Here is a 115,343-nt window from a genome sequence, read left to right on the forward strand (position 1 = left end):
TCTTAACCAGCGGAATGGAGTATGTGCTGGATGGTTTGCCGGACGCGATCGCCAGGCAAAAGATTCCATTTAAAGCCAAAAGATATATCGAACAAGCCAAGGCCGCTATGCCTGATCGTTTGCAGGATTACAATTTTTTACATCGCCACGCGGCGGCGGATATTTTTCAAGCGGATTTCCTAACCGAGGTCGATATCTCCGCGCCGATGCAATCCTTGCGCGAAAACTATTGGCGGCCGGCAAATGCCAGCACTCTGAATCGAATGTTGTACATGGATTGGAAATCCACTTTGCACGACAACGATCTGGTTAAGGTCAACCGGATGTGCGAAATGGCCGGTGTCGAAGTGTGTTATCCGCTGCTCGATCCACGCATCGTCGATTTATCCTGCCGCATTCCGTCGGCTGATAAGTTGCGCGGTCAAAAACTGCGCTGGTTTTATAAACAAGCGATGGCCGATTTTCTGCCGGAAGCCATCATCAATAAATCGAAACACGGCTTTGGCTTGCCGTTCGGAATTTGGTTGAACGACCACGAGCCGTTGAAACAAATGGCTTACCAAACCGTTCGCGATTTGGGGCGCAGGGATTTTTTTCGGCCGGAATTTCTAGAGCATGCGATCAAGATGCATCAAAGCGTTCACGCCGCGTACTATGGCGAATTGATTTGGGTACTGATGATGTTGGAACTTTGGTTTGTCGGTAAAGGCTATTAATCCAGTTTAAACCGGAATAGCTGACAAAAAATGTCAGTTTCAGCCAAAAACGGCTTGTCCGCGGAAGCTGACAAATTTAGAGATAGGCTGTGGGGTGGTTCAAAAGCTTGAATCGCGGCTGCAGATTGCGTCATCAGTCACTTGGCACGCAACTTGTATTGTTTAATCCGAGTTTTAACCCCGTTAACTTTGAAGGACGTTCTTATGAATAAACAATTACAAAAAGCACAACAAGGTTTTACCTTGATCGAATTAATGATCGTGGTCGCGATCATCGGTATTTTGGCTGCAATCGCGATTCCGGCTTATCAAGACTATACGGTTAAATCCAAAGTATCAGAAGGTCCAAGCCTAGCCTCTCCGGCGTTGACGGCGGGCGGTGTGGCGTGTAGTGAGCAAAGTTTGACAAGCGGATTAACAAACGGTAGCGTGGGATTGCTTCCTAAAGCCAGTATCACTGGCAAGTATGTCAGTGCTGTCGAGTTTTCGGCTAGTAGCGCTACCGCGGCAACTGTCACAATTTCCTATAAAGCTATTGGTAGTTCTGTTAGCTCAAATGCAACGGTAATTTATAAGGGCGATTGTGTCGTTGGCGTGGGTATGAAGTGGTATACGACACAGACTCCGACCTCGACCAGTTTTAGCGGCACTGTTCCGGCTAAGTATCAACCTAAATCGTAATTGATTGTATTCGATTTGATTTGTGAAGGGGGCTCTGCCCCCTTTTTTATTTTTGAATTTGTTGTAAATTATAATCGCTGATTTTAAATGAAAGCTTTGTTCCAGCGTGGTCGGAAAAACACTGTTTTGTCCATTCTAATATCATTAGTTTTAATGATCTCGGTTTTCGTAGTTTATCTGCCAGGTAAGAATGGCCCGTTTCTGGCGGATGATTTTCCGAATATCTTAGACAATAACAGCATACAAATGCATAGCCTTAGTTATAGTGAGTTAAGCGCCGCTTGGAATGCAAATAATAGCAGTGGGCCATTGAAGAGGTCTTTGGCGAGCTTGAGCTTTGCACTTAATTATTATTTATCCGATCAGCAATTTAATCCCATTTCGTTCAGGATAACTAATGTATTAATTCATGCTGTTAATGCTATTTTATTATTCTTTTGTGTTCGAGCTTTAATTCGCGCTCATGATAAAACGGCGCCTGCCCAAGCTTTAGCATTCTGGAGTGCGTTAATTTGGGCATTGCATCCTTTGCAGTTGACATCGGTGCTATACGTAGTGCAACGCATGAACAGCTTGGCTTGTTTTTTTATGTTGTTGGGCTTTCTAGTGTTTTTGAAGGGTAGGATGCATTTGGATAAGCCGGGGAGCTACTTCCTTATGTGGGCTGGTACTCTGGGTGGGGTAATCATAGGGGGAATGTGTAAAGAGAATGCGCTTTTATTGCCGCTTCTTATTTTTGTGAGCGAAGTTACTTTGTTGCCATCCGTAAATTGTAGCAGCATGCGGGGGCGACTATTTGCCTACTATGCTATTACCGTAGTTATTCCGGTCTTAACAGTAATTGGTTATTATTCAATATTTCCGCAGTATCTGTTACAAGGCTATACAATTCGAAATTTCACTTTAACTGAGCGTCTGCTGACTGAGGCTAGAGTTCTATTTTATTACCTCAGATTATTGTTTTATCCTGATAATTCTGAGTTGAGCTTGGCGCATGATGATTTTTTGGTTAGTAGAGGGCTGCTTTCGCCTAAAAATACTTTATTTGCAGTGATTGGTGTTTTTTTTCTAATTGGGGTTGCGATAAAAAATACTGTAAGAAAGGGAAATGCTTTTATTGGTTTTTCCGTGTTGTGGTTTTTTGTTGGTCATTTGATGGAGTCCAGTGTTTTTCCGTTAGAGTTGGTCTATGAGCATCGCAACTATATTCCGAGTATTGGTGTCGTGATAGGTTTTGTCTTAACCGCTTATAAGCTTTTTGAGTCTCGGGTTAGTAAGCAGTTAATAAACGGTTTTTATATTTCTATCGCCATTAGTTTGGCGTTCGCAACCTATACGCGAGCCGCAGTGTGGTCAAACACAAATAGTTTTACCTATTTTGAAGTCAGAAATCATCCGGAATCGATGCGCGCGAATAGCGCATATGCAAAAAACCTAGAATTAAGAATAGGTGCTAATCCAGAAAGTTATAGTTACTTAACAAAATCATCTCAACTCGATTTATTTGAGATCTCGACGTTAATCGATATGTTCATTGAACTGAATAGCTTTATTCACTCTTCTGACCTTCCTAAGCTGAGTGAGAATGTTGGTTTGCCAAGTCGTTACGATGATCCATTGGTGCTGAATAGAGGCTACATCGAGTCTTTAATGCGACTAGTTAACGACGAGATAATAAGGCGGTTGTCCGATAAGACATTTTCTCTGCGGACCATGACGTCAATCCGGTCGGCATCCAATTGTCTAATTGATCAACATCAAATGTGCCAGGGAATGGGGTCCAACCTATTGCAATGGATTGATGGGGCAATTAACCAGCGAGGATTTTCTCATGTGCCGATGATGTATCTGATTCAAGCCAAGGTAAACTTTTTTATGGGTAACCAAGAAAAAGCCTGGGATGGCTTGAATCAGGCCATTTCATTGTATCCAACCTGGATGTATCTACGTGCGGAAAAAGCCCATTTGTATATTGTGCTCAATGATCTTGATAAGGCGGAGCAAACTCTACAGGAGGCTGAGGCACTGGGTGTCGCGAATGGTCACGACCTCAAGGAGTTTCAAAAACTCAGAGAAATTATATCGAGTTTGAGTTCCAGTTCTAAGGGGGGCTGATTGTCCGATAAGCGGTGTACAATACCATGAGTATTGTTCTCGATTGAGTCATCGTGTGCGATGAGGTTCCTGTCGAGTAAAGGTCATTATAGAAATCTGGGATTATGCGGATACTCAACATCAACTTCAAAAACATCAATTCCCTGGAAGGCGAGGGTCGTATCGATTTCGACCAAGGTCCTATCGCCGACAGCGGCGTGTTTGCGATCACCGGGCCGAACGGCTCGGGCAAAACCAGTATTCTCGACGTGATCACGCTTGGCTTGTACGGCGAGACTTTTCGCTTGGATAAGCCGGCGGAGCACGTGATGACCAAGCAGACCAACGACAGTGTGGCGCAAGTCGAATTTGCTCTCGGCGATGTTAAATTTCGTTCCAGCTGGCGCGTGGAACGTACAGGCGATAGCGTGTTGCAGCCTCACATGGCCTTAGCCCGGTTAGACGGCGAACAGCAAGAGCTCTTGGCCGACACGCCGAACTCGGTCAGAACTCGGATTGCCGAATTAACCGGTATGGATTTTCATAAGTTCAGCAAGTCCATGGTGTTGCCGCAAGGCGATTTCGCCGCGTTTTTGAACGCGCTCGATAGCGAGCGTATGGATATTTTGGAAAAAATCAGCGGCTCCGATATTTACCGGGATTACCGGGAGCAAGCCGAATCCAATTACCAAGCCGCGCGTGCCGGTTTGGCTCAACTGCAGCAGGATATCGAATTGATCCCGCTATTGGCCCCCGAGGCTTTGGAAGCCGCCGAGCAGGATTTGCAGGATTTCAAGCAGCAGGCAGATGAATTGAAGGCGCAACAAGCGCTGCTTGAACAACAGATGCGTGACGCGAAAAACGTTCGGGTTCTGCAAAATCGGCAGATACAACTGGAAAGCCAACTACGTCAGATCGAAGATCAAATACAGCAATTGCAAACTGCGCTGCAGGAAATTGGTGGGTTGCAGGATGCCGCCCAGTATCGCGAAGAACTTATTGCATTGGATGCAAAACAAGTTCAGCTTGAGCAAAGTCAAGCCAGTCTCGCAGCATATCGGCAGGAACTTGAGATGTTGCGGAGGCAGCTGGGGGCTGAGGCGGAAAGCAGCACGCCTGAGGAGTTAGCCGGTAAATCCTTGGAGATGCAAAAACAAGCGATCGACACGTTGAAATTGAAAATCAGCGAACTGAAATTGCTGTTGCCCAGCGAGTCCGAGCTTGTCCAGGCGATAGATCTGCAACTGGCCGAAAAGAGAGCTGCGTTGGCCGAAGTCGATACCTGGCTGCAAGAGCAAAGCCGCGATGCAGCATTGCTGAGCGATTTTCCGGACATTCCCCGGTTACGAAACCTACGGGTGGAACTGGCGGAATTGTCCGGTAAACAGAAAAGCCAATCGAACTGGACCAAGACGACCACAGCGGCTTTGCAAAAGAACAAGTCGGCGCTAAACGCCACTAAAGCCGATATCTCTGAATTAGAAGCCAAGATTAGCGACGCCCGTGACGTGATGGCGGAGTTGGCGCAAGGTAAAAGTTTCGATGAGCTGAAAGACCTAGCGGTGGAGCAGCAGGGCAGAGTCAACGATTTTCGAGAATTGCTATCTATTGCCGAAGTCAACGCCAAATTTAACAAGAAGGGGTTTTTTCATTGGTTTTCGGCTGGTAGCAAACCTGCCGATTTACCTGATGCCGCTGGGCTGCAGGCACGGCTGGAAGAATTACGGGATGAACTAAGCCGGGAGGACAATATCGGCAAGGCTTTAGAGCAGGCGGTAGCCAACGAAGCCTTATTGAAACGATTTGCCGCGGAACGTAGCAAGCTGGTAGAGGGACAGCCTTGTTATTTGTGCGGTTCGTTGCACCATCCTTACCTGATGAAGCCACCGCTACAGAGTAATGCCAAAAAGGCCTTGGTCGACCAGCGCGGAAAGATGCAAGCGCTAAAAACCACGATCGACACGTTGGCGGCGCAACTCGCAGCAGCGGAAAAGCGGGGCGTGCAAATATCCGCCCGCGACCAGCGGTTGCAGCAAATGCGTTCGGATTGGCAACTGCTGGTTAATCGATTGAATGTGGTTAGCCAGGATTTGACGATCGATAATGTTTCCTTGCAGAAGCGCTTGCTTGCCAACGAGACGGAAGAGCTGGAGAAAATCAAAAATTTGGTTAACGAACACGCCCAATTGCAGCGGAATGTGGCGAAATGGTTGGCGGAAATCGATAACAAAAAGTCTGCCCTGGAAAAACTTGCCGCATCTGTCAGTCAGTTGGATGAAGCCTGGAATAATCGGCCGTCCGAGTTTGTGGAGGTGGAGCAGCGTTTTGCCGGTCTTAAAGCCGAAGAGAAAGCGTTAACTGAGCAGTTGGAACAGCAACTCGAAAAATTGGGCGAGAAATTGCCCGGTAAAGGTAAGGAAAACCTATTATTCGACAAGTTAAATGCCCGTCGCCAGGATTACCAGATTAGAGAAATGCGGCAAAAAGGCTTGATAGAGGAGGTGGCCGCGCTACAGGAAAAGTTGCGGGGAACTCACGCGAACATCATCGACTATCAAAACACACTCTCGGATTATGCAAGCCGATTACTAAACGAGGAATCCGTGGGCTTGCATTTGGCCTTAATCGAAAAGCAAAAGCTGATCGTCGACTGCGAAAACGCATTGTCGGCTCAGCAAATCGAATTCGAAGCCATGTCCCGTTTGGTTGCTGGTAAGTTGGCGGGTAGTGACTTCGCCGATATCGACGATTTGCGGGCGGCATTGATGCTTATCGATAGCCGCCAGCAAATCGAAGCGGCGCTGGCGGACCAAGCCGGCCTAAGAGTGTCAATTGTGGAAGCCTTGACTAAAACGGGCGAAGAGTTGCAACGGGAAGCTGCGGTATTGACGATGATGGCGAATACTGACGAAGAAAGCATATTGTATTCGTTGAAGCAGTTGACTCGGCAACTCGAAATCGCCGAGCAGGAAGTCCATAGTTTGGAAAACAAGCTAGACAAACAACAGGGCTACCGGGAGAAACTTCAAGGGTTGCAGGGGCGGCTAAGCGAGCAATTGGCGTTGTACAGTCAAGCGGAAGCGGATCTGAAACTGATCTCCGATGAACAGGGGGGGCTGCGCAAGCGGATTCAACAGCTGTTGGTCGATAAGTTGATGTCCAAGGCCAATCAAATTTTAGAGAAACTCAGTGGTCGTTATTACGTGCGCAGCGCCGTAAACGATCACGGTTTGGCCCTGGAGATCGAGGATACCAAACAGAGGAATCTGCGCCGATTGCCGAAAACCTTATCCGGGGGTGAAAGTTTTGTGGTGAGTTTGGCTTTGGCTTTGGCGTTAGCGGAAATTGCTAATAATGGTCGGGCGATCGACTCGTTATTTTTAGACGAGGGTTTCGGCAATCTGGATGCCGAGGCTCTGTATCTGGCGATGAGTGCGTTGGAAGGGTTAACGACTCAAGGTAAGACGGTCGGCGTGATTTCCCATGTCGATGCCGTTAAAAAACGCATTAAGACTCAAATAGAGTTGGTGAAAAAAGCCAACGGCTTGAGCGAATTGAAGATGGTTGCCTAGCAGAAGCGGCGGCCTTGGGCTTATTCCAAAGGCCGCTATGCCGAATCGAACTACCGGCTGGGACGAAAGGCTTTGCCGTAGGTGGTTTCGGCGTCGAAATTGTCCCAGACGTAAAGCGGATAGACTATCGGTTGGGTTGGTACTGGCGCCGAGACCAGATCCAGCACGCCGACTCCGATACGACCGCCCATATTCAGCAGACCTTTTAATGTGCCGCCGACAAAGCCGTAAATCACGTTGCTTTGATTATTGATAATGATGATGTTTTTGGGGATTTCCAAGGACGAAGTCGCGATGTTGGCGAGACCGGTACTCAGTTTGCGGCCGACGGTCTGGCCGTAACTTTCCGATTCGTCGGCTTGTACCGTTAAGCTAAAGCACGCGGTGGCTGATAACAGCAATACTGCTGCGTTGCGGGTAACTTGATTCATAGCGTGTCCTGTAAAAATCCCATTTTGCATCGCGGCCGGAGTTTCGGCTTATAGGCCTGCCGCGTCTCGGCCGCAATTATAGCAGAGCTTGATTGGATTACTTTTTCAAGGCTTTTGCAAACGCCGAACTCATTGAATTCTGTAGTGCGGGTTGCGGCTTAGGCTTGTGGTTGTTTGGGGTGGCCTTTTCGCTACGCACGAAGTCGCTGCTGTCGACGTCTTTTTTCATGCTCAACGAGATACGCTGGCGGGCGACGTCCACCTCCAGTACCCGTACCTTTACCGTATCGCCGGCTTTGACGACACTGCGCGGATCCTTGACGAACTCGTCAGCCAAATGGGAAATGTGTACCAGCCCGTCCTGATGGACGCCAATATCGACAAACGCGCCGAAAGCCGCGACATTGGTGACCACGCCCTCCAGGCTCATGCCGGGTAAGAGGTCGGTAATTTTTTCCACGCCCTCTTTGAATTGGGCGCTTTTGAATTCCGGGCGCGGGTCGCGGCCGGGTTTTTCCAGCTCCTGTAAAATGTCGCTGACTGTCGGTAGGCCGAATTCGGCGCTAGTGTAGTTTGCCGGATTCAGGCTGCGCAGAAAGTGGCTCTGGCCGATCAGGTCGCGGATCGATTTACCCGTGTCGTCTAAAATTGCATTGACTACAGGGTAGGCTTCCGGATGCACCGCCGACGCGTCTAATGGATTGTCGCCGGTCATGATTCGTAAAAAACCGGCCGCCTGCTCGAAAGCTTTGTCACCCAGGCGCGGCACCTTTTTTAATTGGCCACGATTCGCGAACGGACCGTTAGCGTCGCGAAACGCAACGATGTTCTCGCTAATGCCGCTGTTTAGTCCGGAGACTTGTTTTAACAGTGCGGCGGACGCAGTATTTACGTCAACGCCGACGGCGTTTACGCAGTCTTCAACCACGGTATCAAGCATGCGGGCCAGTTGCGATTGGTTGACGTCGTGCTGATATTGACCGACGCCGATGGATTTGGGGTCGATTTTAACCAGTTCTGCCAACGGATCTTGTAACCGGCGCGCAATTGATACTGCGCCGCGTAGCGAGACGTCGAGGTCAGGAAACTCCTTGGCTGCCAGTTCCGATGCGGAATATACCGACGCGCCGGCTTCGGAGACGACAATTTTCTGGAAATGCAATTCCGGGTGGCGTTTCATTAAGTCGGCGACCAGTTGATCGGTTTCTCGCGAAGCGGTCCCGTTGCCGATGCTAACCAGTTGTACCTTATATTGCGTTATGTGCCTGGCTAGCGTTGCTATTGATTGATCCCACTGGTTTTTGGGTTGATGGGGGTAAACGGTGTCCGTGGTCAGCAATTTACCGGTCGGGTCGACGACGGCAACTTTTACTCCGGTGCGAATACCCGGGTCTAACCCCATGGTGGTTTTGGGGCCGGCCGGCGCCGCCAGCAACAAATCGCGTAGGTTGGCGGCAAAGACTTTTATGGCCTCAAACTCAGCCGCTTCCCGCAGGCGCATTTTCAAATCCATGTCGATGCGGGTAAATAGTTTGACTTTCCATGCGAAGCGGGCGGTTTCGGCCAACCAGGCATCGGCAGGTTTTTGGGTGTCATTGACTTGTAGGTGGCGGCAAACGAACTGGGTGCAAAGCTGGTGCTCGTCTTGATCTTGTTCGGCTGGTTTCAGCGTCAGCGTCAATAGATCTTCGTTTCTGCCGCGGAACAAAGCCAAGGCTCTGTGGGATGGGATTTTGTTGATCGCTTCACTGTAGTCGAAATAATCTTTAAACTTGGCTGCCTCAGTTTCTTTTCCCGATACCACGCTTGCCTGCAAGATGCCTTTATTCCAGATGCGTTCGCGTAGTTCGGTTAGCAATTCCGCATCTTCGGAGATGCGTTCCATGATGATTTGCCGTGCACCCTCCAAGGCCGCTGCAACGTCCGCGACGCCTTTTTCCGGATCAAGGTAGGCGGCGGCGGCTTGCTCCGGAATCAAATCGCGGTTTTGCAGCAGGGCGTCAGCCAATGGTTCCAGGCCTGCCTCGCGGGCAATTTGTGCTTTAGTGCGGCGTTTGGGTTTGTAAGGCAGGTACAAGTCTTCCAGCAGCGTTTTGGTGTCGGCATCGCGGATCGACTGTTCCAGTTCCGGCGTCAGTTTGCCTTGGGATCGGATGCTGTCGAGAATCGACTCGCGGCGATCGTTGAGTTCACGCAGATATCCCAAGCGATCTTCCAAGTTCCGCAATTGAGTATCGTCCAAGCCGCCGGTCAATTCTTTACGGTATCGGGCGATGAAGGGTACGGTGGCTCCCTCGTCCAATAAGGCAGCGGCGGCGGCAACTTGTTGGGGTCTTACGGAAAGTTCTGTCGCGATTTGTTGGATGACATCCATCAGTGTTTTGCTCGGAGTAAGTAAAACCGCCGATTTTATCGTACCGGTAGCGGATGAAAAAGCAGGGAAGGATGGAAAAACAGCAGACACAAAAAAACGCCAGCTGCAGAGCAACTGGCGTTTTGAAGACTAAAGCAAACTAATTATTTTGCTTGGCTCAGGACGTCATTGTTGAAATCTTTGTGCTTAGACAACACTTGAGCTTCGGCAGCAGAACTGGTGTCGCCGCTGTATTTCAAGTGTTTGGTTTCGTCTTGTTTCAACATAACGACGCCAGCAATAGCAATCGCAGTAACAACAGCAACTACGGTAAAGGTATTGTCTTTTTCTTGTTCAGCCATTTTCTAATCCTCATCTTGTTGTTGTAATAATTAGCCCTATACAGGGGCAACTCGAGTTGTATGTCGAATTTAGTATTATTGTTAGTCGACGGGGCATTTTTTACACTTAAATTTGTTTTGTGTCAAAACAATATTTTTTCGTTGCGAAATTTTTTGCTGTATCAGTGCTATAGCGGACTGTTCCGACGGTTTTGATCGGGGGCGTTCACGTGATGCTGGCGTAGGCGCCGGCGATTGGTCGGTTCGAAGTTCGGACGTCGAACTAGCCGGAGAGCCGTCAACACGGCTGTTTCGGTATCTCTTAAACGGAAACGCGTGTTAGCATTCGTAAGATAAGACAGCGAAACCGCATCGGGCTTCGCCTTCACTTTTTATCATGAGGATACAACAATGGTTAAACACGTACATTTGCTGTTCGTAGTCCTGGTTGCGGTCAGCTTTGCCGCAAGGGTGCTGGCGGCGCAACTCAAGCCTGAGTTATTGCAGCGCCCGGTGTTGAAGATCGCGCCGCACGCATTAGCGAGCTTGTTGTTGCTTAGCGGTATTGTTTTGGTGTTTCAAGGTGGCTGGTTGCACGGCAATTTTGGTTGGATTGTGGCCAAGTTGTTGGCATTGCCGATTTTTATCGGCTTGGGCATGCTTGCGATTCGTCGGGAAGGTCAGCAGCGGTGGTTGGCGTTTTTCGGTGCAATTCTGGTGTTCTTGTACATCGGCGGGGTGGCGATCGGTAAAGATGCCTTTTTCATTTTATAAAGTTATTTGATATCAATGGCTTGATAGTCTTTATTTGATGGAGAAAATATGGCTTGACAAGCTAAAAATATTGTTAACTAACGAAAAGGGCTTGTCATACCGGGGCTCTTGAGTTAGTCTCTGAACCTCCTGTCAATTCTTAACGAAAGGAGGGTAGGATGCGAAAAGCGAGATGGATAGCTTTTTTAACGCTATCAACTGGCCTGGCGTCTGTTAGCTCTGTTAGTTATGCGAAAACAGAGAAACACGGTTTGCTTTCCATTGAACAAAGTGGCATTGCGTCGTACTACAGCGACAAATTGCATGGTCAGCGGACAGCGAACGGTGAGGTTTACGATAAAAATGCAATGACTGCGGCTCATGCCTCCTTGCCTTTCGGCTCGGTGGTGCGAGTTGTAAACTTATCCAATAACCGTAGTGTTCAGCTACGTATCAACAGCCGCGCTAGTCGCAGTAACAAGCGATTGTTAGATGTATCTAAGCAAGCGGCAAGAGAGCTCGGTTTTGTAGAGGCCGGCTTGGCCAAAGTGAAACTTGAGGTGGTACGCTTCGGCGACGCCTAAGGCTTGAATCGCCGACTATCCGCCACATGTTGTCGTGCCGGATAGTCGGTCGATTTTTTTTACCGATCAGGGATTTGAAGTTGGAATGGCTTTAAAGCCGATATCGTCCCGGTAATATACGTTTTTCCAATCGATTTGGCGGGTCAAGATATAAGCTTTGCGTTGAGCCTCGGCAATGTTGGCCCCCAAAGCGCAGGCGCATAACACTCTGCCGCCGGCGGTAACGACTTGTCTGTCGTCCATTAACTTGGTTCCAGCATGAAACACTTTTGTATCTTCGGTGCTATCAGTCGGTAAGCCGTTGATAGTATCCCCTTTTGTATAATGGTCCGGATACCCGCCGGCAGCCAATACGACGCCTAAAGCCGCTCGTTGGTCCCACTCGGTATCGATTCTGTCCAGCGTTTTCTGCAATGCTGCCTGGCACAACTCCACAAGATCGCTTTTCAATCGCATCATGATCGGTTGTGTTTCCGGATCGCCAAACCGGCAGTTGTATTCAAGAACTTTTACCGTGCCGTTTTTGCCGATCATCAAGCCCGCGTACAAGAAGCCGGTATATTCATTCCCGTCTGCGCGCATGCCGCGTAATGTAGGCATGATGATGTCATTCATGACCCGCTGATGGATTTCGGGAGTCACCACCGGAGCCGGGGAATAAGCGCCCATGCCGCCGGTATTGGGTCCGAGGTCGCCATTGTCGCGCGCTTTATGGTCTTGCGACGTCGCCATTGCTAGTGCGTGCTCGCCGTCCGCGATGACAATGAAGCTGGCCTCCTCGCCTGCTAAGAACTCCTCGATCACTACCCGATGCCCGGCTTCGCCGAAACTGTTACCGGATAGCATGTCCTGCACGGCCTCGATAGCTTGTTCCTCGGTTTGAGCAACGATGACGCCTTTTCCGGCCGCCAAGCCGTCGGCTTTGACGACGATAGGGGCGCCCTGGCTGCGGATGTAGGCGATGGCCTGTTCGGTGTCGGTAAAGGTTTGGTAGGCTGCAGTCGGTATACCGTGGCGGGCCATAAAATCCTTGCAAAACGATTTCGACCCTTCCAGCTGCGCTGCTTGGGCGGAAGGGCCGAAACAGGCAAGCCCTGCGGCCTGGAATTGGTCGACGATACCGAGTACCAATGGGACCTCTGGGCCGACGATTGTCAAGTCGATGCCGCGAGCCTGGGCGAAATTCAGCAATCCCGGAATGTCGTCGGCTTGAATGTCGACGTTGTCGATACCGGGTTCCAGTGCGGTGCCGGCATTGCCGGGAGCTACGAACACATGGGGGGCTTTGGGAGATTGTTTGGCTTTCCAGGCCAGGGCGTGTTCGCGCCCGCCGCTACCGACGATCAGGATTTTCATAGGACTTACCGGAAATGAGTTGGGAAAACAGGGCCGGAGTCGCCGGCCCAAATTGGTATGAATCAGAGAGCCTGCAGCTTATCAATGCCGAAAATGGCGCATGCCCGTCAATACCATCGCAATATTATGCTCGTCCGCCGCGGCGATTACTTCGGCGTCGCGCATCGAGCCACCGGGGTGTATCACAGCTGTAATCCCGGCCGCCGCCGCAGCGTCAATCCCGTCTCGGAACGGAAAAAACGCGTCGGAAGCCATCACCGAACCGGCGACTTCCAGTCCTTCGTCTGCGGCTTTGATGCCGGCGATCTTGGCGGAATAGACCCGGCTCATTTGGCCGGCGCCTACGCCGATGGTTCGGCCGTGTTTGCCGTAAACGATGGCATTGGATTTGACAAATTTGGCGACTTTCCAGACGAACAACAAGTCGGCCAACTCTTGTTCGGTCGGCGCGCGCTTACTGACGATTTTTAAGTCCGCGGCAGTGATGTTGCCGGTATCTCTGTCTTGAACCAGCAGGCCGCCGCCGACCCGTTTGAAATCGAATTGGCGATCGTCGATTTCACTCCAATATCCGCACTCCAGAACGCGGATATTGGGCTTCTTGGCCAGAGCCGTCCTGGCTTCGGCAGCAATTGCCGGGGCGATAATCACTTCCACGAACTGGCGGCCGATTAGTTCTGCAGCGGCGGATGGGTTCAGTTCGCGATTGAATGCAATAATGCCGCCGAACGCGGAGGTGGGGTCGGTTGCATAGGCTAGGTTATAGGCCTCGAAAATATCTTTACCAATCGCAACGCCACAGGGATTGGCGTGTTTAACAATCACGCAGGCCGGCTGGTCGGAAAAGGCTTTGACGCATTCTAACGCCGCATCGGCGTCGGCAATGTTGTTGTAGGACAGTTCCTTACCTTGTAACTGTCTGGCGGCGGCGATGCTGCCGGCAGAAGGTGTTTTTTCCCGGTAAAAAGCGGCGTTTTGATGTGGGTTTTCACCGTAGCGCATGGTTTGCAAGCGCTGAAATTGCAGGTTGAGCGTATCCGGAAAGCCGCTGTCGATGATTTTTCCTAAATAAACCGAGATCGCCGTGTCGTAGCGTGCAGTATGTTCAAAGCTTTTCAGCGCCAGTTTGAAGCGGCGCTCGTGACTTAAGGTGACGTTACCGGTTTGCAGTTCTTCGAGAATGGTCGAGTAATCGGCCGGGTCAACCACAACTGCGACATCCTCGTGATTCTTGGCCGCGGCGCGGATCATGGTCGGGCCGCCAATATCGATATTTTCAATTGCAGTATTCAGATCGCAATCGGGTTTGGCAACGGTTTGTTCGAACGGATAAAGATTCACGATCACCATGTCGATCGGCTGGATGCCGTTTTCTGTCATAACGGTGTCGTCAATTCCACGTCGGCCCAATATGCCACCGTGTACTTTGGGGTGAAGCGTTTTGACACGGCCGTCCATCATCTCCGGAAAGCCTGTGTAGTCCGAGACTTCCCGGACGGCAATGTTGTGCTCGGCCAACAATTTCGCAGTGCCGCCGGTGGATAGTAATTCGACTCCCAGGCCGTTCAGGCCGCGGCAAAATTCCAAGATGCCGGTTTTGTCGGAGACGCTGACCAACGCACGGGTCACTTTTTTGTTCATGCAAACCTCAAAAAGGGGGAAGAAAATGTTAACTAATGCCGTAATGTTCCAGCTTTTTTCGCAGGGTGCTGCGGCTAAGGCCTAAGATGACCGCGGCTTTGCTTTGGTTGAAATCGCAGTATTTCAGAGTGGTTTCCAACAGCGGTTTCTCGACTTCCGCCAAAACCAGATTGTAGAGGCCGGAGGAGTCGTGACCGTTAAGGTGTTTGAAGTACTCTTCAACGCAATCGCGGACATGGTCTGAAAGGGTGCGGTCGCAGCCGTTATCTTTGGAAGGGGGTGGTGTTACCATCTAGGCCGCTCTTGATGAAATTAAATTAAAAGATGCGTCGACCAGTTTAAGTTGCAGCTTGGTGTCCTGAGCCTGGTTGATCGCCGCTTTTTGAGCGGCCGGCAAAGTGCCGAGACGATCGAAATACCAGCCAATGTGTTTGCGAGCGATTCTAACACCACTGTCTTCGCCGTAGAAACTGTATAAATTCTCCAAGTGTCGGACTATGAGGGTTTTGATTTCGGTCAAACTAGGCGGTATCGCGGATGTACCCTGCAGGCTTGCCGTGATTTCATGGAAAATCCAGGGGCGGCCTTGGGCAGCGCGGCCGATCATTATGGCGTCGGCTCCGGTGTAATCCAGGACTTGTTTGGCTTTCGCCGCGCTATCAATGTCGCCGTTGGCGATGATTGGAATTTTGCTTACTTGTTTTACGCTTTTGATAGTGTCGTATTCGGCATGGCCTTCGAATTTACAGGCTCTGCTGCGGCCGTGTATGGTTAGAGCTTGAATGCCGCTTTGCTCGGCGATTCGGGCAATCCGCAATGCATTGCGATTCTGCGGATCCCAGCCGGTTCGAATTTTCAAAGTGACCGGAATCTCAACTGCGGCGACCACTGCGTCCAGAATTCGGGCCACCAGATCTTCGTCTCTGAGTAGCGCCGAACCGGCGGCGGTCGAGCAGACTTTTTTGGCGGGGCAGCCCATGTTGATATCGATGATTTGCGCACCGCGTTGCTGGTTGAGCCTCGCGGCGGCGGCCATCTGCGCAGGATCGGCGCCTAAAATTTGCACAGAGCGTAAGCCGGCTTCCCCTGCACGGTCGGCTTTTTTTAAGGTCCGGGGATGATTTTGCAGGGTATTGTTCGAAATCAACATCTCCGACACGACCAGACCGGCACCGAACTCGCTGCACAGTTGCCGGAAAGGTTTATCGGTTATGCCCGCCATCGGGGCTAACAGGACATTGTTGGGGAGTTGATAAGGACCGATCTTCATGGAGCGCCGGGCTAGCCGAAAAGGCAGAAAATGATACCCTAAAATCGGTAGGATGGAGAAGCCGGGATTGCCGGGGCGCTAATTGCGTGGGGTTGCCCGAGTCTGCCGCTGGAGGGTAGTCTGGGGAATTCGAATTTTGTTAAGCATGCTCCCGGGCGTTCGCAGCTTCAGATCGACTGGAACGGATTAATCAACGCGTCGCAGGAGGACGCAAATAGATATGGAATATGAGAACAAACAAGTGGTCTGGCATCGGGCATCGATTAACCGGCAGAACAGGGAGGCGCTGAATGGGCATCGGTCGGCAATTTTGTGGTTTACCGGCTTGTCCGGAGCTGGTAAGTCGACGCTGGCGCACGCCGTTGAGGAGCGTTTGTACTTGATGGGGTGTCGTACTTTTGTTTTGGATGGCGATAACGTCCGACAGGGTCTGTGCGCGGACCTTGGATTCAGCGATCAGGATCGTAGGGAAAATATTCGGCGCATCGCCGAAGTTGCCAAATTGATGCTGGAGTCCGGAGTCATAACGTTGACGGCGTTTATATCGCCGTTTCGGGCGGAACGCTTGCAGGCACGTAATTTGGTCGCCGCAGCTGATTTTATCGAAATATATTGCCGATGTGATCTGGCTGTCTGCGAGCGGCGCGACACCAAGGGCTTTTACCAAAAAGCCAGGCTGGGAGAGATTAAATGGTTCACCGGAATATCGTCGCCTTACGAAGTTCCGCAAAATCCGGATTTAATCGTGGAAACCGGCAGAGATGCCTTAGAAGAATGTGTGGACAAGGTGATGGATTTTTTGGCGGCAAAGGGGGTGATCCATCCGTTGCCGGAAGGCGGTGAGCCATGAACATCGATGTGTTTAACGGCGATGCGGATGGTATCTGTAGCCTGATTCAGTTGCGTTTGGCATATCCGCTCGAGTCGAGGCTAGTGACCGGTGTCAAGCGCGACATTGGACTTTTAAACCGAGTTGTGGCTACCCGGGGCGACGACGTGGTGGTGTTGGATGTATCCCTGGACCGGAATCGCGCTCGGATGTTGGAGCTGCTGGCCGAGGGCGTCAGGATTTTTTACATGGATCACCATTATTCCGGAGAAATACCCGGCAATCCGTATTTGACAGCTTGGATCGATACCGACGCTAACGTTTGCACCAGTTTATTGATGGATCGCTATTTGGGCTCGCGTTATACAGCATGGGCGATTGCCGGGGCATTTGGCGACAATTTACGCGGCGCCGCTTGCGAATTGGCCAAGCAGTTGAACATATCGGCGCGGGAATTGCATGATCTGGAGCAGTTGGGGATCTGTGTCAATTACAACGGCTACGGCAACGATATTTCTGATCTGCACATGGCGCCAGATTTGTTATACCAAGAGCTGAAAAACTACTGCTCGCCGCTGACTTTTATTTCTGAAAAGTTCGAATTGTACCGGCAACTATGCGACGGTTATTTTAGCGATTTAAACTTAGCCAATGACGCCGATGTGGAATATGTAACCAGTAAAGTTGCCGTTTATGTGTTGCCTAACGAAAAATGGGCTCGTAGGGTAAGTGGCGTGTGGGCAAATGCTTTGACTAATCAATATCCGGATAGGGCGCATGCTGTGTTGACACTCAATGGTGTGGGGGGGTACCAGGTTAGTTTGCGGGCCCCTTTGGTAAACAAATGGGGAGCAGACCTGGTGTGTGCTCAATTTGGCGGGGGAGGGCGTAAAGCCGCTGCGGGTATCGATAATTTGCCAGAAAATGAATTGAAACGATTTGTCGACGTGATGGTAAATCAATTTCTATGACTTTGTTGTTATATTATGTTTTTTTTATAGTTTACGGCAGTCTGATACCGTTTGATTTTAATGGCTACACTTTTGAGCAAGCTTGCAGAGTATTTGCCAATATACCTTGGCTGGCCTTGGGGATGTATTCCAGGGCTGACTGGATAGCCAATATCTTGCTCTATATCCCGTTCTCTTATTTGCTGGCAAATGCGTTGGCTGGTAAGAGCAGTCCGGCTTCTTATCGACTGTTGGCTGTTGTGATTGCGGTGTTGCTTGGGTTCGTCCTTGCATTAGCTATCGAGTTTTGTCAGGTATTTTTTCCGCCGCGGACGGTGTCGCTAAACGACTTGTTAGCCGAAACCCTCGGCTTGTTTATCGGGTCGGGTTTATGGCTAATTGTCGGTGGTAAAGTCGACGAGTTGTTTAAATCGATTGTGAATAATAGCCGCCAATCGCAGTCGGCATTTATTACGCTCTACACGGTTTTTTACCTGTTCTTGAGTTTTTTTCCGTTCGACTTTGTTACTTCTGCGGATGAGTTTCATAAAAGTATTTCGGCAAAATCCCTAGGATTTTTTTCTGGAATCTTGGATGGCGATGGTGTTGTCTTTGTTTTAAAGGCATGTTTAGAGGTTTTTGCCGCTGTACCGCTCGGTTTCTTTATAGCCAGTAAGTTTTTTTGCCGTAGAATCGGAAATGTTTTTTTATTGGCATTCTCGGTTTCGGCTTTGTTGGAAGTATTGCAGTTATTGCTGATTACCGGCACTTTTCAGGGGGTATCGATAATAGCCAGAGGCGCGGGAGTTTGCTTCGGTGCATACGCAGCAAACGGCAAATTGAATTTGAATCTAAAATCGCTACGAATTGAGTTTTTACGGTTTTTGCCAATTGTCTTTTTTATCTATTTGGTTGTTGTGTTATCGGTGAACGGTTGGTCACTCGCTAGTTTTACCGGCTATCAGAATGGCTTAGCCAAAATAGCTCAAATTAACTGGTTGCCCTTTTACTATCATTATTATGTTACCGAAGCGGTTGCCTTAACCAGCGTTATGTACGTCGTGGTAACTTATCTGCCGCTAGGAGTGGGATACGCATTTATAGAGAAGCGTTTAAACGTAAGTTATGTCGTAGTTGCTGCCGTATTTTTGGCTTTTTTAGTTGAATTTGGGAAGTTGTTTTTTTCAGTTAAACATCCCGATCCTTCTAATTTGCTAATTGCCGGATTTTCTGCCTATTTTGGATTCTACATTGTAAATGTCTTTAAGTATGCTGAATATGGCAATTTTTCCGGATCGGTAAAAAATGGGAATATGAGAAATACTCAGGCTCAAATAGCGTATCAAAGCTTTGGCAGTTTAGACGCTACAGATGGTGCAGAAAATCAAGTCGTTTTATCGACTCCCCGTTCGAATACGGATTATAGTTACGGGCAATCTAATACCTTAGGAAAGTCGATCGCCTTGGCAGTTCTTTTTTTCGTGTTTTGGAAAGCGGGAAGTCTGCCGGCATTTACCTTGCAGATTGTTGCGTTTTTAGTGGCTTACGCAACAGCGGTATGGCTTATGCCTCAAGCGTGGTTAGTTTTATTACCGACGATTGTGCCTTTGATCGATTTGTCGCCTTTCAGTGGTCGTTTCTTCTTCGCGGAAGTCGATTTAATTGTTCTCACGACTTTCGCGGTCAGCCTGCTGAGAAATCGATGGGTATTAAGGGATAGCGATGTGCCCGGAGGATTGTGGGTTTTGACGATCTTACTAGTATCTTCGTTGTTAATAAGTTTGTTGACCGGACTATATCCGTTTGACACGGTCGATGATAATTCGTTTATTAACTACTATAGCCGCTATAACGCCCTACGTGTTTTCAGAGGCTTTTTTTGGGCATTGATTCTTTTTCCTGTTTTGGTTTTTAGTTTAAAGCGTATTAATAAAGCGCGAGAATATTTGTGTTCGGGTATTCTGTTGGGCCTGTTAGTTGTCTGTTTGGTGGCAATTTGGGAAAGATTTTTGTATTCAGGTTTATTTAACTACGATACCGACTTTAGGATTACAGCGAGTTTTGCCAGTATGCATACCGGCGGCGGGCATATTGATGAGTATTTGGTACTAGTGGTTCCGTTCATCGCAACTCAGTTTTTCGGTAAACAGAAAGCGTTTCGATCGGTTTTCGCCTTGGTATTATTGACGTTAAGTGCATATACTATATTGGTTACATTTTCCCGGGGGCCGTATATTGCCTTTATGGTTGAGGCCGTTTTACTGTGTGTATTGTTTTATACTTCGGTAAGAAGCAATGTCCGCTATCGATTGGGTTTTATTTTGGCTGTTGCTGTGGCAATTACCGTTTTATTAGGACTGTCCGTACCTGTTTTGAAGGGGGATTTCATCCAGAAACGTTTTAGTCAAGTCGAACAAGATTACTATATCAGGACATCCCATTGGTTGGACGCTATAAATATGATGGATTCTGGAATTGCGACTAGTCTTTTCGGAATGGGATTAGGTAGTTATCCAAGAACCTACTTTTGGCGAAATTCCGAGAATACTATTCCGGCAACGTATTCTCTCGCCACAGAGGGTGACGGGTATTATTTAAAGCTGGGCGGTGGAGACTCGCTATATGTCGAGCAAAGGGTACCGGTTGCGCCCGATACTGAATACAAACTCAGTTTCGAGGCGCGAAGTGAGTCCTCTAATGCAATGCTAACAATTCCGATTTGCGAGAAAGCGCTTTTATACTCGTTTGATTGTATTTGGGACTCTTTTAACTTAGCAGGTACAGGCAATTGGCAAAAATTCGAAAAAATTGTCAAGGTTACGAGTATTGGTGCTCCGAAAGGAAAATTAACTGGAACTTTGTCGAAGCGCGCGACGAAGTTAGGTCTTTATAACGGCATAAGTCAAACAGTATTGGATGTAAGAAATGTCAGTCTGGTCGATGCGGAAGGAAACGATTTAGTTAAAAATGGCGGTTTTTCGCACGGATTCGATTATTGGTTTTTTTCTACCGATAATCACTTGCCTTGGCACATTAAAAACATCTGGGTCCAGATGTTTTTCGATCTAGGTTGGTTCGGGCTTCTTGTTTTCAGTTGTTTTGTCACTTATATCTTGATTCAAAGTTTTAAAAGTGCAGTTTTGGGTGATAGGTTTAGCTTAGCCGCAACGAGTGGGTTAGTCGGTTTTTTGGTGGTGGGCGTAGTCGATAGTCCTTTTGACGAACCGCGGCTAACTTTTATGTTTTTATTGGTATGTTGGTTTTCGATTCTCAGTAGAGCGAATAATGCGTAACGAGTTCTCTTCTATTCGCTCTTTAAAAATGAGTGAAGGTTTTTTTTGTCGATTAATTAAAAATATTTTTAAGAATTTTGGTGCAAAGGAAATATGGTTTTTATTGTTTATTTCGATTTCTTACAGCCTAGAAGCGTCAACTCAGCACCCTGTGCCGGCTTCAAAACAGACTCATGAAGAAAGCAAAGCTAATAGACAGCAAGAGATTGCGATCGAGACCGAGAATGCTCAACATCCTAATAAAGAAAAACAAAATTCTTTAAGTGGAGCGGAAAGTCAGAATTTAAATACGCTAACTAAAAAAGACGCATCGCAAGTTGAGCCTTACTTGACGTTTGGTGAACTGCTGGCTAGAAATGCCGGAAAACCCTCTGTTTATCCTCGAAGTGTTGATGATATTGGCGATTTGAACGGTTTCGTTAATTTTGAACGCTCCCTTAAAATTTCATACAGTGGAATGCTCGACTCAGTCAGGGACGCGATAGGTGACTCTGCATATAGTAAATTGCTATGGACTTACTACGATATCAAAGAAATTGATAATTTAATTTACACAAAGATGGCTCAATACGATTTTAGTCATAGTGTTTTTTCGGAAGGATTTCGGTCTATAAACGGACTGAATCAACAATTTGGCGCAAGTATCATGGTGAGCAATAGACTTGGGGCGCCGAATGAAAATCCTATGTTCCAGGGGGAGTTTAATAAAACGCCGTCAAACGCTGGGGGTAAAGCGGTGTTGAATATTCCGGAGCAAAGCCTGGAGAACGTGCAAAGCGACGTACTTGAAAACAGTTATTTTGCGTTAATTCTGCGGTTTCTCACAGTAAAAAACCTGATTTACGCGATGCTGGCTACTTTTCTAGGCGGCTTGCTTTTAAGAGTTGTCAGGTTTTTTATCAAGCAGGATTTAAGTTAAATCGTAGGAAAAAGTCACCCAATCTGTTTCCTCAACAAATCCGGAATTTAAGTTCTATTAATTTAATTCGATTTTTACATTGACTTCAAGTCCGACTGGTGCTTGAAGTGGCGACTCTGGGTCGATAAAAACTTGAATAACGTCGATGTCTTTGCGCTCGGTTGCTGTTTTTGCGAACACGGTTTTTTTACCCATAATTTGCTTCACCAAGGACACGCGCGCGGGAATTTCTTTATCGCCTAATCCTCTGCCAAACAAAGTCGCCTTTTGGCCTGCGCGAAGCATTAATGCATAATTCTCGTCCACTTCAGCCCGCACGCGTAACTTGTTTAGGTCGCCCAATAATAATACCGGCTCCGGGCTGCTAGTCGAAAATGTCGACTCGCCGACGCGTAAGATATTTTCCAGCACGGTGCCGTCGATCGGGGCAATCAGTAAGGTTTCGGCGAGACTTTGCTGAGCGGCTTTTAATCGGGCTTCGGCAACTGCCACTTGAGCCATGGCGGCTTGTTTGTCGACGTCGCGGACGTAGTTTGTCAGATAGCGGGTTTCCGATATTAGGCGAAGACTATCTGCTTGCTTAAGCTTGGCACTGGTTTCAGCCAGATCGCGTTCGTCTTCCGAAGCGAATTTGCTATTTTGCAGCCGGTCGATGCGCTCGAGTTTACGGCGTGCATATTCAGCGTCCAGGGCAGATACCTTCTGCGCGCTTTTTTTGGCTTCTATTTCGTAGGGATTGATGCCTGCCATCACTTTTGCCAAATCGGCTTTGGCGGCGGCTAATTGGGCTTCTGCTACGGTCACGGCGATCTGCTCTTCGGCGTTTTTTTGAGTGGCGAGGGTATCGCCGGCCTTGACCCGTTGACCCAGTTCGACTTTATATTCGCCGAGGATTCCAGGGTGTTTGAATGCTACTCGGCGAATTTCGTTGGCAGGTTCAACGTAGCCTATGCCTTGTATCCTTCTCGGTTCTGATCCGGATTGCTCGGCTAAAAGTTGCGGACTGCCAATAGTCACCAGTAGAGCTACAAAAAATGAGGCTGGGCGTCGCATAATTAAAGTCCGGGAGGATGGTCCAAATTAGTTTCAGTATAGAAAGTATTTTCCGTTGCCGCAGTTTGCTTTCGTTCCACTAGAAGTCCGTCTGCAATCGACAGGATTCGATCGAAAAGAGGAAGCATTCTGGTGTCGTGGGTCACAACCACTAGGACTGCGTTTTCGATTCGGGCTTGTTCCAGCAATAGTTCAACTACGGTTTTACCGGTATTCCAGTCAAGTGCGGCTGTAGGTTCGTCAGCCAGTACAATGGATGGTCGGTGCAATAACGCGCGGGCGATGGCTACGCGTTGGCGTTGTCCGCCGCTCAGTTGCGTCGGATATTTGTGCCGAAGAGGTTGAAGTTGCAGCCTATCGAGTAGTTTGTTCACGCGCTGGTCGATATCGGAGGGTTCCATGCCGGCATTGCGGCCGACAACGGATAGGTTATCTCCGATCGTTAAAAACGGTAACAGTTGAGCTTGTTGAAAAATAAACCCGAGTTTTTGTCGGCGAACTTCGGTCAAGCTGCTTTTGTCGGAAAAATTGACGGGGTTATTATCGACCAACAATTGGCCGGCGCTCGGTTCGAGCAGGCATCCCAGTATCGATAGCAATGTTGTTTTGCCTGAGCCGGACGGGCCTATCAATACCGATGCTTCTCCTTGGGTGAATTCGAGATCGACACGCTTCAATACTTGTTCGACAAGATCTCCGCTGCCGTAACTTTTGGTTATGCCCTGGCAAGCTAAAACGTTTTTCATCAGTGAAACACCGATACTGGGTCCAATTTAAAGACTGCACGGATCGAGAACCAGGAGCCGGCTACGCAACATAGTAGTGAAAATAGGGTCAGGCACGCGGAGACCGCCGGCGTGGTTTCCAATGGAATTGGGCTCAGCGCTGTGAGTTTGCAGGCGACTAAGAACAGTAACGAGCCTAATATTATGCCCAGTCCGCCTAGGGTTATGCTTTGCGCGAGTATGATTTGTCTTAATGTTTTTTGGTGGAAGCCTAGAGCAAGTAGGGTTGCGTAATTGCCGATGTGGTCTTGCGTGATTGAAAACAAAGTTTGGCTCATAATGATGACGCCAACCAACAACCCAAGTGCTGCCGTTATGATGACGGTGATGCCTACTCCTGTTTCCAACATCCAATATTTAACCGAGCGAGCCGCAAATTGTTTTGTGGTCAACACCTCAACGTTAGATAGTTCACTCGCGATTCGGTCGCGGATGACGGACGGGTCTTCTCCTGGTGCTATGCGCGCCAGGACGTATGTAATATCGTCTTCTTGATGGGCGGGGACGTAGCCGAGGGCGTTATCGATTGATGTAAACACAAACGGAGCGGCAGTAAAGGTGCGCACTCCTCTGGAGAAACCGCCAACGATTGCCCGCTTTCCTTCCATCTCCGCTTCGTCTCCGATGTTATTCACACCCAGCGCGTTTTTTGACAGCTCGTCTATCAAAACGGTATCGGGCAAGTGCACGGATTCGATATCTCCAGAGGCGATATTCCAGGGGCCGCCGGCGTTGCTGGAATCAAGGCCAATAACTTCAACGGTGATACGTTTACCATCCGGATGTTGCCAGTTTATCCAAATCACTAGCATACCTTCAGCCCACTTAACGCCATCAACGCTACTGACTTGCTGGATTCGATGCCGAGGTATGGTAGTGCCGAAGTCGAAAGTGCGTGTGTTTTCTGCCATTACCCATACATCAGCCCCAGCATGTTCTATTATGGCACTGTTAGTATTTACCCAACCGACCAGCAGGCCGATTTGAGCGGCCGCCAAGAAGAATGCCAGTGCTATGCCGACCACCGTCATCGCAAAGCGTAGGCGTTTGTGAAGTAACATTTGGGTGGAAACTGGGAAAACTACCGAATTCATCGTGGAATTGAATGATTTTTACCGATTTGAGATTGGACTTCTGCCGTCTTTTAGCTGGGTATCGCAGAGGAAGAGGTTAGTAGTTTAGGGTGGCCAGTCTTCGGCTTGAGGTTTAGGTCCAGGGCATCGGTGTTGGGAGGATGACTATAGATACATTCATAATAGTAGCTGGCGCAAACAGCAGGCAAAAAAGCCTGTTGACAGTATAGCAAAATACTTAGTACAACCACCGACCTCTATCTGGAGCAGCCCCATGACCGCATTCAATTTCGAACAGGCGTTTTCCCGCAATATCGGTTGGATCACGCAAGATGAACAGGCAAAACTTCGTGGCAAAAAAATAGCGATTGCGGGTTTGGGCGGCGTCGGAGGCAGTCATTTGCTTACGCTGACCCGCTTAGGTATCGGCAGCTTCCACATAGCGGACTTTGATAAATTTGAACTGGCCAATTTTAATCGTCAGGCAGGGGCGACAATGTCGCATCTAAATCAGCCCAAAGTTGACGTGATGGCAGACATGGCGCGCGATATCAATCCTGAGTTGACCATCGAAAAGTACTCGGACGGTGTTACTGCAAGCAATCTCGCCAATTTTTTTAGTGGGGTGGATTTATATGTTGATTCGCTCGATTTTTTCGCTTTCGAAGCCAGAGAGATGGTGTTTGCTTACTGTGCAGAGCATGGTATTCCTGCAGTCACGGCGGCTCCTTTAGGAATGGGGGTTGCGCTACTGAACTTTATGCCGAGCAAAATGACTTTTGAACAGTATTTTCAACTTAGAGGTAAGTCGCGAACGGAGAAAATTTTGCATTTCTTATTGGGATTGTCGCCCGCTATGTTGCAGAGAGGATATTTGATAGAGAGAGGTGCAGTCGATTTACTAAATAATCGTGGGCCTTCCACTCCAATGGCATGCGAGTTGTGTGCCGGAGTCGTAGCGACTCAAGCTCTGAAAATTTTATTAGATCGAGGTAAGGTTATTGCCGCGCCGACAGGGTTGCATTTCGACGCTTACCGTAACAAGTTGGTTAAGACTTGGCGGCCGGGCGGAAACAACAATCCGATCCAGAAGGTAGGTATTCTGCTGGCTAAGCAGCAGTTTATTAAGATGATTCAGGAATAGGATTTCTTCCTCGTCATTGATTGGCCAAAACTAAAATGGAAAAGACAACAATAGAAAAAATATTGGATGCCGCCATTCGGGCGCCATCGGGAGACAACTCGCAGCCGTGGCGTTTTGATGTTACGGACGATTGCTCGAGCATACTTCTTTATAATCTTCCTGAAAAGGATGACTCTTATTATAATTATCAACAGGTCGCGTCTTATATTGCGCATGGCGCAGTAATAGAAAACATTAGTGTAGCGGCGCGACATTTAGGCTTTTCTATTAACGTCGAGTTGTTTCCAAACTCGAGCAACATTCATCAGGTTGCAGTTATTAATTTTAGGGGTGAAGAAAATTTTCCCGTTCTAGAGCCGCTTTATGAATCCATCTTCAAGCGGTCGACTAACCGATTTAGATATCAATCGGCTAAATCGACTATTTATGACTTAAAGTTATTGGTAGAGTCAGTGAATGCAATTCCAGGTGTTGTTAGTCATTTTGTAACGGAGCCGAATATTATAAATAAATTGGCGAAAGCGTTTATGATAAATGATAGTTTGGTTTTCGAGAGTCAAGCTATACATGGCTTTCTATTTAGACAAATACGCTGGAATCGAGAGCAAAGCATCAATTCCGGAGATGGTATGACATTGGATGTTTTAGGTTTGAGTTGGCCCGAGAAACTATTATTTCCAATGTTGCGCTTTTGGCAGTTTGTGAAATTGGCCAATTATTTCGGATTGTCACGAGTGGTTGGTCTTAAGTGTTGGTACAACTTTCGTAATGTACCCATCGTTGGTATGTTGTGCGTGGAAAGAACTGATAGAGTTGGATTTATTCAAGCAGGCCGAGCCATGCAGCGAGTTTGGCTGGAGGCCACTAGACAGGGATTGGATTTTCAGCCACTTGTCGGCTTGCCTTTGCTTTTTTATCGTGGGAAGGTTGCGGATCTGTCAGCTTTTCCTGAAAAACGTCAGAAGCAGCTTTTTCAGGCTGAGGCAAGACTAAGGGAATTGCTCAACGTAGGTGCCTCTGAAGAATTAGTAATCGGTTTTAGAATCGGTAAAACTTTGCGGGCAGGGGGGGCAACCCTGAGAAAGTCCGTTTCCATTCAATCTTAATTGACTTATTGACGTCTCTGTGTTCGGGAAAGAACCCTGAGCAGTCGCATCTGGTGCGTGGTTATGTGAACCCGACAATGCATAAAGAGTTGCTGTTCGGGGCAAATCTAATTCGAGGGTCGGCCGGTCGTGCCTTAGAACTCGGATTGTGAGCCATGTTTCAGAGCTGAGTTGCTAGTGATTGGTCATTGATCAGATCGGCATTATGGCGGGTGGCGCAAGCCGGTTAATCGAGTTTTATCGTTAAAATTCAAGTTGTCGATTGCAATAGTATCTGTGCAAAACTTGGTATTCTCAGACTTGTCTTAGTTCCCACTCGCGATGGGAGTATATGAATTCTCTTTCTATCTATAAATCCTGCCCAGGAGGGTGTCGTGTTACGAAAAAAAAATAGTGATTATTGTTCTAATGGGTTTGCAGTAGCGTTATTGACATATGGTTTTTCTATTTCTCAGGCGTGGGCTTTGTCTGTTTATCCCGAGCAAAAGAACGACCCCGTTATCGAGCAAGGCTTGGGGTTGGATGGATTAGGCTTTGGTCAAGTGCCGGAGCAGGATTATTACCGTAATACTCCCGGAGTTTTCCTTCCAGATAAGAGTGAACTAGTCAAGCAATTCTACCATAGCGGTTTAAAGCATTTGCAAGAAGGGCGCAAAGAGGAAGGTGTAAAGGATTTAGAAAAGGCCTGGAGACTGGCGCCAAATCAAATACCAACGGCCGTTGTTTTATCCAATATTTATCTTAAGGATAAAAAAGTAGAAAGTTCGCTCGATATTGCTAAAAAGCTTCAGCAAGCCCAGCCGGACGTTCCTCACGGTTTTATTATCGAGGGTTTTTCTTACCAAACTTTGGGGGACGATAAAAAGGCTATAGCCGCTTTTGAAAAAGCTCTGGGTTTAACTAAGGGTGAGCCGTCAGCATCTGCGGCGTTAGCTGAATATGCGTTGCGTGGGAAGGATTCGCAGCGTGCTCGGTCGCTGTATTTGGATGTTTTGAAATATAATCCCGGACATATTCGAACTTTATTTTTGCTCGCGGGGTTGGATAAAAATTCCGGGGATACCAAGGAGGTCGAGGCTTTGGTTGCCGATGCCCTGAGCAAGGCGGCCGATGATCTTCAAACTCATAATCAGTTCGCTCAAATTTACGAAGTTCTTCGAAACTATCCGCAAGGGATTGGCGAGCTTGACAAAGCGCTTAAAATTCAACCGGATGACGGCTATACGCTGTTTGCTAAAGCTCGACTATTGGCTTCCGACCGACAGTTTGATGCGGCGCGAGACATTTTGAGCACGTTGTCGGCTAAGTATCCCAAGTCTGCGAACTCCCGTCAATTAGAGGCGCGTATAGCTTTGGAGCAAAATAAGCCGGATGAAGCCGTGGCTTTGTTTCAAGAGGCATTAAAGCTAAACGACAATACGCCACTCGCAATTGAATTGGCTGTTGCTCTGATGCGGGCTGGTAAGACTGATGCAGCGCTAGAGGTGTTCCGAAGCCGCATCAATAGCGAGCCGACCAATATAAGTTTGCGGGCTCTTTACGCAGAACAATTGCGCAGAAATAAAGCCTTTGATGAGGCCTTGCTGCAATATGAGGAAATTATTAGACAAAATCCCGATAACATTGCCGTGCATAACAATATGGCGTGGATGTTAGGTCAAAAAGGTGATATCGATTCGGGCCTGCGTCACGCTAAGCTCGCCTACGAAAAAGCACCTAAAGATCCTAACATTGCCGACACATACGCTGAGCTATTGTTAAAAAAAGGCGCATTTGTCCAAGCAGAACCGATTTTGCTTAAAGCTTACGAAGCATTACCGAACAGCAATAGCGTTCGTTTGCATCTGTCGGAAGCTTACTTACGGTTGAACAAGCGCGATCAAGCCAAAAAACTCCTGACCGAATTGCTGGCTCAAAAAGGTGATTTTGACGAACGCCCGCAAGCTGAAGCGTTATTGAAGACGCTCGCGGCAAATTGATTCTAGGTGACCAGTTATGAAGACCCATCCCGTCGATTTTATCTTGTCAGGGTTTTTTACAATCTTGATTTTCTGCCTGAGTTTGTTTCCGGTGTCGGTTTTGAGTGGGATTGTTACCGTACCTGCTTTTGGCGATTATCATGTCGTGATCGATTCGCTATTGCTTCTTTTGCTTTATGGGTTGTGGTCGGCAGCGATTCTCAGGTTAATGATGGTGTTCAAGCCGTTTTCGCCTGGAGAATACGCTATGGATGATCGCTTGTTCACTTACTGGAAATTATTTACGGTGATTTACGAGTTTGGCAAAGGGGCTTTGTTGCCTTTCACAACGGTGTTCGCAAAACCGCTTGTGGCCAAGTTATTCGGCGCAACAATAGGGCGGGATATCGCCCTGGGCGGGCATCTGGTCGATCCGCAGCTGATTCAGATTGGGGATGAAGCCGTTATTGGTCACGATTCAGTTATTACGGCACACACGATAAACAGCGGCACCATCGTGCTCAAACCTGTGATTATCGGTGCCAGAGCGACGATTGGCGTCCACGCGGTGTTAATGTCTGGCGTAAATGTGGGAGAGGGGGCGATTGTAGCGGCTGGTTCCGTGGTGCCGCCGGATACCAGCATTCCTGCAAACGAACTCTGGGGCGGTATTCCGGTAAAAAAAATCAAATCGTTGTAGTTGGGTGTCGCGAAATTTTACAGTTGTTCGTTTTTATCGGTTCTGTGTTTTTCAACTATTTGAAAATGTTATATAAATTATTTTGGCATTCATATTGCTTTGTTATGGCATCACCGAGTGATACCTGTTTAACCTAAAAATTTGGAGCAATGTCATGTTTAACAAAATGAAAGTTATCGGCGGAGCCTCTTTGTTGGCTCTAAGCTTTGGCGCTAACGCGGCACCTGTTGATTTGTTTTCGACTAATCAAGGCGCATATGTAGATAACACCAAAGACGGTACCGATACCGGCACTATTATTAATTCCGGTCCTGGCGGCTCTGTTGGTGCTGCTGATCCTACCATCTTGGGCGGCAACCGGGATTTGTACGTTAGTAAAATCTCAGATAACAACGGAGATCAAGCTACCCGTACAGCTACTGCTTCTGTATCCGGTGGCGTGTTTGACTTTAGTACTTCTACCGGTACTACCGGCCGCGCTCAAATTCAATGGGACGGCGCAGAAGCTACCAACGCGATCGATCATACTGGCTTGGGTGGTCTGGACTTGACCTTTGGCGGTACTCAAAACGCATTTTCTATCGGCGTGGTTTTTTCTGATGCTGGCTTCAATTTCAAGATCACAGCATATACCGATGCAACTAACTATACGGAAGTGACGATTACTTCCAATGCGCATGATGTTCCAGCTACGACTTCGATTCCTTTTTCTGCGTTTCTGTTGGGTTCCGGTAGCTACCTGGGCGGTACTGTTGTAGTTAACCAAGTCGGAGCAGGTGGTGATTTAACTAAATTGGGCGCGTTGGTTGTCGATATCGATCAATTGGGTCTGAAAACCTCTTTGGATTTGACTTTGGATCAAGTAACTACCGTTCCAGAACCTTCTGTATTGGGTTTGATGGGTATCGGTTTACTGGCTGCTGGCTACTCTCGCGGCAAAAAAGCTAAATTGGCTGTTTAAGTTTTAGCTTAGCTGATTTAACATTGAGGCGGTGTCTTCCTCTGGGAGACGCCGCTTTTTTATGCCTTGAGTTTTCTGGAACGGATCAATATTTCTAGCAATGAAATCTGATGCCAAACGCGTATTGATTTTTGCCGAAGCTGTGACCTTGGCGCATGTGGCCCGTTGCACCACCATTGCCGAAGAGTTGTCCGCGTCAGGTAAATATGAGGTGATCTTGGCTGTAGACCAACGTTTTCAAGCGGTTTCCAGGCATGCAAAATATCGGCATATAGGGATTGAATCCGTTTCAACCGACGAATTCCTGAAAAAACTAAATAAGGGTTCTCCGCTGTATAGCGTTAAAACTCTTGAAAAATACGTACAGGAAGAGCTTAAAATTTTCAGCGAGTTTAGCCCCGATTTCGTTATCGGCGATTTCCGGTTGTCACTAGCGATTAGCTGCAGGCTTGCTGAAATACCTTATGCGACGGTAACCAACGCTTATTGGAGTCCTTACATTGAGACTTCTTATCCGATTCCTGAGTTACCGATAACAAAGATTTTCGGCGAAGCGGTCGCACAAAAGATGTTCGATCTTGTCCGGCCGGCTGTGTTTGCATTGCATTCCCTAGCTTTTAATCGAGCTTGTAAAAAATTCGGCTTGCCTCCCTTGGCATACGATATGCGGGAAGTCTATACCCATGCCGATTTCACCCTATATGCTGACATCGAATCTTTGTTTTCGATGCGGGATTTGCCGAAAAATCATTTTTTTATAGGTCCGATTTTGTGGTCGGCGGATGTTGATTTGCCTGACTGGTGGTGGAATCTGCCGGAAGACAAGCCGATCGTTTTTGTGACTTTAGGTAGCTCCGGCAACGTCACATTACTGCCAATGATACTTGAAACGCTATCTAAAATGCCGTTGACCGTGGTTTGCGCGACAGCGCAAAGAAGCGATATAGAAGTCTGCTATCCGAACGTGTTTATTGCCGATTATCTGCCAGCGGAACACGCTGTGAGTAGGTGTGATTTAGTAGTTTGCAATGGCGGCAGTCCGATGGTTTATCAGAGTTTGGCATCTAACAAACCTGTGCTTGGCCTTCCGAGCAATCTTGATCAATACCTGATGATGTCAACCCTGCGGCAAAGCGGTAGAGGGTGCTTAATCCGTTCTGGTCAGGCAGATCCTATAACTATTAGACGAGCCGTCGAGCAAGCCCTGACAAATACGCCGGAAAATCTGGCCGGGGAATGTCATTTGCATCTCGACAAAATTATTGACTTGATCGAAGGGAAAATGGCCAATTAGAGATGTGAGCAGGAACGGCTATCGATGATGTCTTTAGCGTTATCTGGCTCCCTTACCCCACAAAATCACTTCAACCGTACTCAACATGATGGTTAAGTCCAAAAACAGACTGTAGTTCTTGACGTAGTACAAATCATATTGCAGCTTTTGCCGGGTGTCGTATTCGCTGGCGCCGTAGGGGTAACAAAGTTGAGCCCAGCCGGTGATGCCTGGCTTAACTCGGTGTCGTTCCTTGTAATAAGGGATGGTTTCCTCAAAGCCTTTGACAAATTCAGGCCGTTCCGGTCGGGGGCCGACAAAGCTCATATCCCCTTTAAGGACGTTCAACAATTGCGGTAATTCGTCTATCCGGTATTTTCGGATGAACTTGCCCACTTTGGTTACACGGTCGTCGCTCTGGCTGGCCCATTGCGCCCCGTTTTTTTCGGCGTCCACCCGCATGCTGCGAAACTTGATGACGTCGAACGGAACGTCTCGGTAGCCGACGCGTTTTTGCCGATAAAATACCGGGGCACCAAGCCCGCTTTCCATATAGATGGCTACTGTCGTCAACAGCATCAACCACCAGCTCACGGCCAGCAGCAACAAGCTGGCGATAATGTCGAAACTGCGTTTGACGATCGGCCTCATGCCGCTGTTGACGAAGCCGTCGGAGAACATTAGCCAACTTGGGCTGAGGGCGGCGAGAAACACCAGACGTTGTTCCCGTTCGTAGAAAGTCTGCAAGTCCATGACCTGTACGCCGGACATTTTGATGTCCAGCAATTCCTCGACGGGTAATTTTTTACGCCTGTCATCCACGGCGATGACGATTTCGTCGACATTTGCCGCGTCAACAATATCGGTCAGCCTGATTTTGTCGTTCAATGCAATGGCATGGGGCACCGCGACCGGCTCGTCCTCTAACGTTATGTAGCCTACGATTTCGAAGCCTTTGTATACGTAGCTGGAATTCACCACGCTCAGTTCTCCGGCTCTGTCTCCGCAGCCGATTACCAGCACTCGGCGTTTTAAATTTTCCAAGTTTACGAAGCGGTAGAACAGGTAACGGGTAAGCAGCAGGCCGGAAAAAGAGAATAAGATCGCCGAAATCAACACGCTGCGCGCCAGCATGAGCTCGGGGATGATGTAGTAGGTGAAGGCCAGAATAAATACCGCGACGGCGAAACTGACGCTGATCCGTTGCAGGATGTTGTATTCCTCTTTATCCAGCGTTTTACGGTACAGCCCCAATGCGGAACAACTGGTCGTCATGATGATTGAAAATACTGCCGCAGATGACGCCAATTCCGGTTGAGAGTACCAAGAGGCCGTGTAAAGAAACCGGACTGCAGCTCCGATATACATGGCCGAGTAGAACACTATGGCTTCGGCCAGCAGGAGCCACAGGTAAGCCGTCGATATGTAATGCCGAAATATTCTGATCATGGTTTGAGCTTTCGCCGGTTCCGGACAGTTATCGGGCAGGGCCCTGTTCTAACAATGTTTTAATGTGTTCGGACGGAATCGCATACGTGATGCCGCTGGGGTTTGAAATCGCATTTTCCTTACTGCCCTGGACAAACACTTTATTGATTATGCCGACGACTTTACCGGACTTTAGATCGTAGAGCGGGCTGCCGCTATTGCCCGGATAGGCAGTTGCATCCAGTTGGAAAATGTCGAAGGGGGTCTGCAGGCGTTTCAGCATGTTGACGTTCAATTGATTGCTGGCAACAGCCGGAATGGCATTGGGCGATATAGCCGCAATAATGCTACGGTGCGTCACCGGATACAGACCCAAAACCATGCCAATCGGATAACCGGTGAAGGCGTATTGCTCGCCCTCGCGGACGCGTTGCGAGTCGCCAATTTCCAGTGCCGGCAGGGCGCGGCCTTCAACCGTCAATAGCGCTAGGTCGTGGTCTTCGTCGGTCGCACGGAGATCGGCTATTTGCATCTGTTCTTTTTGTTCTTCGCGGTAAAACACGGCAAACCGCTCCAAATGACCTGCGTCAAGTTTCTTGGCGGTAACGTGAGCATTTGTGATCACCTTTTTGCCGTCTGCCACGGCAAATCCAGTTCCAAGCAGGACGCCGCGCGGATTGCGGCTTGGCATATACGTTCCGATTGCCACAATTCCGGGTTTGACCCGGTTTAGTATGTCAGGTAGGTTCAATTCGCTGGAGCGGCTGCCGTGAGGGAGCAGTAACAATACCAGTAGAGTGACGGGGAGACGCTGTATGCCGAATTTCATGGTCTATAGGTGCCGGAGAGCCTTGAGGCTTTGTTTGGTTTAGAGTGTAGCGCAACTTAGTCGAATTGGCATCGCGCTGTAATAGTGTCAGTTTAGGTTTGATGCTCGCGGATGAATGGATTTCGCCGGCGGGTTCCGGGTTATATTTCGGCGAAAACCGCTCGGAGCGCACGCCATATCGGACTTCGATAAACGTTAGCAATAGTAGCCAGTAATTAGGAAGACCTATTTGGCTTGGACTAGTTCGGCACAGATCGGTGTTTGGCGCCGTGAACTTGTCGCTATTGGGACGGTCCATGCAAGCGGAGATAGTAATCCGTTTCCGGCGGCGAGACGGTAAATTCTGAAATCGGTTTCGATACAGCGATTAACGACGGACCGCCGGGTCTTTTAGTCCGATTTGTTCTTCGGCAAAACTGCCGTTTTTCCAACACAACACCCCAGCCGACTCCGGCCGCCAATCCGCGAGCACGTACCGTAGCGCCGGTTCACCGTCCAACATGAACTCGTGACGGTTCGGCCGATGAGTATGGCCGTGGACCAAGATGCGGCAATCGTACTGGCGCATCGTTTCCATCACGGTGGCTTGGTTGACATCCATGATTTCGTCGGATTTTCCTCGCTTATGAAAGTAACTGCGCAAACGGTACCAGCGGGCTGCGATCAGCCTTAGCCAAAGCGGTTTGTTCAACACTGAGTCCTGCCATTCGCGACTGCGCGATTTGATGCGGAACGCTTGATATGCCTCATCGTCGCTGCAAAGTAAATCGCCGTGGGTAAGCAGTATCCGGTGGCCGTCGAGTACGATAACTTCGAAATCTCCGATTAGCCTGACTCCGGTTTCGGCACAAAATGCGTCGCCCAACAGAAAATCCCGGTTGCCTTGTTGTACGAATACTTTTACGCCGGAAGCGGTTAGTTCCTTAAGCGCTTGTTTGATCGCTTTGGCAGGCCGGGTGTTATCGTCGTCGCCGATCCAGGCGTCGAATAGATCGCCAAGTATATATAGAGCTTCGGCCTGGGTGGCGCGTTGTTGCAGGAACGCGAAAAAGCGCCGGAGAATTTCGGGCTTCTCCAGCGCCAAATGCAAGTCGGAGATGAATAGGATGTCTTTCACAAGCGGGGCCGTGACGGCGATACCGTAACGGCAGGGTCCTTATTCCACGATTTCAGCTTTCTCGATGACGATGTCGGTCTTAGGTACGTCCTGATGCATGCCGCGGTTGCCGGTCGGTTGTTTTGCCATCGCGTCGACTATGTCCATGCCTTCGGTGACTTCGCCGAACACGGCATAGCCCCAGCCGCTGGGGGTCGGGCTGGTGTGGTCCAGAAAAGAATTATCTTTGTAGTTGATAAAAAATTGCGCGGTGGCGGAATGCGGATCGCTGGTGCGAGCCATTGCCAGGGTGCCGCGTTTATTTTTCAGGCCATTGTCGGCTTCGTTTTTGATGGGCGCGTTTGTCGTTTTTTGGTTAAACGAGGTATCGAAACCGCCGCCTTGCGCCATAAAGCCGGGAATGACCCGGTGAAAAATCGTTCCGTCGTAGAAACCTTGTTTGACGTAAGCGGCGAAGTTTGCCGCGGAGGCCGGAGCCTTTTCGTCTTCCAACTGGATGGCAATAGTGCCAAGAGAAGTGGTTAATTTAACTTTGGTGTGTGTATTGGACATTTTATTTTCTGTTGCAAATGAAAGAGTTGAGATTGAAAACAGCATCAAGTAAACCAGAGTTGCGCGCATGACCGCTCCCAAATATAGCTGCAAGCCTTGAATTCTATGTGTTTTTATCTTGAAAGAGAAGTTCGAATCTTGGTAGATTGCCGGATGTTTTGCCGTCTTCAAGCCTCCTATACATGTTAAAAATCTACAACACTCTGACCCGCAGCAAGCAAGAATTCGTCCCGAAACAACCCGGAAAAGTCGGTATGTACGTCTGCGGCATGACCGTCTACGACTACTGCCACATCGGCCATGCCCGGGTGATGGTCGTGTTCGATACGGTGGCGCGTTACCTAAGGTATTCGGGTTACGAACTGATCTATGTGCGCAATATTACGGATATCGACGACAAGATTATTCAGCGCGCTAACCAGAACGGAGAGGATTTTACGGCACTGACCGCACGCTTTATCGATGCGATGCACGAAGATGAACGGGCTTTGGCCGTGCTGCCGCCTGACCGCGAACCCAGAGCAACCCAGTCGATTTCCGACATCATCAACATGATATCGGCATTAATCGACAAGCAATTTGCCTACCTCGGGAGTAACGGCGACGTGTTTTATGCCGTCAACCGGTTTCCGGGTTACGGCAAATTGTCCGGTAAAAATATCGAAGACTTGAATGCCGGCGAGCGGGTCGATGTCGACGGCGCCAAACGCGATCCGTTGGATTTTGTCCTGTGGAAGACCGCCAAGCCCGGCGAGCCGGCGTGGGATTCGCCCTGGGGCTCCGGTCGACCCGGCTGGCATATCGAATGCTCGGCGATGTCAACTTGTTGTCTGGGCAACCATTTCGACATTCACGGCGGCGGCATGGATCTGCAGTTTCCGCATCACGAAAACGAAATCGCCCAATCCGAGGGCGCTACCGGCGAGCCTTTCGTCAATTACTGGATGCACAACGGCTTTGTCCGGGTTAACGAAGAGAAAATGTCCAAATCGTTGGGCAATTTTTTCACGGTGAGGGAAGTGCTGAAACAGTACCGTCCGGAAGTCATCCGCTTTTTCATTCTGTCCAGTCACTATCGCAGTCCGTTGAATTATTCCGACGAACATTTGGATGAGGCCGGTATCGCCTTGACCCGGCTTTATACCGCGCTGAGAGGGGTGGATATTGCCGATATCCCGGCAGACGCCGAGTTCAGACAACGCTTCGAGCAGGCGATGGACGACGATTTCAATACGCCGGTCGCACTGGCAGTGCTGTTCGAATTGGCGCGGGAATTGAACAAAGCCGCGGATAAAGCGCTATTGGCCGCCACGTTAAAACAGTTGGCGGCAATTTTGGGCCTGTTGCAAGACGATCCGGAACAATTTCTGAAAGGTGGGGCCGGGCAGGGCGGTTTGGACGAAGCGGAGATCGAACGCCTGATAGAGGCGCGCAAAGCCGCAAAAGCGCAAAAAGATTGGGGGCAGGCGGATGCCATTCGCGACCAATTGAAATCTCAGGGCATCTTGCTGGAAGACGTGGCCGGCGGTAACACCACTTGGCGCCGGGAAGCTTAAGGAAACACATGAGCGAAATTAAAGACAAATCGATCGCAACATTTCTCGATGAACTGGCCAGCAAACAAGCCACTCCTGGTGGCGGTAGCGCGGCGGCGGTCATGGGGGCGCAGGCTGCGGCGTTGATCAGTATGGTTTGCAATCTGACGATAGGAAAGCCCAAGTACGCCGAGGTAGAAACTGAGCTGAAGAATTTGCTGATCGAAGCCGAAGCTCTGCGCCAGACGCTGATCGATATGATCAAGGCCGACGTCGACGTATTCGATAAACTGATGGCCAGTTACGGCTTGCCGAAAGCCAACGATCAGGAAAAAAGCCAGCGGAGCGAGCGCATCCAAATCGTGTTGAAAGAAGCGACGCTGGTGCCCTTAGCTTGTGCCAAGGCATGTGCAAAGGCTATCGAGTTGAGCAAAATCGCCGCGGACAAAGGCAATTTGGGCGTGATCAGCGATGCCGGCGTAGCGGTGATGGCCGCCTACGCCGGTTTGAAGAGTGCAGCTTTGAATGTGCAGATCAATGCCGCCGGTTTGAAAGATCGCGATTTCGCCGATGCCCAACTGGCCGAGCTTGACGGATTGCTGGCGGCGGCAGAACAAGCCGCGCTGCACGTTTATCAAACGGTGCAGAGCAAGCTTTAACGGTCACGACTTTTTGATCGCCGGGTGTTGATCGCATTTAGCTTAATTTCGCGAAGGGAATACGCCTGAAGTCGCGATGCAATACGTCATGCCGACGTAAGGATTCCGTATAGGTACCGGCTGATTCCCGCCGGCGGGCCCGATCGATGTGGTCGCGGTGGCCGATGCGGTCAGGGCTTCCGGGGCCAGCGGCGAGCTGGCTCCCGCGACGTTGCCTGAATAAATGTTGTCCCGAGCGGATGAGGCTGCCAGCACTTTACCGGCCGGGCTGCTGCTATTGCCGGTCGCATTGACGGCGTTAATGGTGCCGGTAACTTGGACATTGGTGCTGGCGGCATGGGTGTGCTGCGGTAACTGGGTAATGTTCAAAACCACTTGGTCCGAACCGGCTTCTTCGCCGAGGAATACATTCAACAGTCCCGGACCCTGACCGGCGCCGACCGGATTTCGCCCGCGCAGATCGGGTAGAGCGAAGGTGCTACGGCCGTCGCCGCCATAGGTAGTGCCGAGTAACGAGAACAACGCGGTGTGACTGGCGATGGGTAGCAGCGAGCCGTCGGCCGGCAGGTAGTTGCGCGGGCAAAAGTTGAAGGCAAAGGTGCACACTTCACCTATGAAAGGCTCGTTGCCACAGGCTGAGGCGGACATCGGTAAACCGGCGGCGGCGATCAGCGCCAATTTCACTAGCGGTTTTTTGAAGGGTTTTGACATGTCGGTTTCCTCTTAAATTTAAGTTGTCGGGTCTTAACCAGCGAGCGGGTTGCTACGGCGCTTGGCGGCGAACAGAGAAAGTAAACCGATTGCTGTCAGCATCAAGCTTTCCGGTTCCGGTACGGTCTGGCTGTTTTGTTTGACGACCGAGTCGACCGTAATCAGCGTGTTCACCTCACTGCCGAACAAGCCGGAATCGGCCCTGCCTTGCAACAGTACTTCGGGACTGCCGTCCCCTAAATTCAGCAATTGGCCCGGATTCAATAGAAAGGACAGGATCATAAAGCCGCTGTCGCTTAAGGTGCCGCCGAGTCCGCTAGCGGCATTAACCAAGTTGTCCGTGAACAGAAATTGTTGGTTGCCCTGCTTGGCGTCGGACAATCCGCTGGCGAACAACAATTCGCTACCGTCCTCTTTATGCAAGGTGACTTGGGCTTTGGCGAATTCGCCGTTATCCGTCGTGGAGCGGACCGAGTCGGTCGCGCTGACCTGATAGCTGAATTGGAACCTTAAATTAACCAGGAAGGCATCGGTGGCCGAATTGTTCTGCAACGACATCGTATAGTCGCCGAATAACGGATTGACGATAGACGGTTCGCTGTTTGATCTGCCATCGGCATTGAATTTAATGCCGAAGCCGTCGCCGATGCTGGTTAATGTCCCGGATAGTGGATCGATGCCGTTGATCGCCGCACCGTTTAAGGTTGTCGTGGTCGTGACACCGGCCATAATTCTGGTCAATTCCCCGGCTTGTATGGCATTGACCGGGTCGGAAGGCGAGCCGGTGCTGTCGAATTCGGCGGAACCTTTGATAACGATGTTCGGATCGAAGCTGGCGGCATGCGCCGCCCCGATTTGTTGGCCTAACGCCAATCCGATGGCCAAGGCCAAACTTTTGAAATTGCGGAACGGTCGGTCTGGCGTGGCGGTCTGGTTGGGATTGGCCGGATTTGGCATGGTGACGGTTTTCATCGGTTTTTCCTCTTGATTTTTGGCGAAGTAGTTATGAATCGGGTCTCGGGCCGGGCCCGAACGGGTTTCCATAATCGATAGTCAATTCGTGTGCCAAGGCTGTTTGAGCAGCTTAAGCCATTGGTTTTGCGGTGTTTTGTGGCAGCGGGCTAGCGCGGGCGACAGAGGATGGGCACGGGATGTCGCGCGATTTACGAAATATCGCGCTTTATGGCGGAGTGTGGCAGCCGATGCGGCCAGGATTGGAGGCTAACAATGAGCGGTTTGACGGCGGCGGTCGCGAGTGTTGGTCTTGACCAAGCTGCTGCACCGTTCTAACGCTAAGGCAAACGGCCGGCGCCGAACTATCGATTATTTCACCGGCCGCCGGTGCAAGTTTTGCCTGGTGGGCCGCGCCAACTCGCAGCCGGTTTCGGCGGCTACCGCGCCGGGTATAATGCCGGCATCGACCGATAACCTTAGCGCCGTACGCGGTTTTGCGGAGCAATCCATGTCCAAACCCCTGATTTACAAAGGCCGCGCCAGCATCAGCAATGCCGCCGGCCGGTTCGAGAAGCAAAGCGGCCATGCCGAGGACGACGGCTGGGGCGGCCTGGATGACGATTTGCCGCCGCTGCCGACCGAAATCGTCGTCGATAACAGCAAATCGCTGATCAACTATAACGATTCGCCGGATATTCCGTTCGACCGTTCCATCAATCCCTATCGCGGCTGCGAGCACGGCTGTATTTATTGTTTCGCCCGGCCGACCCACGCTTACCTGGGCTATTCGCCGGGCTTGGATTTCGAAACCAAAATCCTGGTAAAACCCAATGCCGCCGCATTGTTGCGGGCAGAGCTGGGCAAGCGCAATTACCAGTGTGCGCCGTTGGCCTTGGGTACCAACACCGATCCCTACCAGCCGCTGGAACGCCAGCAGCGCATCATGCGCGGCATATTGGAAGTGCTGGCCGAGACCCGGCATCCGGTCAGCATCGTCACCAAGTCGGCCTTGATCGAACGCGACATCGATATTTTGGCCGAGATGGCGCAACAGGGCTTGGCCTCGGTATGCCTGTCGGTCACGACCTTGGACCGGAATCTGGCCAGAACCCTGGAGCCGCGCGCCTCGGCACCGCAACGCCGGCTGGACGCCGTGGCGCGCTTACGCGAGGCCGGCGTGCCGGTCGGGGTGATGGTGGCGCCGTTGATTCCGGTATTGACCGACTACGAATTGGAGCGAATCGTCTCCGCCGCGCACGCGGCCGGTGCGCTCAGTGCCGAATACATTCTGCTGCGCCTGCCGCTGGAAACCGCTGAGCTGTTTGAAGAATGGCTGCGACACAACTTTCCGCTGAAAGCGGAGCACGTCATGAACCGGGTCCGCGACAGCCGCGGTGGCAAGGCCTACGATGCCGCGTTCCATCAGCGCTTGCGCGGCAGCGGTTCTTACGCCGATCTGATTGCCCAGCGCTTTGGCTTGATCTGCAAGAAACTGGGCATGGACCGCGCCTTGCCGGCATTGCGTAGCGATGTGTTCCGCAAACCCGACCCGAGCGGGCAGCTGAGTTTCGACTTTTTCGATTGAGCCGGCTGCGTGGTGTTTGTAACGCCAATTATTCTGTGGACTTACGGCCTGCTAAGCCTAGCCGTGCTGGGCTTATGGCTGCCCGGCAAGTGCTTGCTGACGCCATTGGCCTTGGCCGCGGCGATTGCGGCCGGATTCTACGGCCGTATCCTGCAGCCGCTGGCCTTGCTCTGGCCTGTACTGTTGGCCGCCGGATTGCTGCTGGCCGAACGTGCCGCGCTGGCTAAGTTTTGGCGGACTCTGGCCTGGCTGGTCGCCCTCATCGTTGCTACCGGGTTGATATTTCATTGGTTGCCGGGCTTCGCCAATCCCAAAGTCATCGCCGATTGGCGCTTCGGTCCGGATTCGTTGCCGTATAGCAAGTATTTGAACTTCGACGGTATTTTGCTCGGCCTTTGCGTGTTGGGTTGCACACGGCACCGCCTGCGTAAGGTCGGGGAATGGCGACAACTCGGGAAACGGATGTTGCCGATTCTGTTGCTGACGACGATCGCCGTTTTAGGAGCGTCGCTGGCTTTGGCGTTTGTGCGCTGGCAAACGAAATGGAGCGAGCTGTTTTGGCTGTGGGCCTGGGGCAATTTATTGTCGACCTGTCTGGTCGAAGAAGCCTTTTTCCGGGGTTTGTTACAGCGCGGCTTGATGCGCTGGTTGAAGCGTTGGCGCCATGGCGAAAAGTGGGCGATTGTATTGGCGGCGGCTCTGTTCGGTTTGAAGCATCTGCAGGGCGGCTGGACTTACGCCGGATTGGCGACGCTGGCCGGTATCGGTTACGGCACAGCATATCAGGCCACTGGCCGCGTGGAAGCCGCGATCCTGAGCCATTTTGGCCTGAATTGTCTGCACTTTTTGCTGTTCAGCTATCCGGCACTCAGCGCGGGCGGCATTTAATCCTCGCTGTCGGTTGCGGTTTTCGCCGGCAGCAAGCCTTCAGCGCGGATCATCGCTTTAAAACTTTTCATCACCGGCCGCGAGATCGCGGTTTCGGCTAGCAGGCGTTTTTCGTAGATCAGATTTTTCAGTGCTTCGTCATCGGCATTGCGAGCAGATTCGATCAGTTCGTGTACGCTATGGTCCAGCAATTGGCCGGGCAGATGTTTGATCCGGTCGTACAGCAACTCCATCACCACTTTTTCCTGCGCCGGCATCTTGCATTTGCCGTCCAGGATTTTCAGCATCACCGTCACGGCGCAATCGATCTGAAGCGGCGATAGCGCATGCGTTGCCGCCCAAGCTGCGACATGCTTCGGCGTCATCTGATTTCCTCGCCGGCTGCGGTACGCCGGGCGTAATCCAGCAAGGATTCTTCGACCGCCGCATAGGCGTATGCGGACACGGCGCGGACACCGATCGCGTTGACTTTCGCGGTCGGGCCGTCGCCGATGCGAGCCACGAAAACGGCGTGGCAATCCTTGATCGTGGCCAGGATGCCGGCCATCGCCGATTGGTCGGCCTGCTGGCCCAGGCAATAATTATCGACGTCGCGGGTTTCCAGGAGCCGGCAGCCGTCTTTGCCGACGCTATAGATGCCGAATTTTTTGGCGTGGCCGAAATGTTCGTTGATCGAGATGCCGTCTTTGCTGGCAACCGCGAGTTTCAGGGTCGGTTCCAGCATAGTCCTGACTCCGGAATTGGTCGTCCGGCTATGGCCGAATGGAAAGCAGCGAATTTCGGTTTCATCGTGGCAAAAGTGGTGGCTGTCAGGACTTGACTAGCAAGTCCGATACCAGACGTACAACCCCGGTTGGCAGCGGGCTGCGGCTGTAGCGGGAGATTGGGTTGTCGGGTTTGCGACAGGTCTAAACCGACAAATCGGCGCTACGTTGCGACTGGCGCACATGGGTATGCTGCCGGCAGTTAGTCGCCGCCGCCTCCGCAACCGCCGCCGCAGCCGCCGGAATCGCCATCCCCGCCAATGTCGCCGCTGCCGCTATGGTCGCCGAAGCCGTCGGTGTCGCCGTCGAAACTGCTGTCGGCGAAGTCGGCGCCGCAATAGGGCGTGCCGCTACGGCCGCCGCCGCCGCCGCGGGCGATCTGGCCGCAGCAATCGGCGACGTAGCTGAAACCGTCGGCGATCTGCAATTTGCTGTCCAGAGCAAACAGGAGCGGTAGCCGGCTGGGTTTTCTCGGGTTGATGTTTTCCTCGCGGCAGCATTGCCACCAGACCCGGCGCAGGCCGGCATTGCTGCGGCGGTTCCGGCTTAACACCACGGCCGGCGTATGGTGCAGAAAGCCGCCGAAGGCTTGGCGGCAGAATTGCTGGTAATGCCGGGTATACAAAATGAACTCGTGCCACAAGTCGTCGGCCAGTTGCGACGGCATCGACACGAAGTTACCGCCGCCATGCAGATAGGCCAGAAAAAACTGGCGCAAGGCGCGGGCGGTCAATTCACAGTCCTTGCGTGTCAATTGCGGCCGGCGCTTTTGCAATTTTTCGAATAGTCCGGCAGGGAAGGCGTAGCGGCGGATGAAATCGGCGCGGGCGGCGCGGCGCCAGTGCTGCCATAACCAGAGCAGCACCGCACTGAGTATGGCTATCAGGATCAGTAGCGCAGTTTGGCTGGCCATTGCATCCTCTTAGTCCTCGTGTTTTTTCAGCGTGCTGCCGGCCGGTTTGAAGGTGTGCAAGTCCACGGTCGGCTCGGTGCCCTGCGCGGCGCAACCCCAGCTTAAGGCTTGGTCCTGGGTGAAACGCTTGCCCAGTTGCCAGGCGATTTCGGCACGCGCCAATTCGACGCCCAGATAGAAAGCGTGGCCGCCGTCGGTTTCGACCTGCAGTTTCGGGTACAGATCGAACGGGTCGGTGGCGCTGTGGAGGCCGTCGCGGTTGAAAATGTGGATGCCGTCGCTGCTGACCTGGATCCGGTAGCTGGGGTCTTTGATTTGCGCCGCCAGACTTTCGACTTCTTCGCGGCTGTTCAGAAACGGCGCAGTCTCGTGCACCGTCATCAAGTCCGGGCTGATGTGTTTGGGCAGCGTGTTGTGCTGTTTGGCGGCATACATCATGCGCCGGGCCACGTCGGCTTCCTTGATCGCCCGCCGTGCGTGTTTGCTGACTTCCGTTGCCAGAATGTGGTTGATGTTCAGTTCCGAGCAAATGCCCAGCAGCACCGCATTAATACCGGAGGTATCGGCGTGGGTCAGTTCGGTCAGGTTGCCGACGCCCATCATCATTTCGATGTCCGGGTAGCGTTGGCGGAACCGGTAATTGCGGACAATGGACTCGGTAAAGCCGAAATGGATCGGGTCCAGGATCGGGTCGACGATGAAGGCGCGGTTTTTGGCGCTCAAGGTCTCGATGGCTTGATCCAATGTATCCAAGTCGCCGTGGACTTCCGGAATCAGAATCGGCGTTGCCGCCACTTCGTCGGCAATCCACAGACTCTTATTGGTCAGGCTCAGCAGGTAATCGGCACCGGCCTTGCCGCCGGCCAGCAGGTCGGCGTCTTCCAGCGAGTCGATGCTGACGCTAAAGCCTTCCTGCTTCAACGTTTTGATGCAATCGGCCAGATGCGGAAACGGCGTGCCGGGTAGACAGCCGATATCGATTACGTCGGCACCGTTGGCTTTGTAGTAATGCGCGCGCTCGACCACCGCGTCGACGCCGATATTCGGCGCATCGGTGATCTCGGCGAAGATTTTGGTTTGGTATTGGCTCAGGTCGTAATGGTGCGCAGCCATGCCGAAGTGTTGCGGCAAGTCCTTGATCTCTTCCGGGCCGCGTTCGACTGGAATGCCGTAATGCCGGGACAGCATGTCCAGATCGCCGCGGCAGCGGCCCGGTATCACGATGCGGTCGGCGCCGCCGGTGTCGGTTAGCCGGCGGGCGATCATTTCCGCGGTGATCAGTGCCGCCACCGTCACGCCCATCACATGCACCTTGTAATAAAAATCGGGCTGCATTTTTTCCAGCACCTGGCGGACCTGTTTTTCGGCCAGGCGGCCGGTGATGAACAGGATTTTTTCGCTCATAGTCCGGCCAGGCGGGTGTTTACCGCCAGGATCAGTTGTTCGACGTCGTCCACGACTTGGGTGTAGGGAAAGCTGCGAATTTTATCGGTGGCCTCCAGGTCGACCGGGCGCGGATAGACCATGAATTTTTTCTTGCCCGGCGCGGTGGTCTCGATCTCCGGCGCGGTATCGCACGGGTAGACGATGCTGGGGACCCGACATTTGCCGGCTTGCGAGTACAAATTGGTCACCAGCGAATCGGCGATGCCCAGCACGCATTTGGCGATGGTGTTGGAGGTGGTCGGCGCCATGACGAAGGTGTGGTAATAGCCTTTGTAAAACAGCCCTACCGGCGGCGCCGAAGCCGCTTTGTCCCGATAAATCGGCATCTTGGCGCGGATATCGTCCAGTTTGATGCCGTACATTTTCAGTACTTCCTCGCCGGCCTGGCTCAGGTAAAGATCGACGTTATCCAACGTCAGCATGAAGTCGAGACATTCTTCGATGTAATGTCCGGAGCCGGTGATAGCCCAGGCAAGGCGTGGCGTGGTCATGGCGTTTCGGTTAGTTTTCAGGTCGCGGCATTATACGTGAAGACTCGCGGCAAATGCCGCCGAGGCCGAGTGGGTTCCGACCGGCCGCCGCCGCTATTTTCGCCGCGCCTTTTAGTTGCTTGGGATTTGTAGGATAAGGCGTACAATGCCGAGCCGAATTGTCAGGATATTTCTCCCAGCCGCTATCGTTTCGTTTGCCGTTTCATTATGGATAGTCAGATTACTCAATTGCAGGATACAAACGTTCTTCGAAAAACGCCGCACGTCCTGGTATTCGCCAGTGGCACGAGCGGGGTCGGCAAGTCCAGTTTGGTGGCTAATCTGGCCGCGGCAATGGCCGCCCGCGGCCTCGGTGTCTGCATCATCGACGCCGATACCGGGCTTTCCAATATCAATTCCGTGCTGGGCTTGCGACCGGCGTTCAACCTGGAGCAACTGGCCCGCGGCGAACGTAGTCTGGCCGAGGCGGTGATCAAAACCAGTGACGGTGTAGCGGTGTTGCCCGGCGCGCAAGCGCTGATGAGCAAGCCGTTGGCGGCGGAGCAGCACTCGCAGCTGGAACGGGTAGTGCGGGAACTGGAAGGCCAATACGATTATTTTTTGATTGACGTCCCGGCGGCACTGACCGACAAGGTATTGCAATTAATCGAGGCGGCCAGATACGCATTTTTGTTAGTCAGTGCCGATCCGGCCGCGTTAACCGACGGCTTTTCCCTGCTGAAAGCCTTGAATGCCAGAAACTACCGCGGCAGTTTGCGCGTGGTGGTCAATCAGGCGCTGGATTATCCGGCGGCGACCGAAACTTACCGCCGGTTTGCCGCGGTCGCCGAAAAGTGTCTGAAACAGAAGGTCGAGTACGGCGGTTTCGTGGTTCGCGACGACAATGTCTCCAAAGCGGTGGCTTTGCAGATGACCGTGATCGACTTGGCGGCCGGTTCGCCGGCCAGCCGCTGTTTGTTCTCGTTAGCCGATAATATCGTCAAACATATCGGCAGCGATCCTAATGCTCCCGGTTTGACCGACTATTGGCTGCGGATGCTGACCGCCGCCGATGCCGCGCCGACGGCCGAGCCCGCAGTAACGGCGGGATATGCGGAACCGGGGCCGGACATTCGCAGTGAGGTCCGTACACAAACACCGGCTGTCGCCAGTGATACGCCGCAGCGCTTGCTTGCGGACATCAGACGCCAAGTTTTGGACCAGCCGGCACTGGAGCGGTTTACCGGCGATTTCGTCGAAGCGTATTGCGAGCAGTTCGGCACCTTTCCGGCCGCGTTCAAGGCACTGTTTTACCGTTGGCTGGAAACCGAAAACTATGCCGCGCCGCGCCTGCTGGAACTGGCGTCGACTCTGGAGGCGTTATATGCGATGCGCCATCAAACGCCAATGTACAAGCTGTCTGAAGCAGTGGCGCGCTTGGCGGCCCAGGTGCAGGGACAGCCGGAACAGCACCAGGATGCGATCGAACAACTGCGCGCCGCGTTCCGGCAGGCTTACCATCGCGACGCGTTCGATGCCGAACAGGCGGTATTGGCCAGCGTCGGCAGCGACGAATTCACCGAACAGCGGTTTGAAGAATTGCTGCAAAAATTGCGCGACGCCTTTCACGCCCGCTTCAATCGTCCTTACCAAAGCCAACCCGAATTATTGCTCAATTCGACGCTGGAGGCTTTGGATACGATGGCGGTTGACCAACAAAACCTGCAGGACGAAATCGCGATGTTGATGCACGGATTCCAGTTGTTGGCATCGCGCCGCGAAAAACTCTCCATCGCCATCAAAACCTTGTTAAACCCTGGGCTTGGCGGTGTGGCACGTCCTTAAATAGGCTCAGGGCAAGCGGTATTCAAGGCCTGGGTTAGTAGTTCGCGCATCCAAGTGCGCCTGAATTCTGCGTCCATGACGGCAGAAAATTGGGTTATATCCCATGCCGTTAAGGCATTTCGACTATCTCTGTAGATTTCGCGTTAGAAATCAATCGCATAAGCAGCAGGCTTCCCCAATAAAATCGCGTCATATCACGCGCTAGATATTTTTGCCGCTGAAACTGCGCTGAGGCAGCGAGAGCCGGTTAGCGCTGTTCCGGAAAATAAATTATAAAAACAACGCTTTGCCTGGATTTTCCGGGGCCGGAAGCGGTTCGGGTCGCGCTGGGTTCCAACTCATGCTCGAATATTGTGGCCTGATCATTGCTGTTAGAACGCAACATTGCTCAGCTTCCCGTCCTATCGACACATCAGGCTCTTCAGTGTCGATCCATTTAGCTTCTACCTTTTCGCTTGCCAATCCAGGAATTAGCCATGATCAGACTTTACCGAAAAACCGTCGGCCGCGTTGCCGCCACAATACGACTCGCTCCACCGTTCGCTTGCCGCGCGATGCCGGTCTCCTTGGTGTTGTCAGCTGCTGCAATTCAACCGGCGGCAGCCGCTACCGCGCCCGTCGGCACTACGGGCAAGTCAGAAAGCCATCAGGCCGTGGAATTGGTTATCGGCAAAACTCCAGGCAGTCTGTTGCAGCTCAATGTTCGACAAGCCGCATTGGCCGACATCGTCAAGGAAATCGCCGCTAAAACCAAAACCGAAATCCACTACACGGTACTCCCGGAGGCGCCGGTCACCGCCACCTGTATTGCCGATAAAGTGCAAGCGTTGTTGGAATGTCTGGTCGGCAAGCAAATCGGCGTCGTCAGCCAAAAACCGGAAGGCGCCAGCCGGGAACAAGTCTGGCTGCTCGGCTCCAGCATGAGCGGTTGCCCGGCCGCGACCGCCAAGGTCGCTGTATCCGAACAAGATGCTACGCCGGAAATCCAACCCACACCGGCACAACAGGCCGCGCTTGATCGCGCTCAGCGCGAACACACCGAAACGATGCTAAAGCAAGCCAGATCCAAGGATCCGTCCCAGCGCGCTGAGGCCCTGCTGAATTTAGGGTCGACCGGTACCAAAGCGGATCCTAACGTCCGGCAAGCCTTGGAAGACGCCATTAACGACAAAAGCCCCGGTATCCGGGCGCAAGCGGTCAGCGCGCTGGCGGCTTACGACGAAGACGGTGCCGAGCAAGTGCTGAATCGAGCGTTGGACGACAAAGACATGGAAGTGCGCCTGGCGGCGGTCGATCGTGCCGCCGGCAATCAAGCCATCCTGGAGCGAGCCGCGACCGACAGTAATCCGACGGTGGCCGGCTACGCGGCCGCTAAATTGGCGGAACTCGCCCGTACCCACGGTCAATAGCGTGCGCCTGGGAGCTGAACTGCATTTGAGATGGTGCGGATAGCCGTCCGCGCGATGAAACTGCTTTTTGAACACGGCATGCGCCGATTCGCCGCTCTAGGGCGATCGGTCCAGCCGCGATGGCTTCCGTCCGCCGCGGTAACGGCAAACGGAAGCGCAAACAGGCCGCAACCGGCTGAAACGGTGACGGCCGAAGCCGGTGTCGGGATTGCCCCGCCGCCGGTTTTTTCTAACGCAAGTGCGGCATATTGCCGCAGAGGAAGTTTACATGAAACAGCCAATGTTCAAAACCGCATTATTGTCTTCCTTGATGCTGGCCGGGTTGGGTTTTGCATCCGTCGGTCATGCATTTTCGGGCTCGCTGGGTTCCACTACTACCGAGAACCTCGACATTTGGCACGCCACCTGTACCGCCGGTGCGTCGCTGACTGCCACCGTCGCCGGTACGCCAACCACCACCTCCGGTACTCGGGTATCGGTCGGCAATCTGGACGGTAAAAACTCCAGCACCTCCTGCACCGTAACCAGCGCCGCAGGTTGCACCACCGCGGCGGTCGCGGCCAACAATGCCGGCAATCCCAATACTTTTGTGCTTACCGTGGCGCAAACCACGGCCGCGGCTCATGCCTATACGGTCACGCCGAATTGCAGCTCCGGTGCGGCTAGTTCCATCACCCAAATCATCAATCGGTAATTCCTGCGTGACTGAAACCGCGGTTGCAGGGCAACCGTGACTTACTCATTTAGGTAACGCGGCAAAAGCCGCAAAGGAAGACAAACATGAACAATCTAACCAAAAAAACCGCACTATCCGCCGTATTGGCATTGGGTACGCTGGCTTACGCCGGCTGGGCGACGGCGCACGAAGCCGCCGGGGTGCTGGGTTCCACCAGCGCTTCGACGGTGGATGTGTACCATACCAGTTGCTTTACCTTGTCGGCCGCGCAAGTTGCCGATCCATTGGGTGAATATTTCGGCGCATCCACGCTGGCGACCAAACGTTTCGTGGCGCAGGTGCACAAACAATGTACCACCAACAACGCCGCCTGCAATGCGGCGGCCGGCAGTGTGCGGGTCAGCATCGGCGCCATCGGCGGCAGCAACCAGGTTGGCGGTTCGTCGGCATCGACCAGCACCACCGGTTCCGGTGCGCAACATCCTGAAACCTTGCTGTGGTTGTCCGGCGCCGGCAGCGCCTGGGTGCAAGTGGCCGACACGGTCGGCGCCGACCGTAACGGCGATTACATCGTCGCGATCTCGCATAGCAGCGCGACGACGAACACCTATCAAGCCTCTTTCCATTGCGAAGACGTGTTGTTGGGAAATCCGGCTCCAGGAACAGATACACAACATACCGGCACCGGCGTCACCACCACCGGCGGCGCCAACCCCAATGGTGTCGATCAAGCCGCCGACTACGTGCAAATCATCAACCAATGATGATCTAGTGCCATCGCGGAGCGGTTAAACCGCAGGCTGGGGCGCTAGTCTTCAGTCGCCAGGGACGGGCAGTGCAACGCCGGCGGGTTTCGGTCCGCCGGTTTCTTGACCGTCCATTGGCTAGTCGCTGGTGGTTCTGGCCCGGTGTGATCGAGCTTGGGTATGCAGCGCATACCGCAAAGGCCTTGCACACCAGCTAAATCTAAATCGGTACGCGATGCGCAGCCTAAGCCACTTGCGCAGCTCTGTTTATAAGGAAATTGACGCACCATGTTTAAACCTTACCCCACCCTGATTTTGTTAACCCTGTTCACTGGCTGCGCCGAGGTGCAGCCCTGGCAGCGCGGCAACCTGGCCAAGCCGCAAATGGCCTTGGATCCTTACCCCTTGCAAAGCAGCTTGCGGGCCCATAATTACGGCAGCCGCGAGGCGTTGACCGGCGCTGCTAGCGGCGCGCAAGGAGGCGGCTGTGGCTGTTACTAAACCGCCCATCGGCGCGCTGCAAGCGCTCAGCGCCGCCGCCTTGTTATTGCCCGGCCTGGCCCAGCGGCCGGTGCAGGCCGCCGAACTGGAAAGCGTGGATTTTCAATACGGCCACTATCAGGAGGGCAACCGCGCAGTTTATGGTCAGGGCTCCGATCCGGTAACCAGCCAGAAGTTCGTCGCCAAAGCCCCGAATTATCTCAACCCCATCGAAGCCGACAGCCTGCGCGGCAGCGCCCGCATCGCCTTCAGCGATCGGCTGAAATTTGCCTTCAATTACACTCAGGACACTTGGTCCGGCGCCACGCCGATCGCCACCGCGCCGGCGATTACCGGTAATTCCGCATTGAAGTATGATCCGACGTATACGACGATTACCGGCGCCTCGCCACTCCTATCTGGTGGCGCGGCATTTTACGCCGACCGCAACGGCCGCTTATACGAAGTAGCAACCACCGGCGAATTCGATCCGGACACCGGCAGTCCGATCTTTGCCCCCGGCGCCCCGGCCGACCGCCTGACCCACGTCATGGTCGGCGCCTCGCCGGAACTGCGCCAGCAAGGCGACTTCAAACTCAGTTACGACTGGGACGAAGCGGCGGCCAGCCTCGGCGGCGGTACCTCGGTGGAAAACGACTACGAGTCGCGCTTCGCCAATCTGGGCCTGCGCCTGGACTTCAACCAAAAACGCACCAGCCTCAACTTCGGCGCCAGTTACACCAACAGCGCCACCCAGGCTACGCTGGATCCGCTTTCTCAGGGCTATTTCTCGCAAGGCCCGGCCTATAACGACTTAGCTCAACTTTCTACCGACTACAATGCCGCCGGCGAAGCGATTGCCGAACATTGGAACAGCCGGGTCACCGGCGCCCGTATCGATAAGGAATACGACATCATCGTCAACCGTAACGGCGTTCACATCCCCAGCTTGCGCAGTACCACCCTGCGCGGCAACCGCCAGGATTGGGGCGCGGAACTGGGCCTGAGCCAGGTGCTGACCCCCCATGCCGTGCTGGCTTTGGACATGAGCTATACCCGCAGCGATGGCTTTTTGGGCAACCCTTATAAAGCCGTCTACGCCTACAACGCATTGGTAACCCCCGGCCAGGACCTGAACCAACCCCTGTTGTACAGCGCGCGTGGCTCCGGTATTTACGAAGCCCGGCCTATCGTCCGCAACCAGTTCAATTGGCATGTGGGTTACAGCCAGTTCGTCGAGCCGCTGGACGCGGCGCTGCATTTCAATTACCGCTTCGGCCACGACGACTGGGGCATAGACGCCCACACTTTCGACGCCGATTGGGTGCAACCCTTAGGGATGGGCTGGACCATCACCCCGACCCTGCGCTATTACTCGCAAAGCGCCGCCGAGTTTTACGCGCCTTACTTCACCACCATTACCGAAACGGCCACCGACCCGGATACCGGCGAAACCACCTATCGACCGATCAAGGCCCTGCCCAAGCATTATTCCAGCGACCAAAGGCTATCCGGTTATGGGGCCTTGAGCGGCGGAGTGGTTGTCGCCAAGCAGTTTGCCAGGGGCTTGAAGTTGCAGGTCGGCTTCGAGTATTACAGCCATCGCGGCAGCCTGAAACTGGGTGGCGGCGGCGAGCAGGATTTTGCCGACTACGACTACTGGAGCGCCAATGCTGCGCTCAGCGTTAACTTTGCCCAACTGGGTCGGGGCAGCGGGGCCGGCGACGGCCACCGCCACGGCGGCCACGCCGGCGCCGCGGCCCCGGCCGGAGTGATGTTTGCCCATACCCTGAACCAAGCCGGCGACTGGATGCTGGGCTACCGCTATCAGCGCAGCGAACAAGCCGGCGCCATGCTGCACGGCGACCGGGCGGTCGGCCAGGCCGACATCGCCGCCAACGGCTGCGAAGGCGCCACCTGCGCGATGGCGCCGGCGTACATGGCGATGAATATGCATATGCTGGAACTGATGTACGCGCCGAGCGACTGGCTGACCCTGATGCTGATGCCGCAATGGATGGACATGGCGATGGACATGACGATGCTGGTCGACGAACGCGACGGTAATGGCCATTCTCATGCCAGCAAAATGATCAACACTCATCAAACCGGCGGCATCGGCGACACCGGTTTGTACGCCTTGTTTAAAGTGCTGGCTTTTGACCGCCAGCAACTGGTGCTTAGCCTGGGCGGCAGCGCGCCGACTGGCGACGTCAATTGGGTGTGGCGTCGCAACTCGCCAGCAAGTTCAACCGGCGAAACTCCGATGGACTATGGCATGCAGACCGGCAGCGGCACCTGGGACTTCAAACCCAGCCTGACCTATAGCGGCGCCTGGCAGGACTGGTTGTGGGGCGCCCAGGCCGGCGGCACCTTGCGCCTGCAACACCACAACGAGGCCAAGTACGCCTTGGGCGATGTGTTTCAGGGTAGCGTCTGGGGCGGTTACCAGTTGACAGACTGGTTGTCCGGCAGCGTGCGCGGGATTTATAGCTGGCAGGACAAGTTGCGCGGGCATTATCCAAACAACAGCTTGGGGCAGCCCTATAGCGGTCATGACGGCACCTTCGACAAGACCAGCAACTACGGCGGCCAGTTCGTCGACCTGGGTTTGGGGTTGAACGTGCAATTTCGCGAAGGCGCGCTGGCCGGCCACGGTCTGAAGCTGGAATGGCTACAGCCGCTGTACACCAAGTTCAACGGCTACCAACTGGACCGCGACTACACCCTCAACGCCAACTGGAGTTATGACTTTTGAGGGTGGCCATGCCCTCACCCCCAAGCCTTCTCCTATGGAGAGAAGGGAGCCGGAGGCGTAGGCTGGGTAGAGCGATAGCGACACCCGGCCTGAATGCCGGGTTTCCTTGCATTAAACCTTGTCTGCGGCCCAAGGTATGACGCCGGATGCAAATCGCCATTTTTCCAAGCAGAAGCGATCATCGCAACGCTGCGCCTTTTTTCGATAGGAGGATTACGCCATGACATCACCCAAACTATGTGCCCTGGCCTTACTCGTGCCGTTGTGGGGCTGCGCCACCGCCCCGGATAAACCGGCCGAACCCGCGGCGCTGGACACCGAACAGCGACAATCCAGTTATGCCCAGGGCGTGAAATACATGCAAAACCTGAAGGTCAGCGACATTCCGCTGGATCAGGAGCTGTTCCTGCAGGGCATGAACGACGTGCTGCATAAACGGCCATTGCGCTTGAATCCCGAGCAATTGCAGAAAGGCCAGGACTGGGTGTTCGTGCAGCACGTTATGTATACCGAAAAACTGGCGGCGGCCAATCAGGCCAAAAGCGAGGCGTTTTTGCAACAGAACCGCAGCCAGCCCGGCGTTACCACCACGCCCAGCGGTTTGCAATATCAGGTGCTGATACCTGGCCGCGAAGCCGGCGCCAAGCCGGCCGCTACGGACAGCGTGCGCTTGCAGTATCGGATCGCCCGCCTGGACGGGAATGAACTGACGGCAAATAAGCCGGAAGTGCCGGCCGAAGTGCCGCTGAGCGGGTTGGTGCCGGGGTGGCGGGAAGCGCTAGGGTTGATGACGCCCGGCGCCAAATGGCGTTTATTCCTGCCGCCCGAACTGGCCTATGGTGCGGACGGTCTGGCTGGCAAGGTACAACCCAACGAAGCCTTGATTGTCGACCTGGAGTTGCTTGAGATCAAGTCTGGGGGCACGGCGCAAATGGCGCCGAAAAAAACTCTGACCGCCGGCCCCGGCGGCGATGTCAAACCAACCTCCCGCTGGTTGGCTCCAGCCGGCGGTGGCTAATGTGTCGTCGCGGTCTATGAACTTGATATCGCGTTGGGCGGTTTCACCTGCGTTTTGGCATGTCGGAGCAGGACCGCGGTTATAGATCGGACCGGTTTAACCGGCGGGTTAATTTCAGTTGTGCTGTAACTCCAAACACCATGCCCGATGCCGGCGCGAAAGGCATTGGCCGGGACTAGGCTGCCGTTCGCGGCGGCAGATTTTTAACCTAGGAGAGATGATGGACGAGTCGGTTATGGGTAAACGGAATGCGGTGCGTTCGCTGGCGATGCAGCGAGATATGCGCGAGCAGCGCCAAGCGCAGGTCGAGCCGGACGCCGGACCCGAGGGGAAACCGCCGAAGTCCACTCAACGGCGGGCAAGGCGGGTGCCGGCAGAGGAGTTTCCGTCAGCGCGGTATTTTCAGGTGCATTTCGAGCAGTTGCACGAGCAGTTGTCGTTGACCACACGTCAACTGGTAATCTTGAGTGACCGAGTGCAAGATTTGGAGCGCGAAGTGAACCGCTTGAATGAGGACCCCGGTCCGCCTTGAAGGCGGCTGTGAGCAAATCGGGAGTTTGGATGCCGCTCGGCGCTAGGGCGCTGGGCAGTATGGGTTTGGACCGTTTGGGAGAGGAATAAAGATGAAAGATCGATCTATTCGACGTTTGACGTTTTTGCAGTGGGGCGCGGTGGTATTGGGTGTATCTTGCGCTATGTCGGCCGTGGCTGCCGAGGTTAATCAAGCCGCGCCGGCATGCGCTTTGCCCGCTATGCCCGACGGCAAGACTTTGCAGTGGCAGCAACTCAAAAATCAAGTGGTATATGTGGACTTTTGGGCGTCGTGGTGCGGACCGTGCATGCAATCGTTTCCGTTTATGAATGAGTTGCAGCGCGAATACGGTCAGCGAGGCTTGCAGGTGGTGGCGGTCAATCTTGACGAGGAGGACGCCGACGCGCAGGCATTTTTGGCGAAAGCGCGCCCTGTTTTTGCGGTGGCAGCCGATCCGAGTCAGCAATGTGCCAAGAATTTTGCGGTGGAAGCGATGCCTTCTTCGTATTTGATCGATCGCAAAGGCCATGTGCGATTCATCCACAAAGGCTTTCGGCCGGGCGAAGTCGACGAGTTACGCGGCATATTGAAACAACTGCTCGACGAGCCGGCGACATAGGAGTCGCACAGCGAGCGGTATGGCCTAAAACTTTTCGGGAGAGCAAGATCGATTTGTGGCCAGACTTTATCGCAACCGTGGATTTTGGTTAAATCGCGGTCTTGCCTTAGCGATTTCCTGATCATGAACTCCAACAAACCGGCGACGAATCGGCCGTTAACCTATTACCGCCGGGAATTCAACGCAATGGGTACCCCGTGCGAAATTCAATTGTTTGCCGTCAGCACCGCCGCCGCCAGTGCGGCGGCGGATGCGGCGGTGGCCGAAGTCCAACGTTTGGAGGCGCGATATTCCCGCTACCGTCCCGACAGTTTTCTGTCGGAAATCAACCGGGCCGCTGCGGCCGGAGCCACGATCGAAGTGGATGCCGAAACTGCAAGTTTGTTGGATTACGCCACGACCTGCCACCAGCAAAGCGACGGTTTGTTCGACATTACTTCAGGACTTTTGCGGCAGGCCTGGAAATTTGATTCCGGCCGTTTGCCCGAGCCGGCTGCACTGGCGGCGCTATTGGCCAAAGTCGGTTGGGATAAGGTGGTTTGGCAAAAGCCTTTATTGGGTTTCGGCGTCACGGGCATGGAAATCGACTTCGGCGGCGTGGTTAAGGAATACGCCGCGGATTGCGCGGCGACGGTTTGCCGCAATCGTGGCGTCAAACACGGCGTGGTTAATTTGGGCGGCGATATTCGGGTGATCGGGCCGCGCGGCGACGGGACGCCGTGGCGGGTCGGCATTCGCGATCCGCGTCAACGCGGCGAGATTCTAAAGACGTTACCCGTTTATGAAGGTGCAGTGGCCAGTAGCGGCGATTACGAACGTTGCTTGTTAATTGACGGTGTGCGCTACGGCCATATTCTTAACCCGAAAACCGGCTGGCCGGTCAGGCATCTGGCGGCCGTTACCGCGGTCGCCGATTTTTGCGTGGTGGCGGGCAGTGCATCGACGATTGCGATGTTAAAAGAGGCGGACGGCGTCGAGTGGTTGCGGCAGTTGAATTTGCCCCACCTGTGGGTGGATGTGCATGGCGTCGGCGGCGGCACACTGGGCTAGGCTGCTGAGCAGGCCGCGATTCAGGCCCGGGCGCAGACCCAAACGTCCACCCGGCCGACACCGGCCTGCTTTAACACACCGGCCAGCGCCGAAGCGGTGGCGCCGGTGGTCATCACATCGTCGACGATCGCTACATGCTCAGCTTTTAACGATTTAATCAGACGAAATGCGCCGCGCATGTTCTTGTGCCGTTGTTTGGCCGGCAAGCCGGTTTGATGCACGGTATCCCGGCTGCGCGCCACACTATACAAATCCAGCGGCAGCTCGAAGCGCCGGGCCAAATGGCGGGCAATCTCGATCGATTGGTTGAAACCGCGTTCCCGGTATCGGTGCGGATGCAGCGGCATCGGCAGCAGTAGTTCCGGCAGTTCGGCGCCGGCGGCGATATGCTCGGCGAGCAGCATGGCCAACAGGCGCGCATTTTTATAATCGCGGCCGAATTTCAACTGACCGATCAGGTAGGGCATCTGATAACGGTACAGATACGGCGCATAGGTCTCGTCGAACTGCGGCGAGCGTTTCAGGCAGCGCCCGCACAAGCTGGGCAGCGCAATCTCGCTCTCGAACGGTTCGCCGCAGCGATAACAGCAGCTTAGATTGCGCGGTAAATCGTCCAAACAGCCCGCGCACAAGTCGAAATCGGCCAAGCCGGTATCGCCGCACAACACGCAACGCGGCGGCAACAGCTTTCGTTGTATAATCTTCAGCCAGTTGTTTACCATTTTTTTGCTGTTGGGTTGATAAGTGGCTGTAGCGGCCCCGCCTGACAATTTTTCGGAGAGTAACAGAATGTCCGCCAGTCACAAACCCTTGGAACCGGTCGCAGTGCGCCACGATTGGCAATTGCACGAAGTCGAAGCTTTATTCGGCCTGCCGTTCAACGATTTGATATTTCAGGCCCAAACCGTACACCGCTCCTGTTTCGATCCGAACGAAGTCCAGGTCAGCAGTTTGTTGAGTATCAAAACCGGCTCCTGCTCGGAGGATTGCGGTTATTGTCCGCAAAGTGCGCGCTACGATTCGGACTTGGCGCCGGAAGCCTTGATGCCGGTTGACTCGGTATTGCAGGCTGCTGAGCGGGCCAAAGCGGAAGGCGCTTCGCGCTTCTGCATGGGCGCGGCCTGGCGCAGTCCGAAAGATCGCGATATCGAACGGGTGGTGGAAATGGTCAAGGGCGTCAAAGCGCTGGGCATGGAAACCTGCGTCACGCTGGGCATGTTGACCGACAAGCAAACCCAGGCTTTGAAAGAAGGCGGTTTGGATTACTACAACCATAATCTGGACACCTCGGAAGATTATTACTCGGAAATCATCACCACCCGGACCTATCAGGACCGGCTTGATACGCTGGAGCGGGTGCGCGATGCCGGCATCAACGTCTGCTGCGGCGGTATCGTCGGCATGGGCGAGTCGGAAACCGACCGCGCCAAATTACTGCTGCAGTTGGCCAATTTACCGAAGCATCCGGAAAGCGTGCCGATCAATATGTTGGTACAGGTGCAGGGCACACCGTTGCACGGTACCGAAAAGCTGGACCCGATCGTGTTTGTGCGCACTGTGGCAGTAGCCCGGATCATGATGCCGCATTCGCGGGTGCGCTTGTCGGCCGGACGCACCCAAATGAGCGACGAAATGCAGGCATTATGTTTCCTGGCCGGTGCGAATTCGATTTTCTACGGCGAGAAGTTGCTGACCACCGACAATCCGATGACCAACCAGGATAAGCAATTGTTCGCTCGCTTGGGCGTGCGGATGGGCGGCTCCAGCTACGCCTGATGCCGAAGCGGTTTTACGATTTTTCCGCGAGCCTGCAGCAGTTAGACCAGCAAAATCTGTATCGGCGCCGGCGCGTCGTCGACGGGCCGCAGGCGGTTGAATTGCAGGTCGAGGGCTGCCGCTTGCTGAATTTTTGCAGCAACGATTATCTCGGGTTGGCCAATCATCCGGACGTGGTCGAGGCGTTCAAGGCCGGCGCCGACCGCTACGGTTGCGGCAGCGGCGCGGCGCATTTGATTTGCGGCCACAGTTCGGCGCATCACGCCTTGGAAGAGGAATTGGCCGCGTTCACCGGACGGGAACGGGCTTTGCTATTTTCGACCGGCTATATGGCCAATCTGGGAGCGATCTCGGCATTGGTCGGACGCGGCGACTCTGTGTTTGAAGATCGGCTCAACCATGCTTCGTTATTGGACGGCGGCTTGCTGGCCGGTGCCCGATTTCAGCGCTACCGTCACGCAGACACCGACGAGCTGCGGGCCAAGCTTGATCGCGCTCAGGGCAGGGCGCTGATCGTCAGCGACGGCGTATTCAGTATGGACGGCGATCTGGCGCCTTTGCCGGACTTGGCGCGGCTGGCGGAAGCCTATCAAGCCGGATTGCTGGTCGACGACGCCCACGGTTTCGGCGTGTTGGGCCGCAACGGCGGCGGCGTGGTCGAACATTTCGGCCTTTCCGCCGAGCAAGTGCCGATCTTGGTCGGCACCCTCGGTAAAGCGTTCGGCACTTTCGGCGCCTTCGTTGCCGGTTCCGCAGAATTGATCGAGTATCTGATTCAAAAAGCCAGAACTTACGTTTACACCACGGCCTTGCCGCCGGCGGTGGCAGAAGCCACTCGCGTCGGCTTGCGCTTGCTGCAAACCGAGTCCTGGCGGCGGGAACAGTTGCAGGCCTTGATCGGCCATTTTCGCCGCGGCGCCGAACAACAGGGTCTGCGACTGATGGAATCTGCAACGGCGATCCAGCCGCTGCTGGTCGGCGACAGCGGCCGCGCGCTGGCAGCGAGCCGGGAATTGGCGGAGTTGGGATTTTGGGTCGGTGCGATTCGGCCGCCGACCGTACCGGCCGGTAGCGCCCGTTTGCGTATCACATTTACCGCGCACCACAGTCTGCAGCAGGTCGATGCCTTACTGACGGCGTTGGGTCAGGTGTTGCGTTGAGTAGCATCCATTGCGAAATTTACGGCCACGGCCGGCCGTTGCTGATGCTGCACGGTTGGGCCATGCACAGCGGTATTTGGCGTCAGTTCGCCCGGCAGTTGGCCGAGCAGCGGCAGGTAATTTGTTTGGATTTGCCGGGGCATGGGCGTAGTGCGCCGTTAATCAATTTTGAAATGCCGGCCATCGTCGAGGCCTTGTTGGCGGCGATTCCGGTGCCGCGTTTCGATTTGCTGGGCTGGTCTTTGGGCGCGACGGTCGCGATCAATTTGGCTTGCTCATGTCCCGATCGGGTTCGTTCTTTAACATTGTTGGCGGGCAACCCGCGTTTCGTCCGTGAACCCGGCTGGCCGGGAGTCAAGCCCGAGGTGCTCGACAGTTTTGCCGAATTGCTAATTAGCGACTCGAAACAGACGCTGCAACGCTTTTTGGGCTTGCAAGTGCAGGGATTGCCGCATGCCAAAACCGTGTTGCAACAACTGAAACTGACTGTCTCGGAATGCGAGGCTCCGGATTTCGGCACGCTGCAAGGCGGGTTGCAGATTTTGAAGCAGCACGACGCGCGCGATAGCTTGGCGGCGTTGAAACTGCCGATACGGGTGATTCAGGGCGATAAAGATACGTTGGTGCCGGTGGCGACGGCGACCGCGTTACAGGATTTGCAGCCGGCGTTGCAGATAGAGATATTGCCAGGCGCCGGGCATGTGCCGTTTCTCACCCATCCGCAAGTTTTAGCCGATGCTGTGCTGAGCGATGACTGATACGGCGCTGTTGGACAAGGCTAAAGTCCGGCAGTCGTTTGCCGCCGCGGCCGATGGTTACGATGCGTTGGCCGGTTTGCAGCGCCGGGTCGGCGAGACCTTGTTGGCAAAATTTCCCTGCGCCGGCCTGGCTCAACCAGTGTTGGATATCGGTTGCGGTACCGGCTTTCTGACCCGGCATTTGGCTAGCCGGGCGCCGGCCGCCGTGGCGCTGGATATCGCTGTGCCGATGTTGCAAGCCGCGCAGCGAAACTGTGCCGGCTTGCCGCTTGCTTACGTCTGTGCCGATGCCGAGTGCTTGCCGTTCCGGAATGACAGTATCGGCCAAATCTATTCCAACTTGGCGGTGCAGTGGTGCGAGGATTTGAGCGCGCTGCTGGGCGATTGCCGGCGAGTATTGTGCCCCGACGGTCGTTTGGTGTTGTCGACTTTCGGTCCGCGGACCTTGGCGGAATTGAAAGCGGCGTGGAGCCAAGTCGACGACTTTGCTCACGTCAACGAGTTTTACAGTACCGACCAGATAGGTCAATTCCTGGCAGCGTCCGGTTGGCGCCGGTTCGAACTGGAAACCGAGTTAATCACCCAGTCATATCCGTCGGTGATGGCGCTGATGCGCGAGCTGAAAGGAATCGGCGCGCACAACGTCAGTACTTACCGTAATCCGCGGCCGACCAGTCGGGCGGCGTTGCAAAGCATGATTGCCCATTACGAATCGGCGATGGCCGGCGGCGAGATTGTTGCCAGTTATGAAATTATTTATCTACGAGCGATGCGATGAAGATCGGATATTTTGTCACCGGTACCGATACCGATATCGGTAAAACCTGGGCCACTGCCGCATTGTTGCGCCGTTTCCGACGCGAGGGTTATGCGGTTGCGGGGATGAAGCCGGTAGCGGCCGGTTGCGAACGCCATGGCGACAAATGGCAAAACCAAGATGCGTTGCTGTTGATGCAAAATGCATCGGTCGACGTGGAATACGAGTTGGTCAATCCGTATGCCTTTGAACAGCCGGTGTCGCCGCATTTGGCCTGCTGCGGCGAAACCGTTGAGCCGGCACAGATCCTGGCAACTTTCGGCGCTTTGCAGCAGCGGGCTCAAGTCGTTTTGGTCGAGGGTGCGGGGGGCTGGTATTCGCCGATGAGCTTAACTTTGGATAACGCCGGATTGGCTGGGATATTGGGGCTGCCAGTGCTGGTTGTGGTCGGTATCAGGCTCGGTTGCCTGAATCACGCGCGGTTGACGGTGCAGGCCGTCGTTGATTCCGGCTTGCGCTGTGCCGGCTGGATTGGTGTGCAAATCCTCGAAAATATGCCGTACTTTGCAGAAAATGTGGCGTATTTGCAGGAGGCGCTGCCGGCGCCGTTTCTGGGTGTCTTGCCCTATTCGGAGACTGGCGATTTTGAATTTTTGTCAAGCGGCCTGCAGTTGCCAACCTGGCAAAATATTGATCTGCATCAAGAAAATTAAGCGGCGGATGTTGAGAATGACGGCTCCATTACAACTATAACCAGGAGACGTTTTATGGCTTTAATCACTTGGACCGCAGCACAATACGGCACCAACGTTGGCTTTGCCGATCAAGAACACCAAACTCTGTTCGGGTTGTTGAACAAGTTGTACGACGAAGCAACCGGCGGCGCGGCGCGGGCAACCGTCGGCGCTTCGTTGGATGCGTTGATCGCCTATGTGGTCGACCATTTCGCCCACGAGGAAAAGGAAATGCAAGCCAAGGGTTTCGGCGGTTACGAGCGGCATAAGGCCGAACACGATGCGTTGGTGGGTATTTGCGCCGATTTGCAAAAGAAATTCCATGCCGGTGAAGCCGACGTCACCGACGAGGTGGGGCAAATGGTGAAAGGTTGGCTGGATAGCCACATTCCGACTTACGATAAGGCTTATGCAGAAGTTTTAAGCTAAGTCAATCGCTGTTTGCGGCAGAACAGCCATGAAGGCTTGCGGGCAGCAATGTCCGTGAGCCTTTTTTATGTGCATAGTGTACAAACGGGAAAAGCTCTTCTGGTCTGCCGGGGAGTCATGGGTTAAAATTGCCCAGTTTATTTATGACAATTATCTGTAAAGGGAGTTTGTTGTCTGTTTGGTGTCGGGCGGCAAGATTACAACGATATAACGCATACAAGTTTATAACTACCAATGGGGGCTGCTCCGTGAAGAAAACTAAGCAACTGCTCGCATGTTCGGTTCTGATGGCTTTAGGGCTCGGATCGGCGCATGCGGACTACACACTCAATCTGACGAAAGGCGTGACCCAGCTCAGTAACGAGTTGTACGACCTGCACATGTTGATCATGTGGATCTGCGTGTTTATCGGCATCGCGGTATTTGGCACGATGTTCTATTCGATTTTCCATCACCGTAAATCGAAAGGTCATAAAGCCGAGCAGTTCCATGAAAACACCACGGTCGAGATCATCTGGACTATCATCCCCACGCTGATTCTGGTCGGTATGGCGATTCCGGCAACCAAAGCGGTGGTTGATCTGGACCGGACTCAAGAATCGGAAATGTCGATCAAGGTGACCGGCAAGCAGTGGTATTGGGACTACGAATATCTGGACAACGGCATTCATTTCGAAAGCCACTTGGACGAAGCCAGCGAACGCGTCCACCGCGTCAGCTCTATGGACCCGCGTTCGGTACCTAACTATCTGCTGAATGTCGACAAACCGTTGGTGGTTCCGGTCAAAAAGAAAATCCGTTTCCTGTTTACCGCGGCCGACGTGATCCATTCCTGGTGGGTTCCTGAACTGGGCTGGAAAAAAGACGCCAACCCCGGTTTTGTCAACGAGGCCTGGACTTACGTCGACAAGCCCGGTACCTACCGTGGTCAATGTACCGAATTGTGCGGCCGGGACCACGGCTTCATGCCAGTGGTGGTGATTGCGATGGAGCAGGACCAATATGACGCCTGGGTGAAGGCGACTCTGGAAAAGCAAAACCAAGCCCCCGATCTGAGCGACCAAACCCGCAATTCGCTGATGGCCCATGGCGAATCGGTTTACCTGAGAAACTGCGTGGCCTGCCACCAGATCGACGGCAAAGGTATTCCGGGCTGGTTTCCGGCTTTGAGCGGCAGTGCCAAAGTGACCGGCAACATGGATCAGTTGATCGGCTTTATCCAAGCCGGTACCAGCAAAATGCCGGCCTTCCGCAAGCTGCCCGACAACGAGTTGGCCGAGCTGATTACCTATATCAGAAACGCTCCGGCGCTGGGTAACAACGTGGGTGATGAAATTCAGCCCAACAAAATCACACCCAAATGGGACGATGATGAGTAATTCGTTGATGTACGCATTGAACTCATTTTCTAATTTTTGCTGAGGTATAAAACATGACTGCTGTCGTAGCTGAACATGATGATCATCACGATCACCACGATCACGGCCCGGAGAAGGGCATTCTAAGGTGGATAATTACCACTAACCATAAGGACATCGGTACCCTGTACTTGGTATTTGCACTGGCGATGTTCTTCGTTGGCGGGACCATGGCGCTGATCATTCGCTCGGAATTGTTCGAGCCCGGATTGCAATTCGTCGATCCGAACTTCTTTAACTCGATGACCACCATGCACGCGCTGGTGATGGTGTTCGGCGCGGTCATGCCGGCATTCGTCGGTCTGGCGAACTGGATGATTCCGATGATGATCGGCGCGCCGGATATGGCGTTGCCGCGGATGAACAACATGAGCTTCTGGATGCTGGTCGCCGGCGTTTTATTGCTGGCGAGCACACTGTTCATGGAAGGCGGTGCGCCTGCCGCCGGTTGGACTTTGTATCCGCCGTTGGTATTGCAAACCGGAAAAGCGTTTCCGTTTGCGATTTTCTCGGTACACATGTTGGGTATTTCTTCGATCATGGGTGCGATCAATGTAATCGCCACCATCTTCAACATGCGCGCTCCCGGCATGACCCTGATGAAAATGCCGTTGTTCGTCTGGACCTGGCTGATCACCGCATTCCTGCTGATCGCGATCATGCCGGTATTCGCTGGCGCGGTAACCATGTTGTTGACCGATAAATTTTTCGCAACCAGCTTCTTCGACGCGGCTGGTGGCGGCGACCCGGTGTTGTACCAACACATTTTCTGGTTCTTCGGTCATCCTGAAGTGTACGTGATGATTCTGCCGACCTTCGGCGTGGCGTCTACCATCATTCCGGTATTCGCCCGTAAACCGCTGTTCGGTTACGCCTCCATGGTGTATGCGACCGGTGCGATTGCCTTCCTGTCGTTCATCGTTTGGTCTCACCACATGTTTACCGTCGGTCTGCCGATTGCCGGTGAGTTGTACTTCATGTATGCGACGATGCTGATCGCCATTCCGACCGGGGTAAAAGTCTTCAACTGGACTGCAACCATGTGGAAAGGCTCGATGACTTTCGAAACACCGATGTTGTTTTCGATTGCGTTCGTGGTGCTGTTCACGATGGGTGGTTTCACCGGCTTGATGATGTCGGTGGCGCCGGTGGATTTCCAATACCACGACACTTATTTCATCGTTGCTCACTTCCACTACACGCTGGTACCGGCGTCGGTCTTCATCCTGATGGCCGCCGGCTATTTCTGGCTACCTAAGTGGACCGGAAATATGTACAACGAGAAAATCGGCAAACTGCATTTCTGGTTGTCGGCGATTTCGGTCAACATCCTGTTCTTCCCGCAACACTTCCTGGGCCTAGCCGGCATGCCGCGTCGGATTCCGGATTACGCGGTCCAGTTTGCTGATTGGAACATGGTGTCCAGTATCGGCGCCTTCATTTACGGTTTCAGTCAGTTGTTGTTCGTCTATATCGTAATCGACACGATTCGCGGCGGTACCGGCGAGAAAGTCAGCGACGAAGTTTGGGAAGATGCCAGCAAACACAGTCTGGAATGGACCGTGCCTTCGCCTGCGCCTTACCACACCTTTACTACTCCACCGGAAAAAATTCCGACCGAGCATTTCTGATTCGGTTTTAGCGATGCCGGTTGACCGCTCCATCGGAATGTTCCCGATGGAGCGTCTCGAGGAGCAACATGGATATTAAAAAGAAAAACATTTTGACGGCGGTGGTGTTGGCAGCAATTGCGATAACCATCTACGTGTTGGCGGTCATCAAGGCCATGTCGCAATGAGCGACGATGGTTTAGATAAAAAAAATACTCGTTTGGCGGTGAAGCTGGTTTTGTTCGCCGCAATGATGTTCGGATTCGGTTATGCCCTGGTTCCGCTCTACAACGTGTTATGCGATTTGGTAGGGCAGAATGCCAAAGTCGAGACCTTGGCAAAACAGGAAACGGCGTTCCAACCTGAGCAAAACCGCGAGGTGACGATGGAGTTTCTGACGTCGTTGAACCGGTCGGTGCCGATGGCGTTCAAGGTCGAGACGCCGAGCTTGAAAGTGCATCCGGGGCAGTATTACTCGGTGGGCTTTTATGCCAAGAATCTGAGCGAGCGCCGGTTGAAGGTTAGGGCGGTAGCAACTTATTCGCCGGGCCAGGTCAAGGATTACGTGACCAAAGTGATTTGTTTCTGCGAATTGGAGCAAATCTTCGAGCCGAACGAAGAAAAGAATATGACCGTACGTCTGGTGGTGGATCCCAAGCTCCCGGAACGCTATAAAACCATTACGCTGTCTTACACTTTTTTTGAAATTACTGAAAATTCTGAAAATTAACGAAGGGGAAGGTTATGTCGACAAACACAGCTTATTACATCCCGCATAAAGCCACGTGGCCGGTGATGGCAACTGCCGGCTTGATGCTGACGCTGGCGGGCTTTGCCAACTATTTGAACGGTAACTCGGCCGGTTCCGGCATGATGATTACCGGCTTACTGGTTTTCATTGCAATGCTGGGAGCCTGGTTTGCGTTGCAAGCTACCGAGAGCGAGTCCGGCATGTACAACCACGGCGTCGGTATTTCCTACCGGATGGGCATGATGTGGTTCATTTTTTCGGAAGTCATGTTCTTTGCCGTATTCTTCGGCGCGTTGTGGTATACCCGCAACCTGTCGGTGCCCTGGTTGGGCGAAACCGGCCCCGTCAGCGGTCCGGGTCGCTCCACTCACGAGATATTGTGGCCTGCTTTCCAAGCGGTATGGCCCACCAACGGCCCGGGCAAAGTCGGCGGCGATTTCGAACCGATGGGCGCCTTCGGGTTGCCGTTCTTGAATACCCTGATTCTGTTGACCAGCGGCGTCACTTGCACTTGGGCTCACCACGGCTTGTTGGCGAAAAATCGTAGCCAATTGATCAAAGGCTTGGCGGCAACTGTTGGTTTGGGCTTTTTGTTCGTGGTTTTCCAAGCCAGCGAGTACCATGAAGCGTATGCCGAAATGGGGTTAACTTTGGGCTCCGGCATCTACGGTTCGACCTTCTTCATGCTGACCGGTTTCCACGGTTTTCACGTCTGCGTCGGCGCGATCATCTTGTCGGTAGTCTTGTTCAGAAGTTGGAAAGGCCACTTCACACCGGAAAACCATTTTGCCTTCGAAGCGGCCGCCTGGTACTGGCACTTCGTCGACGTGGTCTGGTTAGGCTTGTTCGTGTTCGTTTACCTGCTGTAAATCCAAGCACCACCCAATAAAAAGCGCGGTCTTTGCGGATCGCGCTTTTTTTTTGTTCGAAATCAGGGGTTGGACGGGTTGGTCGAGGCTGGAGGAGCGTTGTGTATGCGTATGCCGATGCCGTGAGGCTGGATCAGGCCGGTGGCCAAGGCGAGAAACAATAAAATGAAGACGCCCAACGATACGCCGATCCTGACGGTTAAGGCCTTTGCCGTTTTTTTCGAATCTTCGTCGTCCTTGTGTTTGACAATGTGGAACAAGGCGGAGCCGAGGCTGGCGACAATCGCAATGAATGCGGCAATGATGAGGATTTTGATGGGCATGTCGGCGAAACCGGATAAAAATAAACATTTTCGGCGAATAAACTGCGCTTGCCAATAGCGGATAACGGTTGGAAAACAATATGGTCAGATTCAAATTTTTCGGGGTCGAGTTTCAGTTCGCCTGGCCGATGTTGGCCGGCTATCTGCTGCTGGTCGGGTTGTTGTGCAATTTGGGCTTTTGGCAATTGCGGCGCGGTGCTGAAAAGCAAAATCTGTTGGATGCGCAGCAGGCGGCGTTGTCTGCTCCGGCCTTGGATTTAAACGGCAATGTGTTAATCGACGTAGCGGAGTACCGTTACCGTCCGGCGACCCTGAACGGACATTACGATCACGCGCATCAGATTTTGCTCGACAATCAGGTCTTGGACGGTAAAGCGGGTTATCTGGTGTTGACGCCGTTTTTGCCCGGCAACGGTCAGGCCGCCGTTTTGATCAACCGGGGTTGGATTGGAATGGGCGTTTCGCGCGACACGGCGCCCGATCTGAGCGTAGTCGGCCAAATCGGGGAAGTTACGGGAAGGATCAACCGCTTTCCGGAGCCCGGTATCCGCTTGCAGGGCGCCGAAGTACCCGGCGATAGTTGGCCGGTGAGGGTACAAGTGATCGATACCCGGCTATTGGCCGAGAAAATGGGGTACGCCCTGGCCGATTACCAAATCGAATTAAGTCCGGATCAACCCGCCGGTTATCGCCGCGAATGGAAGACAGCGGTGACGATCCCGCCTGAAAAACACCGGGCCTATGCAGTACAATGGTTCGGTTTAGCGTTGACCTTAACCGTGCTATTGGTTTGGCACAGCAGCCGTAATACACATCGTGGATAAACAACATCGTAAAAACCGCATCACTATTTTGGTGATTTTCGCCATGTCGGTAATTCCGTTCGGCATTGCCTGGTATCTGGCGAAGCATCCTGACGCCGTGCGTCTGGGTACCAACCACGGCGAGTTGATCAGTCCGCCGTTGGTCACGGACGCGGCGGAGTTTTCCGGGGCCGATCCTTTTTCCGCAGAGCATATCGGCGAGTTGAAAGGACATTGGATCTTGGTTAATCCGGTGGCCGGCGAATGTGGCGAAACCTGCCGCGTGGCACTCCATAAAACCAACCAAATCGGCTTGATGATGGGTAAGGACATTGCCAGAATCCGGCGCCTGGCATTGCTATTCGATAACAAACTGCCGCTACCGGCCGAGTGGCGCGAAGACGGGCGTCTGCTGAAGGCTGCGCCTGCGCCAAGCTTGCAACAAAAAATCACAACAATAAATCCAAGTCCGCTACCGGATGGTAGCCTGCTGATCATGGATCCGTTGGGCAACGTAATGATGAAATACGCGCCCGGTTACGATCCGTATCAGGTCAGAGACGACTTAGGCAAGTTACTCAGAATTTCACAAATCGGTTGATCACATGTTCAGAAAACTAACCCTGTGTTGCGCGCTGCTGGCGCTGCTTGTCATCGTCGTCGGCGCCTATGTCCGCCTGACCCATGCCGGCCTTGGCTGTCCGGATTGGCCGGGTTGCTACGGTAAAGCCTTCGTCAGCGACAGCCCGCAATTCAAAGCCGACGCCGCAGCCGGTTTTCCGCAGCAAACGCTCGATACCGCCAAGGCCTGGAAAGAAATGGCGCATCGTTATTTGGCGGGCGGCTTGGCCGTTTTGGCGCTGGTCTGGTTCGGATTCGCCTGGCGCCAGCGCGAGCGGGCTGCCGCTTTGGCTTGGAGCGGGTTGGTACTGTTACTGATTGCCGCGCAGGCGGCGCTGGGCATGTGGACCGTTGCCTCGGGCACCATGCCGCTGGTAGTCACCGGCCATCTACTGCTGGGTTTTGCCACGTTCTGGGCCATCGCCTGGAGCTATTTGCGTTTGCATCCGCAGTTGACGCCGAGATCGGTGAAGTCCGGGCCGACCTGGTTTGCCTGGATTGGGATTTTGGTATTACTGGCCCAAATCGGTTTGGGTGGATGGGTCAGCAGCAATTACGCCGGTCTGGCCTGCACCGATTTTCCGCGTTGTAATGGCCAATGGTTGCCGGAAACCGATTACCAACACGCATTCGATCTATTCGGCAATGCCGATGCCTTGTCGGCCGATGCGAAAATGGCGATTCAGGCGGTGCACCGGCTATTTGCCGGGTTTACCTTCTTGGTGTTGAGCGGATTGATGCTGGTCGCCACGTCCGAGCGTTACCCAAAACCGGTGCGCATGGCCAGTAATGCTCTGAGTCTATTGTTACTGATTCAAATCGCTCTCGGTGTCTTCGGCGTCAAATACACGCTGCCCTTGCCGCTGGCGGTTGCGCACAATGCGTTTGCGGCCTTGTTGATGTTGCCGTTGTTGGCGATTTTACTGTTCAGCCGTTACCGGCTGGGCGAAGAAGCCGACGAAACCGGAGTGGAAATCGAATTGGCTGTGCCTGCGGCACCGGCCGCCGAAGTCCCTGCGGAAGCGCCGGTCAGCCAGGAATCGTTATACCTGCGGCTGTCCAGCCAATTGCGAAAAACCCGTAGCGGCCTCAGCGGCGTATTGGCTAGTCTGGCGTTCGGTCAGAAAGCCGTCACCAAGGAGTTGCTCGACGAACTGGAGGCCAATTTATTGATGGCCGACATGGGTATCGAGACCACGACGCAAATCATCAAACAACTGACCGATACCCTGGAACGCGACCAGCTCAGCGATGGGGAGGTGTTGACCGCTACCTTGAAGCAGAACTTGCAAAACATGCTGCAGCCTTGCAGTCAGCCGTTGCGGATTCCGCAGCAGGACGGGCCGTTCGTGATTCTGGTGGTCGGCGTCAATGGTGTGGGTAAGACCACATCCATCGGCAAACTGGCCAAACGCCTGCAACAGCAAGGACACAGCGTAATGTTGGCGGCCGGCGATACCTTCCGCGCGGCGGCGGTCGAACAATTACAGACCTGGGGCGAGCGCAACAATGTTCAGGTTGTGGCTCAACATACCGGCGCCGACTCGGCCTCGGTGATTTTCGATGCCTTGCAATCGGCCAAAGCCAAGAACATCGATGTCCTGATCGCCGACACCGCCGGTCGCTTGCACACCAAATCCAATTTGATGGACGAGTTAAAGAAGATCAAACGCATCATGGGCAAATTGGACGAGTCTGCGCCGCACGAAGTATTGCTAATTCTGGATGCCGGCACCGGCCAGAATGCCCTGTCGCAAGCCAAGTTATTCAATGAAGCGGTCGCGCTGACCGGTATTGCTTTGACCAAATTGGATGGCACCGCCAAAGGCGGTATCATTTTCGCGTTGGCCGACCAACTGAGGGTGCCGATCCGTTTTATCGGCGTCGGCGAACAAATTGACGATTTGCAGGACTTCGACGCGAAAAACTTCGTCGATGCGCTGTTTGTGAAAGACTAAACCTATGCTGAAATTCGAACACGTCAGCAAACGCTATCCGGATGCCGGCGAGGCGTTGACCGACGTCAGTTTTCATTTGCAACGTGGCGAGATGGCGTTTTTGACCGGGCGTTCCGGCGCCGGCAAAAGTACCTTGTTGAAGCTGATTGCAATGATGGAGCAGTGCACGCGCGGCAATATTTTTCTGGACGGCCAGAATATCAGCCGCATCAGCGACCGGAAAATCCCCTATATGCGGCGTAACCTGGGTTTGATCTTTCAGGATTACAAGTTACTGAACGACCGGACCGTGTTCGATAACGTGGCATTGCCGCTGGTGGTTTCCGGTTATAACCATCAGGAGGTCGCGCGCCGGGTGCGGGCCTCGTTGGATAAGGTCGGCTTGCTGGGCAAGGAGCGTAAACATCCGCTGGCGTTATCCGGCGGCGAACAACAGCGGGTCGGCATCGCCAGAGCCATCGTCAACAAACCGAAACTCATATTGGCCGATGAACCCACCGGTAACTTGGACCCGGATTTGTCGGCCGAAGTCATGCATATGTTCGAGCAGTTCAAACAAGTCGGGGTAACGGTATTGGTCGCGACGCACGACATAGAATTGATCAATCATCTGGAACATCGGGTACTGACGCTCGACAAAGGCCACTTGGTAGCAAGCTGATGATGAAACAAATCCGCCGTAAACATGCCGGCAACCGCATCGTGGAATTATTTCAGGCCTATCTGCTAAACCACGCCCACGGCCTGTTTTCCAGCCTGGGCCGCTTGACCCGCACGCCGTTTACCTCGGCGATGACAGTGTTGGTACTGGCGATCGCGATCTCGCTGGCCAGCAGTTTTTATATCGTCGTCGCAAATGTCGAGCAACTGACTGGCAATCTGGAGTCGAGCAACCAAATGTCGCTGTTCCTGCATGAGGGCATTACCGATGCGGCCGGGCAGAAGCTGATGGAGCAGTTGCAGCAAAATGCTAGCGTTGCCGAAGTCAAGTACATCAGCAAAAAGCAGGCGTTGGAGGAGTTCAAAGCCAATAGCGGTTTCAGCGATGCGTTAAACGCGCTGGAGCGTAATCCCTTGCCCAGCGTGATTCAGGTGTTGCCGAAGAACGCGCTGGAACACAGCGAGGATATCGAGAAATTGATGGCCGATTTCAAACAATTGCCGCAAGTCGAATTCGTCCAGGTCGATATGCAATGGGTAGCGCGGCTGCAAACCATTATGCTGATCGCCAGCCGGGGCGTGCTATTGGTCAGTCTGCTGCTCGGGTTTGCCGTGACGTTCATCACCGGCAACACGATTCGCCTGGAATTGCAAAACCGTCAGGATGAAGTGTTCATCTCCAAGCTGGTCGGTGCCACCCATGCTTTTATCCAGCGTCCGTTTCTATACACCGGATTCTGGCTCGGTTTCATCTCCGGCTTCTTGGGCTGGCTGATCGTTACGGTCATGCTGCTGATCCTGGAATCGCCGGTGGAGAAATTGTCTACCCTCTACAACAGTTCGTTCGAATTGCTGTTTTTGAGTTTTTCCGAGTTCCTGCTGTTACTGATGATTTCGGCCGCGCTGGCGGTGCTGGGTTCTTGGGCGGTGTTGCACTATCAACTACGCCAACTAAAACCTCAGTAAACGATGAAATTTTGGGAAGCCAAAACCCTAGCGCAAATGACCCCTACCGAGTGGGAGTCCTTATGCGACCATTGCGGCCAGTGTTGTTTGCATAAACTCGAGGACGAAGACACCGGTGAAATTGCGTTTACCAATGTCGTCTGCGACTTGATCGATCTGGACACTTGTAGCTGTACCCGTTACAGCGAACGCTGCACGCTGGTGCCGGATTGCCTCGACTTGAAGCAGCATGATTTTGCCGAGTACCGTTGGATGCCGAAAACTTGTGCTTATCGGCTACTGGCTGACGGCAAACCCTTGCCGGATTGGCACCCCTTGGTTTCCGGTTCGGCCGACTCGGTCAGAGATGCCGGGGTATCGATTAGCAGTTACGCTATCAAAGAATCTCAGGTCACGGACCTGGAAGACCATATCATCGACTGGTTGCAGCCTTAGCCGGTTGAAAACGTGCCGCCGAAAACGGTGTTTTCGGCGGCATTCAGGCTGGAAAAAACCGGGACGTTGCAGAGTGTGTCCCGCAGGGGGGCGTTAGCCTTTACCCGGCAGCATACCTACCGTGCCCGGTTTGATGCGTTTGCAGGCTACAACCACATCCTCCTGGTGGCATCTGGCTTCCTGAGTGTTGCCGCAACTGTCGCAGACGGTATTGCCGACGCTTTTTACTTCGTCTACGTGCCAGCCGTAACCTTGCGATTGGCAAAACTTCTTACTGAAACGGTCGATATTGTAGTTTTTCGTCGCGTTTTCTTTGGCTTTGGATTCAGCTTGGCAGTGCTCGGGCGCCAGCGTATTCGCCATGATGTCGCGATAAATATACTCAGTGGCGTGGGCCGGAAAAGCCAATAGTAAGGTGGCGAATAAGCTGCCGATGAAAGTCGTTTTGATCATAACTTAATCCTCGCGATTGGCGATGACACGGATGTTCATCAGCCGGTGCTCTTCGGCGATTTGGTCTTTGATGGGGGCGAATTTTTCATTCTCGCTCATCTTAACCGCCAAAATCGCGCCGACGACCACGGCTGTGACCAACACGACGTAGAGGACGAAATTATCTTTTTCCGGTTTTTCTTCTGTAACTTGTGACATGGTGTTGCGCCTCGCTAGCTGTCGCTTCGGCCGGTAAACCGCCGAAAACTTATTGTTAAAACCGGCCCGCATCCGGGGCGGACCTCTGCAGTCTGACACTCGCCGCATTGGGTGTGTATGATCGCGGCCTGGATTTACCGACGGGTCGGTTGTAACGGACGGTTGCCTTGGAGTTATCCGGATCGGGAGTGGTCTGGCAACGAAACGGCTTGTGGCTGTTTCGATTCGTCAATTAGTGTCGAATCGAAACAATAAAGCAAGTGCAGGGGCTTGTCAAACAAATATCGTATCAATATTATGGCTTGAGCCGGTTTTCGGCAAGCCTTTTACAAATCGGAGTCGCCGGTCCGTTCGTGCTTGGGCGAACGGACCGGCGATTTTAGCAACGCTTGGATGCGACAGAATGAGTATTCTTAGTTAGCTTGTCCGCTGATTTTGCTCAACGGCGCGATCAGTCGAGATAATCGTCTTTTAGACGGACGTAATGTTTGGCGGAATATTCCAAAAATTCTTTTTCGGCATCGGTCAGGGCCCGGATTTGCTTGGCCGGGGCGCCGACATATAAAAAACCGCTTTCCAATTTCTTGCCCGGCGTCACCAGTGCGCCGGCGCCCAGCATCACGTAATCGCCCAATTCGGCGTCGTCCATGACGATGGCGCCGATACCGATCAGGCAGTAATTGCCTATCGTGCAGGCGTGGACCACGGCCCTATGCCCAATCGTGACGCCCAGGCCAATATTGAGCGGATGGCCTTTCGGCGAAAAGTCGCCAGCGTGGGAGACGTGCAATACCGCGCCGTCCTGGACGTTGGTGCCGTTACCGATCTTGATGCGTTCGACGTCGCCGCGCACGACGCTGGTAGGCCAGATCGAGACGTCATCGCCCAGTTCTACATCGCCGATCACGACTGCGGTATCGTCGACGAACGCCCGCGCGCCGATCAGGGGAGATTTGCCTTTATAAGTTCTGATTGCCACTGCAACTCCGTATTTTTGCCATAATTGAGCGGCGATATTACGCAATTATCGGAGTGTTCTCCAGTGTGGCGAGGATTGATGGCAGATCAGTTAGAAGTATGGCGCCGGTGCCCGTTAAATGCCGGCCTTTCGGGGTCTTGGCGGGCTGAACGGACGTGTGATTCCAATGCGGTTGGTCGCCGCAGGGGTAGATGCTGATGGCGAGCTGCGCAAATTGTGCCGCGCCGCTGCCGGCCAATAGTCAGGTATGCCGGTACTGCGGCGTGCGTAACGACATGGACTTACTCGGGCGACAAGCTGTTCGTGCCGCCGACGCCGGTGTTAAGCGCCAATGCCCTAACTGCGAAATCGGACTGCAAACCGTTGCGTTGAGCCGTGAAGGTACGCTGCATATCGAGCGTTGCTCTGAGTGTTTCGGCTTGTTTTTCGATCCGGGCGAACTGGAGGTGCTGCTGGAAGACTCGGTTGCGCCGGTGGCCGACTTCAATCTGCCTCTGCTGCAAAACATCAACCGCGAACGTTACCAAGCCGATCGTCCGGTCAAATATTTGAAATGTCCGGTCTGTCAGGTGTTAATGAACCGGATGCTTTACGGCTACCAGAGCGGTGTGGTCGTCAACCGTTGCAAGGGCCACGGCGTGTGGCTGGATAACGGCCAGATCAGTCATTTGTTGGAATGGAAAAAGGCCGGCGGCCAGTTGCTCGATCGGAAAAAGGCAGTGGAACGCCAAGCCAGAGGCCGGACCGAAACCGCGAAAACTGAATTTCGCAGCAACTATGCGGCACCTACCAACCAGGCCGGCGGTGAGTTCGAGGTGTTGGAGACGATTGCCGAGGTCGTGTTCAAATTGTTCGAATAATGGATTCGCCTAAACCTTTTGCAGCAGCGCGGGCAGAAAAAACTCGGCGACCAACAACGGGTGGCCGTGAATCGCATATTCCGTACGCCGGCCCCAAGTCGGCCCTGCCATCGAGAGCCTGGTTTGCACAGCAGTCGACCATTGGTTCGGCTCGGCGCGGCTGAACTGGCGCCGACGGCGCTCCAGGTCGGGATAAGCAAAAATGACTTCCCCCAGCGGCCGATTGCCGAGGTGAGACAGATTGCGGTGGGCAATTTTGATGGTCGGGTCCGGCAACACGGTCCGGGCCAATACCAGCGGCCGGCCATCGGCATGCAGCAAAACCTCGCGGATCAACTGGTAACGCGCCGGCGGCAATGCCAGCAGCCGGCACTCGTCGTTGAATGCCGGTTTCCAACGGTGGAACAGTAACTCGACGCCGAAGCGGTTGCCGTAAATCCCGCGCAAGCGCCTGGTCAACGAACCAGTCTCGTTTAGCCAGGATTGCAACTCCGGCGCTAATTGTCGTTGTGCTGCGGTCTCGTGGGCGGACCACAGCGGCGGGCGTTTAAATAGGAAACTCTTGTCGGGCAATGTCTAAACCTCGGCGTAATGGCGGCTGCGGCCGATCCAGCGGTCGATGAGGGGTTGGATGATTTCGGGATGATGTTGAACGATTGTCTGCGCCGCGGCCGGAATCGATTCCAGCAGTTCGCGGTCGCGTTCCAGGTCGGCGATTTTAAATTGAATCTGTCCGGTCTGGCGGGTGCCCATCACTTCGCCGGGGCCGCGCAATTCCAGGTCTTTTTCGGCGATGACGAAGCCGTCGCTGCTTTGTTTCAAAATTGCCAGGCGTTGTTTGCCGGTTTGCGACAACGGCGCTTGGTAGAGCAGCAGGCAATAACTGTCCTGATTGCCGCGCCCGACTCGGCCGCGCAACTGATGCAATTGCGATAGTCCCAGCCGTTCCGGATTTTCGATCACCATCAGCCCGGCGTTGGGTACGTCGACGCCGACTTCGATCACCGTAGTAGCCACCAATAGGTCGCACTCCCGGTTTTTGAACGCCTGCATCACCACGTCCTTCTCTGCAGCTTTCATCCTGCCGTGGACCAAACCGATGCGCACCTTGGGCAAGGCCTGGCGCAATGCGGCGGCGGTCTTTTCGGCCGCCTCGCATTGCAGCACTTCCGATTCTTCGATCAAGGTACAAACCCAATAGGCTTGGCGTTGTTGAGCGACCCAATGTTCGATCCTGTCGATCACGTCCGCCCGGCGTTCCGACGATATCGCGCTGGTTGCGACCGGTTTGCGGCCCGGCGGCAGTTCGTCGATCACCGAGATGTCCAAATCGGAATATTGCAGCATTGCCAAGGTTCGCGGAATCGGCGTTGCGGTCATGATCAGCTGGTGCGGCCGCAAACCGCCGGTTTGGCCTTTCTCGCGCAAGGCCAAACGCTGATGGACGCCGAAACGGTGCTGCTCGTCGATGACGATCAACCCCAGTTTATGGAAATGCACACTGTCCTGGAACAAGGCATGGGTGCCGATCACAATCCCGGCGCTGCCGTCCGCCAGCGCTTGTAACGTTTGTTGTCGGGTTTTGCCCTTGAGTTGGCCGCTCAGAAACAGCACTCGGGTCGGCAGGTCGGCGAACCAATTGCTGAAAGTGCGGAAATGCTGCTCGGCGAGTAATTCGGTCGGCGCCATGATCGCAGTCTGGTAGCCGGAAGCGAGTGCAGCCAGTGCGGCCAGCGCGGCGACCACGGTCTTGCCGGAGCCGACATCGCCTTGCACCAGGCGCAGCATTGGCCGGTTTTGCCGGCAATCGGCCTCGATTTCGGCGGCCACCCGCTGCTGGGCGGCGGTCAGCCGAAACGGCAAAGCGGCCAGAAAGGCCTGTTTGGTCTGCGCATCCAGGCTCAGAGTCGGCGCCGGCCATTGTTTGTAGGCCAGTTTGCCTTGCAACAGTGCCAGATGGTGGGCCAGAAATTCCTCGAACGCCAGACGCCGCAACGCCGGTAACGGCGTTCCGCTCAATATCTGCGCGGAAAGCTGCGGCGGCGGGGTATGCAGCGTGCGCAAAGCGTCTTGCAGGCTGGGGTAGTCTCGGCTTTGCAGCAGTTCGGCAGGTAACCAGTCCTTTATCGCATCGCGGCTGTGCAGGCATAGGCTCAGAGCCTGGCGGGCGGCTTTGCGCCATGCGGATTGGGAGACGCCTTCGGTTAACGGATACACCGGTGTCAGCGTCTGCTCGATCAGTTGCGCCGGATCGTCGACCAGTCGGTATTCCGGATGCACCATTTCCAGGCCGTTGAAGCCGTAACGGATTTCGCCGAAACAGCTGATCTGTACGCCGGGCTTCAATTGCTGGCTTTGCTGCACCGAGAAATGAAAAAAGCGGAGCGACAATTCGCCGCTGCCGTCGGCGATGCGACAAATCACGCTATTTCGGCCGCGTTGAATCTGGTCGGTGAATTCGACGCGGCCACAGACCAAGGCGGTCATACCGGGCAGCAATTGGTTGAGCGGCGTGATCCGGCTGCGGTCCTGGTAACGTAACGGCAGGTGGAACAGCAGGTCTTGCACATGGCGGATGCCGAGTTTTTCCAGGCGGGCGGCCGATTGGGCACCGATGCCGTTCAATGCGGTGACCGGCAACAGCCGCGGGTCCGGATGCTGTTGCGGTTCGCTGCGCATCGTCGCTACGGTTGGGACAGGGCTAAGGCGACTGTGTCCGCCGCCACGGCGCCGAGCTCAGTAATATTCGTTGGGTAAAACCAAAATGCCGTCCATTTCGACGCTGGCCGATTTGGGCAGTGCGGCAACGCCGATCGCGGCGCGGGCCGGGTAGGGTTGGTGGAAATATTCGGCCATGATTTCGTTGACGATCGGAAAATGGCTCAGGTCGGTCAGAAACACGTTCAGTTTGACGATGTCGTTCAAGCTGCCGCCGGCGGCTTCGGCCACGGCCTTCAGATTGTCGAATACCCGGCGGATTTGCAGGTCGATGTCGCCGTCGACCATTTGCATGGTTTGCGGATCCAACGGAATTTGTCCGGACAGGTAGACGGTATTGTCGACTTTGACCGCTTGCGAGTAAGTGCCGATGGCTTGCGGCGCCAGCGGCGTGGAGATGGTTTCCTTGCTCATGTTATGCCTTGATGCGGGTGATTTTTAAAACGATGGACAGCTTTTTCAATTTGCGGATGATGTTGGCCAGGTGTACCCGGTCGCGCACGGCTAGAACCAGCAAGTCCACCGAGACCCGGTCGTCCTGGCTGACCACGTTGATGTTCTCGATATTCGAGTCCATGCTGGAGATGGTCGAAGCAATCGTGGCCAGCGAGCCGCGCTGGTTCAGCAGCTCGATCCGGATTTCGGCTGGGAACTCGCCGCTGGCTTCCGGGCTCCACTCCACATCCAGCCAGGTGGTTTGTTTTTTGCGGACTTCGTTGCTGTTGCGGCATTCGTGGTGGTGAACCACGATGCCTTTGCCCGGGTTGAAAAAACCGATGATAGGATCCCCCGGAATTGGCCGGCAGCACTTGGCCAGACTGACGACGATGCCCTCGGTGCCCTTGATAATCAACGGTGTTTTATGGTGCGGTTCGTTATCGTCCAGTTTGACTGCGGCGTTGACGTCGGTTTGGCTGATGCGTTTGGCGACCAGGAACGGCATCCGGTTGCCGAGGCCGATGTCTTCCAGCAATTCGTTCAACGAGTGCTTTTTCAAGACTTGCAGCACCTGCAGAATCCGGGTGTTGTCGACGCTTTCTAGTTGGATGCCCAGGCTGTGCAGTTCTTTTTCCAACAGGCGGCGGCCGAGGTTGATGGCTTCCTGCTGGTTGAAATTCTTCAAATAGGCGCGGATGCAACTGCGCGCCTTGGCGGTGATCACGTAGTTTAGCCACAGTGGATTGGGTCGGGCCCAGGTGGCGGTGATGACTTCGACCGTCATGCCGTTTTCCAGCTTGGTTTGCAACGGCACCAGTTTTTTGTCGATCCGGGCCGAGATGCAGGCGTTGCCGACGTCGGTATGCACCATGTAAGCAAAGTCGACCACGGTAGCGCCGCGCGGCAGCTTGATGATCTTGCCTTTCGGCGTAAACACGAATACTTCCTGCGGAAACAGGTCGACTTTGAGATTATCGATGAACTCGAGCGAGTCGCCGGCCGATTTCTGAATTTCCAACAGGTCGCGCAGCCATTCGTTGGCACGGGCCTGTATCGTCTCGCTTTTATCGTTGTCGGACTTGTACAGCCAATGTGCGGCGATGCCGGATTCCGACAAGCGGTGCATTTCGTGGGTGCGGATCTGGATCTCGATCGGTACCCCGTAAGGGCCGATCAGAATCGTGTGCAGCGACTGGTAGCCGTTGGCTTTGGGCAGGGCGATATAGTCCTTGAACCGGCCGGGTACCGGTTTATACAGATTGTGCACGCAACCGAGCGCGCGGTAGCAATCGTCCACTTGGGAGCAATAAATCCGGAACGCGTATACGTCGAACACGTCAGTGAACGAAATCCGCTTGTTCAGCATTTTTTGGTAAATGCTGGCGATGTTTTTTTCCCGTCCAGCTACCGTGCCGTCCAGCCCGGATTCTTTCAGCCGGTTTTGAATCGCGTTCTGGATGGTGTCGATGATTTCCTTGCGGTTGCCGCGCGATTTTTTTACCGCATTGTTGATCGCCGCATAACGGTTCGGGTACAGGGCCTTGAAACCCAGCGATTCGAGCTGGTGGCGGACATCGTTCATGCCGAGGCGGTTGGCGATCGGCGCGTAGATTTCCAGCGTTTCCTTGGCGATCCGGCGCTTTTTGTCCAGGGGCATATTGCCCATGGTTTGCATGTTGTGTAGCCGGTCCGCCAGTTTGACGACGATGACGCGCAGGTCTTGCGCCATGGCTAAAAACATTTTGCGGACGTTTTCCGCTTGCGCTTCGGCGCGGGAGCGGCTGTCGATCTTGGACAGTTTGGTCACGCCGTCGACCAGATCGGCAACCTCGGCGCCGAATTGTTCGCCGAGTTGTTCCTTGGTGATGGGGGTGTCTTCGATCACATCGTGCAGAATCGCCGCCATGATGCCGTGGGCATCCATATGCATGCCGGCCAACGTGATCGCAACCGCAACCGGGTGGCAGATATAGGCTTCGCCGCTACGGCGGAATTGGCCGGAGTGGGCTGCCGCGCCGAAATGGTAGGCGCGTACAATATCGTTGATTTGGTCTTGGTCGAGATAGCTGCGCAGAACGTCGCACAGCTGGTGCAACAGTTTTTCTTCCGGGTGTTCTATGGCCGGAAGTGCTGGAGTCGGCTTGGCTGCTATCTCGGGCATACCGCTTAAAGTTCCAGGTGGGTTTCGGAGACGTAGCTGGAGCGGTGCAGGCGGTCGACATTTTCCTCGGTGACGAAACCTGCGGCGATTTCGCGCAGTGCCACTACAGTGTCTTTATCCTTGCCGCGCGGCACGAATTCGTCGGCACCTTTTTCCAACTGGCGCGCTCTTTTACTGGCCAGCAGTACCAGTTTGAAGCGGTTTTCTACATTTTCTAAGCAATCTTCGACAGTCACGCGGGCCATGATTAAACCTTGGTTGAGTTTATGGGATTGGAAGCTTGTAAAACCGCAAAGGTTTCAAGCGGAGAGGGCTGAATTATAAGACAAAAGCAAGTCTTAAGCCAGATACGGAACGGCGGTGGGGCAAGGCAGGGTGACGGACAATAAAAAGCCCGCTCAGCGCGGGCCCGTCCTGTTTGTTGTAATTATTATTGTTATTGTGTTGGACGCCTGCCTTAAGGCAGTTTAGTCAAGCAGTTACTATTTATTATTATTATTGTCAGCCTTTGTTACAGGCCGCTTCCCTCCCCCTCAAAGATACAACCCTGTCGGGTTGAATGCACTCCGTAAAAGGTGGCCGAAGTGTATTTTAAAAAAATCGGAGTGTCCAACAAAAAAATGCCTTTTTTGCGAAGAAATGGTTTCGCCTCGAAATTGATTTTTTTAAACAGAAGCTTAGAGAGTGTTAGGGTTTTCTAATGTTTGCTTCAGCGCTCCATTCGGCGGGATTCTTCTTCGCTCAGGAAAAAATTTAAGCGTTCGTTAAGGATCGCTTGCAATTGAAAACTGAGGTCGTTTTGTTGTTTGGCCAGCCGGATCTGGGTGATGGCCGATTCGGTATCGCCGCTGGCGTAATAGTATTCGGCGGTATAGCGGTGCGATTCGCCCGGTTGTTTCAGGTCGGCGAAGATTTGTGCGAGCAGTTCGTAGTAGTAAGGTTGGTCTTTTTGGTCTTCGGGCAGGCTTTGTAGGATTTGTTTGGCACGTTCGGCGCGTCCGCCTTTCAGCAGGCTGCGGGTATATTCGATCTTCACTGCAGCGTTGTTCGGAAAGCGGGCGAGGGCGGCTTCGTAGAGTTTGCCGGCTTTATCGTAATCGTGGCTTTCGCTGGCGGTGCGCGCCAAGGCAGCGATATATTGAGGTTGATTGGGGTATTGTTCCGCCAACTGCTGGAATATTTGGTTGGCGGCCGCAAATTGCAGATTCTGCAATTGCACCAGACCCATGCCGTAACGGGCGACCGCGCGTTGCTCGCTAGTGCCTTGCATTTCCAGTGTAGTGAAATGCTGCATTGCCGCTTTGGTATCCCGCGCGGTAACCACCGCTAACTTGGCTTTGACAAGCTGGTAGGCCAGCGAGTCGGGATACTGCCGGTAAGGATAAATTTCGGCGCGGCCGCGGGTGTCGGCAACCCGGTTTTCCGACACCGGGTGAGTTCTCAAAAATTCCGGAACGCCTTTCCCGTAGTAGCGGGTAGACTGCTGCAGTTTTTCAAAAAACGCCGGCATCGCACGCGGGTCAAAGTTAGATTCCGCCAGCGTCTGCATACCGACCCTGTCGGCTTCCTTCTCGTGGTCGCGGGTAAAGTCGATTTGAAACTGAATGTTGCCGGCCTGGATTGCCATCAGCGCCGCTTGTCCCATGTTCGGTGACTGGGTCCCGATCAGGATCGCCGCCAGCGTCGCGGCAACGGTCGGAATCGACAGTTTGCTGGCTTTTTCGATCGAGCGATACAGATGGCGTTGGGTGACGTGGGCGATCTCGTGCGCCATGACCGAAGCCAGTTCGCTTTCGGCTTCCGTCAGCAAAATCAGTCCCGAGTTGACGCCGATATAGCCGCCGGGGCCGGCGAAAGCGTTGATGTTCTGGTCCATCACGACAAAGAAATGAAACGGGTTGGACGGCGTATCACTGTGAGATGCCAGTTGTCGGCCTATGTTCTCGATGTATTGCTGGATTTCGACGTCTTGACTGATTTCGGCTTGCCGATGCAGATTGCGGAAGAAGGCTTCGCCGAATTCCTTTTCCTGAATCGGCGAAATGATCGCGCCGGCGGAGTCGCCCATGTCCGGCAACTGGATTTTGTCAATTTCTAGCGCATGCGGCGGGGGGCAAAACAGGCTCAAACCAAGGGCGAGCGTAACGGGTATTAGTCTCATGGCGGATCGGACCTGAGGTATCGAATTTGGTTCCATCGCGAATGCTCGGCGGCAAAACAGGCAAGATTGGTGGGCGCGTATTAAAATGCAACGATGTTTTTGCAAAGACAATATTCTACAGTGCGATGAAATATGCCGTTCAAGTTAATGCCGGGCCTTGCTCCGGCAACTCCGGACTATGTGCTTACCGATTTATTTCGGCCGCGCTCGATGCCGGTCACGATGTGGTTCGCGTATTTTTTTACAAGGACGGGGTTTACCATGCTTTTCGCTACGCCAGTCCGCCGGAGGACGAACTGCAACTGGGGCGAAAATGGTCGGAATTGGCGCTAGACCGAGGAGTCGATCTAGCCGTTTGTATTTCCGCTGCCCAGCGTCGCGGCTTATTGTGTGCCGACGAAGCGCGCCGGCAAGGCAAGCTCGGCGACGATGTCGCGCCCGGGTTTCGGATCGCCGGCTTGGGGCAGTGGCTGGAAGCCGAGTTGTTGGCCGACCGCAGCTTGATATTCGCTTGAGGCGGCCATGAAGTCGTTTTTGTTCGTAATGCGCCGGCCACCGTACACTGGGGTTCGCCTGGCGGAAACCTTGGACGCCTTATTAACGGCTGCGGCGTTCGATCAGCGGGTGGCGGTGTTGTGGCTGGACGATGGCGTGTTTCAGCTGTTGGCGCGGCAACAGCCGGAAAGTTTGGCGCTGAAAGATACCTCGGCTATTTTTAAGGCTTTGGAGCTTTACGAAGTGACGGAGCTGTATCTGGAGCGCGAATCCTTGCAGGCAAGAGGACTCACGGCGGACGAATTGATCTTGCCGGTACGCTTGGTCGGCCGGGGCGACGTCCATGATTTGATCGGCGGTTTCACAACGATCATTCCCGATTGATGTCCCCGGCTTTACCCGGCCGACGCTGCATCGGCTAGAATTGCCGTTTAAACATTCCAAATTATTTTACGAGGATAGAGCACGCCATGGCGGAAGAAATTGAAGAAAAACGGCGCTATTTCCGGGTCAACGATACTATCAACCTGTTGCACAAGGTGATCGATAAAAAGAATTTCGACGCCGCCAGCCATGTTTCCAACGACGTATTGAGCAATTGCACTTTGTCCTCAGCCCTGGACGTACTGGCTCAAGAAGCTCGGATGCTCGGGCCGCGCCTGGAACGGCGCGACCCGGAAATGTTCGAATATCTGAAGATTATCGACACCAAAATCAACCTGATCGCGCAGGCAATCAATGCCCAGACCGATAACTTTTCCGAGCACGATACTCGAGAAGTCAGTCTGAGTGCCACCGGCCTGGCGTTCAGTAACGAACAAGCGATTGCGGTCGGTGAAATCCTCGAGCTGCGGATGCTGTTGACCTCATGCATGGCGGTAATTGTCGCTTACGCCAGAGTCGTGCAATGCAAGGACATTTCTCAGGATAATCCGCAGCGGCCGTTCGCGATTTGTGTGGAATACATTAATCTGACCGAAGACAACCGCGAATTGTTGATCAAGCATGTCATCAAAAAGCAGTTGCAACAACTGCGCGACAAAAACGAATCCTGAACCGCGTTCCTTATGTCCAAATCCGGTAACGGGGCCGCGGATGGAGCCACACCGCTGGCGCCGAAACTCAAACAGTTGATCGGGCTGTTGGGCGACGGCCGTTTCCACTCCGGTACCGAGTTGGCGCAATCTCTGGGTATCAGCCGGTCAGCAGTCTGGAAATACCAACAGGCGCTAGCGGATGCCGGTGTCGATTTGCTTGCGGTTTCCGGAAAGGGCTATCGCTTGAACCAGCCGTTGCAATTGTTGCAGGAAGGACAAATTCTGGAGTATTTGACTCAGGATGCTTCAGCCTTGCTGCGACGCATCGAGATCCACGACCGTATCCAGTCCACCAACGGGCGTTTACTTGAGCTCGCGCGCGAGTCGGGCGAGAGCGGCGTGGTTTGCCTGGCAGAGCAGCAAACCGCCGGACGCGGACGCCGTGGCCGGAAATGGATTTCACCCTTCGGCCACAATGTGTATTTGTCTATTCTCTGGCGTTTTCAGGGCGGACCGGCTGTTTTGAGCGGTTTGAGTTTGGCGATGGGCGTGGCCGTAGTGCGGGCACTGCGGGCATTGGGCGTCGAAGAGGTTGGCTTGAAATGGCCTAACGACATTTATTGGCGGCAACGTAAGTTAGCCGGCATATTGATCGAAGTCGGCGGCGAAAGCGGCGGGCCTTGCCATGCCGTGATGGGTTTGGGGCTAAATGTGTTCATGCCCGGCCGAGATGCGGCAGAGATTGACCAAGCCTGGGTGGACCTGCATCGTATCCTGGCCGATGGTGCTCACGGTATGCGCAACCGGCTGACGGCGGAATTGCTAAACCATTTGCTTCCGGCCTTAGCCGCGTTTGAATCGCGCACTCTTGCTTACTGGTTGGCGGAATGGCGCAGCTACGATTGTATGTTGCAGCGTCCGGTCTGTGTGTTTTTGGGCGAGCAGCGGTTTAGCGGAGAAGCGGCCGGTATTGATGATCAAGGTTTGCTGCTACTACGTCAGGCCGACGGCGAAATACGTGCCTTTGCATCCGGTGAAGTGAGTCTACGTCAATCATGATTTTGCTGGTCGATATCGGCAATTCCTTTCTGAAATGGACGCTGGCTGACTCTGGAATGATTGCCGAACCGCGCTATTTGAATTACCGCGAATCGGATTTTGTGTCGGTTTTGACCCAAGCCTGGACCTCGTTATCGGAACCGGAACAAATCGGGCTAGCGGCTGTTGCTGCGCCGGAAGTTGTGGCAACGGTGCTTGGATTGGCTCAGATTAAGTGGCCTGCCGCCAAGGTTGTCAAGCCGAGCGCTGCCGGCCAAGCCTTCGGTGTCACCAGCGCTTACGTCAAGCCCGAAAAATTAGGCGTCGACCGCTGGTTGGCGATGATTGGCGCGCTGCACGCCTATCCGGGCGCCAATTGTATTGTCGATTGCGGTACGGCAATTACCGTCGATTTTGTCGCCGCCGATGGGCTGCACCAGGGAGGCTTGATTTGCCCCGGCTTGCGTTTAATGAAGCAAGCCTTGTCGGCGAATACTCACGCTTTACCGGTTGCCGCCGGTGCCGGAGGGGGGGGGCTGGCGGCCGATACCGATGCCGCGATCGACGCCGGAGTGCTGTGGGCGGCTGTCGGCTTGGTCGAAACCGCGCTAGGCCGGCAAAACCAACCGTATCGATTGCTGTTGACGGGGGGCGATGCAGCACAGTTGGCGGAGCAAATTGCAGGCGACAAAGTGTTGGATTCGCAGCTGGTATTCAAAGGCTTGTTGCACTACTGCGCTGAAGCGGAGGCATCGGGATGAAGCAGGTTTTTCTGCTGTTGTGTCTGGCTAATGTATTATTTTTTTTCTGGAAGCTCCATTTTGGTGCGTCGACGCCGGTCAACCAAGTCCAGGCCGTTCTGCCGTCGATTGTACTGGTTGCCGAACGGGATGCCGCGCTTCGTAGCGTGGCGATTTCGCGGGTCCTGGATCGCGATGCCGCCGAACTGCAACGCTTGGCCGCGCCCGCCGCTTTTGCGGCGCCTAAGCCAAAACAATTGGCGGGTACCGCGGTTAAATCCGAAAAAAAATCGCTGCCGGCGGCAACCGGGAAGCCGGAGCCGGTTCGAGTGATTTGTTACGAAGCGGGGCCCTTCAGCGACGACCGCGAATTGCAGCGCTGGCTGCGTGGCAAGCCCTTGCTTTTCACGAAGCCGTTTGTGCGGGAAACGACGGTTTCCGCCGATTACCAGCTCTACTTGCCCCCGGCCAAGGATGCCGAGCAGGCTCGGCTTAACAAGTTGACGTTGCACGCCAAAGGCATTGACGACGTCTGGATGGTTCCGGAGGGCGAGATTAAAGGCGCACTATCTTTGGGCGTATTTGTCGATAGAGCGAGAGCGCTGGCGTTTAAGGAGCAGCTAGCCGCACGAGGTGTCCGGGCCGAGCTTAGGCAGCGCAGCAAAACCCGCCAGGCTTTATTCCTGCATTTCGGCGCCGCTGCCGCTTTTCCGGGGAGCGGCGGATATCAGCGGATTCCGGCTGCGGATTGCAAATAGCGCCAAAATGGCGCAGCCGAAACGCGAATGACCTAAATTCCCGGAATTTGTGTCAGCTTATTTTACATTGGCTACTGTTCGGCCGAGCTAATTCCTTGAAATTCCAGGCCTGGATATTTTGGCACGTTTTTTGTATAATCTATTTTGGAGTGGAGGCTGCGGTCTTTGCTCTCGGCTTGGAGGCGGCAATTTCGGAAAAATCGCCAATTCCAGTTGTATGGCCAGAGGAATGGCCGTTTGTTAACGTTAACTAATGGGGAATATCCATGAAAACGCTTCTATCTTTAAGACTGTGGCTTGCTGTGTGCCTGTTTGCAGTTTCGACTGCAAGTTCGGCAGGTATTATTTGGGAATCGACCGATGGGAACAGCAACTTTTTGGGCGTGAGTTTTTCATCTCCGTTTCCCAGTGGTGATACCTTCGGTATCTTCGCGGCGAACGCGGATTTAAGCATTGCCTCTCCGTTGTACTCTTTTACCGGAGTCGGTAGCTATTCGCCAGCCGGCGCGTTCAAATTCGGTCTGTGGACCGGCGGTAAATGGGTCAGCGAAGATGCCAACTACAGCTTTAGCGGCAACACCTATTTGTTGTCTTTCACCAAAGCAGGTTTGACCAACACCCTTAGCTTGCTGTACGGCTTCGATATCAAGCCTGCGGCTGACCAAAGCGGTGGTTCTGTGGTTCCACTTCCTGCCTCTATTTGGTTCATGACAAGCGCTATGTTGGGTTTTCTCTACAACACACGTCGTAAAACCTTGGCTTAAGTGTAAGCTTAAGTTCTCAGAGAGCCGGACGAGGGTATCCTCACCGGCTTTTTTTATGTCCGCCGGAAATCTGCGGTATCGGAACGCTTGGGGTCGGTAACGCCCAAGCGTCCTGTCTGTCGTAGTCGGCAATACCGTTATCCTTGTCTTACTAGCCACCGCTAACCATCAGGTTGCGGGCCTGCTCTTTCAGCGCAATCGCTCGGCGCAGCAGACCGGTTTTGCCCGGAAAAAACCGGTTGCAGGCCATTGCCTCCAGATTCAATGCTTGCTGCAATTTTTCCAAAGCTTCCGGATAGGGATTGATTACCGCTTGCTGTAATACCTCCACCGCGTCCTGAGTGTCGGCGATTGCCAGCTTCAGGGACTTCATACTTTGTTCGCCATTCTGTTCCAACGCTTTTTTGTCCAACGAATTGGAGCTGCGGATATTTTCCAGCACATTGATCGTACGGAGGAACATTGCTACGGCTATTACTTGCGACGAATCCAATTTGCCTTGCCGATTCGCTTTACTAGAGGTAAATGCGCCGGGCGAGCTGTTGAAGGCATCGGAGCTGTAGTAGGCGACGCTTTCTTCCAGCGTCGTTACGCTGTTGTTGTGAAAGAACGGTGCGGTGTCGGCCGCTTCGACCAAGGACGGCGTATTGAAACGGTTCAAGCCATGGTGTCCTGCTGGCCGCGAGGTAGTACCGCTCGGCGCAACGCTGCCGTCGCTAAAACAGACTTCGTCATAATTCGGGCCGCAGTCGTTTTGTTGGATCTGACCGAAGCCGCCGTCATAGGCCAGCGTCGGGTCGGCCAAATGATGCAATTGGTCGCGCATTCGTTCCACACCGGTATCGCGGGTCGGATTGGCATTGGTGGTCGAACTGATGCCGCCGGCATTGGAATGGCAGCCGTTACAGTTTGCCGTGGCGCCGAAAATCACCGAGCCGTCGGCCGCTTTCGGATTGTTCTTGGTATTGAACAACATCAGGCCGTTTTGCACCAAAGGCGATTTGAAATACATATTGGCCAGATTCAATTCGCCGCTACGCCCCAATGACAGCATATAGGCTTCCAAGGCGTCGAGTTCGTCTTCGCTGGGTAATCTGAAATCGATGTTTTCGGCCCGGATCAATGTTTTCGGCATGTGCTGCTTGATCGCGCCTTTGGCGAAGTCACGCAAGGAGCCGCCGTCCGGGGCGCCGTCGCCGGACCAGCCTATGGCTTCGGTGTGCCTGCCGGATTGCTGCGCTTCGTCATCGTGGCGTTTGAAGTATTCTTCGTCCTGCGGAAACTCGCCGTTGCCGTAACCAGGATTTACGGCACGCTCGAAGGTGAGGGTATTGGCCATGCCCAACAGATGGGGAGAACTGCGCATCACCGGCGGCCGGTCGAAGCCGTCGGCGTGGGCGACGAACAAGGCAAACTGGCGCATTAGTGCCGGCTTTTCCAGATCGGCCAATTCCGGCCGGGTTTCGGCGACGAACAGCGGGTCGCTTTTCGGTAACTTGGCGATGTAACTCGGGTCGATCGTGTGATTGTTATCCGGCCGGTGGCAGGTGGCGCAGGTACGTCCGTTGCCGCCGAAAGTCTCTTCTGTAAATATTTTTTGGCCGCGGGCTATCAGCTGCGCTAACTGTGGTTCGCGTCCGAAATTGCCGGCTTGAGCGGTTTTCGGCAGTAAGAATTCGAACGGCAGGCGATTCGCGGCGATCTCGCCGCCGGCGGCAGCCAGGTTCGCGCCCGGCCAGTCGTGCTCGGTGAAATAAAGCCGCTGCAGCAGGTTGGGCGAGCCGAACAGCAGGCCGCCGTTTTCGGGAGAGGTTCCGGCTAGGACGATTGCCGCGCCGTCAAGCGTAAAGTTCCGCATTCGCTGCGGGTCGAGTTGCAGCGTCAAACCATGGCGGCCCGCCGCCGGCTCCAGTTGGCCGACGCGCAATCCTTGCCGAGACTGCTTATGATTGTCCAGCAACCAAAGTTCGTATTGGCCGGTTTCCGGTAAACCCGATACCGTTGCCTGCAAGCGCCCGGTGCGCAGATTCAGTTGAAGGTGGCCGGCGGCCGGGCTGAAGCGTGCGGACAATGCCTTGGAATAGCTCAAGCCGATTTGCAAGTTGTCCGGGCTGGAGGATTGTTCGTGAGTATATTTCCAGCGCTGGTACAACCGGCTTAAAACTTCCGGGTCGCCGTGGCCGGTAAATGGCGCTTCCGGGGGTGGCGTCACCATGGTTCCGATGCCGAGCGCAGCCGAGAATGCCAGCGCGCGTTTATAGCGTATTTTCATAATGTTATCCGTCGTTGTTCAGGCCATGCGATTGAGCCGATGGTGTACAAGGCAGCGGTGCGGCTACCTCGGACCGGGCGGTCAATTGATAGTTGCGGATAGCAATAGCCATGCCTCTTTTATATAAATCCGTTATAAATCAAAATTTTGGCGTTTTTTTGTCTGGCGATCGGCTTGCACGGGAAAATCGGCGGTTTGCTATCGACTATCGTTTCCGCGAGTTTTCGAGTGTTAGGCGGCGCGACTGAAAACCTAAGGATTGCGCGGTTTTCGCGGGTGTGGATCTCAGTATCCGATCGTCCGATAGTGGTGGTGCCGGACTTACGCTGTTGCCCGGATGCAGGTGCCGGGTAAATCCAAATTATGTGATATCGCGCACACGCTAAGTGAAATCACACAGTATGTGTGTTTTTTATGCATTTGCAGGCGACTTGGGGTTGGCCAACCGGACTTACACAAACGGTGTCTATGGGTAATTCATTAGTTAAAACAACGGACTAGAGTATGCGTTGCAGCTTAGGCCTGCCGGGCGGTTAGTCGTCGTTACCCAGCTGTTTTCCGGCTGCACCGCGCTACCGATGCCGGATCGGCTGGTAACCGTTTTTTTGCTGTGAATCTTTGATAAGTTAATGAATTTAATCAGGTATTAGTGTTGATTTGTCGTGCTGGCCAAGGCGTTGCCGCAGACGGCCAATACTGCGGCAAAATCCGCAAGTCTTGGCTGGATTGATTGTAACTTATTGAAAATTAATTAAAAAAAATAGGTACAAATTGTGCTATCTCATTCGAGTGATAACGGACGCGATATCACCTCCGGGAAAAAGCCGAACCTGCCGCGAGGAGGAGACGGAAATTCAGGGGTCTCACGGCGAGACGGCCTGACTGCCCTGGACTAGGCAATTATGCAATTTCTTCACTTCGAATCAGTTATTGAGGAATCAATATGATAGGCATTAATCAACAGAGCTTACGCCGCGCAATTCTGGCTGCGCTCGGCGCCAGCGTTATGGCCGCTTATTCCGGACAGGCCGCCGCTATTAGTCCGGCCAGTCTGGGTGTTATCGACGCTGGCGACAGCGCTAGCGTATCCGGCAAGGCGCCGAAAAGGGCTTGGGCTGACTACGGTACCGGTTTTAACTACGGTTGGACCCATACGCCACCCTTCAGGATTTTTCAGGTCGGCGATGATGCCGACGTCGCCGCGGGTACTCGATTCGATGTCACGGTCAATCTGAAACAAAACGGCGGCACGGCGCCGATGAACTATCCGGGATTTTCGATCTGGACCAGCGGGGCAGCGCCCATGGTTACCGGTGCCGCCGACGGCAGCGGTTACGGACATGCCTGGAGTCAGGTGCGCGGGCCTTACGATGGCGGTGTCGCCGGTTACGTCGCGCCTCCTGGCTTGGGCGGCACGGGATTGCTGGGTGTGCCCGGCGCCGATTTGACTCAGGGCAGCAACGGCTGGCTGGGTGAAGGCGGCGGCGGAAACATAGTCCGCGGCCATGACGGATGGATCGGTTATGCCAATGCCGGCTACTCCTTCACCAACGGCGATGGCGATAAGATTCAAGGTCTGCTCGCGGGTGCCACCAACCCCGGAAATGTCGGTCAATACGGCGGCGGTGCCAGCGATCCGCTGAATGGTACGGCACTGACCAACGTCAACCAAGATTCACCCTACGTCTACACCGGTTTCGCGACCCTGAGTGCCGGCGAGGCGATGTTGACCCTGCAGGGCTTGAAAGCCGGTTATTACTTGATCGGCTGGGCGGGTAGTTGCCCGGATGATAATGCCAATGGTCAAAATTGCGGAATCGGTGCAGGCCAAAACTATATGTTGACTATCAACAATACCGGAGTCAGTGCGGTGCCGTTGCCCGGAGCTGTCTGGATGTTCGGTTCGGCTCTATTGGGTTTTACCGCGCTAGGTCGAAAAAAACCGGCCTAGCTTACAGCGCCAGCCGATCCGCTTTGCCGAATGGGGCGTGCTCGGGTAACAAGGTCCAAATGCCTTATGTCCGATGTTGCCCCGATTAGCTGGCGCTCAAAATAATTTAGTGGTCGGTTCCCGGGGTTGTCTAGGTTGGGGCCGGCCCTGATTTCTTTGGTTTCGACTGAACGGATGCAATCGAAGGCATGCGCAGGTTCAGTCTTTATCCGACTCCCAGACCGGGGCCAAAGCAGATGCGGCGCCGGGTGAATAGCGGGTTTTACGAGGCAGGTATGAAGGTATTTCCGAGAATCTTTTTAATAGCGATCGCTTCACTGGCGGCGCTGCCGGTGGCGGCCCACGGACCGGTTCCGGTATCGTTACAGCGGGTACCGGTGCCGCCGGTGCCGGGGTTGTTGGACGGTTCCAGCCCGATCGTGGTGAATAAGGCGGCAGCGATTGCGTTGGGCAAGGCCTTATTTTGGGATATGAACGTCGGTAGCGACGGCATGGCCTGCGGGTCCTGCCATTTTCACGCCGGGGCCGACGCCCGGGTCAAAAATCAGCTGAATCCCGGCGCCAAGAGCAGCAAAGCTAGCGGGCAGACGTTCGATACGTTGGCGTCGGGCGGCGGTGGCCCCAATCATACCTTGCGTTCGCAAGACTTTCCGCTGCACCGCCTGTCCGATCCGGCCGATAAATTCAGCGCCGTGACCTTTACCACCGATGATGTGGTGGCGTCGTCCGGTACCTTTAGCGGCGAATTCAAAGGTGCTTCGCGTTTCAGTGGCAGTACCGACCAATGTTCGCGTAGCGTCGATGCGGTATTTCACGTTAACCAAACCGGTACCCGGCGGGTGGAGCCTCGGAATGCGCCGACTGTAATCAATGCGGTGTTCAACCATCGTAATTTCTGGGACGGGCGGGCCAACAATATCTTTAACGGTAGCAGTCCCTGGGGTGAGCGCGACTCGAATGCCGGGGTTTGGGTCAAACTCAATTCGCGCTCGGTGGTTAAAGAAAAGCTGCATCTGGAAAACTCGTCTTTAGCATCGTTGGCGACGGCGCCGGGTTTGAGCGATACCGAAATGAGCTGCCGGCAGCGGACATGGGCCGATATCGGCCGCAAGCTGTTGGGACGCCAAGCCTTGCAACATCAGAAGGTGCACCACGAAGACAGTGTGTTGGGCCCCTATAGCTTGAGCAGCATCGGAAATCTAAAGCCCGGTCTGAATACCACCTATAAAAATCTGATCATGCAGGCTTTCAATGCCAAATACTGGTCTTATAGCGGCATCGGCCCGTTCGGTGCTCCGCCGGGACAAACCGCCTACAACCAAATGGAGGCCAATTTCCCGATGTTCTTCGGCTTGGCGCTCCAGCTTTACCAGTCGACCTTGGTGGCGGATCAATCGCCTTTCGATTTGAGCCCGGTGGATGCCAGCCTGCGCCCGACCTGGACCAATATTGTCGGCGCCACGCCGGCCGAGACCGAGGCCAAGCGCCAAGCGCTGAAAGATGGCGGCAACTTGTTTTTCAACAATCATTGTAATTTGTGTCATGCCGGCCCGAGCTTGAGTCTGGCCGCGGTCGCTACCAATGCGGCGTTGTTGAAGCCCGAGCCCGGCAAAACCTTCGGTTTGGCAGCGACGCCAATTTCGTACGGACCGGATGCGTTCGGTCCTTCCGGCGGCGCGCGAGCAGCCGGCATGACCCAATATGTCAATCCGGTAACCCGGGATTTTAGTAGCGACGGCATGCCTTTGCTGATGGACTTGGGGTACATCAACACCGGTGTTGCCGATCCGAATGGTGACCCAGGAGTTGGCGGTCTCGACGATTTCGGCAATCCGCTATCCTTTGCCGCTCAGTACCTTCAGTATTTGCAGGACCGTCCCGCCGGGATCAAGGATCGTCTGGTTAAGGATATTCGCGCTTGCGATTTCATCACCGCAATCGCGATTAATACCGACGTTTCCGAGCCTTATTACTTTACCGCAGTGGAAGGTATCCAAGCGGACGGCAGTCGGGAGGGTGTGTCGCGCAATCAAAACTGTGCGGATCCGGCCACAGCTTTCATTCCGTCGCCCAGCGCGGCACGCAACGAAGCCAATGCCGCAAATCTGGGCGTGGCAGTCAAGGCGGCCTTTAAAGTTCCAACCCTGCGTAATATCGAGCTGACCGGGCCGTACATGCATAACGGCAGTATGGCAACGCTGGAGCAGGTGATCGAGTTTTATGGCCGGCAAGGCAATTTCCACAACGATATTTTGCACGAGCAGGTCGGTACCATCTCGTCGTCGATCAATTCGCCGGCTAACCGGGCCAAATTGATCGCGTATCTGAAATCGTTCACTGACGACCGGGTGCGCTATGAAAAAGCGCCGTTTGACCATCCGGAGGTGATTGTGCCGAACGGCCACGAAGGTAACCATGAAGCTGTTGTATCCGGCAATCCGTTGCAAGCCGATCTGGCGCAAGACGAAGTATTAGTCGTCCCGGCCGTCGGTGCCAATGGTTCAGTCGACCCGCTGTTGCCGTTCGACCAGTTGTTGGCGCACTGAGCGGCTGAATGCCGTATCGAAAACACCGGCCCGCGCGACGCCGAGTCGCGCGGGATTTCCGGACACAAAAGTCAAGTAGAGATTAACTTATGCAAACTTCAATAAAACACAGAGCCGTTCTGGTATGGCTGGCAGGGTTGGGGCTGTTTACCGCGGGTACGGCGACTGCCGCTACAAGTTTCAACAGTTCCGCAGCGTTAAGTTACAGTATTGAGAGCATCGTCAACCTGAGCAATCCGGGTGATCTGTCCGGCCTGGAGATCGTCGGCTATTTCCAGCAGATCGACGCTCCGGCCAATCCCGGCGACGAATATTCGCAAGTGCAAATCAACGGCGTCGGCTCGGTGATCGCCAACAATCCGGAGTTGTCGACCAGCGGCGATTTCAATTACACCTTTGCCGCCAGCGGCACCTTGGCGAACGGTACCCTGGATGCGCACCATTTGGGTTGGTACGGCTTGGAGTTTCGCAATAACGGCAGCGATCGCTACGCCATCAATTTGCGTCTGGATTATCTGCTTAGCGCGGCGGCCGGCTCGGCCACCGATTCCAGTTCCGTGGCGATCGATTTCTTTAACGGTGACGGCCTGTGGCAAGGTGCCGACCGGGTCGATACCGCGTTCAATGACCTGAACGTGTCACGAGCCGGCACTAGCGGCCTGTTCGGCTTCGAATTGGCGGCCGGCCAGGCCGAAGGTTTATACGCCGACGTGCGGATGGATAACCATCTGGAAGCCTCGCCGGTACCGCTGCCGGCCGCGGTGTGGTCGTTTCTGGCCGGCGTGATCGGTATCTTGGGTCTGAAAAAACGCCGAAGCGAATAATCGGTCTGATCTCAGCCACCGGCGGTCGGGGTCGGACGTGCCGCGCCGCCGGACTCACACCACCCGGTCCGGTGGCGTCCGGCCGGCGAAAAACGCTTGCAAATTGGCCAGCACTTTTTCGCCCATCGCCGTGCGGGTGGCGATCGTGGCGCTGCCCAAATGCGGCAACAAGGCCGCATTTTCCAATGCCAAAAAGCCGGGGTCGATGTCCGGCTCGCCTTCGTAAACATCGAGGCCGGCACCGGCAATCCGCTTTTCCCGCAACGCCCGAATCAAGGCTTTACTGTCGACCACATCGCCGCGAGCGGTATTGATCAAGTGCGCGCTGGGTTTCATCAGGTCCAAACGGCGTTCGTCGATCAGATGCCGGGTGTCGGCGCCGCCGGGGCAATGCAGCGACACGTAATCGCACTGCGGCAAGAGTTCTTCGAGTGTCTCGCACCGCACCGCTTGCAGATCGGCGACGATTTCCGGATCGGCCGGGCTGGGTTTGACGTACAAAATCTTCATGCCGAAGCCGTGGTGCGCTTTGCGGGCCATGGCCTGGGCGATGCGGCCGAAGCCGACCAATCCCAACGTGGCGCCGGTGACGTCGCTGCTCATCATGTGAGTCGGACACCAGCCGCGCCATTGGCCGGAGCGGACCAAGCGGTCGCCTTCGGCGCCGCGCCGTGCCGTCATCAGCAATAAAGTCATCGCAATATCGGCGGTGCTTTCCGTTAGTACGCCGGGGGTGTTGGTCACGACCAAACCTTGTTCCCTCGCTGCCGCGATGTCGATATGGTTGTAGCCGACGCCGAAATTTCCCAGGATCCGGCAGCGTTTGTTGGCGACGTTCAGCACCTCGGCCGGTAGTGCATCGCAAACGCTCGGGCAGACCGCATCGTAGTTTTGCAGAGCCGTTCGAAACTCGTCGGCGTTCATCGGGTGGTCGTCGCCATTCAAGGTTGTATCGAACAGTTCCTGCAATTTGGCTTCGACGGTCGCCGGCCAGCGCCGGCTGATCAACACTTTGGGTTTACTCATCAAAAATTCCTGTATGGCTGCGTTCGGGCCGCCAGTATAAGCCAGCCGGCGGCGATTTTCGGCGCGGCGGCTAAGGATCCAAGGCCGGATTTGAGCGGGAAATCTCGCCGGTGGTGTGTCCGCGGTCGTAGGCTCTGATCCGCGCGGCCCTCAGGCTGTTGATACTGGCAATGTTCTCGTCGTGCTGATGCAGTGCGCGTTCGCGTTGGGCCGCGGCGTACTGTTGTTTCTGCTGCTGCAATTCCAGCGCCAATTCGGGTTTTCGATATTGCATTTCCAGGCGGCTGTTGGCGATATCCTGCTGCTTAAGCTCAGATTGGGTATCCGCTTGGCTTTGCAATAGTTCCAGCGCTCGTTGTTGGTTGGCTAGCTGGCGTTCCGCCAAGCGATTGGCGTCTTCCAGTTGTTGTTGACGCAGGCTGCGTTCGGCCTCGATTTGGGCTTGTTGCCGATCGCCCCGGTTTTGCTGCGCTAGCCATTCTTGCTGGCGCAGCAGACTTTCTGCCGCTGCGGCCAGTCGTTCGGTTTTTTGGTAATCCCGGTACAGCCAGAGCCCAGCCGCCACCGCCAGTAACGCGGCGACCATAATCTGCCGGGGCGCAAGTTGGAAAGGCCGATGCCGCTCGGCCAGGGGAATAGCCGAGTCGGCCGCGACCTGCGCCATCGCCAGTTTACGGTCGTACGCCAAGCGGCGCTGCGCATCCGACAGGATCAGGAACGCCTCTCTGGCGCGGGCCAGACTCGCCAATGAAGCATCGTCATGGCGCCCGGTGTGGAGCCGTTCGACGGTTTTGAAAGCGCTATGGACTTGTTGTGCGGTAGCCGTTTCCGGAAGGTTCAGCAATTGGTACAGGGTTTTCGCCATGGCCGTCGCCTCTTGCTTGGTCGTGAGTCGAGACGGCGTATCGGTGAGTTTGCCGACTGTCGCCGCCGATTGGATTGTCAATGGCAGCGACTATAGGCAACTCAAAGCTCAAGCGCAAATATACCCTTTAAAAACCTTAAGCGATCGCGTAAGCGCGGCGAGTCTGGTGGTGGCGCAGCATGGCTAGCGACCCAAGCAGGCAGCCCAGCGAAAACCAGGCTATGGCCGCCAACGGCAGTCCCGATAGATTTTGCGCTTCGGTCTGATCGGCATCGATATTGTGTCCGGCCGCGGTCGATGCGAACCCGGCTTGAGCCAGGCCATAACCGGCGCTGGGCATTAGGGTCCAGGCCACTTGGCTCAGTGTCGGATAATCCATGGCCGACCATTCGACTAATTTGCACAATTCGCTCGGAACCGTGGCGTTTGGGCAGCCCTGGAGGGCTGCTGGAAACAACCAGCGGCTTGATGTTACGGTTTCGGGCGAGGGTAATAGATTGGGAATCTGCAGCGGCGCGGCAGCGAAACTGCCATATAAACCGGGATCGGGCTGGTTTAACGGTTTAACTTGGGCCGGAATGGCCAACATAGCGATTAGCAATAATGAATGTCTCATGACGTCCTCCCTTGGCTGTTGAAAACAGTTGGTCCTCGGTATGTATCAGCAAAAATGGCGCCGACATGAAAAAAATATATTAATTTCAGTTGGATATTCGTTTTTTGGTCGGTGCGCAACCCGTCCGGTTAAGTGTTTTTGCCGAATTTTGGTGCGACTTTCGATCGATTTTGGTGTGCTGCGCACAACCTTAGGCCGGAAAATGCCGGCAGCAGAGCGGGGCAACGGGACGAGTGGTCGGGCGGCGAATCTGGATTCGCCGCCCGACCATCAGCGAGGGCTATTTCGCGGTAGAACGATAGTATTCGATCGCCGCGGCGACGCCGCTGCCGGCTTTGATATCAAAACCGTGATCCAGCATCGCCATTTCCACGCCGGCAATCGCGCCCAACAAGGAAACGTCGTTCATGTCGCCGACGTGGCCGATGCGGAACACTTTGCCGGCCACTTCGCTCAAGCCGGCGCCCAAGGAAATGTTGTACTTGTTGTAAGCGGTGCTGATCACGTGGCGCGCGTCCTTATCGGCCGGTACCACGATGGCAGTGACGGTGTCGGAAGCCCAGCCGTCTTGCGCGCAGGTTTGCAAGCCCCAGGCCGCCACGGCGCGGCGCACGCCTTCGCCCAGACGGTGATGGCGGGCGTAGACGTTTTCCATGCCTTCTTCCAGCAGCAATTCCAGCGCTTTGCGCAGGCCGTACAGCATCGGCGTGGACGGTGTGTAAGGGGTGTAACCATCTTTATTGGAGGCCGCCATGTCTTTCAACGAGAAGAAAGAACGCGGGAAGTTGCTGTTGTCGATCGCGGCCAGGGCTTTTTGGCTGAAACCCAAAATCGCCAGACCGGCCGGCAACATGAAGCCTTTTTGCGAGCCGGCGATCGCTGCGTCCACGCCCCATTCGTCCTGGCGGAAATCGATACTGCCGATCGCGCTGACGCCGTCAGAAAACAGCAGGGCAGGGTGGCCGGCCGCATCCAAGGCTTTGCGGACGCCGGGAATATCGCTGGTGACGCCGGTCGAGGTTTCGTTATGGGTGGCCAGTACGGCTTTGATTTCGTGATTTTTATCGTCTTTCAGGCGCGCTTCCAAATGGTCCAGCGGAATGCCCTTGCCCCATTCGATTTGGTGAATTTCCACATCGAAACCCAGTTTGCGCGCGGCTTCCGCCCACAAATGGCCGAATTGGCCGAAACGGTAAATCAGGACTTTATCGCCCTGGTTCAAACAGTTGGTCATTGCCACTTCCCAGCCGGCGGTACCGGTGGCCGGAAACACGAAGCATTGGCCGGTTTCGGTGCGGAACACCTTTTTCAGGTCTTCCAGAATCGGCGACAACAATTTAGGGAAAATCGGCGAGCGGTGGTCTTCCATCGGCACGTGCATCGCGCTCAGAATTTCGTGTGGGGTATTGGTTGGACCTGGAACAAAAAGGTGATTGCGACCCGCCATCTGGTTTCTCCTTGGAATTTTGGAAGCTTAGAAAATCGCCGGATGGTGCCATAGAAGGCAGGCTTGAGCAAGTCCGACCAATGCAGGAATACTCGTTGAATGGTTCCGGAGATACGAATCAAATAGATGCTGCCGCAGAGTTTCGGCGTTCGGTCCAGAATAAATCGATCGTTTGTAACGATTCTGATATAAGAATAGCCGGTAAACTTTTTCGCTTCGCTCGGGCTATGCTGCAGCCCTATCTTTTTGAGTTATTTATGCGTTCCATAATCAAGGATTTGAAGCTGGTTTCTCTCGATATAGTCGGTATTTCAATATTGCTGGTTTTGTCGGCGGTAACCCTATCGAATACTCCAGTCGGAGTACCGCCAGGCTTTTTGAACTCGGACAGCCCGAAAACCACTGACGATGAAAACCACGCGGTTGACATCGATAGGCCTGTGTTTTCCGATCGAACTTTGGACGCCGATTTGTTTTTCAGTCATCAGCAAGGCGACGAACAACTGGCCGGTATCGACGAGTCTTTGGGTGCCGGCGCGTGCGCGGCCGATTTTAATGGCGATGGACTAGTCGATTTGTTTTTGGTCAATGGCAGCGGCCAGACGCGTTATTACGGTAAGGCGTATTGGTGGCAACAAAATCAAGGCAATGCTTTGTTTCTCAATACTGGCGACGGCAGGTTTCGCAATGCCACGGCCGATGCCGGTCTCGAGCAAACCCTTTGGGGAATGGGGTGTTTGGCTGCGGATTTTGATAATGACGGAAATAGCGATTTACTGGTTACAGCAAAACAAGGCAACTTTCTGTATCGGAATACCGGCGGCGGCAAATTCGCCGAAGTTACAGCGGTAAGCGGCCTGACGGATAACGGTTGGAGCACTTCAGCTGCTGCAGCCGATTTCAACCGAGACGGCTTGCTCGACATCTACGTGGGGCGTTTTATCGAGTTCGAGAAGGGAAAAAAAACGTACGAGGCCAACAGTCAGTTTGTGGCGGAAAAGAAGGGTACCTTCGACGCCAGTTTGTATCCGGCGTTACCTAATCGCTTGTATGTCAATCAAGGCGGGTTCAAATTCAAGGAAGTGGCGGCGGAGTTTGGCGTGCAGGGCGCCGATGGTCGTACCCTGGACGTGTCTTGGCATGATCTTGACGGAGACGGTTGGCCGGATCTGCTTGTCAGCAACGACAAGGGCACCGGCTCAAACACTGCATATCTCAACCGTAACGGTAAACGATTCGAATCGGCAGGCCAAACTCTGGGGCTACGTTCGGCTTTGGGCAGCAGGGGGATCGGCGCTGGCGATTTGAATGGCGATGGACGCGCCGAACTGCTGTTGGCCAGTCCTAGCGGAGAAAATACCTTAGCGTTGTTTTGGCAGGCAGATAGAGACGGTTCCCTTGGTTTTTTGGATAGGTCCCGGGAGCTTGGCATCGGCAGCGACGCGTTTTTGAACGTATCCGGTTGGTCGCCGTTGGTGCGGGACTTCAACAACGATGGATTCGAAGACGTCGTGCTCGCTGCTGGACATTTAGAACCCGACCCAGATACGGCAAGGCTTAGCCAAGGGCAACCGAAACAATTTTGGCTAAACGATACTCGAGGTCAATTTGTTTCAGCGAATTCCGGATCGGCGTTTTTCGATCAGACATCCGCGCGCGGGGCGGTAGCGGCAGATTTCGATAACGACGGCGACATTGATCTTTACTTTACCCAAAACAACGAATTGGGCCAGTACCTCCGGAACGATTCCCAGGCCAGACACTGGCTGGGCTTGAAATTGCAGGGGCAGCGTAGCAACCGCGACGGCTTGGGAGCCATTGTCCACGCCTACACGGCTACGGGACGCCAAACCAAAACCCTTGTTAGCGGCGAAGGATTTTTGTCGGATAGCGACAAGCGTTTGCTGTTTGGGTTAGGTCCCAACCCATCTGTCGAGAAGGTAGTGGTTGAGTGGCCTGACGGCGGGCGGCAGGTTGTTTACCCCAAGCAAGTCGATCGCTATTGGTTAGTCGACCAGGACCAAAGCGAGCTCCAGCCATTGGATGCCAAGCTAGCTCGCGACGCCAAAGCGCTTCTGCCGATGGCCTTAGGCGGCGGCCAACCGGCACTGAGAGCCCGTTGCTTACGGATGACGAAGGATATATTGAGTGACGAAGATTTTTTTCGCGAACTGCGTGAGGCTTTGGCCGATTCGGAACCTGAGGTACGGAAGGCGGCAATTCAACTGGCTACAGAGGCTGCAAACCCACGCGGATTGGCGGTATTGGTAAGGGGGTTAGACGATTCTGAGCCCGAGAATGCCGTTGCAGCCATTGCGGGTTTGCGAGCTATGGAAGACGAAGCGTCGGTGCGTTGGTTATTAGGTGCTTTCAATCGCGACAGTGTCGAGGTCAAAGTCGCTCTAGCTGACACGTTTGGGTATTTTTTCCGCGAGGAAGAGGCGGTGGTCTACCGTAAGTACCTTGCAGTACCTTATCTGATCCGATTATTGGACGATATCTCTCCGCAGGTCAGGGGCGCGGCTGCCAGGGCCTTGGCCGACGCGGAGCGTTTTCGCGGTGTTCATGCGTTGCTTGACCGGTTAGATGACAGCGATGTAAGCGCCCGCGGCGAATTGGTCAGGGCAGTGGGGCTGATTCGTCAGACCGAAGCGTTGCCAAAATTAAACGCTTTGTTGGCGGACGACAAACAACCTGCCTATGTTATTGCACGACTGTTTGTCGCGGCGAAGCGCCTGGGCGATGTTGACGCTCCAGCCAAATTGACGAATTTTCTAGATGGAAGCGGCGCATTTCGCGATCGGCCACTGCCACAACGATTGGCTGTGTTAAACGAATTGCTGGTTTTGGGAGACGACGCGGCGGTGTTCGATGGCGGGCCGCTACGGCAAAAAGCGCTCGACCTATTCAGTCGATTCAAGCCGGCCGATATTGGCCAGCGGTTGGCGTGGATCAGTATTTGGCAGCACTATGACGATCCCCACGTTCGTAGCTGGTTGTGGGAACAGTTGAAAGCCAAAGAACCGGAAGTTCGAGCGTCGGCTTACCGAGCATTGTCGGTCAAGGCCGAGGGTGCCACGAACGAATTGTCACGCCAAGCATGGCGCGATGTTGATCCGGCGATTCGAGAGTGGGCGCTGGGAGAGATGCTGGCGCGAAACGCCGATTTTCGCGAGGAAGAACTCCGGACGTTGATAGAAGATCCGGTATTGCGGGGTCAGGCGCTACGATCTTGGTCGGCACGCGGCATTTCCTCGCCGAATAGGTTGTTAGCAGTATTGTCGGCACAAAATACGGGTTCGCAATCAACGCCGAGTCTGACAGCGGTTTGCTTCACTGCGGACGCCGCGTTCAAGGAATTCTGCCCGGTGTTAATCTACGCGGGAGAAACAAGTCCGGACAAGCGCGAAGCCGCGCGGCGGATGTTGCTGGATACTACGCTCGACTTAACGTTACGCGAAGCGGTGTTGAAACGATACACCACTGAGTTCGATCCCGATGCATTGAATCAGCTTTACGCCGCGGCACAAAACAAGAAAGATCCGCTACGGCCGGCTCTGTTGGAAAAATTATTCAGCTTTAACGACGATTCGTTAGTCGAGTTCGCGCGCAAGATTGCCGGTAGCGCTAACGAGCAAGACGATCTTCGGCTGAGTGGGGTCGAGTTTTTGCTTAAACGCAACGACCCGTCGGCGAAAATGCTGATATTTGGTCAAGGTTCGGAGGGTAAGTCATGAGTCTACAAAACAGTCAAATGCTCGCCGAACGGCGTTATGCCAGGCCGCTTGCCGGGCTGATCCTGGTGCTGATTTGGAGTGGATACTTGAGTTGGGGTTGGCCGGCTTTTTCGGTATTTCAACAATGGCTTTGGTTGTTACATACGTTTTTGGGGCTGGCGTTGTCAGCAGCATTGCTGCCTTACCTATTCTTGCACTTTCGCCGAACGATTGGCCTGAAGCGCTCTTGGGTAGCTTTTTCCGGTATTTTGGCCGCTTTGTTAGTCGTCGCTTTGGTTGTCACTGGCTTGCATGTGGTTTTGTTCGGCCAATCGGAAGCAGAGCGTTGGGTGTTTCAATCGCATGTTTGGTTGTCTGCCGTTGCGGTCGCAATTCTCGTCGGGCATGTCGCCTTTCACGCGCTTTCGTTGCCGGAGCGCCGCAAAAACAAGGAGCCCAGCCGGTTTCCGTCACTGGCCGGTTCTTCGGCAAAGGGTTTGGTGACGATTACTGTAATTGGTTTTTTATTCGTTGCCGGGGCGACGTTTGCGTATCAATTTCGCACCAGTCCCTATAGCGACACGCCTGCGATAGAGCCCTACGGCTACAGCTACGGCGAACATCCGTTTCGTCCAAGTCAAACGGAAACCAGCACGGGAGGGTTTTTTGATGTGAAGCGCGTCGGCGGTTCCGAGCGTTGCGCCAGTTGCCATTTGGAGATCGCTGAGCAATGGCAAGCCTCGATTCATGCCCAAGCCGCATCCGATAAAACCTACCAAACCAATATTAAATTGTTATCGGAACGCAAGGGCATGGATGCAACCCGCTATTGCGAGGGCTGTCACGCGCCGGTCGCGTTACTGAGCGGTCAACTGACCAAGGGCGGAAAGCTGGACACGCCCGGCCACATGCAGCAGGGTGTCAGTTGCATGGCTTGCCATGGCATCGAGCGTATAGAACATTTGAAAGGCGTTGCCAGCTACCGGTTTGCGCCACCGCAAGCGTATTTGTTTGATGGTGCGGATAGATCGCTGCCGGTGTTTCTGAATAACTTTTTGATACGCTTGAAACCCGAGCAGCACAAAGCGGATCTCGCGAAAAGTGTGTTAGCGGCGCCGGAAATATGCGCTACTTGCCATGCGCAGTTTATGGACAAAGACTTTAATAACTGGGGTTGGGTGAAGATGCAAGACGATTACACCGCATGGTTGAACGGTCCTTACTCGGGACAAACCCGGCAAACGTTTGCTCATGCCCAGCAACGCCGTTGCCAGGATTGCCATTTTCCGCTTCAGCCTGGCAAAGATCCCTCTGCGAGTCCGGAGGGATTGATCAAAACGCATTTCAATGTTGGTGCAAACATGGCGGTTCCGTGGGTAACACGCAACGAAGGTCAGCTGGAAAGAACAAGGCGGTTTTTGACTGCCGATCAGGTGCGGATCAGCATAGACAAGCCGAATCGTAACGACGCGGTAGAAACCGCGCGCCATGTCGATCCGAGTTTGATTCCTTCGACCGAAGCTCCGGCCTATTGTTACTTAGGTGAAAAAGTGACGTTGAAAGTGGCTGTGACTAATGCGCAGGTCGGTCATGCCTTTCCCGGAGGTACTACCGACATCAACGAAGTCTGGATTCATTTTCTGGTTAAGGATGGCCAGGGGCGCACGGTTTACGAATCTGGCCAACTCGACGCCGGCAATAACGTCGAGCCGAACGCCTATTTCTACCGGTCGATTCCAATAGATCGGCAAGGCAATGCCGTTTGGCGGCATGATTTGTTCAATATGGTGGGGGATAGCTTTAAGCGCACGATTCCGCCGGGCGGTAGTGACGTGACTAGTTACTCTTTTGCTATTTCGGACGACACGAAAGGCCCATTGACGGTGACTGCGGGCATCAACTATCGCAAATTGAATAACCGCTATGCCCGCTGGGCATTCAAGGATGAGCGGCTCGAATTGCCGATTGTTGAAATGGCTGCGACATCCTTGACGTTGCCGGTCAAAATCAGACCCCAGGTTGCGAATGCGGCCTATGATCAGTAAATCACTGCAAGGTGTCGCTTGGCTTTTTGTCGGGAAATTTTACATTCGTACTCAAGTGCGGGGGCGGAAATTTACCTTAACGAATGTAATGGGTTGAATTTCTGTTAAAACCTACAAAAAGGCATAATTTTTGTGTGCGGACAGGGCATTGTTCAAATCACAGGAATTTAACATGCAAACAAAATTGTTTCCTTTCGGCGCGGCTGTTTTGGTTGCAATGCTCTACGCTGATTCGGTTTCCGCGGCGGCCATTGTTAACGGGACGTTCAATAGCGATCTTAACGGCTGGTCTACCGTAACCAGTAACGGCGCGGTGAGTTGGAATTCAGCCGGCGCCGCTGAACTAGTCACGGGAGCCGGTACGGCACCTTTTTCTGCAGTATTAGTGCAGGGCGACGATGGCACCTTTAATTTCGGTAGCCCGATTTTGTTGGGGGCCGGTGACGAGTTTCTCAAGTTCGATGCGCTGTTTGGCTCATTGGGGAATGACGGCTCGGAAAACCCCGTAGGCTTGTTTAGCGACAATTTATCGCTTTGGATGTACGACGCCAATGGTTTGGGAGATGTCTTGTTGGCAACCATTGATGCCTTGACCAGTGCAACGTCTTTTTCGCTGGACCTTAGCGCTTACGTAGGCCGTTCTGTGGCATTTTCGTTCGAATTGAACGATGAAGAAGATGGTCTGGATTCCAGGGTTCTGTTGGATAACGTTCGTCTGGAACAGCGCTCAGAACCACCGGTTAGCGTGCCTGAGCCCGGAACACTCGGACTGATGATGCTTGGCGGATTGGCTTATTGCGGCCGTGTATCCAGAAGTCGCCGTAAAGTTCAAAATCGAATCCAATAACTTAGAGTTGTTTCGCAAAATATAATTTGCTAGAGTGCGGCTCAGTGGCTAACGTGGAGACGCAGGTGTCAGAGTTTATTGCTCACATCTGCGTTTTTTGTGTCCATCAGGAAGGCTACGGAGCCTGACAGTTAAACAAGCGGCGATGCATGGGTGTCGCGATGACAAAAGAAAAATAAGGAGTTACGGATGTCGGTTATCCAGCGTTTGCAAGTTTTGTTAATGGGTAGGACAGTCGCACAGTCGAGAGCTTATTTCTCAACACCGATAAAGCCGCTATTTCCCATCGCGGCTTTTTTTATGTTGTTTTTCTTGTCCCTGCAGTTTCCGGAAACCGCCGAAGCCGCAACCGGAAGTTGGGAAACGGTCTCTGCCAGCCAGGTCAGCGTCAAACTAGCTACTCCGGTGCGCAACCGCCGCAGCAACGACGCAACGGTCGGCGTTAGCCTCCAAAATACCAGTGGTGGTGAAATCGCCGGACCGTTGCGGTTAGTTATCACCGGCTTGGCACCGGCCGGCAAAGTCTCGATTAGCAATGCGAGCGGTACCACCGACGCCGGCGAACCTTATTTCGATTTGACCGGCTACGTTGGCGGCAACTTTACCGCTGGCGGTAGCGGCTTGGTGACTGTCATCGTCGCTGGCGGCGGCCCCAATACCTTCAGTTTTTCCACTCGGGTCGAAAAAGCCGTCGCACAAGCCTTGAAGGTGCAAATCATCAGCCCGGCGACGCTGCTCACCGTTGGTCATACGCCGCAAACCGTCAAAGGCACCGTCTCAGATCCTGCTGCCCAGATTACGCTAAACGGTGCACCAGTCACCAACAACAACGGTAGCTTTCAAGCTGACGTCTCGTTGGACGAGGGCCATAACACCATCACGGCCCGCGCAGTTAATGCTAAAGGCGAAGATGTCAGCGACGCCATTTCGCTATCCTTGGACATGACGCCGCCGTATTTAACAGTCGAATCGCCCAAAAACGGCGATACCGTGCGCACCGATAAAATCGCGGTATCCGGCCTGATCAACGATATCGTGCGCGGTACCGTCGCCGAAGGCCAAGCCAACGTCAAAGTAAATGGCGTAGCAGCCTCGATTGCCAACCGCAGTTATTTGGCCGAAAACGTGGCATTGAACGTCGGCGAAAACACGATCAAGATCGATGCTGCCGATAATGTCGGCAATACCAGCAGCATCAGCATCAAAGTCACTTATCAACCCTTGGCTCCGCAGCACATTGAACTGTTTGGCGGCCAGGACCAAACAGCAAAAATCAACGCCGCTTTGGCGCAACCCTTGAAAGTCAAGTTGCTGGATAGCGCCAATAAACCGGTTGCCAACAAACCGGTGATCTACCGCGTCACCGAGGGCGACGGCGTATTAAGCGTCGGCAACAGCGACCAAGGTCAAGGCGTGCTGGTGCAAACCGATGCCCAAGGCGTCGCTTCCACCACCTTTAAGACCGGCAGCCGGGCTGGTACCGGAAACCAGCGCGTTAGAGCTACATCAGTTGGTTTTGACGGCGAAGTGCTGTTCTATGCCAGCGCGACAGTCGGGGCCGGCAACAAAGTTACCGTCAACAGCGGCAACAACCAACGTGGCGCGGTTAGTCAACCGTTACCGTTGCCGTTTGTCGTTGCAGTGGTCGACGACGGCGCGAACGTCGTACCGGGAGCCAAAATAGAGTTCAAGGTCACCCAAGGTGGTGGCAAATTCCAAAACGGCCAAACCGCCATCACCAGCACCACCGACAGCGACGGCCGCGCTACTGCCGAATTTACGCTGGGTAGCGAAGAAGGGCTGGATGTGCATAGGGTCAGTGCGACTTTAGTCGGAACCGAGTTGTACGCTGGTTTCACCGCTTCAGCCCTGAAGAGCGGCAATCCCGGCCAAACCAGCATTAGCGGCGTGGTCCTGGATAATCAGGAACATCCGCTACCCAAAGTCACCGTGCGCGTCGACGGCACTACCCGCGAAGCGCAAAGCGACGACAAAGGCCAGTTTAAAATCACCGAAGTGCCGATCGGTGCGGTCCGTTTAATCGCTGATGGCAGTACCACTACCGCCGAAGGCGAATGGCCGACGTTGGCTTTTAATCTTGTCACTATCGCCGGTGCCGATAACCCCCTGTCTGCACCGATCTATCTAGTCAAACTGGATACCGTCAACGCCAAAATCGTCGGCGATCAGGACGTTACACTCACTTTGCCTGAAGTGCCCGGTTTTGCACTGGAAGTCAAAAAAGGCTCGGTCACCTTTCCGGACGGCAAAAAGACCGGCAAGTTGTCGGTCACGCCGGTGAATGCCAGCAAAATCCCGATGGCACCGCCCAACGGCATGCAGCCGCAGTTCATTGTCACCATCCAGCCGGTCGGCGCCAAGTTCGATCCGCCGGCCCGGCTGACTTTGCCTAACGTCGACGGGCATAAGCCGGGGGCGCAAGTCGAGATGTATTCCTACGACCATGACCTGGAAGAGTTTGTGGCGATTGGTTTGGGTACGGTTGCCGCCGATGGCAGCGTGATCAAGTCTAATGAGGGCGTGGGGGTAATCAAAGCGGGATGGCATTGCGGTAGTCAGCCTGGAGGAAGTGGTTGCGCTTCGAGTCCTGGGGAATGTCAAAAATGCGTGGGTAACTGTCAGATTGTTCCAGACGACAGCAAAACGCCGACATCAATAAAGGATGTTCCAGAAGACTGTAAAAAGCCAGGATGTAAGGGCGGAAGTCCTACCCAAGTTCCTAATGACTCGGATGTCTCGAAAAACGATATAAAAGGCGATTGCAAAAAGCCAGGCTGCGAAAACGGTAGCGCAAAAGATCAGAAAGATGATGCTGATATTACAAAAGAAGATGCGAAGTGTGGTAGTTGCATGGACATGGCTATTAAGCCCGATCCCGCAAAAGATAAAGCCAAATGTGGGGATGGCTCGGAGAAACAAAATTGTTTTGAATGCAAAGACGGTCGATGCGGGATGCCCGAATGCCCTGTCGATGAGGGAAATGATCAGATTTTTCGATTTTCAGAGTCGAATTTGGGCAAGGTAAAAGATTTCGCAGACAAGGCGCAGAATGTCTTAAAGAAAATACCTTATTTGAATATCAATGGGGTAAAGGTTGAGGCGCGTGGTGAGGTTGCAACAGGAAAAAGGTGTTGTAAAGATTGCAGAATGACAAATCCCGTTTCCAGATACGAAAGGGTGAATATTCTTGGATATGTGGAGATAACTGCGACTTTATCCCAAGCGCCGAAGTTAAGTTTCGACGAAACCTTGGCATATAAAGGATATGGTATTCATGTGTTCGGAGACGGAAAATGGGGAATTTGGGCCGATGTGTCTCTCACGGGGAGCGCCGGAGGATATGGGGAGTATCTTTTTGATTGTATTGACGCTGAGGGTTGCGTAGCTCTCACAGGTGGAGCCAATATCTCGATTAAGCCAACCATAGGCTTAGATATTAAAAGTATCGGGGCCGATGTATTGCTAGCGGGCACTCCAAAGCAGATTATCGATGTGGGGGTAACGGCTACCGCAGCAGCAAGGTTGGGTCAAAGCGGTTTTCAAGGGAATTTGCCTATTTACGGTAATAACTGTCCGACGTTTTGTGGTTATACGCTCGCCGCATTTACGGGTGAAGCAAAAGTCGGGGTTAGAATATCCTTGTTTGGATATGAGTTGTTAAATCCACCGCAATTCACTTATGTGATTATTATCTATCCAGGGCAAGATGGTTCATGTTAATGCAACAACTAATTTATAGACTACTGTTTCTGATTTGGATTTTGCTGCATTCTATTGGCGCTTTTGCCGATGCGAGCAAAAAATATGTAACCTTGATAGGTGATAAGACTGCCTACGTCGAGGGAGAAATATGTTTTGATAGCGTTATAAGTCCAAGTGATGCGAATTATCGCAGCTCGGCAAGCGTTTTGAATAAATTGATTTCTGATTTGAAAAACGGTAGGACGGTCGGCTATCTGATTAAAGACAAAACTAAAGGTTTTGAAAAAGTCTCTCCAATGCCGAAAAAGTTTTATACCGAGCAACAAGATATTAGGTTTGTAGGCGGAGTTCGCTGGGGTAGATATATCGGTATGGGCGTAGATTATTTATACCCAAATAAAAATATTCCATGGAGAGAAGATTTTCATTGTACTGTTGATTTTAAAGATTGTTTGCTGGATTTTGAGTTTGCAAACAATCCTGAAAACAAGATTTATGAAAGTATTTATTACACATTAGTCAATAGCGGAGCTAGTGATAAATCGCTTTCTGATGGTTCCGCGGTCGCTACGAATAAAATCAAATTGAAGTGGCCTTTCGGAGATGAGGACCCAAAAAATAGTTGCCCTATTTTTTTAAACTATTTGCTAATTGAATTAAACGAGAAGTTCTGTTTGGATTGTAAGGAGCTGGACGATTTGATTGTCAAGGTCAAGGACCTCGAGAACAGAAAGATCGCTTCTGCTGTTGTCAAAACGATAAAACAAGTGAAAGAAAGTGGCTTAAATACAGCGTTTTTAGCTTCGGGGGCTAACAATCCAATACGCATGGTCGGTGTTACCGGTCATCAAAGTGTGATGAATGTTGAGAATTTTGTTGCCTATGTTTCGTCTTGGAAGAACGTAAATCTGCTCGGTTTTATTAAAAATGGTTCTCTAATTGATGTCTTTGTTGAGTTTAATTTTTCCCAAACTGGGCATGGAAAACTTGAGCTTCTGCGGTTTAAGCAAGAAGGCGATTCGATTGTTGCGGACTTTTTTGGAAAGGTTTCTGTCGGCGAAGGCGTTCTGTACTCCGATTATCTATTAGGCGCTATAGCTAAGAAATACAAATTGATCGACGATTAATGGAATATAACAAAAGTCTGCGGGCTGTTGGTCTTAAATATCTGTTTTTTTTCTGTGTTCTGTTTGTTGTTGTTTTTTGTGTTGAAAGGTACTCGGCTTATTATCCGCAGTTCGATTTTTTTTGGGGTTTTACCAAGTTTATCGCACGGTTGGTTTCTTTGTTATTTTTGTTGCGCGGAATTGTATTTATAGTTATCGGCGGTGGCTGGAAAATTCTGGTAACCGAGAGTTTTATTCGATGGGAAGTTCCCCCTAAATCCAATTTTTTGTTTCTTAAGTCTGACGATTCTTTTGCATTAAATTTTGGCGATATCGATTACGTGATATCGGAGCATGGCGGTGTTGATTTTCCGAGTTTGTCCTTGGTCTTTATTGCGCACTCGGGACAAAGGTTCAAGGTTTCGGATGAGAGCGGAGTTAAACTTTCTAAAGTCCAAAAGCTATTAGTCGATCGTGGCATCGAAATTAGAAACGTTAGTCTTTAGTATTCATTTTATGCCGATCGGATTGGAGTATTCGGTTTTCGTGTAATTTGATTAGCGCTGTTAATAGTGGTTTACAGTCAATATTCTATGATTGAGTTTTTAGGTATTTCTCAAGTGGAAAAAATCTGGTGGTTTGTTTCGAAGTTGCCGGCGGCTCTTTGAATTCAATCTGCCGCGAAATTCAGTGTTATCGTCTTCGGCTAATCAATAAGCAATGTTGAATAAATATATGGAAATACTAGCGGGATTGTCCGCCAAGAATATTAAGGCAATTACCATGTTATTTTTTTTGTCGTGGGTTTCCTCTGTATCGGCTGAAGAAGGTTGGGTCGCTGACGAAGTATTTACCCAGTTGTCGGAGATGAGAAAGGAAATTGGCCAATTGAAGGATAAGGTATTTGCTTTGGAGCAGAAACTAGTTCAATCGCAACCGAAAGCAGAGCCAATTTCCTTGGCGGGTGCCGCAAATATAAGTTCAGCTAAGGCGTCGCCCAATATTGCGGTGGTTGAATTTTCCGATTACGAATGCCCGTTTTGCGCTAAGCATAACAAGAACGTGTTGCCCAAACTGCGCGAGCGTTACATAGACAAGGGTGTTATCCAGTATGTCATGATGGATTTTCCCTTGGAATTTCACGCCCATGCAAAAATGGCGGCCTTGGCAACGCGTTGTGCCGGCGAGCAAAAACAATATTGGCCGATGCACGATGCGATTTTTGAAGCCAAGGGTCAAGTCAACGACGAATTGCTTGCCGAAGTGGTTTCGCGGCACAAGTTGGATTTGGCGGTGTTGCGTAAATGCATGGACGATCCGGTCCAACTCGACAAGCTGCAAAGCGACATTGCATTAGGTTCTAGTTTGGGTGTCAACGGCACGCCAGCATTTCTGATCGGCAAAATTAATAAAAATAAGCAATTGGTGGAATATCGGCGCTTCGACGGCGTGCAGTCGTTCGAAACCTTCGCCAACATGATTGATAGTCTAAAAAAATAACGTAATAGCGTCTTAGGGATCGGGAGATGAAGACGATGAACACACAGATTACGAAATCATTTTCGCTGTTGACGTTCTTGCTGGGATTGATCTGGCAAGGGCAAGCGGCAGGTAACGGTTTGGATCAAAACTGCGTCGTCAACATTCTGAATCGAACTGTGCAGGTCAACAAGGATGGCGGCTGGGCGATGCCAAACGTGCCGTCGCAAATGGGCCGGGTCAGGGCGCGGGCCACCTGTACCATTCTCGGAGATACCTTTTCCGGGGAAAGCGAATATTTCAATGTGGTGCAAAACGGCATAGTCAATGTGCCGGAAATAAAGTTCCAAGTGATTGAACCGATACCGGTTAGCCTAAAATTTACCGAACCTTCCACCGAAACCCTAATCAGCCAAGGCGCCACTGCGCAGCTTGTCGTAGACGCTACTTATCGGGATGGAACGGTAAAGGACATCTCAGCGTCCAGCAATGGTACGAACTACACCTCCAGTAATCCGGCCATTGTCAGCGTCGACTCCGAAGGTTTGGTAACGGCGGTGTCTAGCGGTAGTGTGTTGATTACTGCGCGGAAGGACGAAGTAGTCGCCTTTAAGCGCATCAATGTGGTGACTACGGGAGACGCCGACGATGACGGTTTGCCGGACGATTTTGAGATTGCTAACGGCTTGAATCCCAACGACCCGTTAGATGCTTTGGAAGATCCTGATAACGACGGTTTGACCACCAAGCAGGAGTATCAAGCGGGTACCAATTTCAGACTGGCCGACAGTGATGGCGACGGTTTGAGTGATGGTGTCGAGGTTTCCGGGTCGAAAGGTTATGTCACCGATCCGTTGAAAGCCGATACGGACGGCGACGGGGTCAACGACAACGACGAGATCATAGCCGGCTATAACCCGACGGATGGTACCGATGGCGGCGGGCGTAACTACGTAGAATTGGTGGTGTCGCCCGCCAATCCGACCATGACCTTCAATACCGTTTATAACGAGGCCAATTTACAGGTAAAAGTTTCCGGCAAACGCGGCGACGGCAGTTTGGTCGATCTCACCGCAAAATCGACTGGCACTACTTACAGCTCCAGCAATTTGAGTGTAGTGAGTTTCGGCGCCAAGGACGGTTTATTGTTCGCCGGCCAGTCCGGCACCGCGAATTTGACCGTTCGCAACGGCGGATTGGAAAAAACGGTCACGGTGACCATCGGCACCTTCAATCCAACCGCCCTTTCTTCGATCGCGATTCCTGGCTACGCCAATAACGTCGATGTCGCAGGAGACTATGCGTATGTGGCTGCGGGTAGCAAAGGCTTACAAATTCTTAACGTAGCGAACCGTTCCGCACCCAGTATTGTCGGCAGTCTGGATACTGCCGGTACCGCGATTGACGTGCGTGTTGTCGGCAATTTGGTTTATCTGGCCGACGGCGACCATGGCTTGCAGATCATCGACGTCACCGATCCGACCGCGCCCAGCTTGATGGCCTCCTACGAAACGGCCGGCATAGCCCAGGACGTTAAGATCGACAACCAATTCGCGTATATTGCGGATGGCAATAACGGGCTCGAGATCGTCGATGTCCGCAAGCCAAATCAACCGCTTTTCGCCGGTGCGTTAAGTGGTTTAGGTGAGACCAAAGGCGTTGACGTTCAAGGAACTACCTTGGTTGCGGTAGCCGGATCTTCGTTGCACGCGGTCGACATTACCGATAAAACCAATCCTTTGAAGAAAGGCAGTTTGAGTATCGGCCCGGTTAAGGATGTTGTACTAAAAGACGGTTACGCTTATGTCGCCGCGTATTCGTCGGGTTGGAAAGTGGTCGATGTCCGCGATGCTGGCAATCCCGTTGTGATCGGCGGCGATGCTAATTTCGTCCCCCGCGACATCGAATTGACCGACGGATTCGCATTTGCCGCGGAGCAACTGTTTCCCAACGTGACTGCTTACGTCAACATCGAAGATCCGGAAAACGCGGTATTTCAAGGTACCATCGATCTGTCCCGTTTAGGCGACTATGCCGGTACCGGTATTGCTTTGGATAGCAATTATGTTTACGTGACGGAAGAAGCCTATGTCGTTGGTCAGGATTACGGTAGCGACGGCAATACCCGATTGTTCATCGCCCAATACCGGCTCACCGAAGACAAAGGCGGTGTGGCACCGACCATCGAAATTTCCGAGCCGCCGCAAGACACTGTGGTCGTGGAAGGCAAAAAAATAACGATTACTGCCAACGCCGACGACGATATCGGCGTGAAATCGGTGTCTTTCCTGATGAATGGCGAAGTGATTTACACCGATACTTCGCGTCCTTATCAATACCCGGTTTCAGTGCCGTTCGGAACGGTCGGCTCTAGTATTTCTATTACCGCGAGGGCGTTGGATTTCGGCGGAAACCAAACAACTACGCCGACTTTAACATTAACGGTACAAGCCGACACCGACCGCGACGGTCTCAGCGACGAACAGGAAGCAATCTACGGAACCAATGCGGCCGATCCGGACACCGACGACGACGGCATTAAAGACGGCGACGAAGTTGATATGCATACCAGTCCGACCGACGCCGATTCGGATAATGACGGCATCGAGGACGGCGTCGAAGTGCAAAAAGGCACCGATCCGCTGAATCCGGATGTGACGCCGCCGACGGTGAATTCAACTTCGCCGGCCAATGAGGCAACCGATATACCGGAAAACAACCCGATTATCGTAACTTTTGCCGAGCCTTTACAGGCCAAGTCCATCAACACCGATTCGATTTCCGTTTACCAAGGCCTACTGGAAGGCGCAGCCAAAGTGGGTGGGCGGGTACGCTTGTCGAGCGACGGTCTGCAATTGATTTTCACACCGAGCGATATTCTTGCCGACTACACGGACTACAAAGTTGTCGTCGATGGTGTTAGGGATAGAGCCGGCAATCCGATAGCTTCACCCCATAGCTTTCACTATAAAACCGGAAACACGGTAGATACTACGCCACCGACTGTTGCCGCCGTCGATCCGAACTCGAACAGCAGCAATGTTCCGGTCAACGTTGTCGTCGGAGTGCGTTTTAGCGAGCCGGTGCACACCGACTCGGTGAATGACCAATCGGTATTGCTTTATGACAGCGTAACCGGGCAACAAGTGTTGGGTGTTGTCACGCTAAACGGAGACGGTCAAAGTGCGACGTTTGTGCCGAACCAAGCTTTGGCTGTCGGACGGCAGCACCG

The 115,343-nt window shown here is 53.5% G+C and carries 103 protein-coding genes (2 of these 103 cut by a window edge); 66 read left to right on the forward strand and 37 right to left on the reverse strand.

The window, feature by feature from the left end; genetic code table 11:
- The 4 genes from C2U68_RS00835 to C2U68_RS00850 form a co-directional block, all read left to right on the forward strand.
- A protein-coding gene (locus C2U68_RS00835) for an asparagine synthetase B family protein (RefSeq protein WP_260839154.1) crosses the window boundary here: on the forward strand, window positions 1-716 show its end. It extends 1,066 nt beyond the left edge of the window; only the last 716 of its 1,782 coding nucleotides appear in the window; the start codon falls outside the window, past its left edge; its stop codon occupies window positions 714-716.
- 204 nt (window positions 717-920) lie between these two features.
- Window positions 921-1,397, forward strand: a complete 477-nt coding sequence (locus tag C2U68_RS00840) for a prepilin-type N-terminal cleavage/methylation domain-containing protein (protein WP_140910612.1) — start codon at window positions 921-923, stop codon at window positions 1,395-1,397.
- 87 nt (window positions 1,398-1,484) lie between these two features.
- A complete protein-coding gene (locus C2U68_RS00845; RefSeq protein ID WP_140910613.1) occupies window positions 1,485-3,512 on the forward strand; it encodes a tetratricopeptide repeat protein in 2,028 nt (675 codons plus the stop codon).
- A 104-nt stretch (window positions 3,513-3,616) separates the two neighbouring features.
- Window positions 3,617-7,063 carry an AAA family ATPase gene (locus C2U68_RS00850; RefSeq protein ID WP_140910614.1) on the forward strand — a complete coding sequence of 1,149 codons (3,447 nt, stop codon included), beginning with the start codon at window positions 3,617-3,619 and terminating at the stop codon, window positions 7,061-7,063.
- Between the two features lie 50 nt (window positions 7,064-7,113).
- On the opposite strand, the gene C2U68_RS00855 is transcribed toward C2U68_RS00850, so the two are convergent.
- Together C2U68_RS00855 and C2U68_RS00860 are read right to left on the reverse strand one after the other, a co-directional pair.
- Window positions 7,114-7,494, reverse strand: coding sequence for an exosortase system-associated protein, TIGR04073 family (locus tag C2U68_RS00855; protein ID WP_140910615.1), 381 nt, complete (start codon window positions 7,492-7,494; stop codon window positions 7,114-7,116).
- 97 nt (window positions 7,495-7,591) lie between these two features.
- Complete coding sequence (locus tag C2U68_RS00860; protein WP_140910616.1) at window positions 7,592-9,868, reverse strand: Tex family protein; 2,277 nt, start codon at window positions 9,866-9,868, stop codon at window positions 7,592-7,594.
- Between C2U68_RS00860 and C2U68_RS21030 the strand changes: the two genes are divergently transcribed.
- Window positions 9,858-10,001: a hypothetical protein gene (locus C2U68_RS21030; protein ID WP_186289458.1), complete on the forward strand. Its 144-nt coding sequence runs from the start codon at window positions 9,858-9,860 to the stop codon at window positions 9,999-10,001. The genes C2U68_RS00860 and C2U68_RS21030 overlap by 11 nt on opposite strands.
- A gap of 10 nt (window positions 10,002-10,011) precedes the next feature.
- Here C2U68_RS21030 and C2U68_RS00865 read toward each other — a convergent pair whose 3' ends face one another.
- Window positions 10,012-10,209, reverse strand: coding sequence for a hypothetical protein (locus C2U68_RS00865; protein ID WP_140910617.1), 198 nt, complete (start codon window positions 10,207-10,209; stop codon window positions 10,012-10,014).
- Window positions 10,210-10,599: 390 nt separating this feature from the next.
- Between C2U68_RS00865 and C2U68_RS00870 the strand changes: the two genes are divergently transcribed.
- Window positions 10,600-10,962 (forward strand): SirB2 family protein, encoded by a 363-nt coding sequence (locus C2U68_RS00870; protein ID WP_140910618.1) that lies wholly within the window; start codon window positions 10,600-10,602, stop codon window positions 10,960-10,962.
- Between the two features lie 158 nt (window positions 10,963-11,120).
- On the forward strand, window positions 11,121-11,525 hold the full coding sequence (locus C2U68_RS00875; RefSeq protein WP_140910619.1) for a septal ring lytic transglycosylase RlpA family protein: 405 nt from the start codon (window positions 11,121-11,123) through the stop codon (window positions 11,523-11,525).
- Between the two features lie 66 nt (window positions 11,526-11,591).
- On the opposite strand, the gene purD is transcribed toward C2U68_RS00875, so the two are convergent.
- From purD to dusB, 4 genes are all read right to left on the reverse strand, one after another.
- Window positions 11,592-12,881 carry a phosphoribosylamine--glycine ligase gene (gene purD, locus C2U68_RS00880; RefSeq protein ID WP_140910620.1) on the reverse strand — a complete coding sequence of 430 codons (1,290 nt, stop codon included), beginning with the start codon at window positions 12,879-12,881 and terminating at the stop codon, window positions 11,592-11,594.
- Window positions 12,882-12,962: 81 nt separating this feature from the next.
- On the reverse strand, window positions 12,963-14,522 hold the full coding sequence (purH, locus tag C2U68_RS00885) for a bifunctional phosphoribosylaminoimidazolecarboxamide formyltransferase/IMP cyclohydrolase (protein WP_140910621.1): 1,560 nt from the start codon (window positions 14,520-14,522) through the stop codon (window positions 12,963-12,965).
- A gap of 28 nt (window positions 14,523-14,550) precedes the next feature.
- Entirely contained in the window at window positions 14,551-14,814 is a 264-nt protein-coding gene (locus C2U68_RS00890) for a helix-turn-helix domain-containing protein (RefSeq protein WP_140910622.1), read from the reverse strand.
- Window positions 14,815-15,792, reverse strand: coding sequence for a tRNA dihydrouridine synthase DusB (gene dusB / locus C2U68_RS00895; RefSeq protein ID WP_140910623.1), 978 nt, complete (start codon window positions 15,790-15,792; stop codon window positions 14,815-14,817).
- Between the two features lie 220 nt (window positions 15,793-16,012).
- On the opposite strand from dusB, the gene cysC reads away from it, so the two are divergent.
- From cysC to C2U68_RS00915, 4 genes are read left to right on the forward strand one after another with little or no spacing between them, the layout of a single operon-like run.
- Window positions 16,013-16,642, forward strand: coding sequence for an adenylyl-sulfate kinase (gene cysC / locus C2U68_RS00900; protein ID WP_140910624.1), 630 nt, complete (start codon window positions 16,013-16,015; stop codon window positions 16,640-16,642).
- Window positions 16,639-17,592 (forward strand): DHH family phosphoesterase, encoded by a 954-nt coding sequence (locus C2U68_RS00905; protein WP_140910625.1) that lies wholly within the window; start codon window positions 16,639-16,641, stop codon window positions 17,590-17,592. The genes cysC and C2U68_RS00905 overlap by 4 nt, the downstream gene beginning before the upstream one ends.
- Window positions 17,589-20,864 (forward strand): VanZ family protein, encoded by a 3,276-nt coding sequence (locus tag C2U68_RS00910; RefSeq protein WP_140910626.1) that lies wholly within the window; start codon window positions 17,589-17,591, stop codon window positions 20,862-20,864. The genes C2U68_RS00905 and C2U68_RS00910 overlap by 4 nt, the downstream gene beginning before the upstream one ends.
- On the forward strand, window positions 20,857-21,783 hold the full coding sequence (locus C2U68_RS00915) for a hypothetical protein (RefSeq protein ID WP_140910627.1): 927 nt from the start codon (window positions 20,857-20,859) through the stop codon (window positions 21,781-21,783). Before C2U68_RS00910 ends, C2U68_RS00915 begins: the two co-directional genes overlap by 8 nt.
- A gap of 57 nt (window positions 21,784-21,840) precedes the next feature.
- On the opposite strand, the gene C2U68_RS00920 is transcribed toward C2U68_RS00915, so the two are convergent.
- The 3 genes from C2U68_RS00920 to C2U68_RS00930 are packed head-to-tail and all read right to left on the reverse strand — an operon-like array spanning window position 21,841 to window position 24,682.
- Complete coding sequence (locus tag C2U68_RS00920) at window positions 21,841-22,836, reverse strand: HlyD family secretion protein (protein ID WP_140910628.1); 996 nt, start codon at window positions 22,834-22,836, stop codon at window positions 21,841-21,843.
- 2 nt (window positions 22,837-22,838) lie between these two features.
- Window positions 22,839-23,582, reverse strand: coding sequence for an ABC transporter ATP-binding protein (locus tag C2U68_RS00925; RefSeq protein WP_140910629.1), 744 nt, complete (start codon window positions 23,580-23,582; stop codon window positions 22,839-22,841).
- Window positions 23,582-24,682, reverse strand: coding sequence for an ABC transporter permease (locus C2U68_RS00930; RefSeq protein WP_186289459.1), 1,101 nt, complete (start codon window positions 24,680-24,682; stop codon window positions 23,582-23,584). The genes C2U68_RS00925 and C2U68_RS00930 overlap by 1 nt, the downstream gene beginning before the upstream one ends.
- Before the next feature lie 286 nt (window positions 24,683-24,968).
- On the opposite strand from C2U68_RS00930, the gene C2U68_RS00935 reads away from it, so the two are divergent.
- From C2U68_RS00935 to C2U68_RS00960, 6 genes are all read left to right on the forward strand, one after another.
- Complete coding sequence (locus C2U68_RS00935) at window positions 24,969-25,838, forward strand: ThiF family adenylyltransferase (RefSeq protein ID WP_140910631.1); 870 nt, start codon at window positions 24,969-24,971, stop codon at window positions 25,836-25,838.
- 35 nt (window positions 25,839-25,873) lie between these two features.
- Entirely contained in the window at window positions 25,874-26,944 is a 1,071-nt protein-coding gene (locus C2U68_RS00940; RefSeq protein WP_140910632.1) for a nitroreductase family protein, read from the forward strand.
- A 374-nt stretch (window positions 26,945-27,318) separates the two neighbouring features.
- Window positions 27,319-28,923 (forward strand): tetratricopeptide repeat protein, encoded by a 1,605-nt coding sequence (locus C2U68_RS00945; protein ID WP_140910633.1) that lies wholly within the window; start codon window positions 27,319-27,321, stop codon window positions 28,921-28,923.
- 16 nt (window positions 28,924-28,939) lie between these two features.
- The gene (locus C2U68_RS00950) at window positions 28,940-29,602 is read left to right on the forward strand and encodes an acyltransferase (RefSeq protein ID WP_140910634.1); all 663 of its coding nucleotides are present in this window, start codon (window positions 28,940-28,942) and stop codon (window positions 29,600-29,602) included.
- 154 nt (window positions 29,603-29,756) lie between these two features.
- The gene (locus tag C2U68_RS00955) at window positions 29,757-30,563 is read left to right on the forward strand and encodes a PEP-CTERM sorting domain-containing protein (protein ID WP_140910635.1); all 807 of its coding nucleotides are present in this window, start codon (window positions 29,757-29,759) and stop codon (window positions 30,561-30,563) included.
- 100 nt (window positions 30,564-30,663) lie between these two features.
- The gene (locus C2U68_RS00960) at window positions 30,664-31,857 is read left to right on the forward strand and encodes a glycosyltransferase (protein WP_140910636.1); all 1,194 of its coding nucleotides are present in this window, start codon (window positions 30,664-30,666) and stop codon (window positions 31,855-31,857) included.
- A 39-nt stretch (window positions 31,858-31,896) separates the two neighbouring features.
- On the opposite strand, the gene C2U68_RS00965 is transcribed toward C2U68_RS00960, so the two are convergent.
- The 4 genes from C2U68_RS00965 to C2U68_RS00980 all read right to left on the reverse strand — a co-directional run bounded on the left by C2U68_RS00965 (window position 31,897) and on the right by C2U68_RS00980 (window position 35,831).
- Window positions 31,897-33,285 (reverse strand): TIGR03013 family XrtA/PEP-CTERM system glycosyltransferase, encoded by a 1,389-nt coding sequence (locus tag C2U68_RS00965; protein WP_140910637.1) that lies wholly within the window; start codon window positions 33,283-33,285, stop codon window positions 31,897-31,899.
- 28 nt (window positions 33,286-33,313) lie between these two features.
- On the reverse strand, window positions 33,314-34,093 hold the full coding sequence (locus C2U68_RS00970) for a serine protease (RefSeq protein WP_140910638.1): 780 nt from the start codon (window positions 34,091-34,093) through the stop codon (window positions 33,314-33,316).
- A 367-nt stretch (window positions 34,094-34,460) separates the two neighbouring features.
- Entirely contained in the window at window positions 34,461-35,210 is a 750-nt protein-coding gene (locus C2U68_RS00975; RefSeq protein WP_260839156.1) for a UDP-2,3-diacylglucosamine diphosphatase, read from the reverse strand.
- Between the two features lie 39 nt (window positions 35,211-35,249).
- On the reverse strand, window positions 35,250-35,831 hold the full coding sequence (locus C2U68_RS00980; protein WP_140910708.1) for a peptidylprolyl isomerase: 582 nt from the start codon (window positions 35,829-35,831) through the stop codon (window positions 35,250-35,252).
- Between the two features lie 113 nt (window positions 35,832-35,944).
- Between C2U68_RS00980 and cysS the strand changes: the two genes are divergently transcribed.
- Both cysS and fchA read left to right on the forward strand, forming a co-directional pair.
- Window positions 35,945-37,318, forward strand: coding sequence for a cysteine--tRNA ligase (gene cysS, locus C2U68_RS00985; protein ID WP_140910640.1), 1,374 nt, complete (start codon window positions 35,945-35,947; stop codon window positions 37,316-37,318).
- 8 nt (window positions 37,319-37,326) lie between these two features.
- Window positions 37,327-37,956 carry a methenyltetrahydrofolate cyclohydrolase gene (fchA, locus tag C2U68_RS00990; RefSeq protein WP_140910641.1) on the forward strand — a complete coding sequence of 210 codons (630 nt, stop codon included), beginning with the start codon at window positions 37,327-37,329 and terminating at the stop codon, window positions 37,954-37,956.
- Window positions 37,957-37,998: 42 nt separating this feature from the next.
- On the opposite strand, the gene C2U68_RS00995 is transcribed toward fchA, so the two are convergent.
- Together C2U68_RS00995 and C2U68_RS01000 are read right to left on the reverse strand one after the other, a co-directional pair.
- Window positions 37,999-38,667 carry a phage tail protein gene (locus C2U68_RS00995; protein ID WP_260839157.1) on the reverse strand — a complete coding sequence of 223 codons (669 nt, stop codon included), beginning with the start codon at window positions 38,665-38,667 and terminating at the stop codon, window positions 37,999-38,001.
- 33 nt (window positions 38,668-38,700) lie between these two features.
- Window positions 38,701-39,639 carry a PEP-CTERM sorting domain-containing protein gene (locus C2U68_RS01000; protein WP_186289460.1) on the reverse strand — a complete coding sequence of 313 codons (939 nt, stop codon included), beginning with the start codon at window positions 39,637-39,639 and terminating at the stop codon, window positions 38,701-38,703.
- Between the two features lie 490 nt (window positions 39,640-40,129).
- On the opposite strand from C2U68_RS01000, the gene C2U68_RS01005 reads away from it, so the two are divergent.
- Together C2U68_RS01005 and C2U68_RS01010 are read left to right on the forward strand one after the other, a co-directional pair.
- Window positions 40,130-41,206 (forward strand): PA0069 family radical SAM protein, encoded by a 1,077-nt coding sequence (locus C2U68_RS01005; protein ID WP_140910643.1) that lies wholly within the window; start codon window positions 40,130-40,132, stop codon window positions 41,204-41,206.
- 12 nt (window positions 41,207-41,218) lie between these two features.
- The gene (locus C2U68_RS01010; RefSeq protein ID WP_140910644.1) at window positions 41,219-42,094 is read left to right on the forward strand and encodes a CPBP family intramembrane glutamic endopeptidase; all 876 of its coding nucleotides are present in this window, start codon (window positions 41,219-41,221) and stop codon (window positions 42,092-42,094) included.
- On the opposite strand, the gene C2U68_RS01015 is transcribed toward C2U68_RS01010, so the two are convergent.
- The 5 genes from C2U68_RS01015 to C2U68_RS01035 form a co-directional block, all read right to left on the reverse strand.
- Window positions 42,091-42,459, reverse strand: coding sequence for a hypothetical protein (locus C2U68_RS01015; protein ID WP_140910645.1), 369 nt, complete (start codon window positions 42,457-42,459; stop codon window positions 42,091-42,093). The genes C2U68_RS01010 and C2U68_RS01015 overlap by 4 nt on opposite strands.
- On the reverse strand, window positions 42,456-42,818 hold the full coding sequence (locus C2U68_RS01020) for a NifB/NifX family molybdenum-iron cluster-binding protein (protein WP_140910646.1): 363 nt from the start codon (window positions 42,816-42,818) through the stop codon (window positions 42,456-42,458). Before C2U68_RS01020 ends, C2U68_RS01015 begins: the two co-directional genes overlap by 4 nt.
- Before the next feature lie 242 nt (window positions 42,819-43,060).
- Window positions 43,061-43,771 carry a glycine-rich domain-containing protein gene (locus C2U68_RS01025; RefSeq protein WP_140910647.1) on the reverse strand — a complete coding sequence of 237 codons (711 nt, stop codon included), beginning with the start codon at window positions 43,769-43,771 and terminating at the stop codon, window positions 43,061-43,063.
- 9 nt (window positions 43,772-43,780) lie between these two features.
- Complete coding sequence (locus C2U68_RS01030) at window positions 43,781-45,175, reverse strand: DUF6513 domain-containing protein (protein WP_140910648.1); 1,395 nt, start codon at window positions 45,173-45,175, stop codon at window positions 43,781-43,783.
- Window positions 45,172-45,708 (reverse strand): flavoprotein, encoded by a 537-nt coding sequence (locus C2U68_RS01035; RefSeq protein ID WP_140910649.1) that lies wholly within the window; start codon window positions 45,706-45,708, stop codon window positions 45,172-45,174. Before C2U68_RS01035 ends, C2U68_RS01030 begins: the two co-directional genes overlap by 4 nt.
- Before the next feature lie 207 nt (window positions 45,709-45,915).
- Between C2U68_RS01035 and C2U68_RS01040 the strand changes: the two genes are divergently transcribed.
- From C2U68_RS01040 to C2U68_RS01085, 10 genes are all read left to right on the forward strand, one after another.
- Complete coding sequence (locus C2U68_RS01040; RefSeq protein WP_140910650.1) at window positions 45,916-47,532, forward strand: AAA family ATPase; 1,617 nt, start codon at window positions 45,916-45,918, stop codon at window positions 47,530-47,532.
- 476 nt (window positions 47,533-48,008) lie between these two features.
- The gene (locus C2U68_RS01045) at window positions 48,009-48,941 is read left to right on the forward strand and encodes a HEAT repeat domain-containing protein (protein ID WP_140910651.1); all 933 of its coding nucleotides are present in this window, start codon (window positions 48,009-48,011) and stop codon (window positions 48,939-48,941) included.
- A 268-nt stretch (window positions 48,942-49,209) separates the two neighbouring features.
- Complete coding sequence (locus C2U68_RS01050; protein ID WP_140910652.1) at window positions 49,210-49,635, forward strand: hypothetical protein; 426 nt, start codon at window positions 49,210-49,212, stop codon at window positions 49,633-49,635.
- 86 nt (window positions 49,636-49,721) lie between these two features.
- A complete protein-coding gene (locus C2U68_RS01055) occupies window positions 49,722-50,381 on the forward strand; it encodes a hypothetical protein (protein ID WP_140910653.1) in 660 nt (219 codons plus the stop codon).
- Window positions 50,382-50,651: 270 nt separating this feature from the next.
- Window positions 50,652-50,864 (forward strand): DUF4266 domain-containing protein, encoded by a 213-nt coding sequence (locus C2U68_RS01060; RefSeq protein WP_140910654.1) that lies wholly within the window; start codon window positions 50,652-50,654, stop codon window positions 50,862-50,864.
- Entirely contained in the window at window positions 50,851-53,601 is a 2,751-nt protein-coding gene (locus C2U68_RS01065) for a DUF3570 domain-containing protein (protein WP_186289461.1), read from the forward strand. Before C2U68_RS01060 ends, C2U68_RS01065 begins: the two co-directional genes overlap by 14 nt.
- Window positions 53,602-53,821: 220 nt before the next feature.
- Window positions 53,822-54,619, forward strand: a complete 798-nt coding sequence (locus tag C2U68_RS01070; RefSeq protein WP_140910656.1) for an FKBP-type peptidyl-prolyl cis-trans isomerase N-terminal domain-containing protein — start codon at window positions 53,822-53,824, stop codon at window positions 54,617-54,619.
- Between the two features lie 220 nt (window positions 54,620-54,839).
- The gene (locus tag C2U68_RS01075; RefSeq protein WP_186289462.1) at window positions 54,840-55,151 is read left to right on the forward strand and encodes a hypothetical protein; all 312 of its coding nucleotides are present in this window, start codon (window positions 54,840-54,842) and stop codon (window positions 55,149-55,151) included.
- Between the two features lie 91 nt (window positions 55,152-55,242).
- On the forward strand, window positions 55,243-55,770 hold the full coding sequence (locus C2U68_RS01080; RefSeq protein ID WP_260839158.1) for a TlpA family protein disulfide reductase: 528 nt from the start codon (window positions 55,243-55,245) through the stop codon (window positions 55,768-55,770).
- A gap of 123 nt (window positions 55,771-55,893) precedes the next feature.
- Window positions 55,894-56,820: an FAD:protein FMN transferase gene (locus C2U68_RS01085; RefSeq protein WP_260839159.1), complete on the forward strand. Its 927-nt coding sequence runs from the start codon at window positions 55,894-55,896 to the stop codon at window positions 56,818-56,820.
- A 20-nt stretch (window positions 56,821-56,840) separates the two neighbouring features.
- Here C2U68_RS01085 and C2U68_RS01090 read toward each other — a convergent pair whose 3' ends face one another.
- Window positions 56,841-57,503, reverse strand: a complete 663-nt coding sequence (locus C2U68_RS01090; protein ID WP_313901394.1) for a ComF family protein — start codon at window positions 57,501-57,503, stop codon at window positions 56,841-56,843.
- Window positions 57,504-57,609: 106 nt separating this feature from the next.
- Between C2U68_RS01090 and bioB the strand changes: the two genes are divergently transcribed.
- The 10 genes from bioB (at window position 57,610) to C2U68_RS01140 (ending at window position 67,082) form a co-directional block, all read left to right on the forward strand.
- The gene (gene bioB, locus C2U68_RS01095) at window positions 57,610-58,596 is read left to right on the forward strand and encodes a biotin synthase BioB (RefSeq protein WP_140910659.1); all 987 of its coding nucleotides are present in this window, start codon (window positions 57,610-57,612) and stop codon (window positions 58,594-58,596) included.
- Window positions 58,596-59,756: an 8-amino-7-oxononanoate synthase gene (gene bioF, locus C2U68_RS01100; protein WP_140910660.1), complete on the forward strand. Its 1,161-nt coding sequence runs from the start codon at window positions 58,596-58,598 to the stop codon at window positions 59,754-59,756. The genes bioB and bioF overlap by 1 nt, the downstream gene beginning before the upstream one ends.
- Window positions 59,753-60,514 (forward strand): pimeloyl-ACP methyl ester esterase BioH, encoded by a 762-nt coding sequence (gene bioH / locus C2U68_RS01105; RefSeq protein ID WP_260839160.1) that lies wholly within the window; start codon window positions 59,753-59,755, stop codon window positions 60,512-60,514. The genes bioF and bioH overlap by 4 nt, the downstream gene beginning before the upstream one ends.
- Window positions 60,507-61,292, forward strand: a complete 786-nt coding sequence (bioC, locus tag C2U68_RS01110; protein WP_140910661.1) for a malonyl-ACP O-methyltransferase BioC — start codon at window positions 60,507-60,509, stop codon at window positions 61,290-61,292. The genes bioH and bioC overlap by 8 nt, the downstream gene beginning before the upstream one ends.
- Complete coding sequence (bioD, locus tag C2U68_RS01115; protein WP_140910662.1) at window positions 61,289-61,984, forward strand: dethiobiotin synthase; 696 nt, start codon at window positions 61,289-61,291, stop codon at window positions 61,982-61,984. Before bioC ends, bioD begins: the two co-directional genes overlap by 4 nt.
- A 54-nt stretch (window positions 61,985-62,038) precedes the next feature.
- Window positions 62,039-62,434 (forward strand): bacteriohemerythrin, encoded by a 396-nt coding sequence (locus C2U68_RS01120; protein WP_140910663.1) that lies wholly within the window; start codon window positions 62,039-62,041, stop codon window positions 62,432-62,434.
- 248 nt (window positions 62,435-62,682) lie between these two features.
- Window positions 62,683-63,813, forward strand: a complete 1,131-nt coding sequence (gene coxB / locus C2U68_RS01125; RefSeq protein ID WP_140910664.1) for a cytochrome c oxidase subunit II — start codon at window positions 62,683-62,685, stop codon at window positions 63,811-63,813.
- A gap of 53 nt (window positions 63,814-63,866) precedes the next feature.
- Window positions 63,867-65,483, forward strand: coding sequence for a cytochrome c oxidase subunit I (ctaD, locus tag C2U68_RS01130; protein WP_140910665.1), 1,617 nt, complete (start codon window positions 63,867-63,869; stop codon window positions 65,481-65,483).
- A gap of 163 nt (window positions 65,484-65,646) precedes the next feature.
- Window positions 65,647-66,192, forward strand: coding sequence for a cytochrome c oxidase assembly protein (locus C2U68_RS01135; RefSeq protein ID WP_140910666.1), 546 nt, complete (start codon window positions 65,647-65,649; stop codon window positions 66,190-66,192).
- A 14-nt stretch (window positions 66,193-66,206) separates the two neighbouring features.
- The gene (locus tag C2U68_RS01140) at window positions 66,207-67,082 is read left to right on the forward strand and encodes a cytochrome c oxidase subunit 3 (RefSeq protein WP_140910667.1); all 876 of its coding nucleotides are present in this window, start codon (window positions 66,207-66,209) and stop codon (window positions 67,080-67,082) included.
- A 62-nt stretch (window positions 67,083-67,144) separates the two neighbouring features.
- On the opposite strand, the gene C2U68_RS01145 is transcribed toward C2U68_RS01140, so the two are convergent.
- On the reverse strand, window positions 67,145-67,405 hold the full coding sequence (locus C2U68_RS01145; protein WP_140910668.1) for a twin transmembrane helix small protein: 261 nt from the start codon (window positions 67,403-67,405) through the stop codon (window positions 67,145-67,147).
- An 80-nt stretch (window positions 67,406-67,485) separates the two neighbouring features.
- Between C2U68_RS01145 and C2U68_RS01150 the strand changes: the two genes are divergently transcribed.
- Genes C2U68_RS01150 through C2U68_RS01175 form a run of 6 tightly spaced genes read left to right on the forward strand, consistent with a single transcriptional unit; the run spans window position 67,486 to window position 72,848 of the window.
- Entirely contained in the window at window positions 67,486-68,229 is a 744-nt protein-coding gene (locus C2U68_RS01150) for an SURF1 family protein (protein WP_140910669.1), read from the forward strand.
- Window positions 68,222-68,809, forward strand: a complete 588-nt coding sequence (locus C2U68_RS01155) for a hypothetical protein (protein ID WP_140910670.1) — start codon at window positions 68,222-68,224, stop codon at window positions 68,807-68,809. The genes C2U68_RS01150 and C2U68_RS01155 overlap by 8 nt, the downstream gene beginning before the upstream one ends.
- A gap of 4 nt (window positions 68,810-68,813) precedes the next feature.
- On the forward strand, window positions 68,814-70,787 hold the full coding sequence (gene ftsY, locus C2U68_RS01160; RefSeq protein WP_140910671.1) for a signal recognition particle-docking protein FtsY: 1,974 nt from the start codon (window positions 68,814-68,816) through the stop codon (window positions 70,785-70,787).
- Between the two features lie 4 nt (window positions 70,788-70,791).
- Window positions 70,792-71,448 carry a cell division ATP-binding protein FtsE gene (gene ftsE / locus C2U68_RS01165; RefSeq protein ID WP_140910672.1) on the forward strand — a complete coding sequence of 219 codons (657 nt, stop codon included), beginning with the start codon at window positions 70,792-70,794 and terminating at the stop codon, window positions 71,446-71,448.
- Complete coding sequence (gene ftsX / locus C2U68_RS01170; protein WP_260839161.1) at window positions 71,448-72,413, forward strand: permease-like cell division protein FtsX; 966 nt, start codon at window positions 71,448-71,450, stop codon at window positions 72,411-72,413. Before ftsE ends, ftsX begins: the two co-directional genes overlap by 1 nt.
- Window positions 72,414-72,416: 3 nt before the next feature.
- A complete protein-coding gene (locus C2U68_RS01175) occupies window positions 72,417-72,848 on the forward strand; it encodes a YcgN family cysteine cluster protein (RefSeq protein WP_140910673.1) in 432 nt (143 codons plus the stop codon).
- A 93-nt stretch (window positions 72,849-72,941) separates the two neighbouring features.
- On the opposite strand, the gene C2U68_RS01180 is transcribed toward C2U68_RS01175, so the two are convergent.
- The 3 genes from C2U68_RS01180 to C2U68_RS01190 form a co-directional block, all read right to left on the reverse strand.
- Window positions 72,942-73,301: a hypothetical protein gene (locus tag C2U68_RS01180; RefSeq protein ID WP_140910674.1), complete on the reverse strand. Its 360-nt coding sequence runs from the start codon at window positions 73,299-73,301 to the stop codon at window positions 72,942-72,944.
- Window positions 73,302-73,304: 3 nt separating this feature from the next.
- Complete coding sequence (locus C2U68_RS01185) at window positions 73,305-73,499, reverse strand: hypothetical protein (RefSeq protein WP_140910675.1); 195 nt, start codon at window positions 73,497-73,499, stop codon at window positions 73,305-73,307.
- 451 nt (window positions 73,500-73,950) lie between these two features.
- The gene (locus C2U68_RS01190; RefSeq protein ID WP_140910676.1) at window positions 73,951-74,478 is read right to left on the reverse strand and encodes a gamma carbonic anhydrase family protein; all 528 of its coding nucleotides are present in this window, start codon (window positions 74,476-74,478) and stop codon (window positions 73,951-73,953) included.
- A gap of 197 nt (window positions 74,479-74,675) precedes the next feature.
- Here C2U68_RS01190 and C2U68_RS01195 point away from each other — a divergent pair, with 197 nt between their 5' ends.
- Window positions 74,676-75,338: a zf-TFIIB domain-containing protein gene (locus C2U68_RS01195; protein WP_140910677.1), complete on the forward strand. Its 663-nt coding sequence runs from the start codon at window positions 74,676-74,678 to the stop codon at window positions 75,336-75,338.
- A gap of 9 nt (window positions 75,339-75,347) precedes the next feature.
- Here the strand turns inward: C2U68_RS01195 and C2U68_RS01200 are convergent, their stop codons facing one another.
- The 6 genes from C2U68_RS01200 to C2U68_RS01225 all read right to left on the reverse strand — a co-directional run bounded on the left by C2U68_RS01200 (window position 75,348) and on the right by C2U68_RS01225 (window position 82,816).
- Window positions 75,348-75,911: a chorismate--pyruvate lyase family protein gene (locus C2U68_RS01200; protein WP_140910678.1), complete on the reverse strand. Its 564-nt coding sequence runs from the start codon at window positions 75,909-75,911 to the stop codon at window positions 75,348-75,350.
- A 3-nt stretch (window positions 75,912-75,914) separates the two neighbouring features.
- Window positions 75,915-78,017, reverse strand: coding sequence for an ATP-dependent DNA helicase RecG (gene recG, locus C2U68_RS01205; RefSeq protein ID WP_140910679.1), 2,103 nt, complete (start codon window positions 78,015-78,017; stop codon window positions 75,915-75,917).
- A gap of 57 nt (window positions 78,018-78,074) precedes the next feature.
- On the reverse strand, window positions 78,075-78,470 hold the full coding sequence (locus C2U68_RS01210; protein ID WP_140910680.1) for a RidA family protein: 396 nt from the start codon (window positions 78,468-78,470) through the stop codon (window positions 78,075-78,077).
- A gap of 1 nt (window position 78,471) precedes the next feature.
- Window positions 78,472-80,655 carry a RelA/SpoT family protein gene (locus tag C2U68_RS01215; RefSeq protein ID WP_140910681.1) on the reverse strand — a complete coding sequence of 728 codons (2,184 nt, stop codon included), beginning with the start codon at window positions 80,653-80,655 and terminating at the stop codon, window positions 78,472-78,474.
- A 5-nt stretch (window positions 80,656-80,660) separates the two neighbouring features.
- On the reverse strand, window positions 80,661-80,900 hold the full coding sequence (gene rpoZ / locus C2U68_RS01220) for a DNA-directed RNA polymerase subunit omega (RefSeq protein WP_064021268.1): 240 nt from the start codon (window positions 80,898-80,900) through the stop codon (window positions 80,661-80,663).
- A 464-nt stretch (window positions 80,901-81,364) separates the two neighbouring features.
- The gene (locus tag C2U68_RS01225) at window positions 81,365-82,816 is read right to left on the reverse strand and encodes a M48 family metalloprotease (RefSeq protein WP_140910682.1); all 1,452 of its coding nucleotides are present in this window, start codon (window positions 82,814-82,816) and stop codon (window positions 81,365-81,367) included.
- 125 nt (window positions 82,817-82,941) lie between these two features.
- Between C2U68_RS01225 and tusD the strand changes: the two genes are divergently transcribed.
- The 7 genes from tusD (at window position 82,942) to C2U68_RS01260 (ending at window position 87,648) form a co-directional block, all read left to right on the forward strand.
- Window positions 82,942-83,331 (forward strand): sulfurtransferase complex subunit TusD, encoded by a 390-nt coding sequence (tusD, locus tag C2U68_RS01230; protein ID WP_140910683.1) that lies wholly within the window; start codon window positions 82,942-82,944, stop codon window positions 83,329-83,331.
- A 7-nt stretch (window positions 83,332-83,338) separates the two neighbouring features.
- On the forward strand, window positions 83,339-83,695 hold the full coding sequence (gene tusC / locus C2U68_RS01235) for a sulfurtransferase complex subunit TusC (RefSeq protein WP_140910684.1): 357 nt from the start codon (window positions 83,339-83,341) through the stop codon (window positions 83,693-83,695).
- A gap of 86 nt (window positions 83,696-83,781) precedes the next feature.
- The gene (locus tag C2U68_RS01240) at window positions 83,782-84,366 is read left to right on the forward strand and encodes a PilZ domain-containing protein (RefSeq protein ID WP_140910685.1); all 585 of its coding nucleotides are present in this window, start codon (window positions 83,782-83,784) and stop codon (window positions 84,364-84,366) included.
- Between the two features lie 12 nt (window positions 84,367-84,378).
- On the forward strand, window positions 84,379-85,407 hold the full coding sequence (gene birA, locus C2U68_RS01245; protein WP_140910686.1) for a bifunctional biotin--[acetyl-CoA-carboxylase] ligase/biotin operon repressor BirA: 1,029 nt from the start codon (window positions 84,379-84,381) through the stop codon (window positions 85,405-85,407).
- Window positions 85,404-86,147, forward strand: coding sequence for a type III pantothenate kinase (locus C2U68_RS01250; RefSeq protein ID WP_140910687.1), 744 nt, complete (start codon window positions 85,404-85,406; stop codon window positions 86,145-86,147). Before birA ends, C2U68_RS01250 begins: the two co-directional genes overlap by 4 nt.
- Entirely contained in the window at window positions 86,144-86,884 is a 741-nt protein-coding gene (locus C2U68_RS01255; RefSeq protein WP_140910688.1) for a hypothetical protein, read from the forward strand. Before C2U68_RS01250 ends, C2U68_RS01255 begins: the two co-directional genes overlap by 4 nt.
- A 266-nt stretch (window positions 86,885-87,150) precedes the next feature.
- Window positions 87,151-87,648 carry a hypothetical protein gene (locus C2U68_RS01260; RefSeq protein ID WP_140910689.1) on the forward strand — a complete coding sequence of 166 codons (498 nt, stop codon included), beginning with the start codon at window positions 87,151-87,153 and terminating at the stop codon, window positions 87,646-87,648.
- A gap of 151 nt (window positions 87,649-87,799) precedes the next feature.
- On the opposite strand, the gene C2U68_RS01265 is transcribed toward C2U68_RS01260, so the two are convergent.
- Entirely contained in the window at window positions 87,800-89,920 is a 2,121-nt protein-coding gene (locus tag C2U68_RS01265) for a hypothetical protein (RefSeq protein WP_140910690.1), read from the reverse strand.
- A gap of 943 nt (window positions 89,921-90,863) precedes the next feature.
- Here C2U68_RS01265 and C2U68_RS01270 point away from each other — a divergent pair.
- The 3 genes from C2U68_RS01270 to C2U68_RS01280 all read left to right on the forward strand — a co-directional run bounded on the left by C2U68_RS01270 (window position 90,864) and on the right by C2U68_RS01280 (window position 95,241).
- Window positions 90,864-91,871 carry a hypothetical protein gene (locus C2U68_RS01270; RefSeq protein WP_140910691.1) on the forward strand — a complete coding sequence of 336 codons (1,008 nt, stop codon included), beginning with the start codon at window positions 90,864-90,866 and terminating at the stop codon, window positions 91,869-91,871.
- A gap of 275 nt (window positions 91,872-92,146) precedes the next feature.
- Window positions 92,147-94,417, forward strand: coding sequence for a cytochrome c peroxidase (locus C2U68_RS21705; protein ID WP_140910692.1), 2,271 nt, complete (start codon window positions 92,147-92,149; stop codon window positions 94,415-94,417).
- A gap of 89 nt (window positions 94,418-94,506) precedes the next feature.
- Entirely contained in the window at window positions 94,507-95,241 is a 735-nt protein-coding gene (locus tag C2U68_RS01280; protein WP_140910693.1) for a hypothetical protein, read from the forward strand.
- Window positions 95,242-95,295: 54 nt separating this feature from the next.
- Here C2U68_RS01280 and C2U68_RS01285 read toward each other — a convergent pair whose 3' ends face one another.
- The 4 genes from C2U68_RS01285 to C2U68_RS01300 all read right to left on the reverse strand — a co-directional run bounded on the left by C2U68_RS01285 (window position 95,296) and on the right by C2U68_RS01300 (window position 99,195).
- Window positions 95,296-96,267: a 2-hydroxyacid dehydrogenase gene (locus C2U68_RS01285; RefSeq protein WP_140910694.1), complete on the reverse strand. Its 972-nt coding sequence runs from the start codon at window positions 96,265-96,267 to the stop codon at window positions 95,296-95,298.
- 70 nt (window positions 96,268-96,337) lie between these two features.
- Window positions 96,338-97,132 carry a hypothetical protein gene (locus C2U68_RS01290; RefSeq protein ID WP_140910695.1) on the reverse strand — a complete coding sequence of 265 codons (795 nt, stop codon included), beginning with the start codon at window positions 97,130-97,132 and terminating at the stop codon, window positions 96,338-96,340.
- 136 nt (window positions 97,133-97,268) lie between these two features.
- Window positions 97,269-97,748 carry a hypothetical protein gene (locus tag C2U68_RS01295; protein ID WP_140910696.1) on the reverse strand — a complete coding sequence of 160 codons (480 nt, stop codon included), beginning with the start codon at window positions 97,746-97,748 and terminating at the stop codon, window positions 97,269-97,271.
- Window positions 97,749-98,028: 280 nt separating this feature from the next.
- The gene (locus C2U68_RS01300) at window positions 98,029-99,195 is read right to left on the reverse strand and encodes an aminotransferase class V-fold PLP-dependent enzyme (protein ID WP_140910697.1); all 1,167 of its coding nucleotides are present in this window, start codon (window positions 99,193-99,195) and stop codon (window positions 98,029-98,031) included.
- A 257-nt stretch (window positions 99,196-99,452) separates the two neighbouring features.
- Between C2U68_RS01300 and C2U68_RS01305 the strand changes: the two genes are divergently transcribed.
- The 8 genes from C2U68_RS01305 to C2U68_RS01340 all read left to right on the forward strand — a co-directional run.
- Complete coding sequence (locus C2U68_RS01305) at window positions 99,453-102,932, forward strand: FG-GAP-like repeat-containing protein (protein ID WP_186289463.1); 3,480 nt, start codon at window positions 99,453-99,455, stop codon at window positions 102,930-102,932.
- Window positions 102,929-104,956 (forward strand): cytochrome c family protein, encoded by a 2,028-nt coding sequence (locus C2U68_RS01310; protein ID WP_140910699.1) that lies wholly within the window; start codon window positions 102,929-102,931, stop codon window positions 104,954-104,956. Before C2U68_RS01305 ends, C2U68_RS01310 begins: the two co-directional genes overlap by 4 nt.
- A 172-nt stretch (window positions 104,957-105,128) precedes the next feature.
- Window positions 105,129-105,803 (forward strand): PEP-CTERM sorting domain-containing protein, encoded by a 675-nt coding sequence (locus C2U68_RS01315; RefSeq protein ID WP_140910700.1) that lies wholly within the window; start codon window positions 105,129-105,131, stop codon window positions 105,801-105,803.
- A gap of 189 nt (window positions 105,804-105,992) precedes the next feature.
- Window positions 105,993-109,544, forward strand: a complete 3,552-nt coding sequence (locus C2U68_RS01320; protein WP_140910701.1) for a carboxypeptidase-like regulatory domain-containing protein — start codon at window positions 105,993-105,995, stop codon at window positions 109,542-109,544.
- Window positions 109,538-110,653, forward strand: coding sequence for a hypothetical protein (locus tag C2U68_RS01325; protein ID WP_140910702.1), 1,116 nt, complete (start codon window positions 109,538-109,540; stop codon window positions 110,651-110,653). Before C2U68_RS01320 ends, C2U68_RS01325 begins: the two co-directional genes overlap by 7 nt.
- Entirely contained in the window at window positions 110,653-111,138 is a 486-nt protein-coding gene (locus C2U68_RS01330; protein ID WP_140910703.1) for a hypothetical protein, read from the forward strand. The genes C2U68_RS01325 and C2U68_RS01330 overlap by 1 nt, the downstream gene beginning before the upstream one ends.
- A 502-nt stretch (window positions 111,139-111,640) precedes the next feature.
- Window positions 111,641-112,132 (forward strand): DsbA family protein, encoded by a 492-nt coding sequence (locus C2U68_RS21035; protein WP_186289464.1) that lies wholly within the window; start codon window positions 111,641-111,643, stop codon window positions 112,130-112,132.
- Window positions 112,133-112,167: 35 nt separating this feature from the next.
- Window positions 112,168-115,343, forward strand: part of the annotated coding region (locus C2U68_RS01340) for an Ig-like domain-containing protein (RefSeq protein WP_186289465.1) (this coding region is incomplete at its 3' end). Its footprint extends 446 nt past the window's final position; 3,176 of its 3,622 annotated nt are in view.

Source organism: Methylomonas koyamae, assembly GCF_006483455.1.
Taxonomy (GTDB): domain Bacteria; phylum Pseudomonadota; class Gammaproteobacteria; order Methylococcales; family Methylomonadaceae; genus Methylomonas; species Methylomonas koyamae_B.

What these genes read in the sequence shown, in the direction of transcription:
- C2U68_RS01025 (WP_140910647.1), bottom strand. Translation starts at nt 43,771, where the DNA reads ATGGCCAGCCAAACTGCGCTACTGATCCTGATAGCCATACTCAGTGCG.
- C2U68_RS01005 (WP_140910643.1), top strand. Translation starts at nt 40,130, where the DNA reads ATGTCCAAACCCCTGATTTACAAAGGCCGCGCCAGCATCAGCAATGCC.
- C2U68_RS00970 (WP_140910638.1), bottom strand. Translation starts at nt 34,093, where the DNA reads ATGAAATTCGGCATACAGCGTCTCCCCGTCACTCTACTGGTATTGTTA.
- cysC (WP_140910624.1), top strand. Translation starts at nt 16,013, where the DNA reads ATGGAATATGAGAACAAACAAGTGGTCTGGCATCGGGCATCGATTAAC.
- C2U68_RS01180 (WP_140910674.1), bottom strand. Translation starts at nt 73,301, where the DNA reads ATGATCAAAACGACTTTCATCGGCAGCTTATTCGCCACCTTACTATTG.
- C2U68_RS01035 (WP_140910649.1), bottom strand. Translation starts at nt 45,708, where the DNA reads ATGACCACGCCACGCCTTGCCTGGGCTATCACCGGCTCCGGACATTAC.
- C2U68_RS01050 (WP_140910652.1), top strand. Translation starts at nt 49,210, where the DNA reads ATGAAACAGCCAATGTTCAAAACCGCATTATTGTCTTCCTTGATGCTG.
- C2U68_RS01145 (WP_140910668.1), bottom strand. Translation starts at nt 67,405, where the DNA reads ATGCCCATCAAAATCCTCATCATTGCCGCATTCATTGCGATTGTCGCC.
- C2U68_RS01240 (WP_140910685.1), top strand. Translation starts at nt 83,782, where the DNA reads ATGGCGGAAGAAATTGAAGAAAAACGGCGCTATTTCCGGGTCAACGAT.
- fchA (WP_140910641.1), top strand. Translation starts at nt 37,327, where the DNA reads ATGAGCGAAATTAAAGACAAATCGATCGCAACATTTCTCGATGAACTG.
- C2U68_RS01265 (WP_140910690.1), bottom strand. Translation starts at nt 89,920, where the DNA reads ATGAAAATACGCTATAAACGCGCGCTGGCATTCTCGGCTGCGCTCGGC.
- C2U68_RS00860 (WP_140910616.1), bottom strand. Translation starts at nt 9,868, where the DNA reads ATGGATGTCATCCAACAAATCGCGACAGAACTTTCCGTAAGACCCCAA.
- tusC (WP_140910684.1), top strand. Translation starts at nt 83,339, where the DNA reads ATGAAGTCGTTTTTGTTCGTAATGCGCCGGCCACCGTACACTGGGGTT.
- C2U68_RS21705 (WP_140910692.1), top strand. Translation starts at nt 92,147, where the DNA reads ATGAAGGTATTTCCGAGAATCTTTTTAATAGCGATCGCTTCACTGGCG.
- C2U68_RS01140 (WP_140910667.1), top strand. Translation starts at nt 66,207, where the DNA reads ATGTCGACAAACACAGCTTATTACATCCCGCATAAAGCCACGTGGCCG.
- C2U68_RS01150 (WP_140910669.1), top strand. Translation starts at nt 67,486, where the DNA reads ATGGTCAGATTCAAATTTTTCGGGGTCGAGTTTCAGTTCGCCTGGCCG.
- C2U68_RS00980 (WP_140910708.1), bottom strand. Translation starts at nt 35,831, where the DNA reads ATGCGCGCAACTCTGGTTTACTTGATGCTGTTTTCAATCTCAACTCTT.
- C2U68_RS01315 (WP_140910700.1), top strand. Translation starts at nt 105,129, where the DNA reads ATGCAAACAAAATTGTTTCCTTTCGGCGCGGCTGTTTTGGTTGCAATG.
- C2U68_RS01325 (WP_140910702.1), top strand. Translation starts at nt 109,538, where the DNA reads ATGTTAATGCAACAACTAATTTATAGACTACTGTTTCTGATTTGGATT.
- C2U68_RS01060 (WP_140910654.1), top strand. Translation starts at nt 50,652, where the DNA reads ATGTTTAAACCTTACCCCACCCTGATTTTGTTAACCCTGTTCACTGGC.
- C2U68_RS01270 (WP_140910691.1), top strand. Translation starts at nt 90,864, where the DNA reads ATGATAGGCATTAATCAACAGAGCTTACGCCGCGCAATTCTGGCTGCG.
- C2U68_RS00870 (WP_140910618.1), top strand. Translation starts at nt 10,600, where the DNA reads ATGGTTAAACACGTACATTTGCTGTTCGTAGTCCTGGTTGCGGTCAGC.
- C2U68_RS01175 (WP_140910673.1), top strand. Translation starts at nt 72,417, where the DNA reads ATGAAATTTTGGGAAGCCAAAACCCTAGCGCAAATGACCCCTACCGAG.
- C2U68_RS00920 (WP_140910628.1), bottom strand. Translation starts at nt 22,836, where the DNA reads ATGCGACGCCCAGCCTCATTTTTTGTAGCTCTACTGGTGACTATTGGC.
- C2U68_RS21030 (WP_186289458.1), top strand. Translation starts at nt 9,858, where the DNA reads ATGACATCCATCAGTGTTTTGCTCGGAGTAAGTAAAACCGCCGATTTT.
- C2U68_RS00840 (WP_140910612.1), top strand. Translation starts at nt 921, where the DNA reads ATGAATAAACAATTACAAAAAGCACAACAAGGTTTTACCTTGATCGAA.
- C2U68_RS01210 (WP_140910680.1), bottom strand. Translation starts at nt 78,470, where the DNA reads ATGAGCAAGGAAACCATCTCCACGCCGCTGGCGCCGCAAGCCATCGGC.
- dusB (WP_140910623.1), bottom strand. Translation starts at nt 15,792, where the DNA reads ATGAAGATCGGTCCTTATCAACTCCCCAACAATGTCCTGTTAGCCCCG.
- ftsX (WP_260839161.1), top strand. Translation starts at nt 71,448, where the DNA reads ATGATGAAACAAATCCGCCGTAAACATGCCGGCAACCGCATCGTGGAA.
- C2U68_RS01080 (WP_260839158.1), top strand. Translation starts at nt 55,243, where the DNA reads ATGAAAGATCGATCTATTCGACGTTTGACGTTTTTGCAGTGGGGCGCG.
- C2U68_RS01020 (WP_140910646.1), bottom strand. Translation starts at nt 42,818, where the DNA reads ATGCTGGAACCGACCCTGAAACTCGCGGTTGCCAGCAAAGACGGCATC.
- C2U68_RS00845 (WP_140910613.1), top strand. Translation starts at nt 1,485, where the DNA reads ATGAAAGCTTTGTTCCAGCGTGGTCGGAAAAACACTGTTTTGTCCATT.
- C2U68_RS00930 (WP_186289459.1), bottom strand. Translation starts at nt 24,682, where the DNA reads ATGTTACTTCACAAACGCCTACGCTTTGCGATGACGGTGGTCGGCATA.
- ftsY (WP_140910671.1), top strand. Translation starts at nt 68,814, where the DNA reads ATGTTCAGAAAACTAACCCTGTGTTGCGCGCTGCTGGCGCTGCTTGTC.
- C2U68_RS01310 (WP_140910699.1), top strand. Translation starts at nt 102,929, where the DNA reads ATGAGTCTACAAAACAGTCAAATGCTCGCCGAACGGCGTTATGCCAGG.
- C2U68_RS00910 (WP_140910626.1), top strand. Translation starts at nt 17,589, where the DNA reads ATGACTTTGTTGTTATATTATGTTTTTTTTATAGTTTACGGCAGTCTG.
- C2U68_RS01215 (WP_140910681.1), bottom strand. Translation starts at nt 80,655, where the DNA reads ATGCCCGAGATAGCAGCCAAGCCGACTCCAGCACTTCCGGCCATAGAA.
- C2U68_RS01070 (WP_140910656.1), top strand. Translation starts at nt 53,822, where the DNA reads ATGACATCACCCAAACTATGTGCCCTGGCCTTACTCGTGCCGTTGTGG.
- C2U68_RS00905 (WP_140910625.1), top strand. Translation starts at nt 16,639, where the DNA reads ATGAACATCGATGTGTTTAACGGCGATGCGGATGGTATCTGTAGCCTG.
- C2U68_RS00875 (WP_140910619.1), top strand. Translation starts at nt 11,121, where the DNA reads ATGCGAAAAGCGAGATGGATAGCTTTTTTAACGCTATCAACTGGCCTG.
- C2U68_RS00915 (WP_140910627.1), top strand. Translation starts at nt 20,857, where the DNA reads ATGCGTAACGAGTTCTCTTCTATTCGCTCTTTAAAAATGAGTGAAGGT.
- rpoZ (WP_064021268.1), bottom strand. Translation starts at nt 80,900, where the DNA reads ATGGCCCGCGTGACTGTCGAAGATTGCTTAGAAAATGTAGAAAACCGC.
- recG (WP_140910679.1), bottom strand. Translation starts at nt 78,017, where the DNA reads ATGCGCAGCGAACCGCAACAGCATCCGGACCCGCGGCTGTTGCCGGTC.
- C2U68_RS01225 (WP_140910682.1), bottom strand. Translation starts at nt 82,816, where the DNA reads ATGAGACTAATACCCGTTACGCTCGCCCTTGGTTTGAGCCTGTTTTGC.
- C2U68_RS00995 (WP_260839157.1), bottom strand. Translation starts at nt 38,667, where the DNA reads ATGTCAAAACCCTTCAAAAAACCGCTAGTGAAATTGGCGCTGATCGCC.
- C2U68_RS01320 (WP_140910701.1), top strand. Translation starts at nt 105,993, where the DNA reads ATGTCGGTTATCCAGCGTTTGCAAGTTTTGTTAATGGGTAGGACAGTC.
- C2U68_RS01030 (WP_140910648.1), bottom strand. Translation starts at nt 45,175, where the DNA reads ATGAGCGAAAAAATCCTGTTCATCACCGGCCGCCTGGCCGAAAAACAG.
- C2U68_RS00890 (WP_140910622.1), bottom strand. Translation starts at nt 14,814, where the DNA reads ATGGTAACACCACCCCCTTCCAAAGATAACGGCTGCGACCGCACCCTT.
- C2U68_RS01055 (WP_140910653.1), top strand. Translation starts at nt 49,722, where the DNA reads ATGAACAATCTAACCAAAAAAACCGCACTATCCGCCGTATTGGCATTG.
- C2U68_RS00950 (WP_140910634.1), top strand. Translation starts at nt 28,940, where the DNA reads ATGAAGACCCATCCCGTCGATTTTATCTTGTCAGGGTTTTTTACAATC.
- C2U68_RS00940 (WP_140910632.1), top strand. Translation starts at nt 25,874, where the DNA reads ATGGAAAAGACAACAATAGAAAAAATATTGGATGCCGCCATTCGGGCG.
- C2U68_RS00935 (WP_140910631.1), top strand. Translation starts at nt 24,969, where the DNA reads ATGACCGCATTCAATTTCGAACAGGCGTTTTCCCGCAATATCGGTTGG.
- C2U68_RS01285 (WP_140910694.1), bottom strand. Translation starts at nt 96,267, where the DNA reads ATGAGTAAACCCAAAGTGTTGATCAGCCGGCGCTGGCCGGCGACCGTC.
- tusD (WP_140910683.1), top strand. Translation starts at nt 82,942, where the DNA reads ATGAAATATGCCGTTCAAGTTAATGCCGGGCCTTGCTCCGGCAACTCC.
- C2U68_RS01040 (WP_140910650.1), top strand. Translation starts at nt 45,916, where the DNA reads ATGGATAGTCAGATTACTCAATTGCAGGATACAAACGTTCTTCGAAAA.
- C2U68_RS01015 (WP_140910645.1), bottom strand. Translation starts at nt 42,459, where the DNA reads ATGACGCCGAAGCATGTCGCAGCTTGGGCGGCAACGCATGCGCTATCG.
- bioC (WP_140910661.1), top strand. Translation starts at nt 60,507, where the DNA reads ATGACTGATACGGCGCTGTTGGACAAGGCTAAAGTCCGGCAGTCGTTT.
- C2U68_RS01260 (WP_140910689.1), top strand. Translation starts at nt 87,151, where the DNA reads ATGAAAACGCTTCTATCTTTAAGACTGTGGCTTGCTGTGTGCCTGTTT.
- C2U68_RS00960 (WP_140910636.1), top strand. Translation starts at nt 30,664, where the DNA reads ATGAAATCTGATGCCAAACGCGTATTGATTTTTGCCGAAGCTGTGACC.
- bioB (WP_140910659.1), top strand. Translation starts at nt 57,610, where the DNA reads ATGTCCGCCAGTCACAAACCCTTGGAACCGGTCGCAGTGCGCCACGAT.
- C2U68_RS00955 (WP_140910635.1), top strand. Translation starts at nt 29,757, where the DNA reads ATGTTTAACAAAATGAAAGTTATCGGCGGAGCCTCTTTGTTGGCTCTA.
- C2U68_RS00925 (WP_140910629.1), bottom strand. Translation starts at nt 23,582, where the DNA reads ATGAAAAACGTTTTAGCTTGCCAGGGCATAACCAAAAGTTACGGCAGC.
- C2U68_RS01295 (WP_140910696.1), bottom strand. Translation starts at nt 97,748, where the DNA reads ATGAGACATTCATTATTGCTAATCGCTATGTTGGCCATTCCGGCCCAA.
- C2U68_RS01085 (WP_260839159.1), top strand. Translation starts at nt 55,894, where the DNA reads ATGAACTCCAACAAACCGGCGACGAATCGGCCGTTAACCTATTACCGC.
- C2U68_RS01330 (WP_140910703.1), top strand. Translation starts at nt 110,653, where the DNA reads ATGGAATATAACAAAAGTCTGCGGGCTGTTGGTCTTAAATATCTGTTT.
- C2U68_RS01045 (WP_140910651.1), top strand. Translation starts at nt 48,009, where the DNA reads ATGATCAGACTTTACCGAAAAACCGTCGGCCGCGTTGCCGCCACAATA.
- C2U68_RS00965 (WP_140910637.1), bottom strand. Translation starts at nt 33,285, where the DNA reads ATGATCAGAATATTTCGGCATTACATATCGACGGCTTACCTGTGGCTC.
- C2U68_RS01135 (WP_140910666.1), top strand. Translation starts at nt 65,647, where the DNA reads ATGAGCGACGATGGTTTAGATAAAAAAAATACTCGTTTGGCGGTGAAG.
- purH (WP_140910621.1), bottom strand. Translation starts at nt 14,522, where the DNA reads ATGAACAAAAAAGTGACCCGTGCGTTGGTCAGCGTCTCCGACAAAACC.
- C2U68_RS00850 (WP_140910614.1), top strand. Translation starts at nt 3,617, where the DNA reads ATGCGGATACTCAACATCAACTTCAAAAACATCAATTCCCTGGAAGGC.
- C2U68_RS01120 (WP_140910663.1), top strand. Translation starts at nt 62,039, where the DNA reads ATGGCTTTAATCACTTGGACCGCAGCACAATACGGCACCAACGTTGGC.
- C2U68_RS01280 (WP_140910693.1), top strand. Translation starts at nt 94,507, where the DNA reads ATGCAAACTTCAATAAAACACAGAGCCGTTCTGGTATGGCTGGCAGGG.
- C2U68_RS01255 (WP_140910688.1), top strand. Translation starts at nt 86,144, where the DNA reads ATGAAGCAGGTTTTTCTGCTGTTGTGTCTGGCTAATGTATTATTTTTT.
- C2U68_RS01000 (WP_186289460.1), bottom strand. Translation starts at nt 39,639, where the DNA reads ATGAAAACCGTCACCATGCCAAATCCGGCCAATCCCAACCAGACCGCC.
- C2U68_RS00855 (WP_140910615.1), bottom strand. Translation starts at nt 7,494, where the DNA reads ATGAATCAAGTTACCCGCAACGCAGCAGTATTGCTGTTATCAGCCACC.
- bioF (WP_140910660.1), top strand. Translation starts at nt 58,596, where the DNA reads ATGCCGAAGCGGTTTTACGATTTTTCCGCGAGCCTGCAGCAGTTAGAC.
- bioD (WP_140910662.1), top strand. Translation starts at nt 61,289, where the DNA reads ATGAAGATCGGATATTTTGTCACCGGTACCGATACCGATATCGGTAAA.
- C2U68_RS01290 (WP_140910695.1), bottom strand. Translation starts at nt 97,132, where the DNA reads ATGGCGAAAACCCTGTACCAATTGCTGAACCTTCCGGAAACGGCTACC.
- C2U68_RS01075 (WP_186289462.1), top strand. Translation starts at nt 54,840, where the DNA reads ATGGACGAGTCGGTTATGGGTAAACGGAATGCGGTGCGTTCGCTGGCG.
- C2U68_RS01250 (WP_140910687.1), top strand. Translation starts at nt 85,404, where the DNA reads ATGATTTTGCTGGTCGATATCGGCAATTCCTTTCTGAAATGGACGCTG.
- birA (WP_140910686.1), top strand. Translation starts at nt 84,379, where the DNA reads ATGTCCAAATCCGGTAACGGGGCCGCGGATGGAGCCACACCGCTGGCG.
- C2U68_RS01305 (WP_186289463.1), top strand. Translation starts at nt 99,453, where the DNA reads ATGCGTTCCATAATCAAGGATTTGAAGCTGGTTTCTCTCGATATAGTC.
- ftsE (WP_140910672.1), top strand. Translation starts at nt 70,792, where the DNA reads ATGCTGAAATTCGAACACGTCAGCAAACGCTATCCGGATGCCGGCGAG.
- C2U68_RS01195 (WP_140910677.1), top strand. Translation starts at nt 74,676, where the DNA reads ATGGCGAGCTGCGCAAATTGTGCCGCGCCGCTGCCGGCCAATAGTCAG.
- C2U68_RS01300 (WP_140910697.1), bottom strand. Translation starts at nt 99,195, where the DNA reads ATGGCGGGTCGCAATCACCTTTTTGTTCCAGGTCCAACCAATACCCCA.
- C2U68_RS01185 (WP_140910675.1), bottom strand. Translation starts at nt 73,499, where the DNA reads ATGTCACAAGTTACAGAAGAAAAACCGGAAAAAGATAATTTCGTCCTC.
- cysS (WP_140910640.1), top strand. Translation starts at nt 35,945, where the DNA reads ATGTTAAAAATCTACAACACTCTGACCCGCAGCAAGCAAGAATTCGTC.
- purD (WP_140910620.1), bottom strand. Translation starts at nt 12,881, where the DNA reads ATGAAAATCCTGATCGTCGGTAGCGGCGGGCGCGAACACGCCCTGGCC.
- C2U68_RS00865 (WP_140910617.1), bottom strand. Translation starts at nt 10,209, where the DNA reads ATGGCTGAACAAGAAAAAGACAATACCTTTACCGTAGTTGCTGTTGTT.
- ctaD (WP_140910665.1), top strand. Translation starts at nt 63,867, where the DNA reads ATGACTGCTGTCGTAGCTGAACATGATGATCATCACGATCACCACGAT.